Genomic DNA, 86,680 nt, shown 5'->3' with positions numbered 1-86,680 from the left:
GCTGCCGCTGCGGCCTGCGCGGCGGCGGCCTGCGCGGCGGCGGCCTGTTCGGCGGCCTGCTTCGCGGCCAGCTCGGCGGCCTGCTTCGCGGCTTGCTCGGCGGCCACCCGGTCGACCTCGGCCGTGGAGGCCCGCACAGTCGCCGTTTCGGCCCTGGTCTGGTCGACGAGATCGAAGACCCGCTCGGGTTCGAGAACGGTGTAATGGGCCAGTGAGGTGACGGCGCTGGAGAGGGACGTGATGTCCGTCTTGCCCTGGCCCGCCTCCATCACCATTTGGGCGTCCGAGAGAACGCTCCTCGCGGCAAACGCCGCATGCGCCGGCAAGATGACGGCGAAGCCGGACGTCTGCTCGGGATGGGCGCCGGTGGTCACAGACAGTGCCTTCGTGGCGGCGACGCGCTCGCTCTCGGCCTGGGCCGACAGGGTCTGCCAGACGAGACCGGTGCCCAGGATGGACCCGACCGCAAGAACGGCACCGGCAACGAGCAGGCGCTGGCGTCCTCTGCGCCGATGGGTCTCCTCATGGCGGGTGACGCCATGGTCGGCGCTGGCTTGGTCTGCACCGGCCTGATCGGCACTGGCTTCGTCGTTACCGACTTGACTGCCGGTTTCCTCGGTGATGGCGGACAGGAACAATTCAAATTCAGAGGTAGGCATGACTTCCACGGAGCGAATCGCTCGTGCGTGAAGCGCCAACGGTTCTTGTTCGACTTCCTCAGGCGGGGACCCGCCCGGGCGAAGCTGCAAAAATGCACCCGTTTTCTGCATAAATCCTCATGTTAAGCTGGCAAACTCCCGTTAAGAGTGGCTGACCGGTGCTCTTCCGCAGCCGGTCTGGCCAGTTGATCTCACGCTGATCGGGAGATCCGCTCTCGCGCCTCATTCCGTTGGTTTGTCTGGACGTGCCCCCTCAACAGGCCGCCCACATGCCGGCGCGGGCCAGCGCTGCGGAGTCTTCGGCGGCTCGGAGGAGACCGTAATAAGCGTCGTTCGGGGCGATCATGAGCGACTCGGCCGCACCGGCGGCGACGAGTTCGTAGTTGACGAAACGCCCGTCATCGGTCCACAGGTAGAACAGGCTGCGGCCGTACCGGTCGGTCGGATCCCGGTCCGCCGTGACCCAGACGGTGCTGCCGTCGGGCAGCATTGCCTCCAACTGGGCTCTCGCCTCAGCGCCGAAGCATTCGGCGGCGTCGCCGATCTCGGGAGTGTCGAGTCCGACCAGCCGCACCTTGACGTCATCGGTGTTCGGCACGAGGTCGTTGGGCGCACCGGCGCTGAGAAAGAGGGTGTCACCGTCGTGCACATGCTCGACGGTCATGGCGACCGCGTTGGCCGGTCTCCCCGGAACCGCGGCCGGGGACACGCTCGGGTCGCCGGCCGCGGCCGAAGAGTCCGTGCTACCGGAGCCCGGGTCTCCCACCTGAGTGCTGCTCGAGTCGTTGCTGCCGGAGCCCGTGCCGCCGATGCTCTGCCAGCCTCGGAGCCAGGTGTCCGCCACCGAAGCGAGCGGTCCCGGCCCCTGCAGCGCGACGACCCCGAGCAGGCCGGCAACCACCACCAGAACCAGCAGGCGCGAACCGGACTTTCTCTTCTTCCCCATGCCTTGAGACTAGGAGATCGCGCGACCCACGCGCCCCACGCGACCCAGACTCGCGTTGCCTGAACGGGCGCCGGGTCGGCGTAATCGCTGCCGGCAGATCAGCCGCGTCCCTGACGAATTCGACGGAGATTTTGCCCAAAACGCCCCCAAACCCACCGAAACGCCCTCTTTACAGCAGAATCTCCGTCGAATTGGTTCGGGGACCCACGCGGGAGCCGCGAGCGACGGCCGATCCGCGCAACCGATCGATCCGCGCTCACACGGCCAGGCCCGGCTCCGTCCGTGACGCACTGCGCTCGTGCGGCGTGGCCGCCAGCGAGACGGCCTGGGTGGAGAGGGAGGCAGTCGAGAGCGACGTGGCCGACAGGGACGGAGCACCGCGCCGATCGAGGTGGATCCCCGCGAGCATGCAGCGGATGGAGCCGCCCGCCAGCTCGATCGTGGGCACGTCGAGGGGCAGAATCGTGCAGCTGCGCTCGATCACGCTGCGCTGCCCGGCGGTGAGGCAGTCGAGGGCGCGGCGCGAGAGCACCAGCATCCGCCCGCCCGGGCCGTGCAGCTCGATGGCGTTGCCAGCGAAGTTGCGGATCTGCTCCCGGTCGAGGGCGATCACCTCGCGGTCCTGCGCGGTGAGTCGTTCCACGACGTGGCTGCGCCGCGAGGACGACTGGATCAGGTCCAGCCCGACCAGGGCGAAGTCCGTGGCGATGCACATCAGGACATTGGTGTGATAGATCGGCCGGCCGCTCTCGTCGGCCGCGTCGAAGACGATCGGTTCGTAGCCGAAATTGGTGCAGAAGCGCTCCAGCGCGATCGGGTCCGCCCGGCGCGACCGGGCCACATAGGCGATCCGCCCCGCGTGGTCGAGCACCATCGCCCCGGTCCCCTCGAGGAAGACGTCGTCGAGTTCGAGCCCGGAATAGTCGACGACGTCCTGCACCCGGTAGCGCTGTTTCAGCATCTCGACGATGTCGCCGCGGCGTTCCGTGCGGCGATTCGGCGCGTGCATCGGGTACAGGGCCACATGCCCGCCCGCGTGGGTGGAGATCCAATTGTTCGGGAATACGCTGTCCGGCCGCCCGGGCCCGTCGTCGTCGAACAGGTGCACGACGATGCCCCGTGACTCCAGAGTCTCGGCCACCCGGGTCACCTCGGCGTAGGCGGCTTCGGCGATCAGGGCCGCATCGTGCCCGGCATCGACGGATTGGAAGGCGTTGTCGTGCGCCGTTTCCGGGTTGGGCGTGAAGAAATGAGGTCGGATCAGCAGAACGGCCGACGGGGCCTGTACGGACATCGGACTCAGACTCGGCTCAGACTCGAATTCGGACTCAGGCTCGGACTCAGACGAGAACGGGCGCGCCGGCGGTGACGAGCCCGAACAGGTCCTTCGGGTCGTCGGGGTCGGCCACGAGGTCGATGTCGGTGTAGAACCGGGTCTGGTCGACGGCATCCTGCAGGAAGCGGAGCGCGGAGAAGTCCTCGATGGCGAAACCGACCGAGTCGAAGACGGTGATCTGATCAACGGATGTGCGTCCAGAAGCCTGGCCGAGGAGGACCTGCCACATCTCGGTGACGGGGAACTCGGGGTGCATCTGCTGGATCTCGCCCTCGATCCGGGTCTGCGCCGTGAACTCCACGAAGACGTCCGAGCGGTGCAGGATGGCGCCGTCGAGTTCGGTCTTGCCCGGGCAGTCCCCGCCGATCGCGTTGATGTGCACTCCGGGGCCGACCATGGCGTCGGTGAGCACGGTGGCGTTCGCCTTGTCCGCGGTGCAGGTGGTGATGATGTCGGCGCCGGTCACGGCATCCGTGGCGCTGGCCGCGACGACGATCTCGAAACCGAGCGGAGCCAGGTTGCGCACGAACTTCGCGATGGCGTCGGGATCGGTGTCCCAGACGCGCAGCCGGTTGATGCCGAGCAGGCCGCGGAACGCCAGGGCCTGGAATTCGGACTGCGTGCCCGTGCCGATCATCGCCATGGTCTGCGAGTCGGGCCGGGCCAGGGCGCGGGCGACCATGGCCGAGGTGGCGGCGGTGCGGAAGGCCGTGAGCACGGTCATCTCGGACCAGAACGTGGGGTAGCCGCTCTGCACGTCGGCGAGGACGCCGAATGCGGTGACGGTCTGCAGGCCGCGCGACGGGTTCGACGGATGTCCGTTGACGTACTTGAATCCGTACGTGACGCCGTCGCTCGTGGGCATGAGTTCGATCACGCCGAGCGGGGAATGGCTGGCCACCCGCGGCGCCTTGTCGAACGTGGGCCAGCGGCGGAAGTCGCGCTCGATGTACTCGACCATGTCCGTGAGGATGCGCTCCACCCCGGTTTCGGCTGCCCACCGGTTGATGTTTCCCACGTCCACAAATCGCACCATGTGCGGCTCCTCTCGATCAGGGTTTCAACCGTATGCATAGGCGATGTGCAGCCGCCATGGGTTCATCGCCGCAATCTGACCACTTCATCGATCACTCTGTGCGGTGTTTATATACACTTTGGGTAATGTATCCCCTCGGCGACCTCGACCGCCGCCTCCTGTCCGCCCTGCGCGTGAACGGCCGCGAGCCCGTCGCCAGCCTGGCCCGCGACCTCGGGGTCACGAGGTCGACGATCAACAGCCGCCTCAAGCGTCTCACCGACTCCGGCACGGTGGTCGGGTTCGGCGTCAGGATCAGGGAGGACCGGGACCCCAATTCGATCCGGGCGATCACGCTGATCGAGGTGGAGGTCCGGGCCATCGCCCAGGTCATCCACGCCCTGCGCGGCTATCCGGAGGTGAAGGCCCTGCACTCCACGAACGGCGGCTGGGACCTGGTCGCCGAGCTGCGCACCGACACCCTGGCCGACTTCGACCGACTGCTCGGGCAGGTGCGCTCGATCGAGGGCGTGCTGAACAGCGAGACCAGCCTGCTGCTCAGTTCGGTCTCGACCGGGGACCTGCCCGGCACCTGAGACGCCGAACCTAGGAGTTCAGCGAGGAGGCGAGGCCCGAGGAGAGCATGGACAGCACGAACCCGGCCGCCGTGACGATCCAGGCGACGGTCTCCGCGTACCCGGCCAGTGGCCGGCCGTGTTTGTCGCGCTGGGCGCCCGCCAGGACGAGGATCAGGTCGATCAGCCACCAGAGCCCGAAGCCGCCCACCGTCAGCAGCTTCAGCAGGCCGGTTCCGACCTTGCCAAGGTAGAACCGGTCGATGGCGAGGAAGCCGAGCAGCCAGGCGAACAGCCAGGTCGCCACGAACGACTTCGGCGGCGGCGAGTAACCGGGCGTGACTGGCGGGTACGGCTGCGGAAGGTACTGCTCTGTCATGGCGGAGATCTCCTTGTCGATGAGAGAGTGTCGCTAGACATAGTGATACCGATACCCGACCCGTGGGCCTTGAACCTCAGATCAGGCCGGGGAACCGCCCGCAATCTCGTAGGACCACAGCTCGCTGCTCATCCCGACGGGCGGCCGCGCCGCGGGCTCGCCCTCCGTGGCCGGCTCGGCGCGGTGGCCGTGTCCGAAGGCCGGCGAGCTGACCCAGGCCCGGAAGGAGTCCTCATCGGCCCAGCGGGTCACGACCAGCCAGGTGTGGCGGTCATCCGTGGGCCTCAGCAGTTCGAATCCCTCGAAGCCGGGCCGGTCGTCGACGGCCCCGGCTCGGGCGGCGAACCGGCGTGCCAGCTCGTCACCGTTGTCGCCCGGCACGGTGATCGCGTTGATTTTGATGATCGTCATCGAAGTTCTCCCTCTCGTTGATCCACAGTCTGCGTCCCATGCTGTCACTCCCGGATACCTATGCTGGAGTCGACATGCGACTCTTCCTGATCCGCCACGGCCAAACGCCCGCCAACGTCCTCGGACAGCTCGACACCTCCCACCCGGGGCCGGGCCTGACCGAGCTCGGCACGCGGCAGGCCGCCGTGATCCCGGACACGCTCCGGCTGGACTCGGTCGACGCCATCTTCGCGTCGACCCTTCGTCGCACGCAACTCACGGCCCGGCCTCTGGCTGCCGACCGGTCCATCGAGGTGCGGGTGTCCCCCGGGCTGCACGAGATCGAGGCCGGCTCCCTCGAGGGGCTGAACGACCCGGCATCCGTTCACACGTACATGCAGACCGTCTTCGCCTGGGGCGCCGGCGATCTCGACGCCCGGATGCCGGGGCCTCGGACGGACACGCGTTCTTCGCCCGGTACGACGCCGACATCGCGGCCGCCACCGCCGACGTCGAGACGGCCGCCGTCTTCAGCCACGGCGCGGCGATCCGGGTCTGGACCGCGGCCCGCACCCTCAACATGCCGCCCCGATTCGCGGGCTCGCACGACCTCGAGAACACGGGAGTGGTGGAACTGAGCGGCTCAGCGACGGATGGCTGGACGCTCGTTTCGTGGGTCGGCCTGCGGATCGGCGGGCCTCTGGCCGACCTGGATACCGAGGGCGCCCAGCCAGTGGCGTGACCGCCGGCTTCAGATCTCTCTCCCCCGCGGCACCTTCGGCCGGACGAGGGCGTGACTGTCCCGCAGCAGTTGCTCGACCAGGGCGTCGTCGATCTGCCCGTCAAGCACGATCGTGATCCAGTGCTTCTTGTTGAGGTGGTAGCCCGGCGTGATCTGCTGCGGGAACTCCTCCCGGAGCGCACGGCTCTCCTCCGGGTCGCACTTGAGTGAGACCGCGAGCGGTTCGCCAGCGAGGGCGCTCAGGGCGAAGATCTTGCCGTTGCCGCTGGTCTTGAACACGCTTGTCTCCTCACCGAAGGGGAACGTCTCAGTCGCCTGCGGAAGACTCAGGCAGAACTCGGCAAGGGCATCCGGTGTCATGGCTACGAGACTAGACGGACTCCGGCGCGACGGTGAAGTCCGGCTCCGTCGCCGCACGGACCTCCTCGACGGTGACGCCGGGGGCCAGACGTCGCAGCAGGAGTCCGGCATCCGTCACATCGAAGACGGCGATGTCGGAGATGATGCGGTCGACGACCTTCAGTCCGGTCAGCGGGAGGCTGCATTCGTTGACGATCTTCGCCGACCCGTCCCTGGCCGTGTGCTCGGTGAGCACGACCACGCGGGGGGTGCCCGCCACGAGGTCCATGGCGCCGCCCATGCCCTTGACCATCTTTCCCGGGATGGTCCAGTTGGCCAGGTCACCGCGGCCGGAGACCTGCATGGCACCCAGAATGGCCACCTTGATGTGCCCGCCGCGGATCATGCCGAACGAGGCCGACGAGTCGAAGATCGAGCCGCCGGGCTGCACCGTGACGGTCTGCTTGCCGGCGTTGATGAGGTCGGCGTCTTCCTCGCCGTCGAACGGGAACGGGCCCATGCCGAGCAGCCCGTTCTCGCTCTGCAGGGTCACCTGCACGCCATCGGGCAGGTTGTTGGCAACGAGCGTGGGGATGCCGATGCCCAGGTTCACGTAGTCGCCGTCGGAGAGTTCCTCGGCCGCGATTGCGGCCATTTCGTCGCGCGTCCATGCCATGGTCTTGCTCCTTGCGGTCGGTGTGTGGTCGGTGCGGTGTGTGGCTGGTGCTTGTGTGCCCGGCGAGTTCGTCAGGCCGGCACGGTCACGGGCCGCGGGCGCACCGTGCGCTGTTCGATGTCCTTGACCCGATTCGAGGCCCGCACCAGGCGCTGCACGAACACCCCGGGGGTGACAACGTCGTGAGGGTCGATCTCGCCGGGCTGCACGATGATCTCGGCCTCGGCGATCGTCAGACGGCCGGCCGTCGCCACCACGGGGTTGAAGTTGCGGGCGGTGTAGCGGTAGACGAGATTGCCCGCGGTGTCGGCCCGATAGGCGTGCACGAGGGCGACATCCGCGATGATCGCCCGCTCCTGGAGGTAGGTCTCGCCGTCGAAGTCGGCGAGCGGCTTGCCCTCGGCGATCAGGGTGCCCACGCCGGTCTTCGTGTAGAAGGCCGGGATGCCGGCGCCGCCCGCGCGGAGCCGCTCGGCCAGGGTGCCCTGCGGGCTGAACTCCACCTCCAGCCTGCCGTCGATGAGCTGCTCGGCGAAGAGCTTGTTCTCCCCCACGTAGGAGGCGATCACCCGCCGCACCTGGCCGGCCTCGAGTAGAACGCCGAGGCCCTTGCCGTCGACGCCCATATTATTGGACACGACGGTGAGATCCTTCACCCCGGATGCCCGCACGGCGTCGATCAGGTCGGCCGGGATGCCGCAAAGACCGAAGCCGCCGACCGCCAGGACCATGCCGTCCCGGAGGACGTCGCTGAGAGCGTCATGTGCGCTGGACCGAACCTTGGTCATGGAATTCTCCTCGTTGAGCATCCGTGTTGATCAATCGGGTTGAGCATCCGGTTCGTATCCACCTTATGGACGCTGCGTCTGTCCGTCATGTTAGGGGTCTGATCGGGCGGCTGTCAATCAGGGCGGATCTGCCCATTTCATTGTGTATCCACGCCGTGATCACTAGGCTGCACAACATCCACATTATGGACAGGAGCCAGGCATGACCGGCATGAAAATCAATCAATCCGTCCCGGTGCAGGGCGCCCAGGTGGTCACCCGCGTCGCCAGGCTCCTGCAGCTCGTCGGACGCAATCCCGCCGGCACTCCCCTGGCCGAGATCGTGCGGGACTCCGGGCTGACCAGGCCCACCGTGCACCGGTTGCTCAGTTCTCTGGCCGCCGAGGGCCTGCTCGACCATGATCCGGTCACGCACACGTGGCACTACGGGCCGGAGATCTTCGTGATGGGAACGGTCGCCGCCCACCGCTACCCGATCGAGGAGCTGGCGCGGCCGAGCCTGCTCCGTTTGGCGGAGGAAACCGGCGAAAGCGCATTCCTCTCGATCCGCCGCGGCGCGGAGACGGTGTGCCTGCTGCGCGAGGAGGGCAGCTTCCCCATCCGGTCGTTCGTGCTCTACGAGGGCCTGCGGCTGCCGCTCGGGGTCGCCTCGGCGGGCCTGGCCATCCTGGCGTACCTGCCCGAGTCCGAGGTCGGGCAGCTCCTGGTGCAGGACGACGCCTTCGTCGATCGGTGGGGTCAGAACCACTCGCCCACCGCCATCCGGGCCAATCTGGAACAGACCAGGATCACCGGCTACTCGGTCAACCCGGGGTTGATCCTGGAGGGCAGTTGGGGAATGGGGGCGGCCATCTTCGACCGCTCCGGGCAACCCGCCTGGGCTCTGTCGTTGACGGGCATCGAGCGGCGTTTCACCGCGGAGCGGCGGGAGATCCTCGGCCAGCTGCTGCTCGAGGAGGCCAGCCGCATCACCCAGGCGCTGCAGCGCGCACGCGTCTAGGGCCTGTCGACGGCGCACGGGCCACCCGTGCATTAGCCTCCAGAGATGGGGACTTGGGACGTTGTCGTGGTCGGATCAGGGGTATGCGGGCTCACGATCGCCCACAATCTGCAGGAGCACGGACGTTCGGTGCTGCTGTTGGACAAGGGATCGCGCCCGGGCGGACGCCTGGCGAGCCGCCCCCTCGCCGGGGCGCTGCTCAACCCCGCCGCCGACACGGTCGTCACCCACGATGCGCACGTGATGAGGGAGATCGCCCGCAGAACCGAAGCCGAGTTCGCTGCGGAACCGGATCATGGCGCGCGCTGGCGATTCGCGGCATCCGCCGGCGATGTGGCTCGCACGTGGGCGGCCGGCACCACGCTTCAGCGCACCTTTGTGACGCAGATCGAGGTGGCGGACTCCGGGCCCCTCCGCGTTGTACCCCACGCGTCCGGCGACCCCGTCATCTGCCAGGCGGTCGTGCTGACTCCGCCGGTTCCGCAGAGCGTTCAGATTCTGCGCACGAGTCACCTCAGGGTCAGCGCGGCCCTGGCGGAGGTCGGCTACGACAAGCGGGCCGTGCTGCTGTGTGTCCTGCGCGGGGATGTGGGCGGCGAGCTGGCGTCGCACGAATCGACACTCGTCGACGCCATCCGCGTTCGGCGGCGGGACGACTCGGGGCTGGTCTGGCTGGAGGTCTTCGCGACCCCGCACTGGAGCGAGTCCACCTGGAACCTGGACGCGAATTTCGTCCACTCGGCGCTGCTGGTCGAGATGAAGCGGCTGTTCCCCGGTGCGCACGCCGTGGACTCCGAGCTGAAGCGCTGGCGTTACGCGAATGCGGTCGCCGCGCTGCCGGGCGCCGGGTTTGATCAGAGCCAGGACCACCCGGGTATCTTCGTCGCGGGTGACGGCTTCGGCAGTGTGGACGGGCATCCGGCCGGGGTCTCTCGCGCGGTCCGCTCCGGCCCGGACGTGGTGCGGGCGCTCTCCTGAGAGTCGTCGATCACTGGGGTGGCTCCAGCACAGCGTGCGGTGCCGCGTCTAACCAATTCGACGGAGATTCTGCCGTAAAAACCCGATTTCAGCCCGATTAGGGCCGATTTGGGCAAAATCTCCGTCGAATTCGTTCAGTCAGACGTGGTCGCGCCAGCTGTGCTCGGGTGCGTAGCCGAGCATCCGCCGGGCCTTGTCGATCGAGAGCAGGGTGACGTTCTCGCCGACCTCCCGCAGGTCGACTCCCGGGAAGACCTCGGCGGCCAGCTCGGCGTTCGGCCGGCTCATCACCGTGTCGGCCGCGGCGATGATGAATGCCTCGAAGCCCGGCTTCGCGTTCTCCAGGGCCCGCAGCACGGCCTGGGCGCCGTCACGGCCGTCGATGTAGCCCCACAGGTTCCATTTGCGCAGGGTGGCGTCGGCGTCGAAGGCGGGGAAGGCCGCGTAGTCCTCCGGGTCCTTCACGTTGGAGAACCGCAGCGCCGTGATGCTGAGCTCGGGGTCCCAGCGGGTGAGCTGGATCGCCATCTGCTCCTCGAGATGCTTCACCAGCGAGTAGGTGCTCTCGGGCCGGGCCGAGTATTCCTCGTCCACCGGAAGGTAGGGCGGGGCGATGTCGAACGGCAGCCCGAGCACGGTCTCGCTGGACGCGTAGACCAGCTTCTTGATGCCCGCCCGCCGGGCCGCCTGGAACACGTTATAGGTGGAGAGGATGTTGTTGTGGAACGTGGCCACGTCGGGAACCAGGCCAGGTGCCGGGATCGCACCCAGGTGCACGATGGCGTCGAACCCGGTGTGCCGGTCGTCGACACCGAGGACCGCGTCGACGACCTGGCCGTAGTCCTTCAGATCGACGACGACCAGACCGGGGTTCCGGTCGCCGTCGCGGTCGAGGTTCAGCACCTCGTGGCCCTCGGCGATCAGCCGCTGCACGACCGTCCGGCCGAGTTTTCCGCTTCCGCCTGTGACAACAACCCTCATGGAGAACTCCTCTTTCGTTGATCACAAGCGTACGTTGCAACGCCGTGCCGCCCACCCGGCTCGCTCGCCCGAAAGCCGGAGAGAGAATGAAGGAGTGAGCGACGCCGGCGAATTCGTGGACATGACACTCCGAAACGAGGGGGATGCGTACCGGGCGGCGGCGGAGAAGGACCGCCTGGGCAGTGACCTGCGGTTCTACGGTGCGACGGTCGGTGCGGTGCGGGGCACGATTCGCGATGTCGCCCGCCGGTATCCCGGTCTGACGCACGACGACATCACCGCGCTGAGTTCTGAACTGTGGGCGGTGCCGGTGTTCGAGCGCCGCCTCGCGGCAGTCGTGCTGCTGCAGTCGAACGTGCTCGTTCTGGACAACTCGGATCTGACCCGGATCGAGGGCTTCGTGCGCGGCGCACGTCTGCCTGCCCTGGTCGATCCGCTCGCCCGCGACGTGGTCGCTCCCCTGCTGGAAAGGCTCGACCAGTCCGGTCGCACCCGGGCGAACATCGTTCTCGAGCGCTGGGCCGGGGACAGCGACCGGTGTCTCCGCCGGGCCGCCCTGCTGGCGACGACCCTCCGGTAGAGCGGCCTCGGCAAGAGCGTCAGAGCTGCGGCAGCACCTGCTCGCGCACCTGCTTGCGCAGGATCTTGCCGAGCATCGAGCGCGGCATGTCCTGGATCTGTACGATCCGCCGTGGGATCTTGTACGCCGCGAGGTGCTCGCGGCAGTGCGCGCGCAGGGCCTCCTCGTCGAGCCGGGCGCCCGGTTTGAGTTCGACCGCGGCGACGACCAGTTCCCCGCCGCGTTCGAGTGCCTTGCCGAACACGGCCGCGTCGACGACATCCGCGTGCAGGCGGAGCACGGCCTCGACCTCGGAGGGCGAGACGTTGAAACCGCCGGTGATGACGAGTTCCTTGGCGCGGTCCACGATCGTGGTGAAGCCGTCTTCGTCGACGGTCACGATGTCCCCGGTGCGCAGCCAGCCGCCGGGCAGGAGCGTCTTCGCGGTTTCCTCCGGGTTGTTCCAATAGCCCTGGAAGACCTGCGGGCCGTTCAGGAGCAGCTCTCCCGGCTCGCCCTGCGGCACCTCCCGGGTGGGGTCGTCCAGGTCGACGACCTTCATCCGGGTGGACGGGAACGGCACGCCGATCGTGCCCGTGCGCCGGGTCGGGTGGAACGGGTTGCCCAGCGCGACCGGCGAGGATTCGGTCATGCCGTAGCCCTCCACGAGCAGGCCGCCCGACACCGATTCCCACAGTTCGACCACGTGGTCGGGCAGGTTCATCGCACCGGAAATGCAGTATTTGCAGGAACGGAGCGAGATTCCGCGCTCTTTCGCGACCACGGCGGTGCGCTCGTAGATGGGCGGCACCGCGCAGTAGACCGTCGCAGGCGACTTCTTCATGGCGTCGAGGATCAGGTTGGGGTCGAACTTGGGGAACAGCACCAGCAGGGCCTGCTTACGGATGCCGTAGGTCAGGTAGAGCGTCATGCCGAACGCGTGGAACATGGGCAGGATCGCGTAGAAGATCTCCTTGCGGTACTCGGCCCCCTGCATCCAGGCCTCGCCCTGCAGGGCGTTGGAGTACAAGTTGAAATGGGTCAGCATGGCGCCCTTGGGCTGGCCGGTCGTGCCGGAGGTGTACTGGATGGCCGCGAGATCGGTGACCGCGGGCCGGGGGTGCTCTGGATCGATCGGACCGTGGCTGAGCAGGTCTTTCCAGGGGATCGTTTTCGGGGCCGGCCCGGTCAGTGCCTCACGGGACTCGCGCAGGCTCTTCACCGGCAGGTGCAGGGCGAGGCGCTTGATCGCGGGGAACGCCTCGAGGAGGTTGACGGACACGATGTGGTCGATCTCGATGTCCGCGGGGAAGGTGCGAATGGATGCGACGGACTTGTCCCAGGCGATCACGATGCGGGCCTGGTGGTCCTCGAACTGGTGGCGCAGCTCCCGGGCGGTGTAGAGCGGGTTGTGCTCCACCACGACGGCGCCCAGGCGCAGCACCGCGTAGAAGGCGACAACGTGCTGGGGGCAGTTCGGCAGGAGCAGGGCCACACGGTCCTCCGCCCGCACTCCGAGGCCGCGCAGGCCCTCCGCCGCCCGGTCGATCTGGTCGCCGAGCTCGGTGTAGCTGGTGCGGCGGCCGAAGAACTCCAGCGCCGGATGGCTGCCGGCCTCGGCCACGGAACGCTCCAGCATGGCCACGAGCGACTCCTCGGGGAGGTCGATTTCGGCCGGGACGCCCGGCTGGTAATTCTTCACCCAGGACTGTTGTTCGATATTCGACATTCTCATATCCTCCCGCGATTCACCCCGCGGCTTGGACAGGGTAGACGAACAGGGCGCCCACGTCGACTACCGTTGTAATATGCACACCCCTGACACCAGCGAGGCAGAGACTGCCCGCGTAACGAAGACCTTCGCCGACCTTGGGCTCGGAGATTCAATGCTCAAGGCCCTCAAGGACGTCGGGTACGAGACTCCCTCCGCCATCCAGGCCGCCACCATCCCCCCGCTTCTCGCGGGGCGCGACGTGGTGGGCCTCGCCCAGACCGGAACCGGCAAGACGGCCGCGTTCGCCCTCCCGATCCTGTCGCGCCTCGACCTGGCGCAGAAGACCCCGCAGGCACTCGTGCTCTCCCCGACCCGTGAGCTCGCCCTGCAGGTCTGCGAGGCATTCGAGAAGTACGCCGCCCACATGCGGGGCGTGCACGTGCTCCCCGTCTACGGCGGCCAGGGCTACGGCGTGCAGCTCTCCGCGCTGCGCCGCGGGGTGCACATCGTCGTCGGCACGCCCGGCCGCATCATGGACCACCTCGAGAAGGGCACGCTCGACCTGTCGCAGCTGAAGTACCTGGTGCTCGACGAGGCCGACGAGATGCTGAAGATGGGCTTCGCCGAAGACGTCGAGACGATCCTGGCCGACACCCCGGAGGACAAGCAGGTCGCCCTGTTCTCGGCGACCATGCCCGCGCAGATCCGACGGATCTCGAAGAAGTACCTGAACGACCCCGAAGAGATCACGATCAAGAACAAGACCACGACCTCCGTGAACACGACCCAGCGCTATCTGATGGTGTCGTACCCGCAGAAGGTCGACGCGCTCACCCGCATCCTCGAGGTGGAGAACTTCGAGGGCATGATCGTGTTCACCCGTACCAAGAACGAGACGGAACTGCTCGCCGAGAAGCTCCGCGCACGTGGCTACTCGGCCGCGGCCATCAACGGCGACGTCGCCCAGGTGCAGCGTGAGCGCACGGTCAACCAGCTCAAGTCCGGCAAGCTCGACATCCTGGTCGCAACGGATGTCGCCGCCCGCGGCCTCGACGTGGATCGAATCAGCCACGTCGTCAACTACGACATCCCGATCGACACCGAGTCGTACGTGCACCGCATCGGCCGCACCGGCCGTGCGGGCCGCAGCGGCGCCGCGATCAGCTTCGTCACGCCCCGCGAGCGCCACCTGCTCAACGCGATCGAGAGGGCGACCCGCCAGCCGCTGACGCAGATGCAGCTGCCGAGCTTCGAAGACGTGAACGTCACCCGTCTGGCCCGCTTCGACGATGCGATCACCGAGGCTCTCAGCCAGTCCGACCGGATCAGCGCCTTCCGCGACATCATCGGCCACTACGTCGCACACCACGACGTGCCCGAGGCCGACGTGGCCGCGGCCCTCGCCGTCGTCGCCCAGGGCGAGACGCCCCTGCTGCTCACCCAGGCGGATGCCCGCGCCCAGCGGCCCGAGCGTGCCGACCGCGGCGACCGCGCCGAGCGCGCCCGCGCCGATGCCGGTCGCGGTGACCGCCGTGACGACCGCGGCGAACGCGTGGAGCGCGTGGAACGACGCCCCCGCGACAGCAACCGGTCGATGGCCTCGTACCGGATCGAGGTCGGCAAGCGCCACAAGGTGGAGCCCCGGCAGATCGTCGGAGCGCTCGCCAACGAGGGTGGCCTGAGCCGCGAGGACTTCGGTCACATCCAGATCAACCCCGAGTATTCGCTCGTCGAACTGCCCGCCGACCTTCCCAGCGACGTTCTGGCCCGCTTGGACAACACCCGCATCAGCGGCAAGCTGATCGAGATCCGCGCCGACGGCGGCCCGGTGCGCCGTGAGGACCGGGCCGAACGCCCGCCGCGCCGGCCTCGCGACTAGTCGCGACGCTGATAACGACGTGAGGGGCTCGGAGTAGCCGGCTCAGCCCGCGAGGCCGCTGTTGGCCACTTCGAACTCCTCCACGTCGATGATCTGCATGGCCTGCTCCGCGCTGCTGTCGGCGCGGACGGCACTCGCTGCCTCCCGGCTCGCCGCGAGGGCATACGTCGTCTCCCACAGGGTGACCGACAGGGCCTTGCCCTCCTCCAGGCTGGTTAGAAAGTAGACCCCGCGGCATCCGGGGATTGCCAGCACCCGCGCAACGGTCTCCTCGGTGTGGTCCACGACGGTTTCCGGCCCTGTCCGGTAGGTGCTGACTCGAGCGAACATGACTTCTCTCCTTCTGGCGACGGCTTCTCACGAGAACTGACACCAGTAAGGACCGAAGGTCGTCCTCGCACAATGCGGCTATGACACAACCCGGATTCGAGGAACACTGGGCGTAGGCCCGAGGGCAGGACGCATTCTCGGATCTCACGGCGGGAGATGAGCATGCGATCTGTGGTGAAGGGTGGTGCGCTGGTCGTCGCGGCAACGACGTTCCTGACCGGGTGCACGGCGCAGGCAGCCACGGATGCGCCGGACGGCCTGACCTGGGCCGAGCGCTGGTCCGAGACCTGGAACGGCTTCTTCGACAGTTGGCTGGCACCGCTCGCGTCGCCGGGGTGGGCAATGCTCATGCTGGCCGCGCTTGCCCTCGTCCTCGCCCGGCTGCTCGCGTTCATCCCGATCATGTGGAGGGGCAGGACCAGCCAGACAACCGTGAATCGATTCAAAGGGTGGGGACTCGCACTGATCCTGACCGGAGCCGTGGCGGTGGTCTCGTGGGCGGGCGGCGCCGGGGCCCGCTGGCTGTTGGCCGCTGCCGGGACCCTTGCGGTCGTCGCCGGCACGGCCGCCTTCTCCCGCGGGCTGGCCACCGACCGCCGGATCTCCGTTCAGGTCCGCGACGACACCGGCAAACCCGTCGAGTCGCGCACGAGGAATGTCATGGTCCTGTTGACCGGGCTCGGCGGGAGCAAACCCGAAGGATTGCACTTCGCGATCGGGAGCGACGTCGAGGTCCTCTCCGATGCGTCGCTCTCGGGCGTGCTGCCGGGCAAGGTGCTGGCCGTGCTGCAGGCCGTTTCGACCTTCGTCTTCGGCACCGCTCCCTGGCGTCTGTGGGTGGATGCCACGAGCCAGGACAATCTCGCCGTGAGCCTGACCCGCCACGGCCGGCAGGTTGACGCCACGGCCATCAACCGTGACGAGCTGAGATTGACCGAGGTCGATGGGGGCGGCGACGTCGACCTGGACAAGTTCGTGGCGGCATTCGCGCTGACGGCCCTCACCGAGGGCTACACGGATCTTGAGGGGCTCGCCGGCGCATCATCCTGGCGTGCGCTCGGACTGCACTACGTCGCGTCCACCGATTTCTACGACGACGACCGTGCCGCGAGTGCTCTCCGGCTCCTGAGCAGCGCCGTCAACCTCGACCCGAACAGCCACGCCGCGAGGCTCCTGCTTCAGTTCAGACAGCACCGCTCCGCAACGGAGTTCGAGGAGCTCCGGCGCTACGCCGACTGGCTCAGCAATGAAGCGGACCATCTGGAGGCGAAGCACCAGCCCGCGCACAGGTCGCCGTGGTGGTCGCGGACCCCCGCATTCCCCGTTCCCACCGAGACGGATCCCGTGGCCGCGGATTTTGCGATGCACTACCGACGGGTGCTCCTGAACTATGTGATCACCGTGGAGAACCTCGCGTCGATCCCGGATCAAGGGTCCGACCCGAGTACCACTCCGCAGGTGAGCCACGCGAGGGAGCGGGCTCTGCAACTGGTGCGCCTGATCGATGGCAGCAGAGGCGCGGAGGGCAGTCGGGGGCCAGAACTCACCCTGCTGGAACAGAACATGCGACTGGTGGCCGCCACCGGCTACGTCGCCCTGGGCGGGTCACAGGACCTCGCCGAGATCAATGGCCGGATCAAGGAAGCCGGCATGTCTGCCTCGCCCTGGGTGCGCTACGACCTGGCGTGCATGCTCTACGCCCAAAGCCGGGAGCAGACGAACGAGAAATGGAAGGAAGAGTTGCGGAATCTCGCCCTCGAGCACCTCGAGTACGCGATGATCGCCGAGCGACCGCGCAACTTCGTCTGGAAGGACCCGATGCTGGTCGAGCTGCACCCCGATCCCCGGTTCCAGAAGCTGGCGCGCATACCCCGCACCGACTTCTGGGATCTGGACCCGCTCGCGCCCTACCGGGAGAAGTTCGCCGACCTCGGCATCAGCAGCCCGCTTCATCTGTCGACTTTCGTGGGAACCAGGGCGGAGCTCAGCGACCATCTCGGGGCCAGCCGGCTGCACACGGCGCTTCTGCTGGACATCTCCGAACTCGCGAACCGCACGGAAACCCTCTCGCTCCTGCCGTGGGCGGGGCCTCTGCACAGCACGTACAAAGTGGAACTCGTATCCGCACTCCTCAAGGAGGGCATTGTCAGCGCCGCGGAACTCGGAAAGCTGGGCGAGCAGGAGCGGGACCTGCTGATCGCGAAGGTATTCCGCTCACTGGACCAGGGGTTCCCCTACGAGACGTTCGACTTCCTGATTGTCGCCGCCTGGGTGGATTCCCTGGTGCCGTGAGCCGGTGCCGTGACCCGGTGCCACTAGGCGGACTGGGTTCGCGTCGTCAGTGAGGCAATCACGCCGCCGTCGACGAGCAGGTCGGTTCCGGTGATGAAGGTGGAGTCCGGACCGGTCAGGAAGGCGACGGCCGCGGCAATGTCAGCCGGCGTTCCGATCCGGCCGGTCGCGCTGCCCGCGATCATGCCCCGCATCTGTTCACCATTGGGACCCGCGAGCTCCTGGGCGCCCATGGGTGTCGAGATGATCCCCGGGCTGATCGAGTTCACGCGGGCACCCCGCTCGCCCCAGGCCACCGACGCCGCGCACACCCGCACCGCGTTCGCCCGCTTCGAGAGGGAGTACGCGGCACCGGAGTCGGTGATCCCGCTCACTTCCAGCTCGGCCAGCCGGAGCAACTCTGCCGTGGGCGTCATCGCCAGCTTCACCTCCAGCTCCGGGGTGAGCCGGGCCAGATGGCCCGCCATCGAGGCGATGAAGACCCCGGAACCACCGGGCGCGATCACCGCGCCGAAGGCGTCCAGGACGAGGGCGGTGCCGAGCAGGTCCACCGTCAGGATCGCGTCGACGGAGGCCTGAACGGGTGAGAGTCCGGCGGTGTGGATGACGGTGCTCACCGGGCCCAGGGCCGCGGCATCCGTCGCCAGCCTGTGCACCGACTTCGCCTGCGCGACGTCGACGAGGTGTACCACGACGTCGAAGCCCTCGCCGCGAAGTCTGTCGGCCGCCGCCTGCAGCGCGACCTCGTCGAAGTCGGCAAGCACAACCGTGGCACCGAGACCCGTGCGGCGAACCGCCGCCAGCCCCATCCCGCCGGTGCCGATACAGACAACGATTCGCTTCTGAACGCTCATGGGAACCGGACCTCCAGGGCCTCATCATCACGGGACGCACCGTCCCGTGCCTCTTCGCGTCCACCGTGGTCCAGGTCCAGCGGGAAATCAACTCCGGGAAGCCAGTCCAGGCCCTCACGTTTGCGCCGATGAGTGCGAGTATTGCGGATTCCACCGAATCCCCTCAAGCTCTGGGCATGGCCCTCCACCTCGACCGACAGGCAGAAATCGTTCGGATTCTCTCCCGCAACGGCTTTCACCTGCTCGCCGCGCGGTCGGGGCTGGCCCGGCGGATCCTGAAACCGGGATTCCTCGACGCTTTCACGCCGGACGGACCGCCCCACGACGAAGCCTTCGAATCACCGGAGATCATCCGTCGTACCCTGCAGGAACTCGGCCCGACCTTCATCAAGCTCGGCCAGATCCTGTCGACCCGGCCAGACCTCGTGCACCCGGACCTCGCGACCCAGCTGGCGAAGCTTCAGGACCAGGACCCGCCGATGCCGATAGACCAGACCCGGCGCCTCATCGCCCGGGAGCTGGGCACCCCGATCGACGAGGCGTTCTTGTCCTTCGACGAGGAGGTCGTCGGAAGCGGGTCCCTCGCCCAGGCCCACGGCGCGGTGCTGCCCGACGGGTCACGGGTGGTCGTGAAAATCCAGCGCGAGGGGATCGTCCACACGATCAACGCCGACCTGGAGATCCTGCAGAACGTCGTGCGCGAGCTGGCGAGACAGTCGCCGTCCATCAATGAACTCGGGGTGGCGGGTTTCTTCGAGGAGTTCAGCCGGCAGCTGAGGGGGGAGCTCGATTTCGAAGCCGAGGGACGCAACGCCGAGCGAATCCAGGCGAACTTCGCGCAGAGCCCCGGGCTGCACATTCCGCGCATCGACTGGTCGCGCACCACCACCCGGATGCTCACCGAGGAGCGCCTGTCGGGCGTCAAGATCACCGATGTGGACGCGCTGGACCTGCTCGGCGTCGATCGCAGCGCGCTGGCCGATCGGGCCACGACGGTGATCCTCGACATGGTGCTGCGCGACGGGTTCTTCCACGCCGATCCCCATCCCGGCAACATGCTCGTTCAGCCGGACGGGGTGATCGGTCTGCTCGACTACGGCATGGTGGGGTCGCTGACCGACAACATCCGTAATCAATTGATCGACGTGGTGATCGCGCTGTCCCTGCAGCATTCCGACCGGCTCGCCGCGATGCTGCTCCGGCTGGCCCCGCCGCGAGGCCGCATCGATCGCACGGATTTCGCCGAGGCGCTGGCGCGGATCATCGACCGGTACACCGGGCTGACGCTCAAGGAACTGCCCGCGGGCGAGCTGATCACGGCAGTCATGGACCTGATGCGCCGGTACCACCTGCAGGTTCCGCCCGCGGTGGCGATGGTGTCGAAGATGCTCGTGATGTGCGAGGGCACGGGACTGGTGCTCGACCCGGAGTTCAGCATCAGCACCGCACTCAAGCCCTACGCACTCGACCTCCTGCAGCGCAGACTGCAGCCGTCGTACCTCGGGGGGAGGCTCCTGACCGGCTTTCTGGACGTGGCCGACCTGGGGCTCCCCCTGCCCGCACGCCTGACCCGGATCCTGGACCGCTACGAGCAGGAGGGCATGGGCATCAGCATCGACCCGGAACAGGCCGAACCCTACGTGCGCCGGGTGGAAGACATCAGCGAGCGCCTGGTGGCCGGGATGCTGCTGGCGTCGCTGATCAATGCGATCGGCGTGCTGGGCTCCACCGACAATCGATGGCTGTCCCGGGTTCGCGGCCCGCTGCTGGTGATCGGCTCGGTTGCGGCAGCGGGCCTGGTGGCATTCATCGCCATCAACACCAGGCTGGCCCTGGTGCGGCTGGAGCGGATAAGGTGACACCGCGTGTTTGTTCCGCCCCCGGGCAGACCCCGTACAGGTCTCCGTCACCTGCCGGAAACCTGGGCGGACTTGTCTGATCTGCGGGTCGGGCACCAGCCCCCCCTGAGGAGGACACGATGAAGTTCACGAAAATCGGTGTGACCACGGCGGTGGGCCTGGGACTGGGTCTGGCCGTGCTCACCACAGCCTCGCTTCCCGCGACGGCGACGCCGGACTCGGGCACCGCCGGAGTCGCAGCCAACTCCGCGTTCGGCATCCAGAACAATGTGCTCGCTGCCGGCCTCGAGCAGAGCCCCGTTGCCTACGGCCAGCTTCCACTGGCAAACCCGCACGGCGGAGTGTCCCACTACGGGTACAACACGGCCAACGGCGGACCGCTGACTCAGGACGCGAAAGAGGCGTTCAAGACCGAGCCGGACAAGAACGTCTACCTCGTCTTCGGCGCAAAGCACTACCTGTTCCAGGGCCACGAAGGCGGACCGCAGGGCTACGTCACCCGCATCGATCTCGACGAAAAGGACCTGACCAAGAGGGTCACCCTGATCGCGGACACCCGTTCGGACGGGGCCGCCGTTCCCACCTTCGACGGCATCACCTGGGATCCGTTCACACACCAGCTCCTCTTGGCCGCCGAAGCCACGGCGCCCAAGGGCGGCGTCTTCGGCATCACCCTCGATGACAAGGGCGACCCGGTCGACGGCAAGATCGTGCCGCTCCCGGCGCTCGGCTCCGGCGGCTATGAGGGCATTCAGAACGACTCCGCCGGCAACGTGTGGCTGGTTGAGGACATCGGCGGCGCCAAGAAGGCCGGCGGCAAGGTCCCCAACAGCTACGTCTACCGCTTCACCCCGACGAAGGCGGGCGACCTGTCCACCGGCACCCTGCAGGCCCTGCAGGTGAACCGTGCCGACGGCTCCCCCGTCACGGCCAAGCAGCTCGCGGACAACCCGTCCGACCAGTTCGTCACCGACCTGCACAGCTACGGTGCGTCATTCAACACGACGTGGGTCACGGTCACCACCGGGGCCAACAACAGCGCGACCGCTGCCGCCGCGGCCGCCGGCGCCACCCCGTTCAAACGTCCCGAGAACGGCGTCTTCCGCCCCGGAACGAATTTCGGCGAGTTCTACTTCACCGAGACCGGCGACACCGACAAGGGCAGCACCCTCCCGGGCGCCTTCGGCGGCGTGTTCCGCCTGAGCCAGTCGTCTCCGACGGCGCAGACCGGCAAGCTGTCCCCCGCGTTCCTCGGCGACCTGGAGCACACGGGCCTGGACAACATCCAGTTCGCGAGCAAGGACAAGCTGATGGTGGTCGAGGATGCCGGCGACTCCCTGCACGCCCAGCGCGACGCCCTCGACTCCGGCTACCTTCTGGACCTCGCCGGGAAGGGCAAGAAGGCTCCGGAGGCCGTGCGCTGGCTGGCCGAGGGCCGCGACGCCTCCGCGACCTACGACCACAACACCAGCCCCGGCTACAACGACGGCGACAACGAGATCACGGGCATCCACGTTTCCAACGGTGACCCGACGGCCGCCGGAATCCTCGGCGCCCAGACCCCGCAGATGATGGGCGGCGACTGGCGCACGTTCTGGACCCAGCAGCACGGCGACAACGTGACGTGGGAGCTGCACACCGCGGCCGCCGCGGACTCGCACGGCGACGACCGGCACGACGGCAAGAACGACCGGGACTAGCCCGCAACCCGTTCCGCACCACGAGAGATGCCCCGGTTGCCGCCAGCAACCGGGGCATCTCTCGTGTGTGAGAGCGAACCCGCGGTTCGTGGCGCACCCTGTGACCGGCGGCGCATGGTCTAACGGGCGCCCGCGTCCCCAGGGTGGGCCGCGAGTGGGAGCCTGCCGAGGACGGCGGCACGATCAGGCACCCGCTCAGGCGCTGACGTCCTCGGCGAGCAGCGTATCGATCTGCCCCAGTGCCTGCCGCATGCCCTCTTCCATGCCCATCTCGGTCATCTTCTGCAGCTGGTCCAGGCTCTCGAACGTGGACACCATGGTCATTCGGGTGCGCCCTCCGGCTTCGTCCAGGGTCACCACCGCCCGCACCGAGCCCATCTGGGCGACCGGATCGCCGTTCTCGTCGGCGAACCCGTCCTCGAACTCCAACCGGTGCGGCGGCTCAATCAGCGTGGTCACCCACCAGCCGGCCCCCTTCTCGCCCTCCGGGCCGGTCATGAAGTAATTCGACCGGCCGCCGGGCACGAAGTCGTGCCGCTCGAAGGTGGCCGGCCAGGTCGGCGGGCCCCACCACCGCTCGAGCTGGCGAGGGTCCTGCCAGAGGCGCCACACCCGCTGCACGCTCGCGTCGAAATCGGCCACGAATGTGAGGGTGAGCGCCTCGGTGTCGGTTTGTGAACTAACGACGGTCATGATTTCTCTCCTTCTCGATCCTGTTCATTTCCTGGTTCATTGGGGTCTTCCCGCAGGATGTCGCTAATGCTCTGGGCGCGAAACCGCCACACTTCCTCGTAGTGCTCGAGCAGGCGGGCCGCCCGGCGCACGGTCTCGAGGTTTCCGTGCACGATCTGCTCCCTTCCCCGGCGTTCCTTGACGACGAGGGACGCGCGTTCCAGCACCGCCACGTGCTTCTGCACCGCGGCGAAGCTCATGGCGTAGCTCGCGGCGAGCGCCGTCACCGACTGCTCGCGCTGCGCGACGCGCACCACGATGTCCCGGCGGGTCGCATCGGCGAGCGCCTGGAAGATGCGATCCACTTCGTCGTCCTGCATGTTTTGTGCAACCATTTGGTTGTACTTTAGACCTCCTGGGCACCGAGGCGCAAGCATTATTTCCGATCCATAGATACCCCACGGGTATAGGGGTGGTGTCGACGCAACAGCACCGTTACTGAAAATGTGGGGTCTGAAATGGCACATGTCGTCGTCCTGGGAGCCGGGGTATCCGGCCACACCGCAGCGCTCTATCTGAAGAAGCGTCTCGGCAAGCGCCACGAGGTCGTCGTGGTGTCGCCCAATTCGAAGTGGAACTGGATCCCCTCCAACATCTGGGTCGGGGTCGGCAGGATGAGCCCGTCCAGGGTCGTCTTCCCGCTGGCCCCGATCTACCGGCGCAAGGGCATCGGCTTCCGGCAGGCGAAGGCGGTGACGCTCTACCCGGAGGGCGATGCGGAAAGCCCCCGCGGCGCCGTCGACGTGGTCTACACCGACCCCGCGCGCGTGGGCCGGACGGAGCGCATCCGTTATGACTACCTGGTGAACGCCACCGGGCCGAAACTCAATTTCGAGGCCACGCCCGGTCTGGGCCCGGATGCCGGGAACACCGTGTCGGTGTGCACTCCGAGCCATGCGGTGGATGCCGCCGCCCGGCTCGCGGAGGTCATCGCCACACTCAGGGCGGGCACCCCTCAGACGCTCGTCGTGGGCGTCGGACACGGTACCTGCACCTGCGAGGGCGCCGCCTTCGAGTACGCCTTCAACGTGGAGCAGGAGCTGCGGAACGCCGGGGTTCGCGACCTGGCCCAGGTGATCTACCTCACCAACGAGCACGAACTCGGCGACGTCGGCGTGGGCGGCATGACCTTCTCCACTGGGGGCCGGCGCGTCACCAGCGAGGCGTGGATGGAGTCGCTCTTCCGGGAACGCACGATGAAGGCGATCACCCAGGCCGCCGTCACCGGGATCGAGCCGGGACTGATCCACTACACCCAGATCGACGGATCAGAGAACACTCAGTCGTTCGATTTTGCGATGCTCCTGCCCCCGTTCCGCGGGGTCGGGCTAACGGCCTTCGACCGAGACGGCGTCGAGATCACCGACAAGGTCTTCGCCCCCAGCGGGTTCATGCGCGTCGACGCGAACTACGAGGCCAAGCCCTACGAGCAGTGGACGGCGCAGGACTGGCCGAGAACCTACCAGACGCCCTCGTACCGGAACGTGTTCGGCGTCGGGATCGCCTTCGCCCCGCCGCATGCCATCTCCCGCCCCTACGCCACACCGGGCGACGTCGCCATCGCGCCTTCTCCCCCGCGCACCGGCATGCCGTCGGGCGCGATGGGCAAGATCGTCGCCCTGACGATCGCGGACATGATCCTCACCGGAGCGACGGAGCCCACCCACCACGGGTCAATGGGAGAGATGGCGGCTGCCTGCATCGCCTCCACCGGCACCGGGATCCTCTCCGGCACCGCGGCGGCCATGTCGATGTCCCCGATCGTGCCCGACCACGCCCGCCACCCGAACACGGGCGGACGGGATCCGAAGGAGACAACCGGCGACATCGGTCTCGCCGCCCACTGGGTCAAGCGAGTGCTGCACACCATGTTCATCTACAAGGCCAAGGCGTACCCGCTCTGGTATCTGATCCCCGAAATAACCGAGACCCGGCTCCAGGAGAACCCCATGGACAACGCACAGCATCGAATCGACACCGCCCCGCTGCCCGACGCGAGGGAGTTGCGTCGGCGCAGCAACCTCTTCGTTCAGTTCGTCCGGTTCCTCAGGCTGAACTTCACGATGTTCATGCCGGCCAAGCGGCATCACTAGTCGAGTGAGTCGTCACGGACGTGGCCGATGAGGATGCGCGGAGGACGTTCTGAGGCGTGACGCCTCAGAGCACGTCCGTCCCTGACGAATTCGACGGAGATTTTGCCCGGATCGGCCCAGAACACTCCAAAAAGGGGGTTTTAGGCGAAAATCTCCGTCGAATTGGTTCGCGAGGGGGGTGGGAGCGGGGTGGTCAGGTCGGCGGGCGCAGCCAGCGGAGGTTCTCGGCGTCGCCGAGCAGTTCCAGCCGGCGCCACAACACGCTTCCGGGCACGGCCTGGCTGGCGTGAGCCTGGATCGCGGCGTGCTGCCTCTCCCGGTCGACGCTGATCCGCAGATCGATCTCGGCGTCGGGGTGCCCCGTGAAGGCGGCTCCGTATTCCCGGTTCAGGTCCAGCGCCACGCTGCCCGGAAGGGTCCAACCCAGGACCGGGAGGTTCAGGGTCTCTGCCGCGGCCAGGGCGACCGCCGTGGCCGCAACGTGGTCGGGGTGACCGGTCACGCCGGAGTCGTCGAAGACCAGAAGCCCGTCGGGACGCGCGGATTCGGCCGCGGCGACCACCTCCGCCGCCAGAGTGTCCAGGTTCACGGCGTCGAGCGCACCGTCCGCGTAGTCGCGGAGCGTGGTCCGCTGCACGCCCAGGGCCGACGCCGCGGCATCCAGCTCGGCCTTGCGCACCTGGGCGAGGTCCCCGGGGACTCCGTGCAGCGTGGACGCCTCCCCCTGGGTGAAGCAGAGCAGGTCGACTCCGGCTCCGGCACCGGAGAAGGCGTTGAGGATCGCGCCCAGCCCGAATGACTCGTCATCGGGGTGCGCGACGACCACGAGCACGGAGGACCAGGTGGGGAGAGAGCTGGCAGTGGGATGCGGCATGGTCTCGACAGTACCGCCCACCCTGGCCCAGTGCGTGAGCCAGTGCGTGAGCCAGTGCGTGAGCCAGTGCGTGAGCCAGTGCGTGAGTCAGTGCGTGAGGGGCACGACCGTCGGGAAGCCCAGGGCCGCCCACTCGAGCATGCCGCCGGCCATCGTATACGCGTCGAACCCCACCTGGGACAGCTGATCGGCCGCGCTGGCACTCCGGCGGCCGCTGCGGCAGACCACGATGACCGGCCTGGCCCTGTCCAACTCGCCGTGGCGTTCGGGAACGGTACTGAGCGGGATGTGGATGGCGCCGTCGATCATGCCGTCGGCGAGCTCCGCCGTTTCCCGAACGTCGACGATCTGGGCGTCGGCGAGTGGGGTGTCGGCCAGCCGGGCGAAGACCTGCTGCGGGGTGATTTCCATCATGGGTGCCTTTCGGGTGAAGGGGCGGAGCGGAATCTCCACCACAGGGTCGCGGAGAGCCAGGCCAGCGCGAAGGCGCCGATCAGGATCACGCCGAAGAATTCAAGGTCGACCGCCGCGAACAGGTCCGCGGTTCCGCCGCCGATTCCGAGGTCCGCGAGCATGGACATCAGGCCCATCCCGCCGACGAAAAAGGCGACGAACACGGACACGCCGGTCACGATCAGGTTGTAGTACACCTTCCGCAGCGGGTCGACGGATGCCCACTGGTAGACGTGGTTCATCAGGATTCCGTCCGCGCTGTCGAACAGGGTCATCCCGGCCATGAACACGACCGGGAGGACCACGGCCGCATACCAGGGCAGCTCCGGCGTGAGGGCGCCGGCGAAGACGAACAGGCTGACGGATGCCGCCGTGTCTAGGCCGAGGCCGAAAAGCACCCCGATCGGGAACATCTTCCAGGGGGCATCCACGAGCCGTGACATCGGTCGGAGCAGCCGGTTGACCAGGCCGCGGTTGTCCAGGTGCCTGTCGAGTTCGCTCGGCACGAACCGCCCGGCGCGGATGTCCCGCAGCACCTGTCGCAGACCTTTCAGGGAAGACAGGTTGAGGGCCCCCATCAGGATGAGGAACCCGCCGGAGACGGCGGCGCCCCACACGCCGGTGACCTGGCGGAGCGCGGAACCCTCGTCCGCGAGGCTGCCGGCGAAGGCGTTGATGCCGACGACCAGCAGCACCACGGAGACCAGGACGACGGTGGAGTGCCCCAGCGCGAACCAGAACCCCACCGAGACGGGACGGCGCCCGGCGGCGACCAGCCGGCGGGTGGTGTTGTCGATCGCGACGATGTGGTCGGCGTCGAAGGCGTGCCGAACCCCCAGCAGGTAGGCGCTGACCGCCAGCCCGAGCAGGACGGCGGTGTTGCCGCCGGACCGCGCCAGGTGCGGCAGCACCAACAGGAACAGGGTGCCCCAGCCGATGACGTGGAGGGCCAGAACGGCCGCCCCCATGCCGAGGAGGCTTCGCTTCTCGGCCGGGAGGGCGGCCGTTCGGAGCACCGTCACGGGATCAGGCGGCCTGCGCGGCCATCGTGACTCCGGCAGCCTCGGCGTCGCCGAAGTTCGCGTCGACGTGGACGACGTCCCGTCCGGCGCGCTGCAACAGGCTGGCAGCGACGCCAGCCCGGTAGCCGGAACCGCAGTGCACCCAGACCTTGCCCGCGGGGATCTCGTCCATCCGGGACAGGATCTCGTGCAGGGGAACATTAACGGCGCCGAGCAGGTGGGACGCGGCGAACTCGTCGATTCGACGCGTGTCCAGGAGCACGTCTTCGGCCGCACGGCCCTGCAGCATCCCGTCCCAGCCCACGCGGTCGTAGGAGGCGAGCGGGGCGTCCGGGGCCAGGGCGTGCGGGTCGGTGCCGATGGCGGCATCCGGGGAATCGATGCCGATCCTGGACAGGTCACGGATCGCGTCTTCGACGTCGGCGTGGGCGCCGACGAGGGTGAGCTGCTCGTTCCAGGGCAGAACCCAGCCGAGATAGGTGGTGAAGTTGGATCCGTTGCCGTATTCGAAGCTCACGGCGCCCTGCAGGTGGTTGCTGGAGAACGCGACCCGGTTGCGCAGGTCGATCACCCATTCCCCGTCGGCGAGCCGGCGGGTGAGTTCGGCGGCGTCCAGGGACTCGGGCACCTGCAGGTTCGCCGGGCCCGGACCCTGGGTGTTGGCGGGCGCCATGTGCGCGTAGTACGACGGGTAGGCGGTGAGGTTGGCGATGAGGTCGCGCACGAAGTGCTCCTCATCGGCATCGGTCAGGGCGTGGTTGGCCGTGAGCTGTTCTCCGATGGTGGAGGAGCCTGCGCCGGTCGCCGGGCCGCTGGAGCAGAACGAGCCGAACCCGTGGGTCGGGAAGAGGGCGGCGTCATGCTCGGCCTCGTGCACGAGCTTGCGCACCGAGGCGTACTGGTCGTGGGTGAGTCCGACCGTGTCGGTGGCCGCGACCAGGTCGGTGCGCCCGACGGATCCGAACAGCAGGCTGCCGCCGGAGAACACGGCCTCGGTGGTGCCGTCGCTGACGATGTAGGAGACGTGCGTGTGGGTGTGACCCGGGGTGGCGACAACGGTGACCGTCAGGTTTCCGACCGCGATGACCTGGCCGTCCGTCACGGGCTCCCGCTCGAACTTCACCGGGTCGGCGGCGTTGACCAGGTACTTCGCATCGTGCGAGCGAGCCAGCTCGAAACCCCCGGTCACGTAGTCGTTGTGCAAGTGAGTCTCGGCGACGTGGGTGATGCTGACTCCGGCTTCACGGGCCGCGTTCTCCACGCGGTCGGTGTCCCGCTGGGGGTCGATGACCAGCGCGACAGCGCCGTCATGGACCAGATAGCTGCGGTCCCCCAACTGCGGGGTTTCGATAACGATGACGTCCATGGTTCGAAGTCCTCCAGGTCTGAATGCGGATCGGGTTTCAGGCCAACATACCCCCCGGGGTATCTGGAAGCAAGTCCTTGCACAAAATACCCCAGGGGGTATATTCTGGATGCATGGCAACCATTGACATCACCGAGAAGACGTTCGACGAGACCATCACGACCAACAGCATTGTGCTGGTGGATTTCTGGGCCGGCTGGTGCGGCCCGTGCCGCATGTTCGCGCCCACCTTCACCGCGGCATCCGAGAAGCACCCGGACATCGCCTTCGCCAAGGTCGACACCGAGGCAGAGCAGAGCCTGGCCGCCGCCGCCGGCATCCGCTCGATTCCAACCCTGATGGCCTTCCGTGACAAGGTGCTCGTGTTCTCCCAGCCCGGCGCGCTGAATGCGTCTTCCCTGGACGAGCTCATCGCGGGTGTGCGGAACCTGGACATGGACGAGGTGCGCACCACCATCGCCGCCCAGCAGGCCGCCGCCCAGGCCCAACCGGCCTCCGCCTAACCGGCAGTCTCGGCAGCCGACCGCCGTGAGCGCCCGCAATACCCCCGCGACGGAACGAGTACCGATGCTGGGAACAGTCGCGCTCGGCCTGCGGCAGAACCTGCCCCAATTCATGCTGCTGGTGGCCGTCAACGCCCTCGTCGGCGGCACCCTCGGCCAGGAACGCACGGTCCTGCCGCTCCTGGCGGACCAGGTCTTCCACCTCGACCGCTACACGAGCGCGCTGACCTACATCGTCGCGTTCGGCCTGGCCAAGGCCGGCACCAACTACTTCGCCGGCACCCTCTCCGACCGGTTCGGGCGCAAGCCCGTGCTCGTCGCCGGCTGGTTGATTGCGCTGCCCGTGCCGTTGCTGCTGATCTTCGGCCCGACCTGGGGCTGGATCGTGGCCGCCAACGTCATCCTCGGCATCAGCCAGGGACTGACCTGGTCCACCACGGTGATGATGAAGATGGACCTCGTCGGCCCGAACCGGCGAGGCCTGGCCATGGGGTTCAACGAGGCGGCCGGCTACCTGGGCCTGGCCAGCACGGCCCTGGCCACCGGGTACATCGCCGCCGAGTACGGGCTGCGTCCCGGCCCCTTCCTGCTCGGCGCCGTCTACATCGCCCTGGGCACCGGGCTCTCGGTGGTCTTCGTGCGCGAAACACACCAGCACGCGAAAGCGGAGGCGGCCGGCCATGTGTCCGTGCACGCCCATGCCGGCGGCGACCTGAGCAACCGGCAGGTGTTCACCCTCACCAGTTTCCGGGACCGGTCGCTGTCCTCGGTCAGCCAGGCCGGCCTGGTCAACAATCTCAACGACGGCCTGGCCTGGGGGTTGTTCCCGATCCTGTTCGCCGCAGGCGGCCTGAGCATCGCGCGCATCGGCATCCTGGCGGCCGTCTACCCGGCCGTCTGGGGAGCCGGCCAGCTCATCACCGGCGGCCTGTCCGACCGGATCGGCCGCAAGTGGTTGATCGTCGGCGGGATGATCGTGCAGGCACTCGCCCTCGGCCTGGTCGCCGGCGGCCACAGCTTCGAGATCTGGCTGGTCGCCGCCGTGCTGCTCGGCGCCGGAACGGCCATGGTCTACCCGACCCTGCTGGCCGCGATCGGGGACGTCGCCCACCCGGAGTGGCGAGCCCGATCCGTGGGCATCTACCGCCTGTGGCGTGACGGCGGATTCGCCGTGGGCGCGCTGCTCTCCGGCCTGCTGGCCGACGCCTTCGGAATCCCCGCCGCGGTCGCCGTCGTCGCGGTCCTCACCGCCGCCTCTGGGCTGATCGTCGCCGTCCGAATGCGCGGCAGCGACCACGTCCCACGGACCGCCTGAATAGGTGACCGTATACCCCATGGGGTATCTTGGTTTTAACGAGTTCAACGAACAGGAGAAACATATGTGCCGAGCGGTTACGTGCAAGAAGTGCGGGAAAACGACATGGGCGGGGTGCGGTCAGCACGTCGACCAGGTGATGCGCGGCGTCCCCGGCGCCGAGCGGTGCCGCGGACACGAGAATGACGCCCCGACCAAGGGCTTCTTCGCCCGGCTGTTCTCCGGCAGCTGATCAGTTCAAAGAAAGACAGAAGTCGCCCCTGAGTATCTTCAGGGGCGATTTTTTTGATTGCCCTGTCGCCGACCCCGGGCAACACTGGGGAACGCGGTCTGTTGCTCTTCACTTCCGACAAGGAGGCCGGTTATGGGCAAGAAGAAGAAGAAAAATTCCGACCGCAGGACGGGGCGAAGCTCCGCCGCAAGCAGTACGAGGCAGAACTGGCCCCGCTGCAGGGCGAGTTGGTCGCCATGCAGGAGTGGGTGAAATCCACCGGGGCCAAGATCTGCATCGTCTTCGAGGGACGCGACACGGCCGGCAAGGGCGGCACGATCAAGCGCATCGTCGAGCGGGTCAGCCCCCGGGTGTTCCGGGTGGTGGCGCTCCCCACCCCGACCGAGCGGGAAAAGTCCCAGATGCACATCCAGCGCTACATGGAGCACTTCCCGGCCGCGGGCGAGGTGGTCATCTTCGACCGCAGCTGGTACAACCGCGCGGGCGTCGAGCCCGTGATGGGCTTCTGCACGCCGGAACAGACCGAGCATTTCCTGAGCATGACGCCGCTGGTCGAGAAGGCGATGGAAGACTCCGGGATCATCCTGCTCACGTACTGGCTGGAGGTCAGCGCGGACGAGCAGACCCGGCGACTCGAGAGCCGCATCAACGATCCCCGCAAGACCTGGAAACTCTCGCCGATGGACCTCAAGTCCTACGGCCGCTGGTACGACTACTCGCGCGCCAGGGACGCCATGTTCGAGGCGACCGACACCGCCTGGGCGCCCTGGTACGTCGCACACACCGACGACAAGAAGCGCGGCCGGCCCAATATTATCAGCCACCTGCTCAGCCAGGTGCCGTACGAACCGTTCCCCGGGCTCGACGTCGAGCTGCCGAAACGGCAGAAGGCCGGCCACTACCGCGAACCGACACTGATGATGCGGCAGATCCCAACCCCGAACTGAGCGATGCCCCGCGTTGGACAGCGGTGCCCGAAGAAGTCACTGCTGGGAGAAAACACGGGGGAACAGGTGATCAGGAGAAGCTCATGAAGCACAGTTACGAAGTCCCCGCAGGGCCCGCGGCTGCCGCCTCGGCGGCGAGCTGGTACGCACTCACACCCGAGGAGGTGGCGAGCCGGCTGGGGGTGGACCCGGCCACGGGGCTGAGCGCCGACACGGCCCGGCAGCGGATGCAGGAGAAGGGCCCGAACGCGCTGGTCGCCGCCAAGCCGGAGCCGGTCTGGAAGCGGTTCTTCAAGCACTATCGCGACTACATGCAGATCGTGCTCGTCGCCGCCGTGCTGGTCAGCCTGCTGATCAATGAGTACGGGACCGCTGTGGGGCTGGCCGTGCTGACGCTGTTCAACGCCTGGCTGGGATACCACCAGGAGGGCAAGGCTGAAGCGGCCGCGGCCTCCCTGGGGAAGATGATGAAGTCGGTGGCCAAGGTGCGCCGCGACGGCGACATCGCCGAGATCCCCGCCGACCAGATCGTGCCGGGCGACATCGTGGTCGTCGATGCGGGCGACCGCGTGCCCGCCGACGGCCGCGTGATCCTGGCGGCGACCCTGCAGGTGGAGGAAGGCGCCCTGACCGGCGAGAGCGTGGCGGTCGAGAAGAACACCGAGGCCATCGGGCGTTCCGACGTGCCGCTCGGCGACCGCCTCAACATGGCGTTCATGAACACCAACGTGACCCGCGGCCACGGTGAAATCCTCGTCACCACGACGGGCATGGGCTCAGAGGTCGGCCACATCGCCAACATGCTGGCCAGCCAGAAGGTGGAGAAGAGCCCGCTCACCAGGCAGGTGGACCGGCTCACCATCTTCATCATCATCGCGGCACTCTTCGCCTTCGTGGCGATCGTGGTGATGGGCCTGATCCAGGGCGAATCCTTCACGGTGCTCTTCGGCATCGGCGTGGCCCTGGCCGTCGGCTCCATCCCCGACGCGCTGCCTGCCGTCGTGACGACGATCCTGTCCGTGGGCTCGGTCAACATGGCCCGGAAGAACGCCATCATGAAGGTCCTGCCCGCGGCCCCGACGCTGGGCTCCACGTCGGCCATCAACTCCGACAAGGCCGGAACCCTGACACTGAACCAGATGACGGCGCGAGAGATCACAACCGTGCAGCACCACTACACCGTGAGTGGGGAGGGCTACAGCTTCGACGGTCAGGTGCAGCGCACGACCGGCGACGCCGAGCGCAACCTGGACTACGTGATGTTCTCGTGCGCACTGTGCAACGACTCCGACATCTAGGACGGCCAGGTGGTCGGTGACCCCACCGAGGGTGCCCTGTACGTGCTCGCCCAGAAGGGCGGCATGGACGTGCGGGAGTTCCGCCGGAGTCATCCGCGCGTGGCGTCGGTGCCGTTCGACTCCGACTACAAGTTCATGGCCACCTTCCACCTGATGACCGGGGCCGACGGCCGGCCGGTGATCCGGGCCTATGTAAAGGGCGCCCCCGACGTGCTCCTCTCCCGGTCTTCGTCGGGACGGATGCCGGGCGGCCGAGCGGAACCCCTCAGCGCGGAGACGCGCAAGAAGGTGCTGGCCGAGAACGACCGGATCGCGGCCAGGGCCGACGGGTGCTCGCCCTGGTCCAGCGCGAGTTCGACCCGTCGACGTTCGACCCGGCCGGCGGCCTGATGGCGTTGATGCAGGATCTGGAACTGTCGGCGCTGATCGGCGAGGTCGACCCGCCGCGCGCCGAGGCGGTGGCCGCGATCGCCACGGCGAAGCGGGCCGGCATCCGGGTGCGGATGATCACCGGCGACCAAGCCGTCACCGCGGCCGCGATTGCGGCGGAGCTGGGCATCGAGGGCCGCGCGGTGACCGGTGCGGAGTTCGCAGCCATGAGCGACGCGGAGGCCGACAGCCAGGTGGACGAGATCGGCGTGATCGCCCGGGTAGCCCCGGAGCACAAGGTCAGGCTCGTGCAGGTGCTCAAACGCAAGGGCCACATCGTCGCGATGACCGGCGACGGCGTGAACGACGCGCCGGCCATCGCTGCGGCCGACATCGGGATCGCGATGGGCATCACGGGCACCGACGTCGCCAAGCAAGCGGCCAAGATGATCCTGGCCGACGACAACTTCGCCACCATCGTGGCCGCGGTCGAGCAGGGCCGGCTGGTCTATGACAACCTGCAGAAGTTCATTCGCGTCCAGGTTGCCAACCTGTTCATGTTCATCCTGGCGTTCCTCGGCTCGTCGGCCTTCGCCATCGCGGGGACGGCGCTGCTCGACCCGGCCCAGGTGCTCTGGATCCACATGGCGATCGTCGCACCCATCGGCGCCGTGATGGGCCTGGACCTGTCGACGCCGGGCATCATGGACCGAAGGCCCCGGCCGTTCAACGAACCGATCATCGTGCGCGCGATGATGATCCGGCTGCTCCTGGTGGGGCTGTTCATGGCCGCCGCGACGCTGGTCCTCGTGCAGATCGGCAAGACCAGCTATGACTCGCTCGAGGTCGAACAGACCATGGCCATCGTCGGCCTCGGGTTGATGAACATCAGCGTCGCGCTCAACCTGCGCTACCCCACCGAGAGCGCCTTCGGGCCGTCCACGTTGTCCAACTCGAGACTGCTCTGGGCCTTCGCCCGGGCCGTCATCCTCTCGATGCTGATCACGCAGATCCGGCTGCTGCAGGACGTGTTCGGCACCGTTCCCCTCACCGGCGCCCAGTGGGCGATCTGCCTGGTGCCGGCCGTGGCACTGCTGCTGCTCGGCGAACTGGGCAAGTTCTTCATCCGGGCCCGGACCCGGACCCGATACGCCGAGCCGGCCACGGCCCAGGTGGCTCTGCCCGTGGCCGCCGACCGGGTGGACTTGTAGTCAGAACAGACCGCGGCGTTCAGGGGCGCGGAGGCCGCGCCCCGGTCGTGTCGGCGGGATCGCGCTGTCGTCGGCTGGCGAACAGAATCGGGATCCCGATGAGTTCCACGAGGCCGCCGATCACCAGCGAGGTCCCGTATCCCCAGAGGTCGGCGGAGCGACCGAGGCCCGGCTGGATGAATACCCCACCGAAGCTTCCGAACAGCGAGTCAAAGGACAGCACGGTCGCGCGCTGCTTCGACGGGATCATGTCGTTGAGGTAACCCTGCCGCACCGGTGCGGCGACGGCGACCACGAACCCCCAGACCGCCAGGAATACGACCGCGAGGGAGAACAGACTGTTCAGGCCGAGCACGACGAGCGCGGCGACGCTGGTGAGGGAAGCCCCGATCACCATGGTGGTGCGCCGGGCGAACAGGCCGCGGATCCGGGGCGCAAGAATGCCGCCGGCCACCTGCGCCACGGAGAGGATCGCAGCGGCCAGCCCGGCGATGGAATACGCCGACGGGTCGCCGTAGAGGTCGAGCAGGTAGGGCTGCAGCGCATAGAAGGCATAGATCCCGACTCCGGAGGCGAACGGCGCGGACAGAATCACGTAGCGCACGGAGCGCTTCCCGAGCCCGTGCTCGATCGACTGGGTCAGCACGTTCCGGGTCGCCTTGAGCGGACCCGTCCCGCGATCAGGGGTGAAACCGAGGTCCTTCATCACGACGGACGCGAACAGGAACATCAGGATCAGCACCCCGGCGCGCAGCAGGAACGGAACCCCGAGATCGGTCGCCTGCGCGATCACGCCGCCGAGCACCGAGCCGGCGAACATCGCGATGCCCGTCACTGCGAGCCCGCGGCCGAACACGGCCTCCCAGCTGCCGGTGTACCCGGTCCACGTCAGCGCGTCGAACAGCCAGGCGTCCACCGCGCCGGAAAAGAAGGTGAAGCCGAGCCCCAGCAACACGGACACGACCGCCCACCAGACGAACGAAGCATGCCAGAGCCACAGCATCCAGTACAGCCCGGTGGTGACGGACAGGGTGACCGTCCCGAGCAGATAGGAGACCTTCCTCCCCGCCGTATCGGCGACCACCCCGGTCGGGATCTCGAAAATCACCATGCCCACGGTGAAGAACGCGTTCGCGGCGAAGGCTTCGAAGTTCGACAGCCCCGCGTCGAGCAGGAACAGGGTGTTGATGCCCCAGATGAACGACGCCGCCAGCGTGTTGCCGAGCAGCAGGACCAGGTAGATTCGCTGCACCCGCAGCGCCGCGGGGTTCACACCCCACGACCCATCGGCACGCTCCAGCCCGTCACACCTGCAATCATCGACCCGGTCGGCGTGGATGGCTACGCCTCGGAAGCCACGAAGAGCGGATGATCGCGGCCGGACGGCGACGATGACCGGCGGTCACGTCGCCGCCCGAGCGGCGCCCCGGGTAACCCCCGGCGTTACTTCAGGATGCGGATGAGCTTCTTGTTGGCGAACTCCGCGATGCCGAAGCGGCCCAGTTCCCGTCCGAAGCCGGACCGCTTCACTCCGCCGAAGGGAAGTTCCGGACCGTCGAGGAGCGAGCCGTTGATGAAGACCATCCCGGCGTCGATCTGATCGGCGATGCGCAGGGCCTGCTCCGGATCCGTCGTGAAGAGGTAGGACCCCAGGCCGTAGGGGATGTCGTTGGCCACCTGCACGGCCTCGGCCTCGTCCTGCACGCGGTAGACGGCCGCGACCGGGCCGAAGAACTCTTCCCGGTAGGCGTCGCTCTGCGGGGAGACTCCGGTGAGTACCGTGGGCGAGAAGAAGGCGCCGTCGCGGCGCCCGCGGGCGTGAACGGTGGCGCCCTGGGTCTCGGCGCGCTGGAGCTGCTCCTCGAGGCCCTCGGCGGCACCGAGGGACGAGAGCGGGCCCAGCGTCGTGTCCGGAGACAGGGGGTCTGCAGGGATCTTGCCGGTCATCTTCGCCGTGAAGCTCTCCACGAAGGCGTCGTACAGGCCGTCGATCACGATGAACCGCTTGGCCGCGTTGCAGGACTGGCCGGAGTTGTCCATGCGAGCCTCGACGGCGGCGTCGACGGCTTCCTCGAGGTCGTCCGTGCTGAGCAGAATGAACGGGTCGGATCCGCCGAGTTCGAGCACGACCTTCTTGAGGTTGCGGCCTGCGACCTCGGCGACGGCGGCTCCCGCCCCCTCAGAACCGGTCAGGGACACGCCGCAGACGCGGGGATCCGGGATGATGATGTCGGCGATCTGGGCGCTGGACGCGTAGAGGTTGCGGTACGCGCCCTCCGGGAAGCCGGCATCCGTGAATATCTGCTCGATGGCGGCGGCCGATTCGGGGCACTGCGAGGCGTGCTTGAGCAGGATCGTGTTGCCGAGCACCAGGTTCGGGCCGGCGAAGCGGGCGACCTGGTAGTAGGGGAAGTTCCACGGCATGATCCCGAGGAGCACGCCGAGGGAGGCGTTGCGGATGAAGGCGGAGCCTTCCCCGCCGAGGAGCTCGATCGGTTCGTCGGCGAGGAACGCCTCGCCGTGGGTCGCGTAGTAGGAGTAGATGTCGGCGGAGAAGTCGACCTCGCCGAGCGCCTGCTCGACGGGCTTGCCCATCTCGCGCACGATGAGTTCGGCGAGGTGCTCGCGGCGCTCGGTGTGCAAGTCGGCGACGCGCTGCATCAGGGCGGCACGCTCGGCCACCGACGTGCGGCGGGAGAAGTCGCTGTGGGCACGGTCCGCGGTGCCGACGGCGTCGGTCACCTCCGTGTCCGTTGCCAGGGCAAAGCTGGTTCCGCTGGCCCCGGTGGCGGGGTTCGTGACTACGTATTTGTTCATGTTTTCTCCACAGGTTTCTTCGCTGACGCCGATTGAGAATGGGCCCGTTGCTGCCGGAGCAGGCCGGGTTCGTGTCGTTACAGTCTGCCGCAATCAGAGCTTTTAGGGAGCATTTGCGCCGACCGATCTCGGGCCCGCCGGCTCTCACACCCGGCCCCGGCGCTCAACGGAGGTTGTAGTACTCCCGGTGCACGTTCGCCGCCCTGACGCCTGACCGCTGCAGGCCCTTCTGGAAGGCGTTCACCATCACCTCGGGCCCGCAGATGAACGCTGACAGTTCCCGGGGCGGGCACTCGGCCGCCCCGAGGACGCCCGCCAGGCTCAGCCGCGGCTCGGTTGAGGTGTCGATCAGGTGCAGGTGGATGGAATCGTGGCGGGCCGCCAGCTCGCGGATCTCCGCGCCGTACGGTGCGGGCCCTCGGGAACTGAAGTAGAGGTCGACGCGGGTGGGCAGAGTGCCGGGTGTGGCGTCCCGGAGCCAGCTGAGGATCGGCGCGACGCCGATGCCGCCGGCGATCCACACCTGCCGCTCGGTGCCCCGACGGTAGTCGAAGTGACCGTGCGGGCTGTTGATCACCGCCGGCATGCCCGGGGCGACCAGGTTCGCGATGTCGGAGGTGAAGTCCCCGAGCGCCCCGACCGCGACCCGCACGTTGGCGTCCGCGGGTGCGCTGGCGATGCTGAACGGATGCCGGTGCCAGCCGTCCCTGGCCTCGAGGTGCAGGATGGCGAACTGGCCGGCCCGGTACTCGAAGCGTCGGCCCAGCGGCTTCAGCGCAATCTCGACCAGCTTGTCGGAGATCGGCTGCACGGACTCCACCTGGTAGTCGTAGGTGCGGGCGAAGCGACGGGCGAGCAGTTCCCGGTAGAGGTAGAAGGCCAGCCCCGTGCCGCCGATGACGAGGTAGGTCCACCGGAGCACGGCCGAGCCGAACATGCTTCCGTCGAGCAGGCCGTGCACGAAGCCGAAGGCGACGAACACCCCGGTGAAGCGGTGGACGAAGCGCCAGAGGGCGTAACTGCGGAACGGGATGCCGGCCAGGCGCACCACTCTCGAGCCCGTCACTCTGGGGAGACTCCCCAGCACCTGCAGCCGCAGCCGTTTCGGCACGAACGAGAGCCAGCGCGGCGCGATCGCCCAGACGGTGAGCAGGGCGAGGCCGATGAGCCCGATCTGGCCGAGCTTCGGGCCGATGTCCGTTGCCTGCACGTCCGCGGTCACCAGGGCGTGCAGGGAGATCGCGACCATCCCGGCGATGTTGACCCTGCGGTGCCACAGCGCGGCGTGGTCGATCCCGTTGAACCATTGCTCGACCGAGCGGAGGGTGCTGATCAGAACCAGGCCGATGGAGAGCAGGAGCACGCCCTCGGCGCCGAGGAATTCCCCGAGAAGCTGGGGAAGACCTTCGCCGGCCGGCCGGAACACGACCCACAGCACGGCGAGGGCGCCCACGAGCGCGGCGATGCTGAGCGGCCCGATCAGCTTGGCGTCGAGCCAGGCCCTGCGATAGTGCGGTCTCTGCGGGGCAAGCTCGGTATCCGGGGTCATCGGCATACGTTACCCCGGAGCAGAGCACTTCTCCCCCGATTTCCGTTCAGCTGTCGGGTTCGACGACCCGGTCGCGGTCCCACGGCGTCGCCCAGCGGAGCTCTTCGAACATGCGCGAGAGGACGATGGCGGTGAACCCCCAAACCAGTTTGCCGTCGACGGTGAACGCCGGGGCGCGGTAGCTGCGGTTGCCGTAGGTGTGCGTCGTGCTCACCCGGTTGGCCGGGTCGAGCAGGTCCGCCACGGGCATCCGGAACACGTCGACGGTTTCGTCGTGGTCGATCGCGGCCACCTGGGACGGGCGCGTCCACCACGCCGGCACGGGCGTGACGAGATGGTTGCTCACGGGCACCGCCAGCGCCGGAAGGGTGCCGAGCGGTTCGAGCCCGTGCGGGTCGAGTCCCGTCTCCTCGACGGCCTCCCGCAGCGCCGCCGCGATCGGGCCGGCGTCGGCGGCCTCGAGTCGGCCGCCCGGGAAGGCGATCTGCCCCGGGTGACTCCCGAGGGTGGCCGCCCGCCGCAGCAGGAGCACATCCAGATCTCGTCCGACGTGCCCGTTCCCCTGCCCCGGCGTCCGCGCCGGCCCACTGGCGGGCGCACTCGCGGGCGCGGAGTCGAGAACACCGAACAGCACGAGCACGGCGGCGTGGCGGGCGCGGGACGAGTCCGGCAGCACCCGCGACAGGTCGGTGCGCCAGTCGAGACCGCGCTCGCAGAGCGCCGCCAGCTCGGCACTGGGGTGGTCGGCACTGGGGTGCTCGGCACTGGGGTGCTCGGCACTGGGGTGGTCGGCGCGCGGGTGGTCAGGCACGTCGGGTGGTCAGGCACGTCGGGTGGTCAGGCACGTCGGGCATGCTACCAGCCATCCTGCAGCACCTCGTCGAGCCGGTCCACGAAGAAGTCGGCGCTCTCCCGGCTCAGGCACAGGGGCGGTTTGATCTTGAGCACGTTCTGCCGCTCCGAGGTGGGCTGCACGATCACGCCGAGCTCCAGCATCCGTTCGCAGATCGCTGTCGTCTCACTGGTCGCCGGTTCCAGGGAGTCCCGATCGCGCACGAGCTCCACTCCCAGATACAGGCCCATGCCGTGCACCATCCCGATCAGAGGATGCCGCTCCGCGAGGAGCGCGAGCCGGCCCGCCAGGTGCCGGCCGACGGCATCCGCATTCTCCTGCAGGGATTCGTCCCGGATGACGTCGAGCACGGCCAGGCCCGCGACGCAGCTGACCGGGCTGCCGCCGGCCGAGGAAAAGAAGTTGCCCTCGCGGGCCAGGGATTCGGCGATGTCGCGGCGGGTGAGCACCGCGCCGAGCGGATAGCCGTTGCCCATGGCCTTGGCCACGGTGATGATGTCCGGGACGACGCCCTGCTGCGCCGAGCCCCAGAAGTGGCTGCCGAGGCGGCCGTAGCCGACCTGCACCTCGTCGGCGATGCACAGCCCGCCGTGGGCACGGATCTGTTCGTAGACGAGGTCGAGGTAGCCCTCCGGGGGCACGACGCCGCCGGCGTTGCCCAGCACGGGCTCGGAGATGAAGGCGGCCAGGTCGCCTCCGGGGCCGTCCGGGTCGGCCAGGAGGTGCGCCAGATCGGCCGCGTAGTCCGCCGCCGCCGCGGCGCCTCGGTGCCGACCCCGATAGGAGTTCGGTGCATCGATGATGTGCACCCAGTCGGGCCGCGAGGCCACGGCGTGCGGGTTGTCGAAGGCGGAGGTCGACACGGCGTCGGACGCCATCGTCCAGCCGTGGTAGCCCTCCCGGAGGGCGACGACGCCGCCCCGGCCGGTGTGGATCCGGGCCAGGCGCAGGGCCAGGTCTACGGCCTCGCTCCCGCTGTTGACCAGCAGCACGGTGTCGAGGCCGGGGTCGGGCGATTTGGCCACGATCCGCTCGCAGAGGTCGGCCAGCGCCGAGTAGAGGAACCGGGAATTCGTGTTCAGCAGCCGCAGCTGGTCGCCCACGGCCCGGCTGAACCGGGGGTGGCTGTGTCCGATCACGGCGACGTTGTTGACCATGTCGACGTAGGAGCGGCCCCGGGTGTCGATGAGCAGTTCGCGCCACCCCCGTTCGATCTGCGGCGGCTGCTCGTAGTACTTCTCCTGCGCGGCGGCCATGACGGCGGCGCGCCGGGCCAGCTCCCCCGCGGGGTCGACGACGGATGCCTGCGGCGCCATCCCGAGCCACCGCGCCGGGTCCGGGGCGAGTCGGGCCCAGGCGGCGGCGCGGGAGGGCTGCGCGAAGTGCGGGGCCGGCAGGCCCGGGCGGGTGAGCTCCTGCACGGTCACCCGGCCGGCCGGGCTCGAAACGCCCAGGGTCTCCCCCGCGGCGACCGCTGCCCCGGGTGTGAGACCCGACGTGACGCCGCCGATGCGCAGCTCGATCCCGGCCAGGGCCAGGACCAGGCTGTCCCCGTCACCCTCCTCTGTGACCTCGACGGCGGTGACCACGGCGTCCGCGGGCGCGATGAGCTCCGATCCGGCGGGCAGGAAGACCTCGGTGAACAGGGCGAACGTGTGCGGTTCCCGCCGCGACAGCGACTGGGTCCGGGTGAGCCGGAACTGGCCGTAGGGGGCGACGGCGACGCGGCGACGGGTGAGGGCTGCGCGCGCGAGCTGCCCCTCGGCATCCGTTTGCTGCCAGAGGCCGTCGGCCAGGGCCGGGCTGGTCACCGTGAAGTCGAGCAGTTCGCAGTCGCCACCGGCGAGCGCGGGGATCAGCGGCACGATCCTGTCGGGGGCGATCGTTTCGGGCTCGGCACCGGCCCGGGACGGCCGGCCCAGCGCCTGCCGGATGGCCGCCTCCGCCTCCTCCCAGCCGATCGCGCTGGCCGCGGCGAACACGTGCCATTCCGCGTCCATCCGGTGGCGGGCGTAGTCGTTGTCCTCGTCGATGCGCACCTGCTGCTCGCCGCTGGCCACCAGCACCGCCCCGCGGAGCACGATCAGCGGCCAGAGCGCTACGATCTCGTCGTCGGTCAGGGGAACCACCTCGTCGAAGGCGACGATCGCCTCGAGGGCCGCGAACGGATTGTCCGGAACGTGGTGCAGCACGGATGCGGTGGTGACCGCGAGCTCCGCGACCAGCCACCCGGTTCCGAGGTCGCCGAAGTCGATGACCCCCTCGGGCAGGTGGTGGCCGTTCGGCAGCACCCGGCAGATCACGTTGTCATCGGTGATGTCCCCGTGGATGGTCTGCAGCCGGAGGCCGGACACCACGCCCGCGAGGCGCGCGGCGGCGCTGTCGGCGATGGCGCTCAGCCGCGCCCGGGTCTCCTCCTCGGGCACCCAGTGCACCAGCAGGTCGATCACGGCTTTCGCGTTGCGCAGGTCCCACTGCAACGTGCGGTCGAGCCCGTCCGCCGCGAAGTCCCGCAGGTGCATTGCCGTCGTGCCCGAGAGCCGGCCCAGCGCCCTGACCACCGGCGGGGCCAGATAGCCCTGCGCCTCGAGCGAGGGCCCTTCGATGAACGTCAGCAGCCGCACGGGGAGGGTGGCCTCCGCGGCCGGCCAGTGCTGACGGATGCTGCCGTTCAGTCCGTGCACCGGCCGCGGCACCCGCATCCCGCGTGCGGACAGGTACTCCATCACCGCGTCCTGCGCGGCCAGCTCCGTGGCGGAGAAGGCGGGGTTGTCGACCTTGAGCACGTACCGCTGGGCGCCTGGAGCCGCGTCATGGCGCGTGATCAGGAAGTTGCGGTCCTGCTGGCTGCCGAGTTCGCGGGCCGTGCCCAGGACCCCGAAAAGCGACGCCGCCATGGACTCGGCGTCCGTCGTGGTGATGTCCGGGCGGACGAGTCCCTCGCCACTGAAGAAATCAAAATCGGACACGTCGACGCTCCTCGCAGTTCGCGCACTGAATCCCGGCCGCCTGCCTGCACGACCACGGAATGCGGATTCCGTACTTTTTGGACTTGTTTTGGTTGTTTACGTCCGTTATTTTGGGTGACAATGACGGATAGCCTAATATAGCTTCAGAGAATGAAAATTCTTCTAGTTGGAGCCGGCGGCGTCGGCGACGCTTTCGCCAAGATCATCGCTCGCCGTTCCTTCTATGAACTGATCGTGGTCAGCGACTACGACCTCCGCCGCGCGGAGCGCACCGTCGCTTCGATCTCAGCCAAGCACGGAGAAGACGTCTCCGCCCGGTTCAAGGCCGTGCAGATCGACGCATCAGACCCCGAGCGGGTGGCAGCAGTTGCCCTCGAGCACGGGGCCACCCACGTGATGAATGCCGTCGAACCGAAGTTCGTTTCCAGCATATTCGCGGGATCCCTCGCTGCCGGTGCCGACTACGTCGACATGGCGATGAGCATGTCAAAGCCGCATCCCACCGACCCGCTCGCCCAGACCGGGGTCAAACTCGGCGACGAGCAGTTCGCGCAGGCCGCCGATTGGGAGAACACCGGACGCCTGGCCCTGGTCGGGATGGGCGTGGAGCCGGGGCTCTCTGACGTGTTCGCGCGGTACGCTTCCGACCACCTGTTCAGCGAGATCGACGAACTCGGCACCCGTGATGGCGCGAACCTGATCGTCCGGGACGAGAACGGCAATGAGATCTTCGCACCGTCGTTCAGCATCTGGACCACAATCGAAGAGTGCCTCAACCCTCCGGTGATCTTCGAAAGGGACCGCGGCTGGTTCACGACGGCCCCGTTCAGCGAGCCCGAGATGTTCGACTTCCCCGAGGGGATCGGCCCGGTCGAGTGCGTGAACGTTGAGCACGAAGAGGTGCTCCTAATGCCGCGCTGGCTAGAAGCGAAGCGGGTCACCTTCAAATACGGGCTCGGTGAGGAATTCATCGGCGTTCTGAAGACCCTGCACCTGCTCGGCCTCGACAGCGTCGAACCGGTGCGAGTGCGAGCCGCGGCCGGTTCCGCGATGGTCGCTCCCCGCGACGTCGTCGCGGCCTGCCTGCCTGACCCGGCGTCAATCGGACCCCGAATGACGGGAAAGACCTGCGCCGGCGTATGGGTCACCGGCTTGGGGCTGGACGGTGCCCCCCGAGAGGTCTACCTGTACCACGTCAGCGACAACGAGTGGACGATGAAGGAATACGACGCCCAGTGCGTGGTGTGGCAGACCGCACTCAATCCGGTGATTGCGTTGGAATTGCTCGCCGGAGGCGAGTGGGGCGGCGTCGGAGTACTGGGCCCGGAAGCCTTTGATGCAAAGCCTTTCCTCGAGTTGATGCAGGCACCCGAGCCCGCCGGCTACGGCCAGTCGTGGGGTTTCCAGGACCGCTTGCGCGGCTGAATGCGAGGAATCAGACCACAGGACGGTCGGTCGACTCGCGGGCACGCAGCACGTTCTTGACGGACGGCGGGCCGCTCCGCGAGTCACCATCGAGCCGGCTGAGCAGGAAATTGACCGCCGCTGTGGCCGTTTCCTCCGGGCTCAGGTCTACGGAGGTGATCGCCGGAGTGCTACTGCGGGTCTGCTCGGAATCAGACCCGGCAACGATCATCACGTCTCCGGGGATGGTGATGCCCGATTCCCAGAGACGCGCCTGCAGTCCGGAGGCATGCCGCCCCGTCAAACAGTAGATTCCGTCGGGTACCGGCTCCCCCGACTGCAGCATCGCCTCGGCGACGATTCGACCACCGCTCTCCCCGGAACGCTCGTCCTCCCGGTAGACGATCGCCTTCTGGCCCCGTCCGGCGCACCAGGAGCGATAGGCAATCTCGCTGTCCGCATTCCAGGCATTGGCATCCGTACCGGCGACGAGTGCGACACGCCGCGCGCCGCGGTCGAGCAGGTGGGCGAAGACCTCCGCCGCATCGGCCACGGTGCCCGTTCCGATCCAGTCAGTAAAGTCAGGCCGTTCCACGTCTCGGCCCACCGACACCAGAGGGATGCCGTTGCGCTTCAGCAATCCGATCACGGGATCGTTGCCGACCGGATCGGAAATGATGAAGCCGTCCACGGCGAGCGCGATCCCCGGCACGCTTCCGGTTGTCGGGTCACGCACCAGCATCAACCCGAACCCGCGGTCAAGCGCGGCCACGGCGGCGGCCCCGGCGAACCGCACGAAGTAGTCCACACCGACCGGCAGGTAGGAATCCAGGGTGTCGAGAGGGCGGATCACCAGCCCGAGAATGCCGAGACGATTGCTGCGGAGCCCCCGCGCGATCGCATCCGCGCTGTAGCCGAGGCTCGAGGCGGCATCGAGGACTCTCTGCCGCGTGGCCTCCGCCACCACACCCTTGCCGTTCAGGGCATGAGAAACAGTTGTGATCGAAACCCCGGCATTGCGCGCGACATCGTGAATGGTGACTCGCCGACCTGAAGTGCTCACGAGGAGCACTCTACTCCGTCAAATCAATTCACAAATCGTTTTGCATATTTCTCGACCAAAACGTTTTGTTCCGCTAGGTTCCTAAACACTGCACGGTCCGCCATCTCCCTCTCCAAGAAAATTAGGGGCTCCATATGAAGAAGAAAGCAGTCACCGCTCTGGCGGTACTCACCCTGGCTCTGACCGGCTGCGCCGGTGCGCCCCAGAGTTCCGAGGGCCCGAGCCTCGCCACCGACGATCTCCTGGTCACCACGCCAGAGGCCGCTGGCGAGCTCGACCTCGCCACCTGGAACCTACCCTTCGGCGAGCCTGCATCGCTCGACCCGATCAAGGCCTTCAACTACCCCGAGAACACTGTCGTCGCAAACCTCTGCGAAGGTCTGATGCAGCTGCAGCCCGACTACAGCATCACACCCAACCTGGCCGAGAAGGTGGAAAGCCCCGACGCGTCGACGTACATCTACACCGTGCGTCAGGGTGTCACCTTCTGGGACGGCCAGCCGATGACCACCGAGGACGTTCTCTTCAGCCTGGGTCGTCAGCTCGACCCGAACGAGGGCAGCTACTGGGCCGGGGGCATTGTCGACAACATCGCTTCCATCAACCAGACCGGTGATTGGGAGGTCACCGTCAAGCTCAAGGCACCGGATGCGACCTTCAACTCCTACATGGTCACCCCCGTGGGCACTGTGGTGGAAAAGGCACACCGCGAAGCCGCCGGCGAAGGCTACGGAACCCCCGCCGGCCTGGTCATGTGCACGGGCCCCTTCTCCGTCGGCGCTTGGAACGAGGGCCAGTCCATCTCCCTCCAGCGCAATGACAGCTATTGGAACGAGGACAGGGCAGCCAAGACCGCGCAGGTCGACATCAATTTCATCGTCGACTCCGCAGCCATCGCCAGCGCCCTGTCCACCGGTGCCATCGACGGCTCCTACGACGTGCCGTTGGGTGCGCTGAGCACCCTTCAGGACTCCACCGAGGGCACTCTCAACCTCGGACGTTCGCTGCAGCTGGTCGCCATCATCGGCACCGGCAAGGGCGCGTTCGCTGACCCTGCCGTGCGCAAGGCCCTCATGATGGCCACCGATCGGGAAGCCATCGCATCTACGGTGTTTGAAGGAACGGCCCAGGCCTCCCGATCGCTGATCCCCGACAACGGCTGGGCTTACGGCACGACAAAGTTCGAATCCGGCCGGGCCAAGCTCGCGCCGACCGGCGTCGACATCGACGGAGCTAAGGAAGCGCTCAAGGCTGCCACGGTCGACCTGACTCAGCCGATCAAGATCGTTTACCCCTCCGAGCGCACGTACTACGCCGACATCATCTCGGAGATCGCCAACGGCGCTGCTGCCATCGGGCTGACGGTGGAGCCGGAAGGAATCCCGAGCGCCCAGTTCGGTGCGTTCTTCTCAGACCCGAAGGCACGCGAGGGCCACGACGCGTTTGTGACCAACAACTACATGGACGTGCCGGACCCGCTCGCCTTCCTCCGGACCATTATGGGCACCGGCGGATCTCAGAACTACAACGAGTACAGCAACCCGGAGGTCGACGACCTGCTCGCCGAGGCCGCCGCCACGACCGACGAAGACAAGCGCGCTGCGCTCGTGAATCAGATCCAGGACATCGCCATGACAGACCTGCCCTGGATCCCGATCGCCGACCCCTCGGTGCGACTGTTCCTCAACAAGCGGGTTACGGGCGTCCCGGCATCCTTCGTCTACCTCTACTACCCCTGGGCCGCTGACCTCGGGGCCGCGGCCAAGTAGTTGATCGGGATCGAGAAGGGGTTATCTCAGTGATGTTCATGACGCGAAGGCTGCTCGCTCTGGCCGGGGTGCTCGTTGTGTCGAGCTTCCTGGTGTTCGCCGCCATGTACGCGGCACCCGGCAGCCCGGAGAACTTCCTGGTTCAGGGGCGCACCGTTTCGCCGGACGTGTTGGCCGCGATCCGCGAACAGTACTCACTGGATGACCCCTTCTTCGTCCGCTTCTGGAACTGGCTCACCAACGTTCTACAGGGCGACTTCGGGCAGTCCCTTGCCAACCGTCAAGAAGTGGGCGATCTGCTCGCCAACCGCCTGCCCACCACGCTGATGCTCGTGCTGCTCGCAGCCATCGTGATCGTGGTGCTAGGTGTCGGACTCGGCATCGGGGCCGGCGTCCGCGATGGAATCGTCGACAAGGTCGTGCTCCTGGGTTCCAACCTGGGATTCGCTGTTCCGACCTTCTTCGCGGCTCTGCTCCTGATGAGCATCTTCAGCGTCGGCCTGGGCTGGTTCCCCGTCTTCGGTTCCGGGACGGGCCTTCTCGATCGCATCTGGCACCTCACGCTCCCGGCGCTCGCCCTTGCCCTGCCGTCCGCTGCCGTGGTCGCCCGCATCACCCGCACCGCCATTCGGGAGGAGCGAGACTCCGAGCACTCCGTCATGGCGAGTGCCCGCGGAGTTCCTGCCATGCTCGTCCTGCGCCGCCACGTCATACGCAATTCCATGCTCCCGGTGAGCACCATTGTCGGCGTTCACATCGCAGGGCTGATCGCCGGATCCTTCGTCGTGGAATACGCCTTCACCCTCGACGGGCTCGGCACTCTGCTGGTGGGAGCGGTTCAGCGAAAAGACTTCGCAGTCGTGCAGGCAATCGCGATCATCCTGGTCGCGGCATTCGGCATCATCAACCTGCTCGTCGACGTGCTGTACGCAGCCATCGACCCGCGGGTAGGAACGAGGCGCAGCAAGTGAGCAGGTTCTTTCAACGAATGGGCCCCCTCGGCTCCATCGCCGTCGGCTTCGTCGCCCTGGTTGTGCTCGGCGCCCTGCTGGCACCGATCATCGCCCCTTACGACCCGACCATCGGCTCCGTCACCCAGCGCTACCAAGGCCCCAGCATGGCCCACCTGCTCGGCACGGACCAGGCAGGTAGAGACATCTTCTCCCGGCTGCTCTGGGGAGCGCGCTCCAGCCTGACCGGCCCATTGATCGTGGTCGTCATCACGGCGGTCTTCGGCACGACGCTGGCACTGACCAGCGTCTGGTGGGGTGGAATCGTGGACTCGTTCATGAGTCGGGTGCTCGACCTTCTGTTCGCATTCCCCAACCTCCTGCTCGCGATGCTCGCCATCGCCGTCTTCGGACCCAGCCTCACCACAGCCGCGCTCGCTCTGTCGATCGCGTACATCCCGTACACGGCCCGAGTCATCCGCAGCACGGCCATGCGCGAACGTAACCTGCCCTACACACGATCGCCACAGCTGCAGGGTATCTCCGGTGTCACCATCACGACCCGGCACCTGCTGCCCAACGTGGCTCCACTCATCGTGACCGGGGCGACGATCAACTTTGGCTTCGCGATGATCGAACTCGCCGCCCTGTCCTTCCTGGGTCTTGGTGTGCAGCCACCCCAGGCCGACTGGGGCCTCATGGTCTCCAACGGGCAGCAATCCCTGCTCAAGGGATACCCGGCCGAGAGTGTCCTTGCCGGGTTGTGCATCGTGCTGACCGTGGCCGCCCTCGGCTACATCGGCGAACGACTGGGTGGCCGCGCGGCCGCCGGAAGGAAGGCCTGATGCTGGACATTCGTGGTCTCAACCTAGCCATCGCCGGTGAGCACTCGTCGCGCCAGATCCTCAATAACGTGTCGATCACCGTCGATTCCGGCGAGGCCGTCGGGTTGGTCGGCGAATCGGGCAGTGGAAAGTCGATGACCCTGCGGTCGATTCTCCGCACTGAACCAAGAAATGCTAGGGTCACCGGCAGCATCACCCTCGACGGGATCGACGTGCTCGCGCTGCGGGGTGAGCCGCTACGCCTGATGCGCGCAAGGGACGTCTCGATGATCGCCCAAAACCCGCACGCGGTGCTCAACCCAGTGCTTCCCATCCGGCAGTACCTCGTCGAGGGCATGCACGATGCCCAGGGGCTCTCCGTTCGATCAGCCCGGCTCCGCGCCGGCGAGCTCCTCGAGCAGGTCGGCATCGACCACGTGGACCGCGTCCTCGGTTCGTACCCACACCAGCTCTCAGGGGGAATGCTCCAGCGGGTCGTGATCGCGGGGGCGATCGCCGGGAGACCGCGACTCATGCTCGCGGACGAGCCGACGACTGCCCTTGACGTCACCACCCAGGCGGAGGTAATGGCGATCCTTGACGATTGCAGGCGTGAACTCGGCATGGCCATGCTGTTCGTCACCCATGATCTCGACCTTGCCGCCGCGATCTGCGACCGGATCAACGTCATGAAGGACGGCGTCGTAGTGGAGACCGGCGCGCCGGAACAGCTCCGCGACGATCCGCAGCATCACTACACACGGGAGTTGATGGACTCCCGCCCGGCCGGCGTGATCTGGACCCGCACAGCAGGAGGCGCCGAATGACCACGCCCGCGATTACCGTCGAGTCGCTCACCAAGACGTTTCACACCGGTCACTCCAGCGGGGCAGTGACGGCGCTCGATGCGGTCACGCTGACGGTCGAGTCCGGGTCTTGTCTGGCCGTGGTCGGCGAGTCAGGGTCAGGCAAGACCACGCTGGCACGCATCATCGTCGGGCTGGAGACCTCAGACTCGGGCACCGTCAGGGTTGCGGGCCACCCGGTCGCAGCCAAGGCGAACCGGCGCGAATTGCGCCGCCGGGCGCGTCAGATCCAGATGGTTTTCCAGGACCCGCAGAGTTCACTCAACCGCCGCCTGCCGGTGCAGACCGCCGTAGACGAGGTCCTGCGCGCCCACACCTCCCTCGATCGTGCGGCCAGACGGGCGCGCTGCATCGAGTTGTTCGCACAGGTGGGCTTGGAACCGCACCAGCTGGGAGCGCTTCCGGGCGAGCTCTCCGGCGGCCAAAGGCAGCGCGTGGCCATTGCCCGCGCCCTCGCCGCTGATCCTGCCGTCATCGTGTTGGACGAGTCTGTGGCGGCGCTCGATGTCACCGTCCAGGCACAAATCCTTGCCCTCCTGACCGAGCTGCGCCAGTCCAGGGGGCTGACCTATCTCTTCATCACACACGATTTGTCGGTCGTACAGATGATCGCCGATCAGGTCGTCGTGATGCGCCGCGGAAGCATTGTGGAGCGCGGCTCCACCGCCGAAGTATTGACCAACCCGCAGCATCCGTACACTCAACTGCTTCTCGAGTGTGCACCTCGCCCCGGCTGGAAACCCCAGCGCGGCGTTATCCGTGCCCTTCGGGAGGAAATCACCTCATGATCACTGACCCTCCGATCACAATCCAAGTCGACTCAACGGATCCCTTCGGGCGCGGTCTGCAACGCGGCCGCGCGATCCGCGATGTGCTGGCCGAGAGCCTCTCCATCTACCTCGCTCTCTTCGCCACTGCCGGCATCAGCCCGGAGACGGTGCAGTTGAACGCGGAACTCGCGCTGCGGGCCACCAGGGAATGGTGCATGGACCTGGCCTCGGAGATGGAGGGAACCGCCGAGGGTTCCGGACTCGCCGTCTGGCAGGTGGCTGCCCTAAACGCACGCACCGAAATCCTCTCTGGAGGCCTCGGTGCGAAGCCGGGTGAATGCTCGACAATCGTGAACGCGCGGAACAATCCCATCGGCGCCCAAACGTGGGACTGGCATGACGAGTTGTCGGACCACTGGCACCTGCAGGAGGTACGCGGGAACGCCCGCGACTTCGTCGGCCTGACCGAGTACGGCATCATCAGCAAAATCGGCATCAACGATGCCGGCGTCGGCATTCTGCTCAATATCCTGGGCCACCGGGCCGACCGGGCCGACGGGGTTCCCGTGCACCTGGTCGGAGCCCGGGTGCTGGCTCAGGCGTCAACCCTTGCAGAGGCGGTCGACATTCTGCTCAGCGCACCCGTCAGCACATCCAGCGCCATTACCGTCGTGAGTCCGGAAGGCGCCGTGATCGTTGAGTTGAGCCCGGTGGGTGCAGCGGTTGTCCAGCCGCAGAACGACGTGCTGCTCCACACGAACCATTTCCTCGATGACCGGCTGGCCCAGGGCGAAAAGCCGGGCCTGTACGACCCGGACTCTCAGTTGCGCCTCGCAACGCTGACAGACCGGGTACGTCTTTCGCCGCTTCCGCCTGATGCGTCAGGCCTCTTGCCGTTCCTCGTATCCCAACCCGGTGACCCGGCCCAGCTCTGCTGCGTTCCCGCGGATGGTGCCGTTCTAGGCGACCGCTGGGCAACCTTGGCAACGATAACCCTGGACTCCGCCGCGCGAGGGATGACGGTGTCGGCGGGCTCTCCTGCGGACACAATCGACACCGAGACGGTGCGATTGGTAGCTGAACACCGAACCGGCGGTGTGGGGCGCTGATCCTGGAGGTGACATCATCAGGAGAGACAGCGTCGTCGCCACCTTCCGAGGAACGCGAGCAAACACTCGGGGATTCCCAGGGAATCAACAACGACCGAAAGCCGCCGCAGTGTCCTACCCCGCAGAGCTTGCCGACATCCGTCTCATCGTCTCGGACATGGACGGCACCCTGCTCGACGACGACGGCCACGTGCCGGACGCGTTCTGGCCTCTCCTCGATGACCTCCTGCGGGCCGGAATCGTCTTCGTTCCCGCCAGCGGCCGGCAGTACCAGACCCTCCACGGCATGTTCGGCGAGCGCGACGGACTGATCTACATCGCGGAAAACGGCACCAGCGTGATGCAGGGCGGCTCCAGCCTGCACCGCGAACCCGTCGAGGACGCGGCCATCGCCCCGCTCGTGGAGTGGGTGCGCACCACCGTGGCCGACGGAGCCGACCTGGGCATCGTCGTCTGCGGCGCCCGGACCGCCTACATCGAGCGCACCGATGCGGCCTTCGTCGACCACGTCCGCCGCTATTACGCCGCCGTCGAGATCGTTGCGGACGTGCACGCCGCCTGCCTCGATGACGATGTGCTGAAGCTGGCAATCTACGACGCAGGCCGGGCCGAGACGCGCAGCGGCCCGGCCATCCGGGGCCTGGGGCTGCCGGCCGATGTCGTGGTCTCGGGCCCGAACTGGGTCGATGTGATGCACCGGGGCGCGAACAAGGGCCGGGCGCTGGTGCGGCTGCAGCGACATCTGGGGGTCAGCCGGGAGCAGACGATGGCATTCGGCGACTACCTCAACGACGCCGAGATGCTCGACGCCGCCGGGCACTCCTACGCGATGGCCAACGCGCACGCAAGCATCCGTGCGCGTGCCCGCCACACCGCGGCGTCGAACGCGGAGGCGGGCGTGGTCAGCAGCATCCGTGAGGCCCTGCCGAACCTGAAGCCGGTGCTTGTCCCCTAGCGCTTGTCTCCTGGCGCGGGCAGCCATATGATATATCATTAGTGAAGCGATAATCGAACTCTGCGTTCTATTATCGAACGCGCGCTTTACCCGCAACAGCCAGCACGCAACGACAGTGACGTCCGTTTCGCCCGCAGATCCGCCCACAAAGAAGTGAGGAAGCCGTGCAGTTCCACCACCACGGATACGTGTCCACAGACCCGCGCATTCAGGACGCCGCGGGGGTCGGCATCGATCGCCCCGACGAGCTCCCCGAGAACGTCGACGTTCTCATCGTCGGAACGGGTCCCGCCGGCATGATCACCGCCGCCCAGCTCTCCCACTTCCCCGGCATCACGACTCGCATCGTGGAGCGTCGCGGCGAGCGCCTGGCGATCGGCCAGGCCGACGGCATCCAGGCCCGCAGCGTCGAGACCTTCCAGGCGTTCGGTTTCGCGGAGCGCATCATCGCGGAGGCGTACCGCATCACCGAGATGGCCTTCTGGACGCCGGACCCCACGGATGCGTCCCGCATCGTCCGCTCCGCCCGCGCGGTCGACGACCCGGCCGGCATCAGCGAGTTTCCGCACCTCATCGTCAACCAGGCCCGCGTGCTGGACTACTTCGCAGAGGTGATGGCCAATTCGCCGACGCGGATGGAGCCGGATTACGGCTTCGACTTCCGCAGCCTGGTGAACACCGACGAGGGCGACTACCCCGTGACGGTGACGCTGGTGCACACCGACGGTGAACGGGCGGGCCAGGAGCGTATCGTCCATGCCAGGTACGTTGTCGGCGCGGACGGCGCCCGCAGCGCCGTGCGCGATTCCATCGGCTGCACGCTCGCCGGCGACCAGGCGTTCCACGCCTGGGGAGTGATGGACGTTCTCGCGGTCACCGACTTCCCGGACATCCGGATGAAGTGCGCGATCCAGTCCGGGACCGGCGGCAACATCCTGCTCATCCCTCGTGAGGGCGGCTATCTGTTCCGCATGTACGTCGACCTGGGCGAGGTGTCCGCCGACGACAACGGAGCGGTGCGCAAGACGACGATCGACGAGATCATCGCGAAGGCCAACGCCATCATCCACCCCTACACGCTGGACGTGAAGAACGTCGCCTGGCACAGCGTCTACGAGGTCGCCCACCGTCTCACCGACCGATTCGACGACGTGCTGCCGGCCGAGGTCGGCACCCGCACACCGCGGGTCTTCATCACCGGCGACGCCTGCCACACGCACAGTGCGAAGGCCGGTCAGGGCATGAACGTGTCGATGCAGGACGGCTTCAACCTGGCCTGGAAGCTCGCCTATGTACTCGAAGGCCGCAGCCCAGAATCCCTGCTCGGCACGTACTCGGCCGAGCGTCAGGTCATCGCCAGGAACCTGATCGACTTCGACAAGCAGTGGTCGACCCTGATGGCGACCAGGCCGGAGGACCTCGAGGTGCCGCTGGAGGACTTCTACACTCGGACGGCGGAGTTCCCGTCCGGGTTCATGACGGAATACCCGCCGTCGATGCTGATCGGTGCGGCGGCCGACCAGCCGCTGGCCGCAGGGTTCCCGCTCGGCAAGCGCTTCAAGTCCGCCTCGGTGGTGCGCGTCGGAGACGCCAACCCCGTGCAGCTCGGACACCACCACCGAGCGGATGGCCGCTGGCGTCTGTACGCGTTCGCGGATGCCGCGGCATCCGGTGAGGCCTCGGCGCTCTCGGACTGGGCCGAATGGTTGCAGACGTCGCCGGAGTCCCCGCTGATCCTGCACACTCCCGGCGGGACCGACATCGACAGTGTCTTCGACGTCAAAGTGATCTACCAGCAGGACCACACCGGCGTGGACATCGGCAGCGTTCCGGCCGCGTTCCTGCCGAAGATCGGCCCGTTCGAGCTGATCGACTACGAGAAGGTGTACTCCACCGACCCGGAGCACGACATCTTCGAACTTCGCGGGATCGACCGCGGCGGCGCCGTCGTGGTGGTTCGACCGGACCAGTACGTGGCGAACGTGCTGCCCCTGGCCGAGACCGAGGAACTGGCGGCGTTCTTCCGGCAGGTGCTGCTCGTTCGGTAGACGCCCCCGCGGGGCGCCCCCTTTGGGGCGCCCCCGCGGCTACTCGGCGGTCGGCCGCTGGCGTTGACGTTTGGTTGCCGACCGCTGCTGCTTCGCGGCGAGGTGCCGACGGCCCGAACCCCGGGTGGGTTTCGTCGGCCGGCGGGGCGCCGCGGCGGGAGCCAGGCATCCGGCCACGAGGTCGGCGAGCTTGGCCCGGGCGATTTCTCGATTGCGCAACTGGGAGCGCCGCTCCGACGCTGTCACGGTGATCACCCCGTCGACGAGACGTTTGGCGAGGCGGGAGAGCAGCAGCATCCGCTGTTCATCGGAGAGCGCCGCCGACTCGGCGACGTTCCAGAAAAGCTCGACCCGGCTGTCGGACGTGTTGACGTGCTGACCGCCCGGACCGGAGGACCGCGAGAACCGCCAGCCGAGTTCGCGCTCGGGAACGGTCAACGCGGGCGTTACCTCCAGGTCCATGCACCCAGCGTCGCACGATCTGCGGCATTCGGCCTGAGGGGAGGCCGCATGGTAGCCTTTCCCCCTATTTGAGGAGTGCTGTGAACACGGCTTTGACTAACCCCGCGCCCATCGGCGCTTCTCGTTTCAGCACGCCGATGATGAGAGTTTCCGTCCTCGCCGCGGCGCTCCTCCTCTCGGTTCTGGGCCTGACGTTCGCCCCCTCCGGCGGACCCGCGTCGGCTGCGGAGACGATCGCCCAGTGCAACAATGTGGACAACACCCCCGGTCTGGGCCTGAACTGCGACGTGACCGTGGTCAACAACCTCAACGTCGCCACCGGAGTGGCCAATTCCACCGTCACCGTCAAGGAATGCCACGGCCCCGCGAACACGGAGCCGACCTGCACGACCTCGACGAAGAGCTATGACGCGCTCACCACATCGGTCAGCCAGTGCAACTATGCCGCGAACGGCGGCGGCGCCAGCGTCATCTGCAACGTAGACGTCACCAACAACATCACCGGGGCGGCGTCCACGGGCGTCACCGGCGCAACCGTCAACCAGTGCAACGGATCCGGGGCGGAAGGCACCGCACCGACCCTGAACTGCGACCCGTTCCCCGCCAACGTATCCGGCGCGACGATCACCCAGTGCAACGGATCAGTGAACGGCGGCGGCGCTTCCGATCGCGTCACCTGCACGGTGACCCCCTCGACCATGAGCGCGCAGCTGCCGGTCTCGATCAACCAGTGCAACAACACGGCCAACGGCGGCGGATCCGTCGTCACCTGCGCCGCCTCGCTGAAGAACATCAGCCTTGCCTCCTCGACGACGCCCACACCGAAGGCGTCGCCGGTCGCCAAGAACAAACTGCACGACTCCAAGACCGACGGCTTCACGCACGTCTCAGCCGGCGGTAACGACTCCCCCGTCTTCCTCGGGGCCGGAGCGCTGCTGCTGGCCGGGCTGCTGACCGCAGCCTTCGCCGCACGCCGGATTGGTGCCCGTCGCTAAACCGGCGCTGCTCGGCGGAGTAGCGGCGCTTCTCTTAGTGATGTCGGTCGGGTGGATCCTTCTCCACCCGACCGGCCCGGAGACAGCCCCGACGGCCCTGCCGACACCCTCGATTCACCGCGTCACACCGGCGACACCGGCCGCGCCCCTGCCCGTTGCCCCGGACGTTCCCTCGGCTACACCTGCGCCTGATGTCGTGATCAACGCATCCGTGCCGCTGCGTCTCACGGTCCCCTCGATCGGGATCGACGGAGCCGTCTCCAAATACACGCAGTCGATGATCGACAGCCGTGGCGGCTTCGATCCGACCGAACTCACCACCATCGCCTGGGACACGACCATTGCCGGCGGTCTGGCCGGCACGGACTCGACCAATACGGTCTACCTGTACGGACACTCCTGGGTTGACACCGCGGTCTTCAACGACCTGAAGGATCTGCGTCCCGGAGCCGTCGCGAGCATCGACACGGCAAACGGGAGGCTATGCTACGTCGAGCAGAAGTCCCTCAAGCTGGACAAAGCGCAGTACAAGAACAACGACGAACTCACCGACGCCATCCCCAACCGTCTGGTTCTCGTCAGCTGCTACCGCCCCGTGGGCTACGACCCGAACTCCGCCACCGTGCAGAACATCGTCGCGGTGCTGCAACTGGACCAGGACAAGACAAACGTCGGTTGCTGATCACTCGGCCCGCGCGGCCTCGGCAGGCAACGGAAGTGTTCGCACGCTCTCGAACCGGCGCAGCTCCCCGTCGATGGGATCGGTGAACGTCACCTCACTCGCCAGGAGCTGCAGCGGCCGGGTGAAATCGTCGATCGCGACATCCTGAACGACGGGGTACACCGGGTCATCGATGATCGGGATCCCCAGGCCCAGCATGTGCATCCGCAGCTGATGGGTGCGGCCGGTGCGCGGCGTCAGCCGATAGACGCCGATGTCCTGCACGCCGTCCTGCACACCGCCCTGCAGGACGGTCTCCAGCTCGATCAGCGACTCGGCGTTGGCCGGATCGTCGGTCACCTCGGCCTGCCAGTGGCCTCGCCTGGTGGCGAGGTGGTTGCGGACGGTGACGGGGAGATCAAGTTCCGGCCGCAGGGGGGCCAGCGCACGATACGTCTTGCCGACCTCGCCGCGTTGGAACATCGTTTGATACGCCCCGCGCCACCGTCGCTCGGTCGCGAGGACCAGAAGGCCCGACGTCACCCGGTCCAGGCGATGCAACGGCGAGAGCTCGGGCAGCCCCAACTCGGCGCGCAGGCGCACCACCACACTCTGCAGGACGTGCCGACCACGCGGAATCGTCGACAGAAAGGCCGGCTTGTCGATCACGACGAGTCGGGCGTCCCGATGGACTACGTGGATGATACCGGGCACGAAGGCCTCATCGGCGAGGTCGCGATGAAACCAGACGAAGGTATGGGGCTGGTAGGGGTCGCTGCCGACGACCGGCTCGCCCGACTGATAGGCGAAGCGCTCCCCGGCCAGAAAAGCGGCGACATCGACGAACTCGGCGAGACGCTCGAGCAACCAGGCGCCCATGGTCGGCCACGGATGCGGCCGGGCGCGGTCCCGATCGGGCGTGCTCACCCAGGCGGCATCGAGCCCGTGGCGTTGCGGCAACGGTGAGGGCGGGGGCATTCACTGATCGTACGTCGCCCGGTATCCGTCTCACCAACTCGGTGGCGGCCGCGGCGAGCCGAAGCGAATCGCCGCCAACCCCTACAGGTAGTATGGAGATCACACCCCAACCACTACATATGGTTCCTTCGCCCGGCTCAACCCCCCGCCCGATTGTCGTGGGTGCTGACCCCAAGGAGATGGCACAGAGTGTTGAAAATGGAAAACCCCGGCGCAGGAACCGTCCCGACGGGGAACACTCCGAGCACGCTCATGGTGGCCAAACGGGATGGACGCCGGCTCGCCTTCGATGACGCCCGCATCTACGCGGCACTCGCCAAGAGCTTCACGGAGGTCAACGGTGAGCTGACCCCGCTCACGCACCGCACCATCCGTGATCTGGTCGCTCGCGTCAATCGCGAGATAGCCTCCCGCTTCGCGGTGGACATAAAAATCTACGAGGTGCAGAACATCGTGGAACATGCCCTGCTGGACAGCAAGGAATACGACGCAGCCGAGGCATACATTAATTACCGCATCCAGCGGGACTTCGCACGCAGCAAAGCCACCGACATCAACCACTCGATCGTCAAACTGATCAGCAAAGACCAATCGGTCGTCAACGAGAACGCCAACAAGGACAGCGACGTCTTCAACACCCAGCGCGACCTGACCGCCGGAGCCGTGGGCAAGGCCATCGGCCTGAAAATGCTGCCCCCGCACGTCGCGAACGCCCACCAGAAGGGCGACCTGCACTACCACGACCTCGACTACCACCCCTATGCGCCGATGACGAACTGCTGCCTCATCGACTTCAAGACCATGCTGAGTCAGGGCTTCCGGATCGGCAACGCCGACGTCGATCCGCCCCGGTCGGTTCAGACGGCCACGGCCCAAATCTCCCAGATCATCGCTAACGTCTCATCGACCCAGTACGGCGGATGCTCCGGCAACCGCATCGACGAGGTGCTCGCCCCCTACGCCGAGAAGAACCTCGAGAAGCACCTGGCCGACGCCCGGAAGTGGATAACGGACGAGTCGCAGCACCAGCCGTACGCCGAGGAGAAGACCCTCAAGGACATCTACGACGCGATGCAGAGCCTCGAGTACGAGATCAACACCCTGTTCACCTCGAACGGGCAGACACCGTTCACTTCCCTCGGCTTCGGCCTCGGCACCAGCTGGTTCGAGCGCGAGATCCAGAAGGCGATCCTGCAGATCCGGATCGAGGGGCTGGGCAGCGAAAAGCGCACGGCGATCTTCCCGAAGCTGATCTTCACCGTCAAGCGGGGCCTCAACCTCGAACCGGCCGACCCGAACTACGACATCAAGCAGCTGGCGCTGGAGTGTTCCACCAAGCGCATGTACCCGGACATCCTCAACTACGACAAGATCGTCGAACTCACCGGCAGCTTCAAGGTGCCGATGGGCTGCCGCTCGTTCCTGCAGGGCTGGACCGACGAGGACGGCAACGACGTCTCCGAAGGCCGGATGAACCTCGGAGTCGTGACGCTCAATCTGCCCCGGATCGCCCTCGAGGCCGCCGGCGACAAGGGAAAGTTCTGGAGCATTCTCGCCGAGCGGGTGAGCACGGCGCGCGACGCTCTGCTCTTTCGAATCGAGCGGTGCAAGGAAGCGACCCCGCAGAACGCCCCGATTCTTTACGTCTACGGCGCCTTCGGCCAGCACCTGTCGGCCGGCCAGCCGGTCGACACCCTCTTCAAGAACAAGCGGGCCACGGTGTCCCTCGGCTACATCGGCCTCTACGAGGTGGCCGCGTCCTTCTACGGCGGCGACTGGGAAACCAACACCGAAGCCCGTGACTTCACCATCGACATCCTGCGCACGCTGCACGAGCGCACCACTGCGTGGAGCAACGAGTACGGCTACCAGTTCAGTGTGTACTCGACGCCGAGCGAGAGTCTGACCGACCGGTTCTGCCGACTCGACACCGAGAAATTCGGCTCCGTGCCGAACATCACCGACAAGGACTACTACACCAACAGCTTCCACTACGACGTGCGCAAGAACCCGACGCCGTTCGAGAAGCTGGACTTCGAGAAGATCTACCCGACGTATTCCTCCGGCGGGTTCATCCACTACTGCGAGTACCCGATCCTGCAGCAGAACCCCAAGGCACTCGAGGCCGTGTGGGACTACTCCTACGATCGGGTCGGCTACCTGGGCACCAACACCCCGATCGACCACTGTTACGCCTGTGGTTTCTCGGGCGACTTCGACGCCACCGAGCGCGGATTCGAATGCCCCGAGTGCGGAAACGCCGACCCGATGACCTGCGACGTCGTCAAGCGCACCTGCGGCTACCTCGGCAACCCGCAGGCCCGCCCGATGGTGCACGGCCGGCACACGGAGATCACCTCCCGGGTCAAGCACATGGCCGGCGCCACCGGCATCCGTGGGGCGGATGCCGCCGCATCCGTGGCCGCGGATGCGTAACCCCCAGCCCGGCGAGTGGCTGTCGGAGAAGCTGAGCCAGCAGCACGTCGGCGACTACAAACCCTTCGTCTTCGTCGACGGCGAGGGGGTGCGGTGCAGCCTGTACCTGTCCGGGTGCCTGTTCGCCTGTGAGGGCTGCTTCAACGAGGCCACCTGGAGTTTTCGCTACGGACAGCCGTACACCGGTGAACTCGAGGACCAGATCCTGGCAGACCTCGGCCAGGAGTATGTGCAGGGCCTCACCCTGCTCGGCGGCGAGCCGTTCCTCAACACCGGGGTGTGCCTGTCGCTCCTCGACCGGGTTCGCCGGGAACTCGGCTCGTCGAAGGACGTGTGGTGCTGGACCGGCTACACGTTCGAAGAGCTGCTGCTGGAAAGTGCGGACAAGCTCGCCCTGCTCGGCGCGATCGACGTTCTGGTCGACGGCCGGTTCGAACTGGGCAAGCGCGACCCGGGCCTGCAGTTCCGGGGCAGCAGCAACCAGCGGATCATCGACGTCAAGGCTTCCCTCGCCAGTGGCCAGGTGACGCTGTGGGGCGAACTAAAGGATGCGACCAGCAGCTATGAACAGATCGAGAAACGCAACCTGATCTAGAAGTTCTGGAAGTCAGAACAGTGGCCAGGGCACCGCGGGCATGTCGCCCCGCGGTGCCGGGAACCGGCCCTCAGTGCGGAGCCGATCGCAGCGCGCGGCCAGGGCGGCGATCTCGACGTCGCTGAGCAGCTCGGCGAGGGTGTCGCCGAGCTCGCCGGTCAGCCGGGACGTGACCCGGTCGATGCCGGCGAGTTCGTCGGCGCTGAGCTCTTCGCCCAGCCAGCCCCAGAGCACGGTGCGCAGCTTGTGGTCGGCGTGGAACGTGAGTCCGTGGTCGACGCCGTGCCGGTGCCCGCCCGGCATGGCGAGGATGTGGTCTCCCTTGCGATCGGCGTTGTTCACGACGATGTCGAACACGGCCATCCGTCGCAGCGCGGCCGAGTCTTCATGGATCAGCGTCACCGCCCGATTGTGCTCGTCCCGGCCGTCGAAGACCCGGCGCCAGCCCGGGGCCGGGGCGGCTTCCCACGGGACCAGATCGACGGCATCCTGTTCGGGATCCGGCTCCTGCCACAGCTGCACCATCCCGGGGCCCATCGGGCCGCCCCGCAGCCAGGTGCGGGGCACGACGTTCCAGTCGAAGGCCTGCGAGACCCGGTAGGCCGCGACCTCCCGGCCGGCCAGGTTGCCGTCCGGGAAATCCCACAGGGGATGCTCTCCGGCGATCGGCTTGTAGACCACTACCACGCCGCCGATGCTGCCGAGAAAGGTCGCGTTCGAGGCCGTCGTGATGCGGCCGGTGAGTTCGAGCTCGCCGTCGGCGAAGTCGGCGGCCATCGTCAGGGGCCGTCGGGGAAGCTGCAGACGTGCCCGTCCGGGTCGATGGGGCTGCCGCAGAGCGGGCAGAGGGGTCGACCGGCCCCGACCACCTCGTGCGTGCGCTTCGCGAATGCCCGGGCGGTGCCGACAGGCATCCGTACCAACAGCAATCCCTGCGGCTCCTTGGGGCCGGTCAGGATTTCGGCGAAGCTCTCGATCTCACCCGGGGCCTGGTGCGCCTCGATCACGATCTGCACGGTGGAGGGGTCCCAGACCAGGCTCATCGCGCCGGTTGTGAATTCTTCCGTGAGGGGCTGCTCCAGCGGCTCGTTGTCGACGAGCTCGATCGGAGTGTCGGTCGGGATGCCGAACGGATTGCCCTCGCGGGCCCGCAACTCGTCGAGCATCTCATCGACGGCATCCGCGAGCACAGCCGCGTGTTGCTTGTCCAGGCCGATGCTGATCAGGTGAGCCCCGGTGCGCGCCTGCAGGTAGAACCTGCGTGACCCGGGGAGGCCGACGGTGCCGACGACGACCCGATCCGGCCAGGCGAACTCATGGACGATAGTTGGCATGTGGGTATTTTAGGGGCCGGATGTGTGCGGCGCCTGACCGGCTCCGCCACCGACCTGCGCGTCGGCCGAGGGGGTGGCTGCGCCGAGCCAGGAGAGGTCGCCGGCGTCGGTGTTGATGGCGTGCACACTCGGGCGATTGACGCCGTATCGAACGATCGACACGGATGCCGGACCGACGTTGATGCGCTGGAACAGGTCAAGATGCATGCCGAGAGCGTCGGCCAGAACGGACTTGATGATGTCGCCGTGGCTCACCGCCACCCACACCGCACCCGGGCCGTGCTGAGCCTCGAACGCCGCGTCGTGACGGCGGATCGTGGCGACCGACCTGGCCTGCATGGCGGCCAGCGACTCGCCGCCGGGGAACACGGCGGCGGACGGCTGGGTCTGCACCACCGACCACAGCGCCTCCTTGGCGAGATCGCCGAGGGCCCGGCCCTGCCATTCTCCGTAGTCGCACTCGGTGATGCCCTCCTCCTCCACCAGGGTGCCCGGCGAGCGAGGCGAGCCCTCCGAGCCCGGCGTTGCCGACGTGATGGGCCCCACCAGCGAGCCGGCCTGGTGGTCGAGGATCAGTTGCGAGGTCTGCCGGCAGCGCTCGAGGGGGCTGGAGACCACGCCGACCAGGTTCACCGCCGCCAGGCGCTGGCCCGTGAGGGCTGCCTGTTCCTGCCCGATCTGGTCGAGCCTGACGCCGGGGGCGCGTCCGGCTAACATTCCGTCGGCATTCGCGGTGGTGCGTCCGTGCCGCACGAGGATGACTGTGGCCATGGGTACAGCCTAGGCATTGGTTCAGGGCAGACTCCCTCTCAGCCACTGGGCCAGTCCGACGCCCGGGGCCCGGCCTCCACCCGTCTGCGACAGTTCCTGTCCCAAGCGCGTCGAACCAATTCGACGGAACCAATTCGACGGAGATTTTGCGGAAAAACGCCCGTTCAGGCCTGTTGCAGCCCGTTTTGGGCAAAATCTCCGTCGAATTGGTTAGGGCACGGATCGCCCTGCACCGCTCGTCTTTCGATCGCGCCGGACCCTCTAGCATTGCCTGATGGACGCGCAGATGAACCCAGAAGTTGCAGCGAAGCCGCGCGCCAAGCGCGTCACGCACTGGTGGCCGCTGGTGAGCGGGCTGATGGCCCTCGGACTGGCCTTCATCCTCGGCGCTCTCATCGTGGTGCGCGACCAGGGCCTGCCCCTCTCCATCGACACCGAGTGGATGAAAGAGCTGATCGAGAATCGGGCGCCCATCTGGCAAACCCTCGCCCTGGCGATGGACACCCTGGGCGGCGGACTGGTCGCGATCATCATCCTGCCCGTTGTGATCGCCGTCGCCCTGCTGCTGGCGAAACGCCCCTGGGCCGCCGGTTACTTTCTCGCCGCAACGGTGGTGACCGGTGGAGTCGTGCAGCTGCTCAAGAATCTCTTCGGTCGGGCCCGCCCGGAGAACCTGATGACGAACCTCGATTTCGGATCGTTCCCCTCCGGGCACGTCGCCAACGCCGCGACCATGGCCGTGGTTCTGGGCATCCTCTTTCCGCGGGTCTGGGTCTGGGTGGCCGGTTCGGTATACACGATCGTCATGATGATGAGCCGCACCTACCTGGGTGCGCACTGGCTCACCGACACCATCGGTGCGCTGCTGCTCGGAATCGGCGTCGCCGTCGTCATCTGGGCGCCACTGGCCGCGAAACTCGACGGTGAGCACGAGCTCGCCAGAAGCCGGCCACCCGGACGGTTCTCCTGGTCGGTCCTTCACGACAAGCTCATGGTCGAACCACGGATGCTCGAAGCCGCCTCCCGCCGCCGGCTCTACCTGACCTCGATCGTACTGGCCGGCCTCGGTGCCGTGTTCTTCACGGTCATCCTCCTGTCCGTGCTGAACAAAAACGGCTTGACCGTCATCGACGAACCAGTGCAGGCGTGGCTGGCCACGTGGCGCTCGCCCGCTCTGACGTCGGTCATGATCGGTCTGGCCATTCTCTTCGGGCCCATCGCGCTACCGATCACCCTGCTCGTCCTGACGCTCGCCTGGGGTGTCATCGGCAAGCACGCGCGGCGACCCGTGATCCTGGCTGCGGCCATGCTGGTCGGCGTCGTGCTGGGCCAGATCATCGGGCATTCGGTCAACCGCCACCGTCCGCCGACGGAACTCATGCTCTTCGGCCCCGATCCCTCGTTCTCCTTCCCGTCCGGGCACGTCCTCGGCGCGACAGACTTCGTGCTGCTCACGGCCTACCTCGTCTTCTCACGTCGCGCGAGCATCCGTGGAACGGTCGCCGGGTTCGGCTTCGCCGTGGTCTGCATCGTTGCCGCGGCCGTCAGCCGCGTCTATCTGGGTTACCACTGGGCCACGGATGCGCTGGCATCCGTTTCGCTGTCCCTGATCATTGTCGGCGGCGTGATCGCCTTCGACACCTGGCGCACCGCGCGCGTTCCCGAGGAGACGCGAGGTCTCGAGGGCACGAAAGAGGAGACGAAAGAGGAGACGAAAGAGGAGACGAGGGGCGTCTAGTAGAGCCGGGCGCGCCACGCCCGACCGAAACAGTACGCCCCGTAGGCGATGAGCCCGATGGCGATCGCCGTCAGGATGATCTCGCCGGACGGCAGCGCGGCCAGGCTTTTCAGCGCCCCGTCGAGGCCGGTCGACTTGCTCGGGTCCAGCGTGAGCGCGGCGACACCGATCAGAACCGCCATCACACCCAGCGCGATGCCCTTGGCGATGTAGCCCACCATCCCCAGAGCGATGATGGCCGATCCGGCGGGGCCGCTCGGCACCGAGATGTCCGCGGTGAATTTCTTGAGCGCACCCTTGCGCACGAAGTAGCCGCCGATGGCGAGCACGACCAGAGCCACAGCCAGCAGCACGAACACACCGCCCGGGGCCGACATGAGACGGGCACTGGTGTCACGGGTGCTGCCGGCCGAATTCGTCGTTCCTCCGAGCGCGAACGTGGCAGCCGTCCCCGCGAGAACGAGGTAAACCGTCGCCTTACTCGTTTCGACCACTCGGTGCGACCATTTGCGCTTGGGATCGGCTCCCTGAATCAGGAACGCGCCCAGGAGCAGCCACAACCCGAGGGCGAACAGGCCGACCACGACGGCCCACAGCACAAAGACCCCGCCCGGGCTCGCCGCCAGCTGCCCGAACGCACCGGACTGATCGGCGGTGCCACCTCCGCCGACCGCAATGGCGATGGCGAGCCCGGCGATGAGAAGGTGCAACAAACCGTTCACGGCGAAGCCCAGCCGGGCCAGGATCTGCAGACTGTCGCTGCGCTTGGCCGTACGGGCGACTTTGGCCGCTGAATCACTGATCATGGGCTCAGCTTAGGACAGACCTCCGTCACTCCCCCGGAGCAGGTCGTGGGCGCTTGATTCTATGACGTCGTTGCCGCGCCGTGACCACGCAGGCGCCCCTTGGCACCACGTTCAACCAGCACAGGAACATACTCTCTGACCGGCCGCCCATCCAGGGCTTTGTGCTCTTCGAGGACCGCTCGCTCGATGCTCGACCGTGGAATGTGAGGGAATCTCTCGGCCAGTCGATCGACCACCTTCGCGATGGCCCTCAGTTCCTCATCAGTGCTCACGAGGCCATAGTCCTGCCGAACGGCCCGATCGTCAATCCGCTGCGCCGCGGGTGGCCGGCCCGATTGTTCCAGCCGCGGTTACGAAAGATCCTTCGGGGCGACAGGCCGGGAAATGAGGTAGCCCTGCACCGTGTCACAACCCAGATCCCGCAGGAGCCGGCGTTGGCTTTCCCGTTCGACACCTTCCGCAGTGACCTTGAGGCCGAGGGCGTGGGCGGTGTCGATGATCCCGCCCACGAGCAGGGCGTCGGAGGGCGCCGAATCGATGTTGTCGATAAAGGTCTTGTCGATCTTGACCGTGGTCAGGGGCAGGCTGCGCAGCAGGGACAGGGAGGAGAAGCCGGTGCCATAGTCGTCCAGGGCAATGCTGATCCCCGCATCCCGGAGCTGTTGGAGTTGACCGACCGCCCGCGGCAGGTCGGTGATCGCCGCGCCCTCTGTGATTTCGACCTGGATGAGGTACGCGGGAACGCCGTGCCTGTGGAGTGCCTCGACCAGTTCAGGGACGATGGTTCGGGCCGCGAGTTGGAGCGGAGACACGTTGACGGCGATACGGCGCGGGGTTCCCGAATCCAGCCAGCGCCTGGCCTGGGCGCACACCTCGTTGATGACCCTTTCTCCGATCCGGTGGATGTCGCCGGACAGTTCCATGATCGGAATGAATTCCGCGGGCGACACCGCGCCCAGAACCGGGTCGGTCCAGCGCAGCAGCGCCTCCACCGCCGAGCAGTCGCCACTGGCCAGATCCATCTGCGGCTGGTAGCGCAAACTGAACGCGCGGGTCTCGAACGCCTCCGGCAGTCGCCTTCGGATGAGGGCATTCCGCACGATCGGCGCGGCCTCACCGTGCCCGTCAAGACGGGCAACCTGGCGTTTGCCGGACTGCTTGGCCTTGAGCATGGCCCCGTCCGCGTGGCGGAGCAGCGCGTCAAGCTGGGTCAGCTCTCGTTCCGCTGCGACATCGCCGGCCATCGCGACGCCGACGGACGCGGTCACGTGCAGAAGATGGCCGTCGCAGACGAACGGGACCGACGCGCCGAGCACGACCAGATCCGCGATGGCGAGGAGCTCTCCTTCATCCACGTCGATCAACAACACCGCGAATTCGTCGCCGCCCTGGCGGGCCAGGACATCGGTGGGGCGGACAATGTGGCGCAGCCGTTCAGCGAAACCGATCAGGATCTCATCCCCGGCCTGGTGACCGAATGTGTCGTTGATGGCCTTGAAACCGTCGAGGTCGATATAGAGAACCGCAACGCGGGCCATATCCCCGGTACCCCCGATCGCCGCGGCACCACTCTCTTCCAAGTGCCGACGGTTGGGCAGACCGGTCAGGGAATCGTGCAGCGACGCGTAGCGAAAATCCGCGGATAGCCGTTCGAAAATCTGTGACACCGACACGACTCGTGGACCGTCGTCGGTCAGGACGAGCACGTCCCGGTACCGGTTGCCCTCGGGCAGCTCCAGGATGCGCTGGGCCGCGTTCGCCAGGATCATCCGACCGGGAAGCGCGAAGGAATTCTCAGACACCATCTGGATGGCCGTCGAGCGGGCATGCAGGCCGCGACCGTACCCCAGCCGTCCGGTCAGGGTGAACTCCACCTGTTCACGTGTCAACAGGAAGTATGCTCCGCCTTCCTGCACAACGAGCGAACGAAGCTGCTGGTCCGCTCGAAATACCCGGTCGATCTCCGTCATCGGCGTTGTGGCGGACACCTGTTCGACGCTGGTGGCCAGGTCCGCCAAACACACGACCCGGTCGACCCGGCCCGCAGGGTCGAGAACGGCGTCAAGAATGGTGCTCATCCTTCATCAGTATCCGATCGCGACCTCCGGCCCAACTCAACCCGCCGAAGTTTGCCGGCTGTTCAGCCGCCTGTCATCTCTCGTCACAGCCGACAGCAGAACCGGAAGTCTGAACGTCTCCGGGACCCCAGGCCGCGCCGCCACAAGGAGTTCGGCAAACCGTCTGTGCAATAATCTGCGTATGGATGCAGATTCTCACGTGTGTGGCCGCACACCCGACAGCCAGTTCGTCGAGCTGGCCGTTGAAGTGTTCGGCATGCTGGCCGATGCGAGCAGGGTGCGGATCATTCTTGCCCTGCGAGACGGGGAGCTATCCGTGAATCAGCTGGCGGAGGCAGTCGACAAGTCACCGGCGGCCGTCTCCCAACACCTGGCCAAGCTGCGTCTGGCTCGCATGGTGACCACGCGCCATGAAGGGACCCGGGTGTTCTACCGCCTGGAAAACGAGCATGCGAGTCAACTCGTGTCGGATGCGATCTTTCAGGCGGAGCACTCCCTCGGCGGCACTCCGCGCCATCACCACACCCGGAATGAGGCCAGCGCATGAGCGCCCCACACGTGCACTCCCCCGCAGACGGTCTTCCCGGCCACGCCCACACGCACGATCACGAGCACGAGCACGATCATGGACGCGATCACGATCACGATCATGGCGACGGCCATTCCCACGCGCACCCGACCGGGGTCAAGGGGTTCTTCTATGGCCTGTTCGTGCCGCACAGCCACGATGCCGCCGACTCGATCGATGACGCGTTGGAGGCCAGCACCCAGGGCATCCGTGCGGTCAAAATCAGCCTGCTGATCCTCCTCGCAACCACCATCCTGCAGTTCGCGGTCGTACTCGTCAGCGGCTCGGTGGCCCTGCTCGCCGATACCATCCACAATTTCTCCGACGCCCTGACCGCGATTCCCCTGTGGATCGCGTTCATCCTCGGCCGGCGCATCGCGACCCGCCGGTACACCTACGGTTATGGGCGGGCCGAGGACCTCGCCGGGCTCTTCATCGTCGGTGTCGTCGCCCTGTCTGCCGTCGTGGCGGCCTGGCAGTCGATTGACCGGTTCTTCAACCCTCAGCCGCTGCACAACCTGGGCTGGGTGATCGCCGCCGGCCTGATCGGTTTCGCCGGCAACGAGCTGGTGGCTATCTATCGAATCCGGGTCGGCCAGAAAATCGGATCGGCGGCCCTCGTCGCTGACGGCGTTCACGCACGGATGGACGGCTTCACTTCGCTTGCAGTGGTCGCCGGCGCGGTCGGCGTCATGCTGGGATTCCCGTTGGCCGACCCGCTCGTCGGTCTCCTGATCTCCGCGGCGATCATCGTTTTGCTGTGGGGAACGGTGCGGAGCATCGGTCGGCGCCTCATGGACGGGATCGAACCGGAGCTCGTGGACCGGGCGCGGTCGGCGCTGGCCCACAGCCCGGGGGTCCTGGACGTTTCCACCGTCCGGTTGAGATGGGTCGGGCACCGACTTCGCGGTGAGGCACGAATCGTCGTCGCCGACACTTCACTGTCCGTGGCAGAACTGGTGGCCGCCGACGCCGAGCGTCAGGTTCAGCGGGCATTGCCGAATCTCGATCACTTTACGATCCAAACCGTCGCCCCGGAGCCGCCGACGTTGGGACGGTAGGCCATCCGGTCGATTTCCGCTCACTGACGTCCTCGGGAGCGCCTGGCAGCACCCGTGGGCTACGGGATCTTCGCGAGGACCGCGTTGACGACCGCAGCGCCCTCGGCGGCGGCGGCCGCGGCGTCCAGGGTCGGGGCGCTGTCGCCGGACACGTCCTGCGTGTAGATCACGTCGATGCCACCCTTGCTGCCCCCGACCCAAACCTTGTCGGCCCGAGGCTCGGTGTCGCTCAGTTGCGAGACGGAGAAGGACTGCGGGGAATCGACGACGTTGGGCAATTGGGCGACCACTGTGCCTGAGCCCGCCCTCCTGCCGGCATACACGCGGATTTCCTGGACCGAGTCGCAGGATGCGTAGGCCGCGAGCCTCTGCTGGAACTCCGTCTTCGCGGTCGCTCCCTGCGACGCCTGAACAACGCTGATATTCCGATAGTGACGAGACATCGCGTGCTCCATGCCCGCGCGGCCCGGGCGGGACCCGGCCACTGTGCCTGGATCGTAGCGCAGCGTGGCATCCGTGGCGGGCGAAGATTCCTAGGGCAGAGGGCCGCGCCGCGCCAGCATCCCTGCGAAGAGGGCGTGCAGCAGCGGGAGCAAGGAAACGGCCATCAGCACCGTTCCGAACACGACATCGTCGGCACGGAGCAGGACGCCGCCGATCAGCAGGGCGGCGAAGAGGACAGCCGAGATGATCTGCCGTCCGGTTCGCTCGAGACTGCCCAGGCGACGCTCGATCCGAGGGGTCTGCACCGAGACGGTGCCCTCCTCGAACCGCGTCGCGAGGGTGTCGAGCCGCTGGGGCAACCGAGCAATGGTGCCCGCAACCGACATCGCCTGCTTCGCGACCCCCTGCACCAGGTTTCCGCCCTCGGCCCGGATCAGCTGGGCTGAATACGGCTCGACCGAGTTCCAGATATTGAAGGCGGGGTCGAGCGAACTGCACATTCCCGAGGTCAGCGACATCGCCCGCACGATGAGGAGAAAGTTCTCCGGAAGCTGAAACGGCAGCGAGCGCACCACATCACCGAACTCGAGGGCGAAGGCGCGAAACTCGCGCGGGTCGACGTCCTGCAGCTCGGCGAAACCCATCCCGCCGAACCGGGCGAACAGCTTCGTCATCGCCCGTTCGAGTTCGGCGGTGTCGGCGGAGGGCAGGAGTACACCCACCCCACGGATGCCGTCCACCATCCCCTTGCCGTCGCGTGACGCGGCGGCGATCAGCAGCTTGCGCAGACCCTGACGCAGGGCATCGGGCACATCCCCCATCATCCCGAAGTCGATGAAGGTGAACTTCCACGCCCGGCGGCCGTCCGCTGCCCCCGCTCCCCCGACACCTGCGCCGACCAGCGGCGTGACGAAGATGTTGCCGGGGTGCGGGTCGGCGTGGAAGTAGCCGTGCACGAAGAGCTGGTCAAACATGACGGCCGCGAAGTCGGTGGCGACTTCGGACGGGTCGATGCCGGCCGCCCTCAACCCGTCGACATCGTTGATTTTGATGGCGGTCACATCCTGCAGGGTCAGCACGCGCCGGGTGGTGCGCTCCCACACCAGGTCGGGAACGCTGACCCGGGCATCCTCCGCGAAGTCCTGAGCAAACCGCTCGGCGCTCGCGGCCTCGTGCAGATAGTCGATCTCCTCGAGGCTCGTGAACGCGAACTCCTCGACCAGGGCCGGCATGTCGACGCGGTCGGAGACGAGACGGATGTGGCTGAGCCAGCGGGCGACCCGGCGGAGAGCACTGAGGTCGACATCGACGATCGTGCCGATGCCGGGCCGCTGAATCTTGACGACGACGTCGAGCAGGCCTGTGTCGGCCGCATCCAATTGCGACAGCCGGGCGCGGTGCACCTGGCCGAGAGATGCCGCGGCCAGCGGGGTCGGATCGATGAAGGAGAACGCCCGCTCGAGCGTCACACCCAGCTCGGCTTCGGCGAGGGCCCGGATCGCCGGGAACGGCACCGGCGGAACCTCGTCCTGCAGGCCCTCCAGCTCTTTGGTGATCTCCGGCGGGAGCACGTCGAGGCGGGACGACATGAACTGGCCGACCTTGATCATGAGGCCGCCCAGGTCGACGGCGAGCACGTGGAAGCGCTGCGCAATGCGCTGAAGGCGGGCCGACCTGTTGCGGGCGGCTACCCGCGCGAGTCCGACCCGTGGGAGGAACAATTCGTACCACCAGGTCTGCACCAGATAGCGGGCGGCGAAAATCAGGATCCGGCGGGTGCGGGCGCGCATGTTCCCGACGTCGGTCATCTAATCTCCTTGATGCCGACGTGCTGTGGGCACTCGGTCAGTCCTGGGCGAGGATCAGGTAGAGCTTACGACGCGCTTCTTCCAGAACGGCGACGGCCTGCTTCACGTGCTCCGGGTTGCCGGAGCGCCCGACCTGGGCGGCGGCCTGAGCGAGGTCGATGCCGGCCTTGGGCAGTGCGCCCGCCCGACCGCTATCCCGAGCACCCTGGGTTTCCCAGGGCGCCGGCTGATCGGCCGCGGCATCCGCTACCCCTCGCCCCTCGTCCGTGAGCGAGTACGTCTTGCGACCGTTGGACTCCTCCGCGCCGATGAGCCCCTCGTCGGCCAGCAGCTGAAGCGTGGGATACACCGAGCCGGGGCTCGGCTTCCAGGCCCCGTTGCTGCGTTCATCGATCTCGTGGATGATCTGGTAGCCGTGCATCGGCTGCTCGGCGAGCAGCGCCAGCACCGCCGCACGCACGTCGCCGCGCCCCATCCTGGGCCCGACCTTGCGGTCGAACTGTCCGCGAAGTTGCTCCATCGCTTCCCACACGCCGGTCGGCCAGCCCTCGCCGCTGCCGCCGCGGCGCCCCTTGAACCCGTCGCCCATAAATGAACCGCTCATGATGTCCTCCTCAGCGCCGACGCCATCCGGCTCGACGATACCTAACGATATATCGCCCAGACAGATGACGAAACAATGTTCCCATATTCATTCGATCGTCTGGGAAGCTCCTGTGCCCTCATTCACCCGACACACTGGGGGGTCATTTTTTGACCAGCCTGCCGCAGGCCGCATCCGCGTCATAGGCTGAATCACACATGCGATGGACGGGAGACTGAGTTGGCCCAGACGACGACAGCCGGGACGACGGTGGCCGAGGTACTGGCCGAGCTGGCAGCGTTGGAGGACCCGCGGTCTCGCGAGGTGAGCGCCAGGCACGGCGACGACCACGGGGTGAACCGCAGCAAGCTGCGCGCGCTAGCCAAACGGCTGAGGACCCAACAGGAGCTTGCCTGCCAACTGTGGGAGACCTCGGACACGGCAGCCCGACTGTTGGCGATCCTGATTTGCCGTCCGGCGGCGTTCGGGCGGGATGAGTTGACCGTAATGTCGCGGCAGTCGAGCACTCCCAAGGTGCAGGACTGGCTCGTGAACTATGTGGTGAAGAAGAACCCGCACGCCGAGGAACTGCGCGTGACCTGATTCGCCGATCCGGACCCGACGGTCGCGAGTGCCGGCTGGGCCCTGACCACCGATCGGGTGGCGAAGAAGCCCGAGGGCCTCGACCTTGCGGGGCTGCTCGACCACATCGAGACGGAGATGAAGGATGCCCCGGGTCGCCTGCAGTGGGCGATGAACCATTGCCTGGCCCAGATAGGAATCGAGCATGCCGGGTATCGAGCTCGTGCCATCGATATCGGCCAGCGCCTGGAGGTGCTGAAGGACTACCCGACTCCCCCGAACTGCACTTCTCCGTTCGCACCCATCTGGATCACCGAGATGGTGAGCCGACAGCGCGATCAACGGCAGGGCTGAGGAGCAAACGGAACGAAACTAGGATGGTCCGATGCAGTTCTCTCTGTGGTTGGCCCTTGTCGGCGCGGGCACCCTGATCAGTTTCACGCCGGGCGCGGGGGCGATAAACACCATGAGCAACGCCCTGAACGCCGGCTTCCGCCGCTCGATCTGGGGAATCCTCGGCCAGCAGGCCGCGCTGCTCATCCACATCGTGATCGTGGCACTCGGTGTCGGCCTGCTCGTGGCCAGTTCCCCGGTCGCCTTCAACGTCATTCGCTACGCCGGGGCCGCCTACCTCGTCTACCTCGGCATCCGTCAGTTCCTGGCCAAACCGGAACTCGATGCCGGGCGTGCCAGTGCCCTCCGCGACGAGCCCCGCTGGTCGATGTTCCAGCGCGGACTGTGGGTGAACATTCTGAACCCCAAGGCGATTGTGTTCTTCCTGGCGTTCCTGCCCCAGTTCATCCGGGTCGACCGGCCGATGCCGACCCAGTATCTGATCGTCGCCGCCACCGTCGTCGCGATCGACGTTCTGGTGATGTGGTTCTTCTTCGCCGGCACAGCGCGTTCGTTCCAGCGATTCACCCGCGACGCTCACGGTCAGCGCGTGCTGAACCGCACCTTCGGCGTGCTCTTCGTGGGCGTCGGAGTGCTGCTCGCGGTCATCCGCTGAGGGCCTGGGACTCATCACCGACCGAAGGAACGAGGTCGGTGATGACGCCCGGCGAGTAGGTTTAGGAGCATGGAAAGCGGATTCGTCACGTTGTCGCCGCTTCAGGCGCTTGGCATCCCCGTTGCGCTCGTCGGCTCCGTGTTCCTGGCGTTCGGTGCAGAGTTCCAGCACCGCGGCGTGAACAAAGTCGACGCTGCCAGCCACTACAGTGCGAAGACCGGCCTCGGCATCGGGCAGCTGCTGGCCCTGGCCCGCCGCCCCTCCTGGTTGCTCGGAACCCTGATGCTGGGCATCGCGATTGTCCTGCAGCTCATCAGTCTGTTTCTTGCCCCGCTGACTGTCGTGCAGCCGCTGGGCGCCCTGGCACTCGTCATCACCGCCGTCCTCAACGCCCGGTTGACCCGGACCCGACTCACCCGGAGGGCGATCCGAGCGATCTTGTTGTGCGTCGGCGGGATCGCGGTGTTCGTCGGGGTGGCCGCCGTGACGACAACATCCGTGCCCATCCAGACAGAGCAGCTGGTCATCGTGCTGATCATCCTGGCCTTCGTGCTCGCGATCCTTGCCGTTGGCTTCGTCTTCCTCCGGAAGCGGTCGCCGACGGTGTTCTACATCCTCGCCGGCGGCGTTCTCTTCGGTTTCGTCGCGACCCTGGCCAAGGTCGTCATCGCCCGCGTCCAAACCATCGTCTTGCACGGGTTCCAACTCGAGCCGGGAGACGGACTCACGATCGTCGCCCTCGTCGGGATCATTGTCACGGCGTTGGCCGGCACGTACCTCGTGCAGACCGCCTACTCGAGCGGACCGCCGGAGCTGGTCGTCGCCGGCCTGACCGTGATCGACCCGATGGTCGGAGTCACCATCGGCATCGTCGTTCTCGGTGAAGCCACCGCCGCCCCCTGGTGGGCCGGCGTCGTCTTCGTTCTCGCGGGAGCGGTCGCTGTCTTCGGGGTGTTCCAGCTGTCCCGCCGGAGCTCAGCTCCCGGAGGGGCCGTCTGAGGGTGCTTCTGCCGCGACCCGGGCTGCGAACTCCTCCATGCCCGTGGCGATGCTTTCCTGCCGCAGGTCGTCATCTTCGGGGTCCTCGGGTGCTTCGTACGACCAGGACATGTACACGTTGGGGTCGATCATGAGGAACGCGGACAGCGAGCTGCGCGGGATCGCTTCATAGTCGCGCACCTGATCGTCCGAGTCGTCCATGCCCATCCACGCGATGCCCGTGTTCTCTGGCAGGACAACCCAGCCTTGACCTCGGAACACGTCGGCGAGGTCCGGCGGGACGCTGGCATGCACCTGAGCGAAACCACGGGTGGTGAGGGCCGGCGCGAGAGTGTTGAGAAGCTCCCGGCACACCTCCGCGGATCCACCGGTGATCAGCAGCTCGACGACGGCGGTGCCGTGGTCGAGCACTATCGCATCGTCAATGTCCTCGTCGGTGGAGTCTTCGTCGAGCTGGTCTTCGTCAACATAGCTGTCGGGTTCGGTGACGATGGCGCCGAGAAGTCGGCCGTCATCGGTTTCGGCGACCAGGGCGAATGCCTCGGACACACCCTGAAGCTCGACAGTGTCGTCGAAGTAGATCTCGGGTGCGTCATCGATGTCGGCCTGCGGGTGCTCAACGAGCAACGCGACAAACGCTGCCCGATGCTGCTTCCCCAGACGTCGGACTCGGAAGCTCGGTTGCTCGCTCATGCTTGAGCCTTTCGACGATGTTCTGCGTGCTGTCACGCTCCGGTTCCGGAACACTCGAGCCTACTCGGTCGGGTCGGTGAAGAAACCCTCCTCGACCATCCAGGCGTAGGCCACATCGGCGGGTTCCGCGCCGTCGACGTCGATCTGTCGGTTCAGGCCGCGCAGCACCTCGTCGGTGAGCCGGGGTGAAATCTCGGCGAAGATCTCCTCCAGGCCGGGGTTGGCCTCGATCGTCTCAGTGAAGAAGACCGGCGCCACGTTGTATGCAGGGAAAAACGCGAGGTCGTCGGTCAGAACGACGAGGTCGAGTGCGTCGAGGCGGCCGTCCGTCGTGAAGACCTCGCCGAAGTTGCAGGCTCCGTCGTCGTCGTCGGTCGCGCTGTAGATCGCACCGGTGTCATAGATGCCGATGTTGCCGTCGGGCACGCCGTCGGCGGCCCCGCGTTCCAGTCCGTAGCGCTTGAGAATGGGATTCATGCCGTCCGGCCGGGAGTTGAATTCGGACTCGACGCAGAACGTGCGGTCTTCGACCGGCAACGCCGCCAGTTGGGACATGGTCGTGATACCGCCCAGCTCGGCGACCGCCTCACTGCGCACAGCCAGGGCGAAAGTGTTGTTCATGGGTGCCGGCGTGCCCCAGGTGAGGCCGTTCTCGATGTCCCGGTCGTGCACGGCCTGCCACATTTCGCCCTGATCGGCGATCGCCTCGGCCTGACCGAGGTAGGTCAGCCACGCGGTCCCGGTGTATTCCCAGAGCACGTCGGCCTGACCGGAGAGGATTAGTTCGCGGGTCGGCTGGCTGCCGGGCAGATTGCTCAGGTCGGTGACGTCGAATCCCGCCGCGGTCCCGGCGAGCACCGCAATCTTGCCGAGCAGCAGCTGCTCCGTGAAGCTCTTGGACGTGACCGTGAGTTCGACGCCCTCGGCACCGTCGAGCGGGGTGATCGATCCGGGACCAACCGCGGGCACGTACGAGGTCGACGGTTTCAGGCCGCAGCCGGTCAGGGCGACGGCGGACAGGGCGAGCACACCGGCTGCCAGACCCCAGCGGCCGAGGGGCATGCGGCGGGCGCGAGGAGAGGAACGGTACATCTAGAGTCCCCTTCGGGCGGGCAACGTGTTCGACAACGCGGCCGACCCAGTCGATGAGCAGGGCGAGGAGAGCCACGAGCAGGGCTCCGGTGACGAGCACGGGGGTGAGGCTGAGATTGACGCCCGTGATGATGAGGATGCCGAGCCCACCGCCGTTGACGAACGTGGCCGGGGCTGCGGTGCCCACCAACAGAACGAGGGCGGTGCGCACTCCCGACAGCATGACCGGAACGGCGAGCGGGAGTTCCACGCGAAACAGCACGGCTGCGGAGCTCATGCCCATGCCACGTCCGGCCTCGACCAGGCGGGCATCGACCTGCTGCAGCCCGACCATGGTGTTGCGCAGCACGGGAAGCACCGCGTAGAGCACGAGGCTCAACGTCGCGGCCCAGAAGCCGAAACCAACCCAGAACGCGAGCAGCACGACGACTCCGATCGCGGGGGCGGCCTGCCCGACGTTGGCGATCGCGAGCACCGGAGCGGTCAGAAACCGCAGGGGCCTGCGGGTCAGGGCGATCCCCAGAGGAATCGCGACGACCAACACGATCACCGCGGCGAGCAGGGTGAGCTGGATGTGCCCCACGGTGTAGACCCAGAGCGCGGCCGGGGCGAGGGTGGTGAGCTCGATCGGCGAGAGGTTGGCCGTCAGCAGCCAGATCAGGAGCGTGAGGAACGCGAGCAGGATGCCGGCCAGCTGGTAGACCAGTCCCCGCCAGGAATGCCACACGGCGCGGGCACGGCTGACCGGTGCAGCCTGCGCGGACGCGTCGTCGGGCGTGACGGCGAAGTCGTCGCCGACACTGTCGGCATCCGTCTTCAGGGTTGTGGTACTCACTGAGCGGCCCGCGCGTCAGCGCCGCTGCTTTCGGAATCGCTGCTGTCGGTCTCGCTCAGGTCGGCCTCCGCGGCAGCCGCCTGCGCCTGGAACAGTCCCGTGTTCAGGCCGATGGGCGCCTGATCTGACTCGAGCACCGCAGCGGTCTGTGACCGGGTGATGGCGTCCATCACGGTCTGCACGTCGATAACGCCCTTGAACATCTCGCGGCGGCCGGTGACGAGCGCGGCCCCGGCGCTGGAGACGAGCATCGTGTCGAGCGCGTCATTGAGCGTGGCACGGTAGCCGACGACCGGGAGTTTCGGGTCGGGAACGTTGCCGATGACCTCGAGGCGGCCGAGCTTGCGCCGGGAGAGCCTTTGGACGGGACGGCGACGCTCATCGACGATGACCGCGTGCCCCTGGCCGGCCTCGACGACGCGGGTCAGGACATCCGCTGCCCGTTCGCCGGGAGTTCCCACGACGGCGTCGCTGAGGCCGACCTCCGCCACCCGGGTCAGGGTGAGCTGTTTGAGGCCGGCGCCAGACCCGATGAAGTTTTCGACGAACTCGCTGGCCGGGTCACCGAGGATGCGTTCCGGGGTGTCGTACTGCTCCAGCTGGGCGCCCTCGTTGAAGGTGGCGATCCAGTCGCCGAGCTTGACGGCCTCGTCAAAGTCGTGGGTGACGCAGACGATGGTCTTCTGCAGTTCTTCCTGGATGTTGATCAGCTCGTCCTGCAGGCGAAGGCGGGTGATCGGGTCGACGGCGCCGAAGGGCTCGTCCATGAGGAGCACGGGCGGGTCTGCCGCGAGGGCGCGCGCCACGCCGACGCGTTGCTGCTGGCCACCGGAGAGCTCCTTGGGGTACCGGTCGCGGTAGAGCGCGGGGTCGAGGGAGACGAGCTCGAGGAGTTCGTCGACGCGGGCCGTCATCGGCGCCTTCATCCCCTTCATCAACTACGGCTCGGGCCTCCTCGCGCTCGTCGGCGCTGTCCTCGGCCTCGTCGCTGTGCTTCAGAAGCGCGCGCGGACCACCGCGATCGCCGGGCTCGTCATTTCCGTCGTCGCCATCATCCTTTCTGTCATCATGGCCGTCGTGTACATCGCCGGGTTCGCGGCCGCGGTCGCGGACTCCGTCAGCACCAAACCGGTCGCCGAGGCGCCCGCCGCGGACGCTCCCGCTGCGGACGCGCCCGCTGCCGACAGCGCGGCGGTCGGCACCTGGGAGAACCCGGCACCCCTTGGCACAACGGTTGTCGTCAAGAACGCGGGCGTCCCCGCATGGGAGGTGACGTTGAACGCGTCGACCCTCGACGCGAACGCGGCGATGGCAGCGGAGAACCAGTTTAACGACGCGCCTGCCGCCGGTAGCCAGTGGGCGATGGTCCCGGTCACCGTCAAATACGTCGGCACGGAGACCGGCAACCCGGCCTTCGACCTCACATTCAGCTTCGTCAGCGCCGCGGGCACGACCCACCAGGTGTTCGACCACATTGCTATGGGCCCGAACGAGCTGAGCGCGACCAACGACCTGTACCCGGGAGCCACGGCCACCGGCAACGTCGTCATCGAGGTCCCGTCCGCCGATGTGGCGATAGGCACATGGACGGTGAAGTCGGTCTTCGGCGAGGACTTCTTCTACGCCGCCCAGTAAGAACCGAGCACGATTGAACGCCGTTCACACCGTCGTGTGGGCGGCGTTCCTCATTTCTGCTTGCGCTCCCCGCCGAGCGCGGCTCGTGCAGCTCGTCCGTGGCACAGCCCGAATTATTTGCGTTCGAGTGTGACTGTCTTGGTTACGCCCATCGCTGAGACGTCGTAGCTGATGACCTTGTCGTTATACGAGAACGTTTTGATCGGGTCGCTTGAGGCGAGCATCGCGCCCGAAGTCTTCTCTGTGTCATTCTGCGAGTCCCAGGAGTAAACACCTGACTCGGTCGGAGCCTCGTAACTGCCAGCCCAATAGAGGGCCTTTGTATTGCCACCGTCGCTGACCCAGTTGATCTTGATCGAGCCCGAATCAATCGTGGCGGACTGATAGCTGTCCTCGGACCCTGAATTGGTCGACATCCACTCGCCGGTGAGGTCGGCAGGCATCTCCGGAGCAGGAGCTTCCGAGACCTTTGGCGACTGTGAAGAGCTGGCGGCCTCTGAGTCAGGAACCGCAGCGCACCCGGCAAGGCTGCCTCCGAGGAGCGCAAGAGCTGCTGCAGCTGTGAACAGGATTTTTGCCTGGGTTCGGTTCAATGCGATCTCCTTCGTTGCTGAGCGACCCAACCATATCAGCGCGACTCCGACACGATCGCGGCAGCTCTCCGCTGCCGATCTAGCGCCACCGAAGGGAAGCCCACAACTCTGCGGGCGGCCCAGTCCACACGCCCAATCCCGGGGAGGTGCTCGAAACCAGTCAACGTGGCTAATGTGAAAACGAGTTCGGCAGGTCAGAGCAGCGCATCGGAGTTTTGAAACGAGAGGAAGGCGATGACCCGACCAGTGCGAACCTGGAGGAGGGCGTCGATCCCGGCGGTCGCTGGAGGCCTGGCATTCTGGGCCGCCAACTTCGCGATCTCGCTGACCCCCATCGCCGCGGAGTACAGGGCCGCGCTTTCGATTGCCTACGTGCCGATGCTGCTGGAGGCCATGTTCGGTGGCATGGTTCTGGGATTCGGTGTCAGCTATTCCCTGGTTCGCTTCTACGACCGGCTGCCCACGCAGAGTCCTGTTCTCAAGTCATTGCTGCTGAGCCTCACCGCCCTGGTCGTCGTCACCGCACTCGTCGAAGTCCCCGCCAAGCTACTCACCCCGACGCCTGACGCCTGACGCCTGACGGTACTTCCTGATCGCGGCGCTGTTCAACGTGATCAGGATCGCGGCTCTCGGAGTTGTCATCGGCCTTCTCTACGGCAGGCTCTACGGGCCCGCGAGGGAGTGACCTCGAGTTCTTCCGGTTCCCCAGCAGAGGGACGGCTGCTACCCTGCCGATCAGCAACGCGACTCGGTCGAAACAGGAGATGAGTGGGATGCCAGCGGGAAAAGTCAATGACATGGCGCCGCGCACCGTAGCCCCCCTCACGGGTGCCTTCTACCTGGCGTTCGTGCTGGCCTCGCTGCTTGCCGGGTTGGTCGGCCACATCGGCATGGGCGGGGCCGAGCAGGTCTACGAGTCGATCGCCACGAACCCCTTGTCCTTTCGGCTCGCCCTTGTCATCGCGTATTTGTCGGCCTTCTTCTTCCTCGCGGCCGCCTGGGGCTTGTACGTTCTGCTCCGACCTGTCAACCGGCATCTGGCGCTGCTCTTCCTCCTGCTCAACGCGGTGGGCGTCGGCATCCAATGCGCCAGCATGATTCCACTCATTTCCGCTCTCCTGCAGCAGGATGGGGCCGGTCACCTTCAGGCCTACTCAGCTGCGCAACTGGAGGCGTCGGCGTATTTGTCGATCGACGTCTACAAGACGGCCTTCGCTACGGCCCAGCTGTTCTTCGGCATATGGCTGTTCCCGCTTGGCTATCTCGTGTTCAAGTCGGGGTTCCTTCCGAAATTCCTCGGGGTCATTCTGATCGTCGATGGGGTCGGTGTCATCATCTGGTTCCTTCAGGCACTGCTGCTGCCGGACTACCCCGCGATCAGCTACCCGTCGTTCGCCGTGGGGTTCATCGCCGAGGTCGGACTGGCGCTGTGGCTGCTCATCATGGCCGTGAAGGTCGTCGACGCCGAGGAGGATCTGCCCGACTGACGATGCAGGACGACGACGACGGATGGCCTGCGGCTCACACCGTCGTTCCTTGGTCGCATTCCTTGTCGCTGCGTTGCTGCGCGATATCGTCAGCCTCGTCGACAGTGACCGCGCCTCAGCGCAGGATGATCGGTATCAGCATGTCGATCTGCGTGAACGGTGATAGCCGTGACCCAGCCGCTGAGAAGTTCCGCCCAGAAGCGCAAATCTCTACTCACCGGCACGAGGACAACATGGAAGAGGGAATTGGGTTGTCGCCCGGCTCGTGTCACCGCCGGCTGAAGTGGTGATTGATTCCCAAGAGCTTCAAACGCTGGCGGGGCGTTCGTTGCTTATATGAGCTACTAACGCGAATCCCGCGGTGAGGAATGCAAACCAAATGAATGGGTTCCGCGGACCGCGGCTAAGCAGGTACAGCTGGTATGGGTCTCCGAGGGTGTACGTCTCCGGGTTGCCGAAAAGAAGCCCGAGCCCCACGAGAAAACATGCCATCATTCCGATCGTCACTCCAACGGCGAAGGCACGCGGAAGCATCAGACCGCCCAGAAGTAGGACACCAAATACGAGGATCGTAAGGGCCATTCGCGGCAGCACACTGAGCAGCGCGGCTCCGGAGAACAGTCCCGCCCACCCTCCTTCCGAGAAACCAAGTAGCGCGTAGAAGAGAGCACCCGAGAGGATGCCGGCGACAGACAACACAACGGTTTTCATCGCACGCCGTGGGACGCGTGCGAGAGTCGTTCCGTACGTTCGGACACCATCGTCCTCCTTACGCGCAAGTCACCGCCTGGTCGCTCAACGGCGTGAACGGACACTACCGACTTCGGTTCACCTCCACAAGGGTTGAAGGGTGACCCAGTACCCCTGACGGCGGTAGCGTGTGAGGCACGGACGCACCGGCGCGCAGGCCCGGCAGGGTGCTCGCTCACATCACCTGGACCCGGCAGAATTGAACCATGACCCCGCTCCCCCGCAGCACCCCTGAAGCCGAGGGAATGTCTTCCCAGGCCATTCTCGATTTCGTCGCCGCGGCGGAGCAGCTCGAGAGCCTGCACAGCCTCATGGTCGTTCGACACGGCCGCGTCGTGGCCGAGGGCTGGTGGCATCCCTACGCGGCGCAGCATCCGCACCTTATGTTCTCGGTGAGCAAGAGCTTCACCTCGACCGCCATCGGGCTCGCCATCGGCGAGGGCCGGCTGACGCTCGACGACCTCGTCGTCGACCTGCTCCCCGATGACCTGCCCGCGCAGATCGACCCGCACCTGGCCGCGCTGAGCGTGCGCCACCTGCTCACCATGACCACGGGGCATCCGACCGACACTGTGTCGCTCGCCGACGACTCTCACGGCGACAACTGGGCCCGCACCATCCTCACCCAGCCCCTCGAGTTCGCGCCGGGCAGCCACTACGTCTACAACAGCGGGGCGAGCTACCTGCTCTCGGCGATCCTCCAGCGACTCACCGGTGAGCGCCTGTTCGACTACCTCACCCCTCGGTTGTTCGACCCGCTCGGCATCGTCAGCGCCACCTGGCAGACCTGCCCGCGCGGAATCGACGCCGGCGGTTGGGGGCTCTCCATCACGACCGAGCAGCTCGCGACCTTCGGCCAGCTGCTTCTGCAGCGAGGCGAGTGGAACGGCACGCGACTCGTCGCGGCGGAGTGGATCGACGAGGCCACCTCCACGCAGGTGGACACGTCGGGCACCGAGCACGATGTCGACGGACGGGAGGGCTACGGCTACCAGTTCTGGCGGAACCGGCCGACGGGCTACCGCGCCGACGGGGCCTTCGGCCAGTTCTGCCTCGTGCTTCCAGAAACGGATGCCGTGATCACGCTGACCTCGGCGCTCCCGACCGCGCAACGCGCCCTCGATCTCGTCTGGGAACACCTGCTGCCCGCCTTCACCGACCACCCGATCCCCGAACTGAAGACCGGTCTCGCCGGAACGCTGGCGTCCCTCACCCTGCCGACCGTCATCGGGGAGCGCACGTCACCGACGGCTGCCCGGGTGGCGGGCATCCGCTTCAACTTCGATGATGCGGAAGTGACCGCGGCCACTCTCGAGCCGGGTCTGCTCACGATCATCCGTGGCGGCACGGCGCGACCGATAGCATTCGGTCACGGCGAGTGGGTGGCATCCGGTGATGCCCGGGTGCTGTCCAGCGGCGCGTGGGTCTCCCCCAAAACCCTGGTCGTGCGGGCGCACAACGTGGGCACACCGTTCTCGCGCACGTACACACTCGACTTCGGGACTGACGCGTTAACCCTCGACATCGAACAGAACGTTGCGTTCGGGGACCTGCCCCACACTCGCCTGGTCAGCCGCTAGCCGATTGCTGGGCCGCAGCCTCCCGACGCGGAGCTAGCGCTGGGCCTCTTGCGGGCGCTTTCCGACGGTGCTGGAAGACAATCTTTAGTGACGGGATTTCTCCCATTTCGTCACGCATTCTGGCAAGATTCGCGAGTTTTCTCAGCTTGCTTGCGCTGCCTCCCGGCGCCGAATCATGATGAATGCCACCCGGGAATGCCGTCGGTCATCGTCGACGGGCCCGTCCACATTTCGAAGGAGAGCCATGTCCAACGCCGATCCAACATTTGCCCCCGGTGCCGCCGGATTTGACTTCAACACGGCCAGAGAGAGCACCTTCAACACGGACACCGTAGAGTCCAGCCGCCTCGACAGCAACGTCGCCCCCGTCACAGCGGACCAGAGCCCCACCGTCGGAGACCGGGCCGCCGATGTCAAGGACACATCGGTCGCCGCCGGTCAGCACGTCGCCGGCGTCACCAAGGAAGAGATTCATAAGGTCGGCTCTGAGACCAAGAAGCAGGCCAAGGACCTCTACCGCGAAACCCAGTCGGAACTCGCCGACCAGGCCGCAGCCCAGCAGAAGCGGGTAGCCTCAGGCATCCGTTCACTCGGCGACGAGTTCGGCGCGATGGCCGGGAAATCCGAAACCCAGGGAGTGGCCAGCGACCTCGCCCAGCAGGCCGCCACGCGAGCCGCCGGGATCGCAGACTGGCTGGACCAGCGCGACCCGGGCTCCCTCCTCGGCGAGGTGAAGAACTACGCCCGGCGCAAGCCCGGAACCTTTATTGCCATCGCCGCCGTAGCGGGTGTCCTCGCCGGACGGCTGACGCGCGGGGTGATCGAGGAGTCCAAGGACTCTGCCGAGGAGCCCACCCGCGAGTCCAAGGTCACGCCCGGTTACGCCGCCGCGACCCCCGGATACGCCGTCACCAACCCCGACTACACCGCCACTCCCGCGTACGGATCCAACTCCGAGTACTCCACCAACCCCGACCTCGGTGGGATGCCGCGATGACCGACCTGCACACCCCGTCCGAGGTCAAGGCCGCCGAAACCTCCCTGGGTGACCTGCTCACCGAGGTCACCCGTGACGTGTCCACACTCATGCGCCAGGAGGTCGCGCTCGCGAAGGCGGAAGTGCGCCAGTCCGCCACCCGCGCGGGCAAGGGAGCCGGCCTGCTCGGGGGCGCGGGCTATGCCGGCCATCTCACCGTTCTCTTCCTCTCGCTCGCGGCCTGGTGGGGACTCGGCCAGGCCATGGACATCGCCTGGGCGGCGTTCATCGTCGCCCTGGTCTGGGGAATCGTGGCCGCCGTGCTATATGTCCTGGGCCGCAAAGAACTCAATACCGTTCAGGGCGCGCCACGCACCGTCGATTCTTTGAAGCACATTCCAGACGCACTCAAACGAAATGAGGAAAACCGATGAGCACCGACATTTCTCCCAGCACCAGCACCAGCACCGACCCGGACGTCCTCCGCGCCGAGATCGAAATCACGCGCCGCGAACTCGGCAGCGACGTCGACGCCCTGGCCGACAAGGTCACGCCGGGCAAAATCATGCAACGCCAGACCGACAAAGTGAAAGGAGCCGTGGGCTCTGTGAAAGACAAGTTGATGGGTTCCGCCTCCGACGCGGGCGATTCGCTGAGCGGCCTCGCCGACGACGCCTCCGACGCAGCACACCACGCCGCACAGAAAGCGAAGGGCAACCCCCTGGCCATCGGCCTGATCGCCTTCGGGGTCGGCTGGCTGGCGTCGTCGATGGTCCCCGCGAGCACCACGGAGAAGCGAATCGCCGGCAAGGTCACCGAAGCCGCTGAGCCGCTGGTGCAGGAAGTGACCGACGCCGCAAAGCAGGTCGGCGAGCACCTCAAGCAGCCGCTCACCGATGCCGCGGATGCCGTGAAGGACACGGCCACGGATGCGGCAGCCACCGTCAAATCCGAGACCACCGACGCCGTCAGCGAGGTGCGCGACGAAGCAAAGCACGCGGGGCAGACCCCGGGCCATTAGCGCCGGCTCCCGGCGGCACGGTCGACCCGCTCACGCAGTTGGGTCTGACCGGCCGCCGGGTTTCACCTCGTTTGCACCTCGTGCTGTCCCTGGAAAGGAACCGATGACCCCCTCTCTCCTGGCCACGACGCTCACTCGGCAGGACGGCGACGCCGACGTCAACGACCGCCACGACCTGATGCACCGTAACCTGATGGCCACAATGCTGTTCTCGGCGGGCCTGCCCATGATCCTCGGCGGCGACGAACCAGGCCGCAGCCAGGGCGACGACAACAACGACTGCTGCCAGGACAACGAAATCTCCTGGTTCGACTGGGATGCGGTCGACCACGAGATGCTTGCCTTCACGCGTGACCTCCTCACGCTGCGCCAAGAAAATCCGGCCCTGCGCCCCAACTGGTTCCGGCAGTCCCCCGATGCCGGCACGGGCGACACAGTGCGGGTCTTGCGAGCGGATGCCGAAAAGTTCAGTGACGCGGATTGGGATGACGTGGACGCCCAGGCGATGGCCTTCATTCTGGAGCACGTCGGCGCGGACGCGTTTGCGTCCCTGCTTAACGCCGGCCCGAAGGAGGTGGAGTTCACCATTCCCTCCTCTCCCAACCAGGAATGGGAACTCGCCACCTCCAGCGATCCAGGTCAGAGGGTGTCATCCTCCGGGAGCACGCTCCCCGTGAGAGATGGGTCCTTCACCCTGCTTCGTTCCCGGGCCTGGAGATCGGGCCTTACGGGAGGGCGTGTCCCGCGGCCGTGAAGAGGCGGTACCACTCCTCACGGCTGAGCGGGATATCGGACCCGGCGGCGGACTCCACCACTCGCGCGGGCTTGGTCGTGCCCAGGACCACCTGAATGTTGGCCGGGTGCCTGGTGATCCAGGCGACAGCGATCCCCGTGGGCGTGACGCCGTGGGCGGCGGCGATTTCCTCGAGCGCGTCATTGAGCGGGCCGTAATGCTCCCGGTCGCCCACGAACGCACCGTCGAAGCTGCCGCTCTGGAACGGCGACCAGGCCTGCAGGGTGATGTCGTTCAGTCTGCTGTACTCGAGGAGCCCGTTGTCCCGAACAACGGACTGTTCCAGCCCTGCCATGTTGGCGGCGACTCCCTGGGAGATCAACGGCGCGTGGGTGATGCTCAGCTGCACCTGGTTGAAGGCGAGCGGCTGGTTGACTGATCGCTTCAGAAGTTCGATCACCCCAGGCGTCTGGTTGGAGACGCCGAAGTTGCGCACCTTCCCCGCGGCGTGCAGGGCGTCGAACGCCGAAGCGACCTCCTCGGGCTCGACCAGGGTGTCCGGACGGTGCAGCAGCAGGATGTCCAGGTAGTCGAGGTTCAGCGCCGCGAGGGACTCGTCGACCGAGCGGAGGATGTGTTCCCTGGAGAAATCGAAGAAGCCCTGCCGGATGCCGACCTTGGACTGGATGATGACCGACTCACGCTCTGCGTCCGTGAACGTGACCGCGTCACCGAACCGCTTTTCACACCCGTGGGCCCCACCGTAAATATCGGCGTGGTCGAAGAAGTTGATGCCGGCATCCCGAGCGGTGCCGACGAGAGTGCGGATCTCCTCATCCCCCAGTTCCGAGATCCTCATCAAGCCGAGAATGACATTGGATGCTTGCAGGTTCGTGCGTGGAGGGTTGTAGATCTTCATCAATCCATCCTGCCTTACTTCGAATTCCCGCGGCGCGGACGCTTTGAGGGTCCCCAAGCCCAGCGTCGCTTAGACCGGTTCCGGAGGCGCGCGGCCCCTCCACAAA

At 66.9% G+C, this 86,680-nt stretch carries 83 protein-coding genes and 3 pseudogenes; 43 read left to right on the top strand and 43 right to left on the bottom strand.

Annotated elements, in window-relative coordinates:
- The 4 genes from E3T24_RS03210 to E3T24_RS03195 form a co-directional block, all read right to left on the bottom strand.
- The coding region (locus tag E3T24_RS03210; protein ID WP_194087736.1) for a hypothetical protein at positions 1–659 on the bottom strand (659 nt) is incomplete at its 3' end.
- 253 nt (positions 660–912) lie between these two features.
- On the bottom strand, positions 913–1,605 hold the full coding sequence (locus E3T24_RS03205; RefSeq protein WP_134366311.1) for a thermonuclease family protein: 693 nt from the start codon (positions 1,603–1,605) through the stop codon (positions 913–915).
- Positions 1,606–1,861: 256 nt separating this feature from the next.
- Positions 1,862–2,899, bottom strand: a complete 1,038-nt coding sequence (locus tag E3T24_RS03200; protein WP_198416009.1) for an arginine deiminase-related protein — start codon at positions 2,897–2,899, stop codon at positions 1,862–1,864.
- Positions 2,900–2,945: 46 nt separating this feature from the next.
- The gene (locus tag E3T24_RS03195) at positions 2,946–3,977 is read right to left on the bottom strand and encodes an ornithine cyclodeaminase (RefSeq protein ID WP_134366312.1); all 1,032 of its coding nucleotides are present in this window, start codon (positions 3,975–3,977) and stop codon (positions 2,946–2,948) included.
- 125 nt (positions 3,978–4,102) lie between these two features.
- Here E3T24_RS03195 and E3T24_RS03190 point away from each other — a divergent pair, with 125 nt between their 5' ends.
- Complete coding sequence (locus E3T24_RS03190) at positions 4,103–4,552, top strand: Lrp/AsnC family transcriptional regulator (RefSeq protein WP_134366313.1); 450 nt, start codon at positions 4,103–4,105, stop codon at positions 4,550–4,552.
- A 10-nt stretch (positions 4,553–4,562) separates the two neighbouring features.
- Here the strand turns inward: E3T24_RS03190 and E3T24_RS03185 are convergent, their stop codons facing one another.
- Both E3T24_RS03185 and E3T24_RS03180 read right to left on the bottom strand, forming a co-directional pair.
- Complete coding sequence (locus E3T24_RS03185) at positions 4,563–4,910, bottom strand: TM2 domain-containing protein (protein ID WP_134434275.1); 348 nt, start codon at positions 4,908–4,910, stop codon at positions 4,563–4,565.
- A gap of 81 nt (positions 4,911–4,991) precedes the next feature.
- On the bottom strand, positions 4,992–5,321 hold the full coding sequence (locus E3T24_RS03180) for an antibiotic biosynthesis monooxygenase family protein (protein WP_134366315.1): 330 nt from the start codon (positions 5,319–5,321) through the stop codon (positions 4,992–4,994).
- A 38-nt stretch (positions 5,322–5,359) separates the two neighbouring features.
- On the opposite strand from E3T24_RS03180, the gene E3T24_RS03175 reads away from it, so the two are divergent.
- Positions 5,360–5,938, top strand: a complete 579-nt coding sequence (locus tag E3T24_RS03175; RefSeq protein ID WP_347232634.1) for a histidine phosphatase family protein — start codon at positions 5,360–5,362, stop codon at positions 5,936–5,938.
- Positions 5,939–6,051: 113 nt separating this feature from the next.
- Here the strand turns inward: E3T24_RS03175 and E3T24_RS03170 are convergent, their stop codons facing one another.
- From E3T24_RS03170 to E3T24_RS03160, 3 genes are all read right to left on the bottom strand, one after another.
- Positions 6,052–6,402, bottom strand: a complete 351-nt coding sequence (locus tag E3T24_RS03170) for an MmcQ/YjbR family DNA-binding protein (protein WP_134366316.1) — start codon at positions 6,400–6,402, stop codon at positions 6,052–6,054.
- A gap of 10 nt (positions 6,403–6,412) precedes the next feature.
- Complete coding sequence (locus E3T24_RS03165; protein WP_134366317.1) at positions 6,413–7,057, bottom strand: CoA transferase subunit B; 645 nt, start codon at positions 7,055–7,057, stop codon at positions 6,413–6,415.
- 71 nt (positions 7,058–7,128) lie between these two features.
- Positions 7,129–7,845: a CoA transferase subunit A gene (locus tag E3T24_RS03160; protein ID WP_134366318.1), complete on the bottom strand. Its 717-nt coding sequence runs from the start codon at positions 7,843–7,845 to the stop codon at positions 7,129–7,131.
- A 202-nt stretch (positions 7,846–8,047) separates the two neighbouring features.
- Here E3T24_RS03160 and E3T24_RS03155 point away from each other — a divergent pair, with 202 nt between their 5' ends.
- Both E3T24_RS03155 and E3T24_RS03150 read left to right on the top strand, forming a co-directional pair.
- Entirely contained in the window at positions 8,048–8,845 is a 798-nt protein-coding gene (locus E3T24_RS03155; protein ID WP_241975755.1) for an IclR family transcriptional regulator, read from the top strand.
- Between the two features lie 45 nt (positions 8,846–8,890).
- Positions 8,891–9,823 (top strand): FAD-dependent oxidoreductase, encoded by a 933-nt coding sequence (locus E3T24_RS03150; RefSeq protein ID WP_134434274.1) that lies wholly within the window; start codon positions 8,891–8,893, stop codon positions 9,821–9,823.
- Positions 9,824–9,961: 138 nt separating this feature from the next.
- Here the strand turns inward: E3T24_RS03150 and E3T24_RS03145 are convergent, their stop codons facing one another.
- A complete protein-coding gene (locus E3T24_RS03145) occupies positions 9,962–10,804 on the bottom strand; it encodes an NAD(P)-dependent oxidoreductase (RefSeq protein WP_134366320.1) in 843 nt (280 codons plus the stop codon).
- A gap of 94 nt (positions 10,805–10,898) precedes the next feature.
- Here E3T24_RS03145 and E3T24_RS03140 point away from each other — a divergent pair, with 94 nt between their 5' ends.
- A complete protein-coding gene (locus E3T24_RS03140) occupies positions 10,899–11,384 on the top strand; it encodes a DNA alkylation repair protein (RefSeq protein WP_134366321.1) in 486 nt (161 codons plus the stop codon).
- Between the two features lie 19 nt (positions 11,385–11,403).
- On the opposite strand, the gene E3T24_RS03135 is transcribed toward E3T24_RS03140, so the two are convergent.
- Positions 11,404–13,092: a long-chain-fatty-acid--CoA ligase gene (locus E3T24_RS03135; protein ID WP_134366322.1), complete on the bottom strand. Its 1,689-nt coding sequence runs from the start codon at positions 13,090–13,092 to the stop codon at positions 11,404–11,406.
- 79 nt (positions 13,093–13,171) lie between these two features.
- Here E3T24_RS03135 and E3T24_RS03130 point away from each other — a divergent pair, with 79 nt between their 5' ends.
- Positions 13,172–14,956, top strand: a complete 1,785-nt coding sequence (locus E3T24_RS03130; RefSeq protein ID WP_134434273.1) for a DEAD/DEAH box helicase — start codon at positions 13,172–13,174, stop codon at positions 14,954–14,956.
- Positions 14,957–14,998: 42 nt separating this feature from the next.
- Here E3T24_RS03130 and E3T24_RS03125 read toward each other — a convergent pair whose 3' ends face one another.
- Positions 14,999–15,286, bottom strand: a complete 288-nt coding sequence (locus E3T24_RS03125; protein WP_134434272.1) for a hypothetical protein — start codon at positions 15,284–15,286, stop codon at positions 14,999–15,001.
- A gap of 156 nt (positions 15,287–15,442) precedes the next feature.
- Here E3T24_RS03125 and E3T24_RS03120 point away from each other — a divergent pair, with 156 nt between their 5' ends.
- The gene (locus E3T24_RS03120; protein WP_134368003.1) at positions 15,443–17,578 is read left to right on the top strand and encodes a hypothetical protein; all 2,136 of its coding nucleotides are present in this window, start codon (positions 15,443–15,445) and stop codon (positions 17,576–17,578) included.
- A 23-nt stretch (positions 17,579–17,601) separates the two neighbouring features.
- Here E3T24_RS03120 and E3T24_RS03115 read toward each other — a convergent pair whose 3' ends face one another.
- Positions 17,602–18,432: an SDR family oxidoreductase gene (locus E3T24_RS03115; protein WP_134368004.1), complete on the bottom strand. Its 831-nt coding sequence runs from the start codon at positions 18,430–18,432 to the stop codon at positions 17,602–17,604.
- A 176-nt stretch (positions 18,433–18,608) separates the two neighbouring features.
- On the opposite strand from E3T24_RS03115, the gene E3T24_RS03110 reads away from it, so the two are divergent.
- The gene (locus E3T24_RS03110; protein WP_166789155.1) at positions 18,609–20,291 is read left to right on the top strand and encodes an AarF/ABC1/UbiB kinase family protein; all 1,683 of its coding nucleotides are present in this window, start codon (positions 18,609–18,611) and stop codon (positions 20,289–20,291) included.
- Positions 20,292–20,410: 119 nt separating this feature from the next.
- Positions 20,411–21,991, top strand: a complete 1,581-nt coding sequence (locus tag E3T24_RS03105; protein WP_134434271.1) for an alkaline phosphatase PhoX — start codon at positions 20,411–20,413, stop codon at positions 21,989–21,991.
- Between the two features lie 195 nt (positions 21,992–22,186).
- On the opposite strand, the gene E3T24_RS03100 is transcribed toward E3T24_RS03105, so the two are convergent.
- Both E3T24_RS03100 and E3T24_RS03095 read right to left on the bottom strand, forming a co-directional pair.
- Positions 22,187–22,684, bottom strand: a complete 498-nt coding sequence (locus E3T24_RS03100; protein ID WP_134368007.1) for an SRPBCC domain-containing protein — start codon at positions 22,682–22,684, stop codon at positions 22,187–22,189.
- Positions 22,681–23,058, bottom strand: coding sequence for a metalloregulator ArsR/SmtB family transcription factor (locus E3T24_RS03095; protein ID WP_134368008.1), 378 nt, complete (start codon positions 23,056–23,058; stop codon positions 22,681–22,683). The genes E3T24_RS03100 and E3T24_RS03095 overlap by 4 nt, the downstream gene beginning before the upstream one ends.
- Before the next feature lie 123 nt (positions 23,059–23,181).
- Between E3T24_RS03095 and E3T24_RS03090 the strand changes: the two genes are divergently transcribed.
- A complete protein-coding gene (locus E3T24_RS03090) occupies positions 23,182–24,816 on the top strand; it encodes an FAD/NAD(P)-binding oxidoreductase (RefSeq protein WP_134434270.1) in 1,635 nt (544 codons plus the stop codon).
- A 193-nt stretch (positions 24,817–25,009) separates the two neighbouring features.
- On the opposite strand, the gene E3T24_RS03085 is transcribed toward E3T24_RS03090, so the two are convergent.
- The 4 genes from E3T24_RS03085 to E3T24_RS03070 form a co-directional block, all read right to left on the bottom strand.
- Positions 25,010–25,690 carry a PIG-L deacetylase family protein gene (locus E3T24_RS03085; protein ID WP_134368010.1) on the bottom strand — a complete coding sequence of 227 codons (681 nt, stop codon included), beginning with the start codon at positions 25,688–25,690 and terminating at the stop codon, positions 25,010–25,012.
- 87 nt (positions 25,691–25,777) lie between these two features.
- Positions 25,778–26,101 (bottom strand): rhodanese-like domain-containing protein, encoded by a 324-nt coding sequence (locus tag E3T24_RS03080; protein WP_134368011.1) that lies wholly within the window; start codon positions 26,099–26,101, stop codon positions 25,778–25,780.
- Positions 26,101–27,165, bottom strand: coding sequence for a HoxN/HupN/NixA family nickel/cobalt transporter (locus E3T24_RS03075; protein WP_198416051.1), 1,065 nt, complete (start codon positions 27,163–27,165; stop codon positions 26,101–26,103). Before E3T24_RS03075 ends, E3T24_RS03080 begins: the two co-directional genes overlap by 1 nt.
- Positions 27,166–27,169: 4 nt before the next feature.
- Entirely contained in the window at positions 27,170–28,531 is a 1,362-nt protein-coding gene (locus E3T24_RS03070) for an MBL fold metallo-hydrolase (protein ID WP_134368012.1), read from the bottom strand.
- Between the two features lie 113 nt (positions 28,532–28,644).
- Here E3T24_RS03070 and trxA point away from each other — a divergent pair, with 113 nt between their 5' ends.
- From trxA to E3T24_RS17830, 6 genes are all read left to right on the top strand, one after another.
- Complete coding sequence (gene trxA, locus E3T24_RS03065; protein WP_134368013.1) at positions 28,645–29,034, top strand: thioredoxin; 390 nt, start codon at positions 28,645–28,647, stop codon at positions 29,032–29,034.
- 64 nt (positions 29,035–29,098) lie between these two features.
- Positions 29,099–30,349, top strand: coding sequence for an MFS transporter (locus E3T24_RS03060; protein WP_166787161.1), 1,251 nt, complete (start codon positions 29,099–29,101; stop codon positions 30,347–30,349).
- 333 nt (positions 30,350–30,682) lie between these two features.
- Positions 30,683–31,528: a polyphosphate kinase 2 gene (gene ppk2, locus E3T24_RS03050; RefSeq protein WP_174776535.1), complete on the top strand. Its 846-nt coding sequence runs from the start codon at positions 30,683–30,685 to the stop codon at positions 31,526–31,528.
- Between the two features lie 83 nt (positions 31,529–31,611).
- Entirely contained in the window at positions 31,612–32,826 is a 1,215-nt protein-coding gene (locus tag E3T24_RS17840) for an HAD-IC family P-type ATPase (RefSeq protein WP_241975754.1), read from the top strand.
- 9 nt (positions 32,827–32,835) lie between these two features.
- Positions 32,836–33,216 (top strand): hypothetical protein, encoded by a 381-nt coding sequence (locus E3T24_RS17835; RefSeq protein ID WP_241978600.1) that lies wholly within the window; start codon positions 32,836–32,838, stop codon positions 33,214–33,216.
- Positions 33,156–34,406, top strand: coding sequence for an HAD-IC family P-type ATPase (locus E3T24_RS17830; protein ID WP_241978599.1), 1,251 nt, complete (start codon positions 33,156–33,158; stop codon positions 34,404–34,406). Before E3T24_RS17835 ends, E3T24_RS17830 begins: the two co-directional genes overlap by 61 nt.
- Positions 34,407–34,425: 19 nt before the next feature.
- Here the strand turns inward: E3T24_RS17830 and E3T24_RS03040 are convergent, their stop codons facing one another.
- The 5 genes from E3T24_RS03040 to E3T24_RS03020 all read right to left on the bottom strand — a co-directional run bounded on the left by E3T24_RS03040 (position 34,426) and on the right by E3T24_RS03020 (position 42,594).
- Complete coding sequence (locus E3T24_RS03040; RefSeq protein WP_134368015.1) at positions 34,426–35,679, bottom strand: MFS transporter; 1,254 nt, start codon at positions 35,677–35,679, stop codon at positions 34,426–34,428.
- 170 nt (positions 35,680–35,849) lie between these two features.
- Positions 35,850–37,223: an NAD-dependent succinate-semialdehyde dehydrogenase gene (locus E3T24_RS03035; RefSeq protein ID WP_134368016.1), complete on the bottom strand. Its 1,374-nt coding sequence runs from the start codon at positions 37,221–37,223 to the stop codon at positions 35,850–35,852.
- Positions 37,224–37,386: 163 nt separating this feature from the next.
- A complete protein-coding gene (locus tag E3T24_RS03030) occupies positions 37,387–38,772 on the bottom strand; it encodes a hypothetical protein (protein WP_160141111.1) in 1,386 nt (461 codons plus the stop codon).
- 46 nt (positions 38,773–38,818) lie between these two features.
- Positions 38,819–39,457: a CoA pyrophosphatase gene (locus tag E3T24_RS03025; RefSeq protein ID WP_241978601.1), complete on the bottom strand. Its 639-nt coding sequence runs from the start codon at positions 39,455–39,457 to the stop codon at positions 38,819–38,821.
- 170 nt (positions 39,458–39,627) lie between these two features.
- Positions 39,628–42,594 (bottom strand): aminotransferase, encoded by a 2,967-nt coding sequence (locus E3T24_RS03020; RefSeq protein WP_134434269.1) that lies wholly within the window; start codon positions 42,592–42,594, stop codon positions 39,628–39,630.
- A gap of 150 nt (positions 42,595–42,744) precedes the next feature.
- Here E3T24_RS03020 and E3T24_RS03015 point away from each other — a divergent pair, with 150 nt between their 5' ends.
- Positions 42,745–44,019 (top strand): saccharopine dehydrogenase C-terminal domain-containing protein, encoded by a 1,275-nt coding sequence (locus E3T24_RS03015; protein WP_134368019.1) that lies wholly within the window; start codon positions 42,745–42,747, stop codon positions 44,017–44,019.
- Positions 44,020–44,029: 10 nt separating this feature from the next.
- Here E3T24_RS03015 and E3T24_RS03010 read toward each other — a convergent pair whose 3' ends face one another.
- Positions 44,030–45,061: a LacI family DNA-binding transcriptional regulator gene (locus E3T24_RS03010; protein WP_134368020.1), complete on the bottom strand. Its 1,032-nt coding sequence runs from the start codon at positions 45,059–45,061 to the stop codon at positions 44,030–44,032.
- A 134-nt stretch (positions 45,062–45,195) separates the two neighbouring features.
- Here E3T24_RS03010 and E3T24_RS03005 point away from each other — a divergent pair, with 134 nt between their 5' ends.
- From E3T24_RS03005 to E3T24_RS02970, 8 genes are all read left to right on the top strand, one after another.
- Entirely contained in the window at positions 45,196–46,830 is a 1,635-nt protein-coding gene (locus tag E3T24_RS03005) for an ABC transporter substrate-binding protein (protein WP_134368021.1), read from the top strand.
- A 38-nt stretch (positions 46,831–46,868) separates the two neighbouring features.
- Complete coding sequence (locus E3T24_RS03000) at positions 46,869–47,801, top strand: ABC transporter permease (protein WP_241975751.1); 933 nt, start codon at positions 46,869–46,871, stop codon at positions 47,799–47,801.
- Positions 47,798–48,625: an ABC transporter permease gene (locus tag E3T24_RS02995; RefSeq protein WP_134368023.1), complete on the top strand. Its 828-nt coding sequence runs from the start codon at positions 47,798–47,800 to the stop codon at positions 48,623–48,625. Before E3T24_RS03000 ends, E3T24_RS02995 begins: the two co-directional genes overlap by 4 nt.
- On the top strand, positions 48,625–49,431 hold the full coding sequence (locus E3T24_RS02990; protein ID WP_134368024.1) for an ABC transporter ATP-binding protein: 807 nt from the start codon (positions 48,625–48,627) through the stop codon (positions 49,429–49,431). Before E3T24_RS02995 ends, E3T24_RS02990 begins: the two co-directional genes overlap by 1 nt.
- The gene (locus E3T24_RS02985) at positions 49,428–50,258 is read left to right on the top strand and encodes an ATP-binding cassette domain-containing protein (RefSeq protein WP_134368025.1); all 831 of its coding nucleotides are present in this window, start codon (positions 49,428–49,430) and stop codon (positions 50,256–50,258) included. Before E3T24_RS02990 ends, E3T24_RS02985 begins: the two co-directional genes overlap by 4 nt.
- On the top strand, positions 50,255–51,349 hold the full coding sequence (locus E3T24_RS02980) for a C45 family peptidase (RefSeq protein ID WP_134402329.1): 1,095 nt from the start codon (positions 50,255–50,257) through the stop codon (positions 51,347–51,349). The genes E3T24_RS02985 and E3T24_RS02980 overlap by 4 nt, the downstream gene beginning before the upstream one ends.
- 109 nt (positions 51,350–51,458) lie before the next feature.
- The gene (locus tag E3T24_RS02975) at positions 51,459–52,304 is read left to right on the top strand and encodes a Cof-type HAD-IIB family hydrolase (protein WP_241975750.1); all 846 of its coding nucleotides are present in this window, start codon (positions 51,459–51,461) and stop codon (positions 52,302–52,304) included.
- A 164-nt stretch (positions 52,305–52,468) separates the two neighbouring features.
- Positions 52,469–54,352 (top strand): FAD-binding monooxygenase, encoded by a 1,884-nt coding sequence (locus E3T24_RS02970; protein WP_134368028.1) that lies wholly within the window; start codon positions 52,469–52,471, stop codon positions 54,350–54,352.
- Positions 54,353–54,391: 39 nt separating this feature from the next.
- Here the strand turns inward: E3T24_RS02970 and arfB are convergent, their stop codons facing one another.
- Entirely contained in the window at positions 54,392–54,814 is a 423-nt protein-coding gene (gene arfB, locus E3T24_RS02965) for an alternative ribosome rescue aminoacyl-tRNA hydrolase ArfB (protein WP_134368029.1), read from the bottom strand.
- 140 nt (positions 54,815–54,954) lie between these two features.
- On the opposite strand from arfB, the gene E3T24_RS02960 reads away from it, so the two are divergent.
- Positions 54,955–55,809: a hypothetical protein gene (locus tag E3T24_RS02960; protein ID WP_134368030.1), complete on the top strand. Its 855-nt coding sequence runs from the start codon at positions 54,955–54,957 to the stop codon at positions 55,807–55,809.
- 196 nt (positions 55,810–56,005) lie between these two features.
- The gene (locus E3T24_RS02955; RefSeq protein WP_160141109.1) at positions 56,006–56,491 is read left to right on the top strand and encodes a class F sortase; all 486 of its coding nucleotides are present in this window, start codon (positions 56,006–56,008) and stop codon (positions 56,489–56,491) included.
- Here the strand turns inward: E3T24_RS02955 and E3T24_RS02950 are convergent, their stop codons facing one another.
- Entirely contained in the window at positions 56,492–57,349 is an 858-nt protein-coding gene (locus E3T24_RS02950) for a pseudouridine synthase (RefSeq protein ID WP_241978598.1), read from the bottom strand.
- A 297-nt stretch (positions 57,350–57,646) separates the two neighbouring features.
- On the opposite strand from E3T24_RS02950, the gene nrdD reads away from it, so the two are divergent.
- Together nrdD and nrdG are read left to right on the top strand one after the other, a co-directional pair.
- Positions 57,647–59,884, top strand: coding sequence for an anaerobic ribonucleoside-triphosphate reductase (nrdD, locus tag E3T24_RS02945; protein WP_134368033.1), 2,238 nt, complete (start codon positions 57,647–57,649; stop codon positions 59,882–59,884).
- Positions 59,877–60,479 carry an anaerobic ribonucleoside-triphosphate reductase activating protein gene (gene nrdG, locus E3T24_RS02940; RefSeq protein ID WP_134368034.1) on the top strand — a complete coding sequence of 201 codons (603 nt, stop codon included), beginning with the start codon at positions 59,877–59,879 and terminating at the stop codon, positions 60,477–60,479. Before nrdD ends, nrdG begins: the two co-directional genes overlap by 8 nt.
- A gap of 12 nt (positions 60,480–60,491) precedes the next feature.
- On the opposite strand, the gene E3T24_RS02935 is transcribed toward nrdG, so the two are convergent.
- The 3 genes from E3T24_RS02935 to E3T24_RS02925 are packed head-to-tail and all read right to left on the bottom strand — an operon-like array spanning position 60,492 to position 62,584.
- Complete coding sequence (locus E3T24_RS02935) at positions 60,492–61,256, bottom strand: SCO1664 family protein (protein WP_134368035.1); 765 nt, start codon at positions 61,254–61,256, stop codon at positions 60,492–60,494.
- A gap of 2 nt (positions 61,257–61,258) precedes the next feature.
- Positions 61,259–61,813 carry a DUF3090 family protein gene (locus tag E3T24_RS02930; RefSeq protein ID WP_134368036.1) on the bottom strand — a complete coding sequence of 185 codons (555 nt, stop codon included), beginning with the start codon at positions 61,811–61,813 and terminating at the stop codon, positions 61,259–61,261.
- Positions 61,814–61,822: 9 nt separating this feature from the next.
- Positions 61,823–62,584: a histidine phosphatase family protein gene (locus tag E3T24_RS02925; RefSeq protein ID WP_134368037.1), complete on the bottom strand. Its 762-nt coding sequence runs from the start codon at positions 62,582–62,584 to the stop codon at positions 61,823–61,825.
- Positions 62,585–62,858: 274 nt separating this feature from the next.
- Here E3T24_RS02925 and E3T24_RS17825 point away from each other — a divergent pair, with 274 nt between their 5' ends.
- A complete protein-coding gene (locus E3T24_RS17825; RefSeq protein WP_241975749.1) occupies positions 62,859–64,322 on the top strand; it encodes a phosphatase PAP2 family protein in 1,464 nt (487 codons plus the stop codon).
- On the opposite strand, the gene E3T24_RS02910 is transcribed toward E3T24_RS17825, so the two are convergent.
- Positions 64,319–65,128 (bottom strand): DUF1206 domain-containing protein, encoded by an 810-nt coding sequence (locus tag E3T24_RS02910; RefSeq protein ID WP_134368038.1) that lies wholly within the window; start codon positions 65,126–65,128, stop codon positions 64,319–64,321. The genes E3T24_RS17825 and E3T24_RS02910 overlap by 4 nt on opposite strands.
- Positions 65,129–65,478: 350 nt before the next feature.
- Entirely contained in the window at positions 65,479–67,206 is a 1,728-nt protein-coding gene (locus tag E3T24_RS02900) for a bifunctional diguanylate cyclase/phosphodiesterase (protein ID WP_134368040.1), read from the bottom strand.
- Between the two features lie 181 nt (positions 67,207–67,387).
- On the opposite strand from E3T24_RS02900, the gene E3T24_RS02895 reads away from it, so the two are divergent.
- The gene (locus E3T24_RS02895) at positions 67,388–67,753 is read left to right on the top strand and encodes a metalloregulator ArsR/SmtB family transcription factor (protein ID WP_166787164.1); all 366 of its coding nucleotides are present in this window, start codon (positions 67,388–67,390) and stop codon (positions 67,751–67,753) included.
- Here the strand turns inward: E3T24_RS02895 and E3T24_RS17815 are convergent.
- Entirely contained in the window at positions 67,723–67,881 is a 159-nt protein-coding gene (locus E3T24_RS17815; RefSeq protein WP_241978597.1) for a hypothetical protein, read from the bottom strand. The two genes, E3T24_RS02895 and E3T24_RS17815, sit on opposite strands and share 31 nt — an antisense overlap.
- Before the next feature lie 36 nt (positions 67,882–67,917).
- Between E3T24_RS17815 and E3T24_RS02890 the strand changes: the two genes are divergently transcribed.
- A complete protein-coding gene (locus E3T24_RS02890) occupies positions 67,918–68,835 on the top strand; it encodes a cation diffusion facilitator family transporter (protein ID WP_241975747.1) in 918 nt (305 codons plus the stop codon).
- A 59-nt stretch (positions 68,836–68,894) separates the two neighbouring features.
- Here E3T24_RS02890 and E3T24_RS02885 read toward each other — a convergent pair whose 3' ends face one another.
- From E3T24_RS02885 to E3T24_RS02875, 3 genes are all read right to left on the bottom strand, one after another.
- Positions 68,895–69,278 (bottom strand): hypothetical protein, encoded by a 384-nt coding sequence (locus tag E3T24_RS02885; RefSeq protein WP_134368042.1) that lies wholly within the window; start codon positions 69,276–69,278, stop codon positions 68,895–68,897.
- A gap of 90 nt (positions 69,279–69,368) precedes the next feature.
- The gene (locus E3T24_RS02880) at positions 69,369–71,087 is read right to left on the bottom strand and encodes an AarF/UbiB family protein (RefSeq protein ID WP_134368043.1); all 1,719 of its coding nucleotides are present in this window, start codon (positions 71,085–71,087) and stop codon (positions 69,369–69,371) included.
- Positions 71,088–71,124: 37 nt separating this feature from the next.
- A complete protein-coding gene (locus E3T24_RS02875) occupies positions 71,125–71,676 on the bottom strand; it encodes a PadR family transcriptional regulator (RefSeq protein ID WP_241975759.1) in 552 nt (183 codons plus the stop codon).
- A gap of 234 nt (positions 71,677–71,910) precedes the next feature.
- Here E3T24_RS02875 and E3T24_RS02870 point away from each other — a divergent pair.
- The 3 genes and pseudogenes from E3T24_RS02870 to E3T24_RS02860 all read left to right on the top strand — a co-directional run bounded on the left by E3T24_RS02870 (position 71,911) and on the right by E3T24_RS02860 (position 74,260).
- Positions 71,911–72,606: pseudogene (locus tag E3T24_RS02870) on the top strand (DNA alkylation repair protein).
- Positions 72,607–72,637: 31 nt separating this feature from the next.
- Positions 72,638–73,261, top strand: a complete 624-nt coding sequence (locus tag E3T24_RS02865) for a LysE family transporter (RefSeq protein ID WP_134368045.1) — start codon at positions 72,638–72,640, stop codon at positions 73,259–73,261.
- 69 nt (positions 73,262–73,330) lie between these two features.
- Positions 73,331–74,260: a DMT family transporter gene (locus tag E3T24_RS02860; protein ID WP_134402324.1), complete on the top strand. Its 930-nt coding sequence runs from the start codon at positions 73,331–73,333 to the stop codon at positions 74,258–74,260.
- Here the strand turns inward: E3T24_RS02860 and E3T24_RS02855 are convergent.
- From E3T24_RS02855 to E3T24_RS02840, 4 genes and pseudogenes are all read right to left on the bottom strand, one after another.
- Positions 74,237–74,953 (bottom strand): hypothetical protein, encoded by a 717-nt coding sequence (locus tag E3T24_RS02855; RefSeq protein ID WP_134368047.1) that lies wholly within the window; start codon positions 74,951–74,953, stop codon positions 74,237–74,239. The two genes, E3T24_RS02860 and E3T24_RS02855, sit on opposite strands and share 24 nt — an antisense overlap.
- 60 nt (positions 74,954–75,013) lie before the next feature.
- Complete coding sequence (locus E3T24_RS02850; RefSeq protein WP_241975746.1) at positions 75,014–76,045, bottom strand: glycine betaine ABC transporter substrate-binding protein; 1,032 nt, start codon at positions 76,043–76,045, stop codon at positions 75,014–75,016.
- Positions 76,046–76,052: 7 nt separating this feature from the next.
- A pseudogene (locus E3T24_RS02845) lies at positions 76,053–76,706 on the bottom strand (ABC transporter permease); the annotation flags it as partial.
- Positions 76,707–76,876: 170 nt separating this feature from the next.
- A pseudogene (locus tag E3T24_RS02840) lies at positions 76,877–77,788 on the bottom strand (ATP-binding cassette domain-containing protein); the annotation flags it as partial.
- A gap of 82 nt (positions 77,789–77,870) precedes the next feature.
- On the opposite strand from E3T24_RS02840, the gene E3T24_RS02835 reads away from it, so the two are divergent.
- Positions 77,871–78,515, top strand: a complete 645-nt coding sequence (locus E3T24_RS02835; protein ID WP_134434268.1) for a DUF4190 domain-containing protein — start codon at positions 77,871–77,873, stop codon at positions 78,513–78,515.
- A gap of 113 nt (positions 78,516–78,628) precedes the next feature.
- Here the strand turns inward: E3T24_RS02835 and E3T24_RS02830 are convergent, their stop codons facing one another.
- Complete coding sequence (locus E3T24_RS02830) at positions 78,629–79,108, bottom strand: hypothetical protein (RefSeq protein ID WP_198416053.1); 480 nt, start codon at positions 79,106–79,108, stop codon at positions 78,629–78,631.
- Between the two features lie 234 nt (positions 79,109–79,342).
- Here E3T24_RS02830 and E3T24_RS02825 point away from each other — a divergent pair, with 234 nt between their 5' ends.
- Together E3T24_RS02825 and E3T24_RS02820 are read left to right on the top strand one after the other, a co-directional pair.
- Positions 79,343–79,681 (top strand): hypothetical protein, encoded by a 339-nt coding sequence (locus tag E3T24_RS02825; RefSeq protein ID WP_134368051.1) that lies wholly within the window; start codon positions 79,343–79,345, stop codon positions 79,679–79,681.
- Positions 79,682–79,905: 224 nt separating this feature from the next.
- Positions 79,906–80,595: a DUF4386 domain-containing protein gene (locus tag E3T24_RS02820; RefSeq protein WP_166789035.1), complete on the top strand. Its 690-nt coding sequence runs from the start codon at positions 79,906–79,908 to the stop codon at positions 80,593–80,595.
- A 306-nt stretch (positions 80,596–80,901) separates the two neighbouring features.
- On the opposite strand, the gene E3T24_RS02815 is transcribed toward E3T24_RS02820, so the two are convergent.
- A complete protein-coding gene (locus tag E3T24_RS02815; protein WP_134368053.1) occupies positions 80,902–81,306 on the bottom strand; it encodes a hypothetical protein in 405 nt (134 codons plus the stop codon).
- A gap of 245 nt (positions 81,307–81,551) precedes the next feature.
- On the opposite strand from E3T24_RS02815, the gene E3T24_RS02810 reads away from it, so the two are divergent.
- From E3T24_RS02810 to E3T24_RS02790, 5 genes are all read left to right on the top strand, one after another.
- Positions 81,552–82,925 (top strand): serine hydrolase, encoded by a 1,374-nt coding sequence (locus tag E3T24_RS02810; RefSeq protein ID WP_134409842.1) that lies wholly within the window; start codon positions 81,552–81,554, stop codon positions 82,923–82,925.
- 244 nt (positions 82,926–83,169) lie between these two features.
- A complete protein-coding gene (locus E3T24_RS17185; RefSeq protein ID WP_160141107.1) occupies positions 83,170–83,922 on the top strand; it encodes a hypothetical protein in 753 nt (250 codons plus the stop codon).
- Positions 83,919–84,335, top strand: a complete 417-nt coding sequence (locus tag E3T24_RS02800) for a phage holin family protein (RefSeq protein WP_134434267.1) — start codon at positions 83,919–83,921, stop codon at positions 84,333–84,335. Before E3T24_RS17185 ends, E3T24_RS02800 begins: the two co-directional genes overlap by 4 nt.
- Entirely contained in the window at positions 84,332–84,922 is a 591-nt protein-coding gene (locus E3T24_RS02795) for a DUF3618 domain-containing protein (RefSeq protein WP_134368056.1), read from the top strand. Before E3T24_RS02800 ends, E3T24_RS02795 begins: the two co-directional genes overlap by 4 nt.
- A 103-nt stretch (positions 84,923–85,025) precedes the next feature.
- A complete protein-coding gene (locus E3T24_RS02790; RefSeq protein ID WP_134368057.1) occupies positions 85,026–85,676 on the top strand; it encodes a hypothetical protein in 651 nt (216 codons plus the stop codon).
- Here E3T24_RS02790 and E3T24_RS02785 read toward each other — a convergent pair.
- Positions 85,648–86,574, bottom strand: coding sequence for an aldo/keto reductase (locus E3T24_RS02785; RefSeq protein ID WP_134402317.1), 927 nt, complete (start codon positions 86,572–86,574; stop codon positions 85,648–85,650). The two genes, E3T24_RS02790 and E3T24_RS02785, sit on opposite strands and share 29 nt — an antisense overlap.
- Positions 86,575–86,680 lie beyond the last annotated feature (106 nt).

Source organism: Cryobacterium sp. TmT2-59 (assembly GCF_004403545.1).
Lineage (GTDB): Bacteria > Actinomycetota > Actinomycetes > Actinomycetales > Microbacteriaceae > Cryobacterium > Cryobacterium shii.
The sequence above is the reverse complement of the archived record's forward strand: the minus strand, read 5'-3'. Positions and strand labels throughout refer to the sequence as shown.

What these genes read in the sequence shown, in the direction of transcription:
- E3T24_RS03205 (WP_134366311.1), bottom strand. Translation starts at nt 1,605, where the DNA reads ATGGGGAAGAAGAGAAAGTCCGGTTCGCGCCTGCTGGTTCTGGTGGTG.
- E3T24_RS03200 (WP_198416009.1), bottom strand. Translation starts at nt 2,899, where the DNA reads ATGTCCGTACAGGCCCCGTCGGCCGTTCTGCTGATCCGACCTCATTTC.
- E3T24_RS03195 (WP_134366312.1), bottom strand. Translation starts at nt 3,977, where the DNA reads ATGGTGCGATTTGTGGACGTGGGAAACATCAACCGGTGGGCAGCCGAA.
- E3T24_RS03190 (WP_134366313.1), top strand. Translation starts at nt 4,103, where the DNA reads ATGTATCCCCTCGGCGACCTCGACCGCCGCCTCCTGTCCGCCCTGCGC.
- E3T24_RS03185 (WP_134434275.1), bottom strand. Translation starts at nt 4,910, where the DNA reads ATGACAGAGCAGTACCTTCCGCAGCCGTACCCGCCAGTCACGCCCGGT.
- E3T24_RS03180 (WP_134366315.1), bottom strand. Translation starts at nt 5,321, where the DNA reads ATGACGATCATCAAAATCAACGCGATCACCGTGCCGGGCGACAACGGT.
- E3T24_RS03175 (WP_347232634.1), top strand. Translation starts at nt 5,360, where the DNA reads ATGCTGTCACTCCCGGATACCTATGCTGGAGTCGACATGCGACTCTTC.
- E3T24_RS03170 (WP_134366316.1), bottom strand. Translation starts at nt 6,402, where the DNA reads ATGACACCGGATGCCCTTGCCGAGTTCTGCCTGAGTCTTCCGCAGGCG.
- E3T24_RS03165 (WP_134366317.1), bottom strand. Translation starts at nt 7,057, where the DNA reads ATGGCATGGACGCGCGACGAAATGGCCGCAATCGCGGCCGAGGAACTC.
- E3T24_RS03160 (WP_134366318.1), bottom strand. Translation starts at nt 7,845, where the DNA reads ATGACCAAGGTTCGGTCCAGCGCACATGACGCTCTCAGCGACGTCCTC.
- E3T24_RS03155 (WP_241975755.1), top strand. Translation starts at nt 8,048, where the DNA reads ATGACCGGCATGAAAATCAATCAATCCGTCCCGGTGCAGGGCGCCCAG.
- E3T24_RS03150 (WP_134434274.1), top strand. Translation starts at nt 8,891, where the DNA reads ATGGGGACTTGGGACGTTGTCGTGGTCGGATCAGGGGTATGCGGGCTC.
- E3T24_RS03145 (WP_134366320.1), bottom strand. Translation starts at nt 10,804, where the DNA reads ATGAGGGTTGTTGTCACAGGCGGAAGCGGAAAACTCGGCCGGACGGTC.
- E3T24_RS03135 (WP_134366322.1), bottom strand. Translation starts at nt 13,092, where the DNA reads ATGTCGAATATCGAACAACAGTCCTGGGTGAAGAATTACCAGCCGGGC.
- E3T24_RS03130 (WP_134434273.1), top strand. Translation starts at nt 13,172, where the DNA reads ATGCACACCCCTGACACCAGCGAGGCAGAGACTGCCCGCGTAACGAAG.
- E3T24_RS03125 (WP_134434272.1), bottom strand. Translation starts at nt 15,286, where the DNA reads ATGTTCGCTCGAGTCAGCACCTACCGGACAGGGCCGGAAACCGTCGTG.
- E3T24_RS03120 (WP_134368003.1), top strand. Translation starts at nt 15,443, where the DNA reads ATGAGCATGCGATCTGTGGTGAAGGGTGGTGCGCTGGTCGTCGCGGCA.
- E3T24_RS03115 (WP_134368004.1), bottom strand. Translation starts at nt 18,432, where the DNA reads ATGAGCGTTCAGAAGCGAATCGTTGTCTGTATCGGCACCGGCGGGATG.
- E3T24_RS03110 (WP_166789155.1), top strand. Translation starts at nt 18,609, where the DNA reads ATGGCCCTCCACCTCGACCGACAGGCAGAAATCGTTCGGATTCTCTCC.
- E3T24_RS03105 (WP_134434271.1), top strand. Translation starts at nt 20,411, where the DNA reads ATGAAGTTCACGAAAATCGGTGTGACCACGGCGGTGGGCCTGGGACTG.
- E3T24_RS03100 (WP_134368007.1), bottom strand. Translation starts at nt 22,684, where the DNA reads ATGACCGTCGTTAGTTCACAAACCGACACCGAGGCGCTCACCCTCACA.
- E3T24_RS03095 (WP_134368008.1), bottom strand. Translation starts at nt 23,058, where the DNA reads ATGGTTGCACAAAACATGCAGGACGACGAAGTGGATCGCATCTTCCAG.
- E3T24_RS03090 (WP_134434270.1), top strand. Translation starts at nt 23,182, where the DNA reads ATGGCACATGTCGTCGTCCTGGGAGCCGGGGTATCCGGCCACACCGCA.
- E3T24_RS03085 (WP_134368010.1), bottom strand. Translation starts at nt 25,690, where the DNA reads ATGCCGCATCCCACTGCCAGCTCTCTCCCCACCTGGTCCTCCGTGCTC.
- E3T24_RS03080 (WP_134368011.1), bottom strand. Translation starts at nt 26,101, where the DNA reads ATGGAAATCACCCCGCAGCAGGTCTTCGCCCGGCTGGCCGACACCCCA.
- E3T24_RS03070 (WP_134368012.1), bottom strand. Translation starts at nt 28,531, where the DNA reads ATGGACGTCATCGTTATCGAAACCCCGCAGTTGGGGGACCGCAGCTAT.
- trxA (WP_134368013.1), top strand. Translation starts at nt 28,645, where the DNA reads ATGGCAACCATTGACATCACCGAGAAGACGTTCGACGAGACCATCACG.
- E3T24_RS03060 (WP_166787161.1), top strand. Translation starts at nt 29,099, where the DNA reads ATGCTGGGAACAGTCGCGCTCGGCCTGCGGCAGAACCTGCCCCAATTC.
- E3T24_RS17840 (WP_241975754.1), top strand. Translation starts at nt 31,612, where the DNA reads ATGAAGCACAGTTACGAAGTCCCCGCAGGGCCCGCGGCTGCCGCCTCG.
- E3T24_RS03035 (WP_134368016.1), bottom strand. Translation starts at nt 37,223, where the DNA reads ATGAACAAATACGTAGTCACGAACCCCGCCACCGGGGCCAGCGGAACC.
- E3T24_RS03030 (WP_160141111.1), bottom strand. Translation starts at nt 38,772, where the DNA reads ATGACCCCGGATACCGAGCTTGCCCCGCAGAGACCGCACTATCGCAGG.
- E3T24_RS03015 (WP_134368019.1), top strand. Translation starts at nt 42,745, where the DNA reads ATGAAAATTCTTCTAGTTGGAGCCGGCGGCGTCGGCGACGCTTTCGCC.
- E3T24_RS03005 (WP_134368021.1), top strand. Translation starts at nt 45,196, where the DNA reads ATGAAGAAGAAAGCAGTCACCGCTCTGGCGGTACTCACCCTGGCTCTG.
- E3T24_RS03000 (WP_241975751.1), top strand. Translation starts at nt 46,869, where the DNA reads ATGACGCGAAGGCTGCTCGCTCTGGCCGGGGTGCTCGTTGTGTCGAGC.
- E3T24_RS02990 (WP_134368024.1), top strand. Translation starts at nt 48,625, where the DNA reads ATGCTGGACATTCGTGGTCTCAACCTAGCCATCGCCGGTGAGCACTCG.
- E3T24_RS02985 (WP_134368025.1), top strand. Translation starts at nt 49,428, where the DNA reads ATGACCACGCCCGCGATTACCGTCGAGTCGCTCACCAAGACGTTTCAC.
- E3T24_RS02980 (WP_134402329.1), top strand. Translation starts at nt 50,255, where the DNA reads ATGATCACTGACCCTCCGATCACAATCCAAGTCGACTCAACGGATCCC.
- arfB (WP_134368029.1), bottom strand. Translation starts at nt 54,814, where the DNA reads ATGGACCTGGAGGTAACGCCCGCGTTGACCGTTCCCGAGCGCGAACTC.
- E3T24_RS02960 (WP_134368030.1), top strand. Translation starts at nt 54,955, where the DNA reads ATGAGAGTTTCCGTCCTCGCCGCGGCGCTCCTCCTCTCGGTTCTGGGC.
- E3T24_RS02950 (WP_241978598.1), bottom strand. Translation starts at nt 57,349, where the DNA reads ATGGGCGCCTGGTTGCTCGAGCGTCTCGCCGAGTTCGTCGATGTCGCC.
- nrdD (WP_134368033.1), top strand. Translation starts at nt 57,647, where the DNA reads ATGGAAAACCCCGGCGCAGGAACCGTCCCGACGGGGAACACTCCGAGC.
- nrdG (WP_134368034.1), top strand. Translation starts at nt 59,877, where the DNA reads ATGCGTAACCCCCAGCCCGGCGAGTGGCTGTCGGAGAAGCTGAGCCAG.
- E3T24_RS02935 (WP_134368035.1), bottom strand. Translation starts at nt 61,256, where the DNA reads ATGGCCGCCGACTTCGCCGACGGCGAGCTCGAACTCACCGGCCGCATC.
- E3T24_RS02930 (WP_134368036.1), bottom strand. Translation starts at nt 61,813, where the DNA reads ATGCCAACTATCGTCCATGAGTTCGCCTGGCCGGATCGGGTCGTCGTC.
- E3T24_RS02925 (WP_134368037.1), bottom strand. Translation starts at nt 62,584, where the DNA reads ATGGCCACAGTCATCCTCGTGCGGCACGGACGCACCACCGCGAATGCC.
- E3T24_RS17825 (WP_241975749.1), top strand. Translation starts at nt 62,859, where the DNA reads ATGGACGCGCAGATGAACCCAGAAGTTGCAGCGAAGCCGCGCGCCAAG.
- E3T24_RS02910 (WP_134368038.1), bottom strand. Translation starts at nt 65,128, where the DNA reads ATGATCAGTGATTCAGCGGCCAAAGTCGCCCGTACGGCCAAGCGCAGC.
- E3T24_RS02900 (WP_134368040.1), bottom strand. Translation starts at nt 67,206, where the DNA reads ATGAGCACCATTCTTGACGCCGTTCTCGACCCTGCGGGCCGGGTCGAC.
- E3T24_RS02895 (WP_166787164.1), top strand. Translation starts at nt 67,388, where the DNA reads ATGGATGCAGATTCTCACGTGTGTGGCCGCACACCCGACAGCCAGTTC.
- E3T24_RS02885 (WP_134368042.1), bottom strand. Translation starts at nt 69,278, where the DNA reads ATGTCTCGTCACTATCGGAATATCAGCGTTGTTCAGGCGTCGCAGGGA.
- E3T24_RS02880 (WP_134368043.1), bottom strand. Translation starts at nt 71,087, where the DNA reads ATGACCGACGTCGGGAACATGCGCGCCCGCACCCGCCGGATCCTGATT.
- E3T24_RS02875 (WP_241975759.1), bottom strand. Translation starts at nt 71,676, where the DNA reads ATGGGCGACGGGTTCAAGGGGCGCCGCGGCGGCAGCGGCGAGGGCTGG.
- E3T24_RS02865 (WP_134368045.1), top strand. Translation starts at nt 72,638, where the DNA reads ATGCAGTTCTCTCTGTGGTTGGCCCTTGTCGGCGCGGGCACCCTGATC.
- E3T24_RS02860 (WP_134402324.1), top strand. Translation starts at nt 73,331, where the DNA reads ATGGAAAGCGGATTCGTCACGTTGTCGCCGCTTCAGGCGCTTGGCATC.
- E3T24_RS02855 (WP_134368047.1), bottom strand. Translation starts at nt 74,953, where the DNA reads ATGAGCGAGCAACCGAGCTTCCGAGTCCGACGTCTGGGGAAGCAGCAT.
- E3T24_RS02850 (WP_241975746.1), bottom strand. Translation starts at nt 76,045, where the DNA reads ATGTACCGTTCCTCTCCTCGCGCCCGCCGCATGCCCCTCGGCCGCTGG.
- E3T24_RS02825 (WP_134368051.1), top strand. Translation starts at nt 79,343, where the DNA reads ATGACCCGACCAGTGCGAACCTGGAGGAGGGCGTCGATCCCGGCGGTC.
- E3T24_RS02820 (WP_166789035.1), top strand. Translation starts at nt 79,906, where the DNA reads ATGGCGCCGCGCACCGTAGCCCCCCTCACGGGTGCCTTCTACCTGGCG.
- E3T24_RS02815 (WP_134368053.1), bottom strand. Translation starts at nt 81,306, where the DNA reads ATGAAAACCGTTGTGTTGTCTGTCGCCGGCATCCTCTCGGGTGCTCTC.
- E3T24_RS02810 (WP_134409842.1), top strand. Translation starts at nt 81,552, where the DNA reads ATGACCCCGCTCCCCCGCAGCACCCCTGAAGCCGAGGGAATGTCTTCC.
- E3T24_RS17185 (WP_160141107.1), top strand. Translation starts at nt 83,170, where the DNA reads ATGTCCAACGCCGATCCAACATTTGCCCCCGGTGCCGCCGGATTTGAC.
- E3T24_RS02800 (WP_134434267.1), top strand. Translation starts at nt 83,919, where the DNA reads ATGACCGACCTGCACACCCCGTCCGAGGTCAAGGCCGCCGAAACCTCC.
- E3T24_RS02795 (WP_134368056.1), top strand. Translation starts at nt 84,332, where the DNA reads ATGAGCACCGACATTTCTCCCAGCACCAGCACCAGCACCGACCCGGAC.
- E3T24_RS02790 (WP_134368057.1), top strand. Translation starts at nt 85,026, where the DNA reads ATGACCCCCTCTCTCCTGGCCACGACGCTCACTCGGCAGGACGGCGAC.
- E3T24_RS02785 (WP_134402317.1), bottom strand. Translation starts at nt 86,574, where the DNA reads ATGAAGATCTACAACCCTCCACGCACGAACCTGCAAGCATCCAATGTC.